At 69.9% G+C, this 109,947-nt stretch carries 109 protein-coding genes and 8 pseudogenes (1 of these 117 only partly in view); 56 read left to right on the plus strand and 61 right to left on the minus strand.

The window, feature by feature from the left end; translation table 11 throughout:
- Window positions 1-150: 150 nt before the first annotated feature.
- On the minus strand, window positions 151-552 hold the full coding sequence (locus AB0M56_RS15375) for a cupin domain-containing protein (protein WP_364175731.1): 402 nt from the start codon (window positions 550-552) through the stop codon (window positions 151-153).
- Window positions 553-684: 132 nt separating this feature from the next.
- Entirely contained in the window at window positions 685-834 is a 150-nt protein-coding gene (locus tag AB0M56_RS15380) for a hypothetical protein (protein ID WP_364175733.1), read from the minus strand.
- 958 nt (window positions 835-1,792) lie between these two features.
- On the opposite strand from AB0M56_RS15380, the gene AB0M56_RS15385 reads away from it, so the two are divergent.
- On the plus strand, window positions 1,793-2,035 hold the full coding sequence (locus AB0M56_RS15385) for a hypothetical protein (protein ID WP_364175735.1): 243 nt from the start codon (window positions 1,793-1,795) through the stop codon (window positions 2,033-2,035).
- Between the two features lie 4 nt (window positions 2,036-2,039).
- Here AB0M56_RS15385 and AB0M56_RS15390 read toward each other — a convergent pair whose 3' ends face one another.
- The 3 genes from AB0M56_RS15390 to AB0M56_RS15400 all read right to left on the minus strand — a co-directional run bounded on the left by AB0M56_RS15390 (window position 2,040) and on the right by AB0M56_RS15400 (window position 3,467).
- A complete protein-coding gene (locus AB0M56_RS15390) occupies window positions 2,040-2,831 on the minus strand; it encodes an SDR family oxidoreductase (RefSeq protein ID WP_364176407.1) in 792 nt (263 codons plus the stop codon).
- 203 nt (window positions 2,832-3,034) lie between these two features.
- The gene (locus AB0M56_RS15395) at window positions 3,035-3,175 is read right to left on the minus strand and encodes a hypothetical protein (RefSeq protein WP_364175738.1); all 141 of its coding nucleotides are present in this window, start codon (window positions 3,173-3,175) and stop codon (window positions 3,035-3,037) included.
- Between the two features lie 91 nt (window positions 3,176-3,266).
- Window positions 3,267-3,467: a DUF3072 domain-containing protein gene (locus AB0M56_RS15400; RefSeq protein WP_364175741.1), complete on the minus strand. Its 201-nt coding sequence runs from the start codon at window positions 3,465-3,467 to the stop codon at window positions 3,267-3,269.
- A 167-nt stretch (window positions 3,468-3,634) separates the two neighbouring features.
- On the opposite strand from AB0M56_RS15400, the gene AB0M56_RS15405 reads away from it, so the two are divergent.
- From AB0M56_RS15405 to AB0M56_RS15420, 4 genes are all read left to right on the plus strand, one after another.
- On the plus strand, window positions 3,635-4,060 hold the full coding sequence (locus AB0M56_RS15405; protein ID WP_364175744.1) for a Fur family transcriptional regulator: 426 nt from the start codon (window positions 3,635-3,637) through the stop codon (window positions 4,058-4,060).
- Between the two features lie 25 nt (window positions 4,061-4,085).
- Complete coding sequence (gene katG / locus AB0M56_RS15410) at window positions 4,086-6,362, plus strand: catalase/peroxidase HPI (RefSeq protein WP_364175746.1); 2,277 nt, start codon at window positions 4,086-4,088, stop codon at window positions 6,360-6,362.
- Window positions 6,363-6,659: 297 nt separating this feature from the next.
- On the plus strand, window positions 6,660-7,076 hold the full coding sequence (locus AB0M56_RS15415; protein ID WP_364175749.1) for a DUF6292 family protein: 417 nt from the start codon (window positions 6,660-6,662) through the stop codon (window positions 7,074-7,076).
- 98 nt (window positions 7,077-7,174) lie between these two features.
- The gene (locus AB0M56_RS15420) at window positions 7,175-7,417 is read left to right on the plus strand and encodes an acyl carrier protein (protein ID WP_364175751.1); all 243 of its coding nucleotides are present in this window, start codon (window positions 7,175-7,177) and stop codon (window positions 7,415-7,417) included.
- Between the two features lie 537 nt (window positions 7,418-7,954).
- On the opposite strand, the gene AB0M56_RS15425 is transcribed toward AB0M56_RS15420, so the two are convergent.
- Window positions 7,955-8,191, minus strand: coding sequence for a hypothetical protein (locus AB0M56_RS15425; protein ID WP_364175754.1), 237 nt, complete (start codon window positions 8,189-8,191; stop codon window positions 7,955-7,957).
- Between the two features lie 192 nt (window positions 8,192-8,383).
- Between AB0M56_RS15425 and AB0M56_RS15430 the strand changes: the two genes are divergently transcribed.
- Together AB0M56_RS15430 and AB0M56_RS15435 are read left to right on the plus strand one after the other, a co-directional pair.
- A complete protein-coding gene (locus AB0M56_RS15430) occupies window positions 8,384-8,758 on the plus strand; it encodes an STAS domain-containing protein (protein WP_364175756.1) in 375 nt (124 codons plus the stop codon).
- Between the two features lie 100 nt (window positions 8,759-8,858).
- Window positions 8,859-9,299 (plus strand): ATP-binding protein, encoded by a 441-nt coding sequence (locus AB0M56_RS15435; protein WP_364175759.1) that lies wholly within the window; start codon window positions 8,859-8,861, stop codon window positions 9,297-9,299.
- Window positions 9,300-9,341: 42 nt separating this feature from the next.
- Here AB0M56_RS15435 and AB0M56_RS15440 read toward each other — a convergent pair.
- Window positions 9,342-9,701: pseudogene (locus AB0M56_RS15440) on the minus strand (DUF6098 family protein); the annotation flags it as partial.
- Between the two features lie 83 nt (window positions 9,702-9,784).
- On the opposite strand from AB0M56_RS15440, the gene AB0M56_RS15445 reads away from it, so the two are divergent.
- The 3 genes from AB0M56_RS15445 to AB0M56_RS15455 all read left to right on the plus strand — a co-directional run bounded on the left by AB0M56_RS15445 (window position 9,785) and on the right by AB0M56_RS15455 (window position 11,784).
- Window positions 9,785-9,964, plus strand: coding sequence for a hypothetical protein (locus AB0M56_RS15445; protein WP_364175762.1), 180 nt, complete (start codon window positions 9,785-9,787; stop codon window positions 9,962-9,964).
- Window positions 9,965-10,810: 846 nt separating this feature from the next.
- On the plus strand, window positions 10,811-11,254 hold the full coding sequence (locus AB0M56_RS15450; protein WP_364175765.1) for a DUF4383 domain-containing protein: 444 nt from the start codon (window positions 10,811-10,813) through the stop codon (window positions 11,252-11,254).
- Window positions 11,255-11,421: 167 nt separating this feature from the next.
- A complete protein-coding gene (locus tag AB0M56_RS15455; RefSeq protein ID WP_364175767.1) occupies window positions 11,422-11,784 on the plus strand; it encodes a hypothetical protein in 363 nt (120 codons plus the stop codon).
- 14 nt (window positions 11,785-11,798) lie between these two features.
- On the opposite strand, the gene AB0M56_RS15460 is transcribed toward AB0M56_RS15455, so the two are convergent.
- From AB0M56_RS15460 to AB0M56_RS15475, 4 genes are read right to left on the minus strand one after another with little or no spacing between them, the layout of a single operon-like run.
- Window positions 11,799-13,685, minus strand: coding sequence for a glycogen debranching N-terminal domain-containing protein (locus tag AB0M56_RS15460; protein ID WP_364175770.1), 1,887 nt, complete (start codon window positions 13,683-13,685; stop codon window positions 11,799-11,801).
- Window positions 13,682-14,983, minus strand: a complete 1,302-nt coding sequence (locus tag AB0M56_RS15465; protein WP_364175772.1) for a hypothetical protein — start codon at window positions 14,981-14,983, stop codon at window positions 13,682-13,684. Before AB0M56_RS15465 ends, AB0M56_RS15460 begins: the two co-directional genes overlap by 4 nt.
- On the minus strand, window positions 14,980-15,777 hold the full coding sequence (locus tag AB0M56_RS15470; protein WP_364175775.1) for a sugar phosphate isomerase/epimerase family protein: 798 nt from the start codon (window positions 15,775-15,777) through the stop codon (window positions 14,980-14,982). The genes AB0M56_RS15465 and AB0M56_RS15470 overlap by 4 nt, the downstream gene beginning before the upstream one ends.
- Window positions 15,777-16,832 carry a zinc-binding alcohol dehydrogenase gene (locus AB0M56_RS15475; protein WP_364175778.1) on the minus strand — a complete coding sequence of 352 codons (1,056 nt, stop codon included), beginning with the start codon at window positions 16,830-16,832 and terminating at the stop codon, window positions 15,777-15,779. The genes AB0M56_RS15470 and AB0M56_RS15475 overlap by 1 nt, the downstream gene beginning before the upstream one ends.
- Window positions 16,833-16,983: 151 nt before the next feature.
- Between AB0M56_RS15475 and AB0M56_RS15480 the strand changes: the two genes are divergently transcribed.
- From AB0M56_RS15480 to AB0M56_RS15500, 5 genes are read left to right on the plus strand one after another with little or no spacing between them, the layout of a single operon-like run.
- Complete coding sequence (locus AB0M56_RS15480) at window positions 16,984-18,396, plus strand: extracellular solute-binding protein (RefSeq protein WP_364175781.1); 1,413 nt, start codon at window positions 16,984-16,986, stop codon at window positions 18,394-18,396.
- Between the two features lie 10 nt (window positions 18,397-18,406).
- Window positions 18,407-19,408, plus strand: coding sequence for a sugar ABC transporter permease (locus tag AB0M56_RS15485; protein WP_364175784.1), 1,002 nt, complete (start codon window positions 18,407-18,409; stop codon window positions 19,406-19,408).
- A gap of 5 nt (window positions 19,409-19,413) precedes the next feature.
- Entirely contained in the window at window positions 19,414-20,271 is an 858-nt protein-coding gene (locus tag AB0M56_RS15490) for a carbohydrate ABC transporter permease (RefSeq protein WP_364175787.1), read from the plus strand.
- 27 nt (window positions 20,272-20,298) lie between these two features.
- Window positions 20,299-21,453, plus strand: coding sequence for an ROK family transcriptional regulator (locus AB0M56_RS15495; protein WP_364176409.1), 1,155 nt, complete (start codon window positions 20,299-20,301; stop codon window positions 21,451-21,453).
- Window positions 21,450-22,337 carry a Gfo/Idh/MocA family oxidoreductase gene (locus AB0M56_RS15500; RefSeq protein ID WP_364175790.1) on the plus strand — a complete coding sequence of 296 codons (888 nt, stop codon included), beginning with the start codon at window positions 21,450-21,452 and terminating at the stop codon, window positions 22,335-22,337. Before AB0M56_RS15495 ends, AB0M56_RS15500 begins: the two co-directional genes overlap by 4 nt.
- A 605-nt stretch (window positions 22,338-22,942) precedes the next feature.
- Here AB0M56_RS15500 and AB0M56_RS15505 read toward each other — a convergent pair.
- The gene (locus AB0M56_RS15505; RefSeq protein ID WP_364175793.1) at window positions 22,943-24,112 is read right to left on the minus strand and encodes a Dyp-type peroxidase; all 1,170 of its coding nucleotides are present in this window, start codon (window positions 24,110-24,112) and stop codon (window positions 22,943-22,945) included.
- The gene (locus AB0M56_RS15510; RefSeq protein ID WP_364175796.1) at window positions 24,105-25,247 is read right to left on the minus strand and encodes an EfeM/EfeO family lipoprotein; all 1,143 of its coding nucleotides are present in this window, start codon (window positions 25,245-25,247) and stop codon (window positions 24,105-24,107) included. The genes AB0M56_RS15505 and AB0M56_RS15510 overlap by 8 nt, the downstream gene beginning before the upstream one ends.
- A 242-nt stretch (window positions 25,248-25,489) precedes the next feature.
- Here AB0M56_RS15510 and AB0M56_RS15515 point away from each other — a divergent pair, with 242 nt between their 5' ends.
- Window positions 25,490-27,652, plus strand: coding sequence for an alkaline phosphatase family protein (locus AB0M56_RS15515; RefSeq protein WP_364175798.1), 2,163 nt, complete (start codon window positions 25,490-25,492; stop codon window positions 27,650-27,652).
- Window positions 27,653-28,280: 628 nt separating this feature from the next.
- On the opposite strand, the gene AB0M56_RS15520 is transcribed toward AB0M56_RS15515, so the two are convergent.
- The 21 genes from AB0M56_RS15520 to AB0M56_RS15620 all read right to left on the minus strand — a co-directional run bounded on the left by AB0M56_RS15520 (window position 28,281) and on the right by AB0M56_RS15620 (window position 51,520).
- Window positions 28,281-29,222 (minus strand): trypsin-like peptidase domain-containing protein, encoded by a 942-nt coding sequence (locus AB0M56_RS15520; RefSeq protein ID WP_364175801.1) that lies wholly within the window; start codon window positions 29,220-29,222, stop codon window positions 28,281-28,283.
- Window positions 29,223-29,344: 122 nt separating this feature from the next.
- Entirely contained in the window at window positions 29,345-30,037 is a 693-nt protein-coding gene (locus AB0M56_RS15525) for a gamma carbonic anhydrase family protein (protein WP_364175803.1), read from the minus strand.
- A 351-nt stretch (window positions 30,038-30,388) separates the two neighbouring features.
- Window positions 30,389-31,813 carry a type I glutamate--ammonia ligase gene (gene glnA / locus AB0M56_RS15530; RefSeq protein ID WP_364175805.1) on the minus strand — a complete coding sequence of 475 codons (1,425 nt, stop codon included), beginning with the start codon at window positions 31,811-31,813 and terminating at the stop codon, window positions 30,389-30,391.
- A gap of 46 nt (window positions 31,814-31,859) precedes the next feature.
- Entirely contained in the window at window positions 31,860-32,120 is a 261-nt protein-coding gene (locus AB0M56_RS15535; protein ID WP_364175807.1) for a hypothetical protein, read from the minus strand.
- A 212-nt stretch (window positions 32,121-32,332) separates the two neighbouring features.
- Window positions 32,333-35,578 carry a TIM-barrel domain-containing protein gene (locus tag AB0M56_RS15540; RefSeq protein ID WP_364175810.1) on the minus strand — a complete coding sequence of 1,082 codons (3,246 nt, stop codon included), beginning with the start codon at window positions 35,576-35,578 and terminating at the stop codon, window positions 32,333-32,335.
- Window positions 35,579-35,948: 370 nt separating this feature from the next.
- Complete coding sequence (locus AB0M56_RS15545; RefSeq protein ID WP_364175813.1) at window positions 35,949-36,845, minus strand: aminoglycoside phosphotransferase family protein; 897 nt, start codon at window positions 36,843-36,845, stop codon at window positions 35,949-35,951.
- 6 nt (window positions 36,846-36,851) lie between these two features.
- Window positions 36,852-37,394: a nucleotidyltransferase family protein gene (locus AB0M56_RS15550; RefSeq protein WP_364175816.1), complete on the minus strand. Its 543-nt coding sequence runs from the start codon at window positions 37,392-37,394 to the stop codon at window positions 36,852-36,854.
- Between the two features lie 495 nt (window positions 37,395-37,889).
- The gene (locus AB0M56_RS15555; protein ID WP_364175819.1) at window positions 37,890-39,077 is read right to left on the minus strand and encodes an alpha-hydroxy acid oxidase; all 1,188 of its coding nucleotides are present in this window, start codon (window positions 39,075-39,077) and stop codon (window positions 37,890-37,892) included.
- Entirely contained in the window at window positions 39,074-39,973 is a 900-nt protein-coding gene (locus tag AB0M56_RS15560) for an NAD(P)-dependent oxidoreductase (protein ID WP_364175821.1), read from the minus strand. Before AB0M56_RS15560 ends, AB0M56_RS15555 begins: the two co-directional genes overlap by 4 nt.
- A complete protein-coding gene (locus tag AB0M56_RS15565) occupies window positions 39,973-41,175 on the minus strand; it encodes an aminopeptidase P family protein (protein ID WP_364175823.1) in 1,203 nt (400 codons plus the stop codon). Before AB0M56_RS15565 ends, AB0M56_RS15560 begins: the two co-directional genes overlap by 1 nt.
- Entirely contained in the window at window positions 41,172-41,954 is a 783-nt protein-coding gene (locus tag AB0M56_RS15570) for an ABC transporter ATP-binding protein (RefSeq protein WP_364175826.1), read from the minus strand. Before AB0M56_RS15570 ends, AB0M56_RS15565 begins: the two co-directional genes overlap by 4 nt.
- Before the next feature lies 1 nt (window position 41,955).
- Window positions 41,956-42,747 (minus strand): ABC transporter permease, encoded by a 792-nt coding sequence (locus AB0M56_RS15575; protein ID WP_364175828.1) that lies wholly within the window; start codon window positions 42,745-42,747, stop codon window positions 41,956-41,958.
- Window positions 42,744-43,604 (minus strand): ABC transporter permease subunit, encoded by an 861-nt coding sequence (locus AB0M56_RS15580; RefSeq protein ID WP_364175831.1) that lies wholly within the window; start codon window positions 43,602-43,604, stop codon window positions 42,744-42,746. The genes AB0M56_RS15575 and AB0M56_RS15580 overlap by 4 nt, the downstream gene beginning before the upstream one ends.
- Window positions 43,601-44,584, minus strand: coding sequence for an ABC transporter substrate-binding protein (locus AB0M56_RS15585; RefSeq protein ID WP_364175834.1), 984 nt, complete (start codon window positions 44,582-44,584; stop codon window positions 43,601-43,603). The genes AB0M56_RS15580 and AB0M56_RS15585 overlap by 4 nt, the downstream gene beginning before the upstream one ends.
- 129 nt (window positions 44,585-44,713) lie before the next feature.
- Complete coding sequence (locus tag AB0M56_RS15590) at window positions 44,714-45,676, minus strand: amidohydrolase family protein (RefSeq protein ID WP_364175837.1); 963 nt, start codon at window positions 45,674-45,676, stop codon at window positions 44,714-44,716.
- Complete coding sequence (locus AB0M56_RS15595) at window positions 45,673-46,839, minus strand: FAD-dependent oxidoreductase (protein ID WP_364175840.1); 1,167 nt, start codon at window positions 46,837-46,839, stop codon at window positions 45,673-45,675. Before AB0M56_RS15595 ends, AB0M56_RS15590 begins: the two co-directional genes overlap by 4 nt.
- An 8-nt stretch (window positions 46,840-46,847) precedes the next feature.
- Window positions 46,848-47,051, minus strand: a complete 204-nt coding sequence (locus tag AB0M56_RS15600; protein ID WP_364063908.1) for a ferredoxin — start codon at window positions 47,049-47,051, stop codon at window positions 46,848-46,850.
- 12 nt (window positions 47,052-47,063) lie between these two features.
- On the minus strand, window positions 47,064-48,245 hold the full coding sequence (locus tag AB0M56_RS15605; RefSeq protein ID WP_364175843.1) for a cytochrome P450: 1,182 nt from the start codon (window positions 48,243-48,245) through the stop codon (window positions 47,064-47,066).
- An 87-nt stretch (window positions 48,246-48,332) separates the two neighbouring features.
- On the minus strand, window positions 48,333-49,247 hold the full coding sequence (locus tag AB0M56_RS15610) for a fumarylacetoacetate hydrolase family protein (protein WP_364175846.1): 915 nt from the start codon (window positions 49,245-49,247) through the stop codon (window positions 48,333-48,335).
- Window positions 49,248-49,272: 25 nt separating this feature from the next.
- Window positions 49,273-50,463: an FAD-dependent monooxygenase gene (locus AB0M56_RS15615; RefSeq protein ID WP_364175849.1), complete on the minus strand. Its 1,191-nt coding sequence runs from the start codon at window positions 50,461-50,463 to the stop codon at window positions 49,273-49,275.
- A gap of 4 nt (window positions 50,464-50,467) precedes the next feature.
- Window positions 50,468-51,520: a cupin domain-containing protein gene (locus AB0M56_RS15620; protein WP_364175851.1), complete on the minus strand. Its 1,053-nt coding sequence runs from the start codon at window positions 51,518-51,520 to the stop codon at window positions 50,468-50,470.
- Window positions 51,521-51,711: 191 nt separating this feature from the next.
- Here AB0M56_RS15620 and AB0M56_RS15625 point away from each other — a divergent pair, with 191 nt between their 5' ends.
- The 6 genes from AB0M56_RS15625 (at window position 51,712) to AB0M56_RS15650 (ending at window position 60,400) form a co-directional block, all read left to right on the plus strand.
- The gene (locus AB0M56_RS15625) at window positions 51,712-52,641 is read left to right on the plus strand and encodes a MarR family transcriptional regulator (RefSeq protein ID WP_364175854.1); all 930 of its coding nucleotides are present in this window, start codon (window positions 51,712-51,714) and stop codon (window positions 52,639-52,641) included.
- Window positions 52,642-53,124: 483 nt separating this feature from the next.
- Entirely contained in the window at window positions 53,125-53,817 is a 693-nt protein-coding gene (locus tag AB0M56_RS15630) for a CHAT domain-containing protein (RefSeq protein WP_364175856.1), read from the plus strand.
- A gap of 20 nt (window positions 53,818-53,837) precedes the next feature.
- Window positions 53,838-53,969 carry a hypothetical protein gene (locus AB0M56_RS15635; RefSeq protein ID WP_364175858.1) on the plus strand — a complete coding sequence of 44 codons (132 nt, stop codon included), beginning with the start codon at window positions 53,838-53,840 and terminating at the stop codon, window positions 53,967-53,969.
- A gap of 144 nt (window positions 53,970-54,113) precedes the next feature.
- Entirely contained in the window at window positions 54,114-56,918 is a 2,805-nt protein-coding gene (locus AB0M56_RS15640) for a glycoside hydrolase family 2 TIM barrel-domain containing protein (RefSeq protein WP_364175861.1), read from the plus strand.
- Between the two features lie 204 nt (window positions 56,919-57,122).
- Complete coding sequence (locus AB0M56_RS15645) at window positions 57,123-59,846, plus strand: BTAD domain-containing putative transcriptional regulator (RefSeq protein ID WP_364175864.1); 2,724 nt, start codon at window positions 57,123-57,125, stop codon at window positions 59,844-59,846.
- A 77-nt stretch (window positions 59,847-59,923) separates the two neighbouring features.
- On the plus strand, window positions 59,924-60,400 hold the full coding sequence (locus AB0M56_RS15650; RefSeq protein ID WP_364175867.1) for a cupin domain-containing protein: 477 nt from the start codon (window positions 59,924-59,926) through the stop codon (window positions 60,398-60,400).
- Between the two features lie 4 nt (window positions 60,401-60,404).
- On the opposite strand, the gene AB0M56_RS15655 is transcribed toward AB0M56_RS15650, so the two are convergent.
- The gene (locus AB0M56_RS15655) at window positions 60,405-61,679 is read right to left on the minus strand and encodes a flavin-dependent oxidoreductase (protein ID WP_364175870.1); all 1,275 of its coding nucleotides are present in this window, start codon (window positions 61,677-61,679) and stop codon (window positions 60,405-60,407) included.
- Between the two features lie 331 nt (window positions 61,680-62,010).
- On the opposite strand from AB0M56_RS15655, the gene ligD reads away from it, so the two are divergent.
- A complete protein-coding gene (gene ligD, locus AB0M56_RS15660) occupies window positions 62,011-63,957 on the plus strand; it encodes a DNA ligase D (protein ID WP_364176412.1) in 1,947 nt (648 codons plus the stop codon).
- A 347-nt stretch (window positions 63,958-64,304) separates the two neighbouring features.
- Complete coding sequence (locus AB0M56_RS15665; protein ID WP_364175873.1) at window positions 64,305-64,940, plus strand: GAF and ANTAR domain-containing protein; 636 nt, start codon at window positions 64,305-64,307, stop codon at window positions 64,938-64,940.
- On the opposite strand, the gene AB0M56_RS15670 is transcribed toward AB0M56_RS15665, so the two are convergent.
- Window positions 64,932-65,294 carry a DUF2188 domain-containing protein gene (locus AB0M56_RS15670; RefSeq protein WP_364175876.1) on the minus strand — a complete coding sequence of 121 codons (363 nt, stop codon included), beginning with the start codon at window positions 65,292-65,294 and terminating at the stop codon, window positions 64,932-64,934. The two genes, AB0M56_RS15665 and AB0M56_RS15670, sit on opposite strands and share 9 nt — an antisense overlap.
- Window positions 65,295-65,304: 10 nt before the next feature.
- Entirely contained in the window at window positions 65,305-65,706 is a 402-nt protein-coding gene (locus AB0M56_RS15675) for a MarR family transcriptional regulator (RefSeq protein ID WP_364175879.1), read from the minus strand.
- A gap of 128 nt (window positions 65,707-65,834) precedes the next feature.
- On the opposite strand from AB0M56_RS15675, the gene AB0M56_RS15680 reads away from it, so the two are divergent.
- From AB0M56_RS15680 to AB0M56_RS15705, 6 genes are read left to right on the plus strand one after another with little or no spacing between them, the layout of a single operon-like run.
- The gene (locus AB0M56_RS15680; RefSeq protein ID WP_364175882.1) at window positions 65,835-67,631 is read left to right on the plus strand and encodes a thiamine pyrophosphate-requiring protein; all 1,797 of its coding nucleotides are present in this window, start codon (window positions 65,835-65,837) and stop codon (window positions 67,629-67,631) included.
- Window positions 67,628-68,728, plus strand: a complete 1,101-nt coding sequence (locus AB0M56_RS15685) for an enolase C-terminal domain-like protein (protein WP_364175884.1) — start codon at window positions 67,628-67,630, stop codon at window positions 68,726-68,728. Before AB0M56_RS15680 ends, AB0M56_RS15685 begins: the two co-directional genes overlap by 4 nt.
- 14 nt (window positions 68,729-68,742) lie before the next feature.
- Window positions 68,743-71,811, plus strand: coding sequence for an FAD-binding and (Fe-S)-binding domain-containing protein (locus AB0M56_RS15690; protein ID WP_364175886.1), 3,069 nt, complete (start codon window positions 68,743-68,745; stop codon window positions 71,809-71,811).
- Window positions 71,808-72,119 carry a hypothetical protein gene (locus AB0M56_RS15695; protein ID WP_364175889.1) on the plus strand — a complete coding sequence of 104 codons (312 nt, stop codon included), beginning with the start codon at window positions 71,808-71,810 and terminating at the stop codon, window positions 72,117-72,119. The genes AB0M56_RS15690 and AB0M56_RS15695 overlap by 4 nt, the downstream gene beginning before the upstream one ends.
- A gap of 17 nt (window positions 72,120-72,136) precedes the next feature.
- Window positions 72,137-73,147, plus strand: coding sequence for an SDR family oxidoreductase (locus AB0M56_RS15700; protein WP_364175892.1), 1,011 nt, complete (start codon window positions 72,137-72,139; stop codon window positions 73,145-73,147).
- Window positions 73,144-74,892: a glycoside hydrolase family 15 protein gene (locus tag AB0M56_RS15705; protein WP_364175895.1), complete on the plus strand. Its 1,749-nt coding sequence runs from the start codon at window positions 73,144-73,146 to the stop codon at window positions 74,890-74,892. The genes AB0M56_RS15700 and AB0M56_RS15705 overlap by 4 nt, the downstream gene beginning before the upstream one ends.
- A gap of 161 nt (window positions 74,893-75,053) precedes the next feature.
- Here the strand turns inward: AB0M56_RS15705 and AB0M56_RS15710 are convergent, their stop codons facing one another.
- The 4 genes from AB0M56_RS15710 to AB0M56_RS15725 all read right to left on the minus strand — a co-directional run bounded on the left by AB0M56_RS15710 (window position 75,054) and on the right by AB0M56_RS15725 (window position 76,837).
- Window positions 75,054-75,206, minus strand: coding sequence for a hypothetical protein (locus tag AB0M56_RS15710; RefSeq protein WP_364175898.1), 153 nt, complete (start codon window positions 75,204-75,206; stop codon window positions 75,054-75,056).
- A 228-nt stretch (window positions 75,207-75,434) separates the two neighbouring features.
- A complete protein-coding gene (locus tag AB0M56_RS15715; RefSeq protein WP_364175900.1) occupies window positions 75,435-75,890 on the minus strand; it encodes a hypothetical protein in 456 nt (151 codons plus the stop codon).
- Entirely contained in the window at window positions 75,887-76,312 is a 426-nt protein-coding gene (locus AB0M56_RS15720; RefSeq protein WP_364175903.1) for a DUF6292 family protein, read from the minus strand. Before AB0M56_RS15720 ends, AB0M56_RS15715 begins: the two co-directional genes overlap by 4 nt.
- A gap of 84 nt (window positions 76,313-76,396) precedes the next feature.
- Window positions 76,397-76,837, minus strand: a complete 441-nt coding sequence (locus AB0M56_RS15725; protein ID WP_364175906.1) for an Hsp20/alpha crystallin family protein — start codon at window positions 76,835-76,837, stop codon at window positions 76,397-76,399.
- 102 nt (window positions 76,838-76,939) lie between these two features.
- Between AB0M56_RS15725 and AB0M56_RS15730 the strand changes: the two genes are divergently transcribed.
- Together AB0M56_RS15730 and AB0M56_RS15735 are read left to right on the plus strand one after the other, a co-directional pair.
- Window positions 76,940-77,545 carry an HSP18 transcriptional regulator gene (locus AB0M56_RS15730; protein WP_364175909.1) on the plus strand — a complete coding sequence of 202 codons (606 nt, stop codon included), beginning with the start codon at window positions 76,940-76,942 and terminating at the stop codon, window positions 77,543-77,545.
- A gap of 291 nt (window positions 77,546-77,836) precedes the next feature.
- The gene (locus tag AB0M56_RS15735; protein WP_364175912.1) at window positions 77,837-78,193 is read left to right on the plus strand and encodes an alpha/beta hydrolase; all 357 of its coding nucleotides are present in this window, start codon (window positions 77,837-77,839) and stop codon (window positions 78,191-78,193) included.
- Between the two features lie 39 nt (window positions 78,194-78,232).
- On the opposite strand, the gene AB0M56_RS15740 is transcribed toward AB0M56_RS15735, so the two are convergent.
- Window positions 78,233-78,757: a DUF6098 family protein gene (locus AB0M56_RS15740; RefSeq protein ID WP_364175915.1), complete on the minus strand. Its 525-nt coding sequence runs from the start codon at window positions 78,755-78,757 to the stop codon at window positions 78,233-78,235.
- 226 nt (window positions 78,758-78,983) lie between these two features.
- A pseudogene (locus AB0M56_RS15745) lies at window positions 78,984-79,256 on the minus strand (YhjD/YihY/BrkB family envelope integrity protein); the annotation flags it as partial.
- A 158-nt stretch (window positions 79,257-79,414) separates the two neighbouring features.
- On the opposite strand from AB0M56_RS15745, the gene AB0M56_RS15750 reads away from it, so the two are divergent.
- On the plus strand, window positions 79,415-79,657 hold the full coding sequence (locus tag AB0M56_RS15750; RefSeq protein ID WP_364175918.1) for an acyl carrier protein: 243 nt from the start codon (window positions 79,415-79,417) through the stop codon (window positions 79,655-79,657).
- A gap of 252 nt (window positions 79,658-79,909) precedes the next feature.
- On the opposite strand, the pseudogene AB0M56_RS15755 reads toward AB0M56_RS15750, so the two are convergent.
- Window positions 79,910-80,075, minus strand: a pseudogene (locus tag AB0M56_RS15755) (NAD(P)-dependent oxidoreductase); the annotation flags it as partial.
- Between the two features lie 82 nt (window positions 80,076-80,157).
- On the opposite strand from AB0M56_RS15755, the pseudogene AB0M56_RS15760 reads away from it, so the two are divergent.
- Window positions 80,158-80,262, plus strand: a pseudogene (locus AB0M56_RS15760) (DUF4383 domain-containing protein); the annotation flags it as partial.
- A gap of 117 nt (window positions 80,263-80,379) precedes the next feature.
- Here AB0M56_RS15760 and AB0M56_RS15765 read toward each other — a convergent pair.
- Complete coding sequence (locus tag AB0M56_RS15765; protein WP_364175920.1) at window positions 80,380-80,697, minus strand: hypothetical protein; 318 nt, start codon at window positions 80,695-80,697, stop codon at window positions 80,380-80,382.
- Window positions 80,698-80,949: 252 nt separating this feature from the next.
- On the opposite strand from AB0M56_RS15765, the gene AB0M56_RS15770 reads away from it, so the two are divergent.
- Both AB0M56_RS15770 and AB0M56_RS15775 read left to right on the plus strand, forming a co-directional pair.
- Window positions 80,950-81,201: a hypothetical protein gene (locus AB0M56_RS15770; protein WP_364175923.1), complete on the plus strand. Its 252-nt coding sequence runs from the start codon at window positions 80,950-80,952 to the stop codon at window positions 81,199-81,201.
- Window positions 81,202-81,339: 138 nt separating this feature from the next.
- Window positions 81,340-81,561 carry a DUF6480 family protein gene (locus tag AB0M56_RS15775; protein WP_364175925.1) on the plus strand — a complete coding sequence of 74 codons (222 nt, stop codon included), beginning with the start codon at window positions 81,340-81,342 and terminating at the stop codon, window positions 81,559-81,561.
- Between the two features lie 116 nt (window positions 81,562-81,677).
- On the opposite strand, the gene AB0M56_RS15780 is transcribed toward AB0M56_RS15775, so the two are convergent.
- The 4 genes from AB0M56_RS15780 to AB0M56_RS15795 all read right to left on the minus strand — a co-directional run bounded on the left by AB0M56_RS15780 (window position 81,678) and on the right by AB0M56_RS15795 (window position 86,334).
- Complete coding sequence (locus AB0M56_RS15780; RefSeq protein WP_364175928.1) at window positions 81,678-82,958, minus strand: ATP-grasp domain-containing protein; 1,281 nt, start codon at window positions 82,956-82,958, stop codon at window positions 81,678-81,680.
- 74 nt (window positions 82,959-83,032) lie between these two features.
- Window positions 83,033-85,063, minus strand: coding sequence for a CocE/NonD family hydrolase (locus tag AB0M56_RS15785; protein ID WP_364175931.1), 2,031 nt, complete (start codon window positions 85,061-85,063; stop codon window positions 83,033-83,035).
- A 39-nt stretch (window positions 85,064-85,102) separates the two neighbouring features.
- Window positions 85,103-85,519, minus strand: a complete 417-nt coding sequence (locus AB0M56_RS15790; protein WP_364175933.1) for an SPW repeat protein — start codon at window positions 85,517-85,519, stop codon at window positions 85,103-85,105.
- Between the two features lie 17 nt (window positions 85,520-85,536).
- Window positions 85,537-86,334, minus strand: a complete 798-nt coding sequence (locus AB0M56_RS15795; protein WP_364175936.1) for an SDR family NAD(P)-dependent oxidoreductase — start codon at window positions 86,332-86,334, stop codon at window positions 85,537-85,539.
- A gap of 111 nt (window positions 86,335-86,445) precedes the next feature.
- Here AB0M56_RS15795 and AB0M56_RS15800 point away from each other — a divergent pair, with 111 nt between their 5' ends.
- Complete coding sequence (locus AB0M56_RS15800; RefSeq protein WP_364175939.1) at window positions 86,446-87,366, plus strand: alpha/beta hydrolase; 921 nt, start codon at window positions 86,446-86,448, stop codon at window positions 87,364-87,366.
- 177 nt (window positions 87,367-87,543) lie between these two features.
- Here AB0M56_RS15800 and AB0M56_RS15805 read toward each other — a convergent pair.
- The 3 genes and pseudogenes from AB0M56_RS15805 to AB0M56_RS15815 form a co-directional block, all read right to left on the minus strand.
- Window positions 87,544-88,097: pseudogene (locus AB0M56_RS15805) on the minus strand (manganese catalase family protein).
- Window positions 88,098-88,257: 160 nt separating this feature from the next.
- Entirely contained in the window at window positions 88,258-88,737 is a 480-nt protein-coding gene (locus AB0M56_RS15810; RefSeq protein ID WP_364175942.1) for a hypothetical protein, read from the minus strand.
- Window positions 88,734-91,136 carry a molybdopterin-dependent oxidoreductase gene (locus tag AB0M56_RS15815; protein ID WP_364175945.1) on the minus strand — a complete coding sequence of 801 codons (2,403 nt, stop codon included), beginning with the start codon at window positions 91,134-91,136 and terminating at the stop codon, window positions 88,734-88,736. The genes AB0M56_RS15810 and AB0M56_RS15815 overlap by 4 nt, the downstream gene beginning before the upstream one ends.
- 294 nt (window positions 91,137-91,430) lie before the next feature.
- Here AB0M56_RS15815 and AB0M56_RS15820 point away from each other — a divergent pair, with 294 nt between their 5' ends.
- The 6 genes from AB0M56_RS15820 (at window position 91,431) to AB0M56_RS15845 (ending at window position 94,701) form a co-directional block, all read left to right on the plus strand.
- The gene (locus AB0M56_RS15820; RefSeq protein WP_364175948.1) at window positions 91,431-92,369 is read left to right on the plus strand and encodes a glycoside hydrolase family 43 protein; all 939 of its coding nucleotides are present in this window, start codon (window positions 91,431-91,433) and stop codon (window positions 92,367-92,369) included.
- 273 nt (window positions 92,370-92,642) lie between these two features.
- A complete protein-coding gene (locus tag AB0M56_RS15825; protein ID WP_364175951.1) occupies window positions 92,643-92,813 on the plus strand; it encodes a hypothetical protein in 171 nt (56 codons plus the stop codon).
- An 82-nt stretch (window positions 92,814-92,895) separates the two neighbouring features.
- On the plus strand, window positions 92,896-93,579 hold the full coding sequence (locus AB0M56_RS15830; RefSeq protein ID WP_364175954.1) for a DUF6766 family protein: 684 nt from the start codon (window positions 92,896-92,898) through the stop codon (window positions 93,577-93,579).
- 70 nt (window positions 93,580-93,649) lie between these two features.
- A complete protein-coding gene (locus tag AB0M56_RS15835; RefSeq protein ID WP_364175957.1) occupies window positions 93,650-94,030 on the plus strand; it encodes an STAS domain-containing protein in 381 nt (126 codons plus the stop codon).
- Window positions 94,031-94,138: 108 nt separating this feature from the next.
- Window positions 94,139-94,303, plus strand: coding sequence for a hypothetical protein (locus AB0M56_RS15840; RefSeq protein ID WP_364175960.1), 165 nt, complete (start codon window positions 94,139-94,141; stop codon window positions 94,301-94,303).
- A 182-nt stretch (window positions 94,304-94,485) separates the two neighbouring features.
- Window positions 94,486-94,701, plus strand: a complete 216-nt coding sequence (locus AB0M56_RS15845) for a hypothetical protein (protein WP_364175963.1) — start codon at window positions 94,486-94,488, stop codon at window positions 94,699-94,701.
- Here AB0M56_RS15845 and AB0M56_RS15850 read toward each other — a convergent pair.
- Entirely contained in the window at window positions 94,685-95,086 is a 402-nt protein-coding gene (locus AB0M56_RS15850; RefSeq protein WP_364175966.1) for an STAS domain-containing protein, read from the minus strand. The two genes, AB0M56_RS15845 and AB0M56_RS15850, sit on opposite strands and share 17 nt — an antisense overlap.
- 239 nt (window positions 95,087-95,325) lie before the next feature.
- Between AB0M56_RS15850 and AB0M56_RS15855 the strand changes: the two are divergent.
- Window positions 95,326-95,451: pseudogene (locus AB0M56_RS15855) on the plus strand (DNA topoisomerase IB); the annotation flags it as partial.
- A gap of 75 nt (window positions 95,452-95,526) precedes the next feature.
- On the opposite strand, the gene AB0M56_RS15860 reads toward AB0M56_RS15855, so the two are convergent.
- The gene (locus AB0M56_RS15860) at window positions 95,527-96,087 is read right to left on the minus strand and encodes a hemerythrin domain-containing protein (RefSeq protein ID WP_364175969.1); all 561 of its coding nucleotides are present in this window, start codon (window positions 96,085-96,087) and stop codon (window positions 95,527-95,529) included.
- A 348-nt stretch (window positions 96,088-96,435) separates the two neighbouring features.
- Between AB0M56_RS15860 and phoU the strand changes: the two genes are divergently transcribed.
- The gene (gene phoU / locus AB0M56_RS15865) at window positions 96,436-97,152 is read left to right on the plus strand and encodes a phosphate signaling complex protein PhoU (protein ID WP_364175972.1); all 717 of its coding nucleotides are present in this window, start codon (window positions 96,436-96,438) and stop codon (window positions 97,150-97,152) included.
- 660 nt (window positions 97,153-97,812) lie between these two features.
- Entirely contained in the window at window positions 97,813-98,187 is a 375-nt protein-coding gene (locus tag AB0M56_RS15870) for an STAS domain-containing protein (RefSeq protein WP_364175975.1), read from the plus strand.
- A gap of 86 nt (window positions 98,188-98,273) precedes the next feature.
- On the opposite strand, the gene AB0M56_RS15875 is transcribed toward AB0M56_RS15870, so the two are convergent.
- On the minus strand, window positions 98,274-98,564 hold the full coding sequence (locus tag AB0M56_RS15875) for an SDR family NAD(P)-dependent oxidoreductase (protein ID WP_364175978.1): 291 nt from the start codon (window positions 98,562-98,564) through the stop codon (window positions 98,274-98,276).
- Between the two features lie 66 nt (window positions 98,565-98,630).
- Between AB0M56_RS15875 and AB0M56_RS15880 the strand changes: the two genes are divergently transcribed.
- Together AB0M56_RS15880 and AB0M56_RS15885 are read left to right on the plus strand one after the other, a co-directional pair.
- Window positions 98,631-99,785, plus strand: a complete 1,155-nt coding sequence (locus tag AB0M56_RS15880; RefSeq protein WP_364175981.1) for a glutamate--cysteine ligase — start codon at window positions 98,631-98,633, stop codon at window positions 99,783-99,785.
- 10 nt (window positions 99,786-99,795) lie between these two features.
- Window positions 99,796-100,791 (plus strand): iron-containing redox enzyme family protein, encoded by a 996-nt coding sequence (locus AB0M56_RS15885; RefSeq protein WP_364175983.1) that lies wholly within the window; start codon window positions 99,796-99,798, stop codon window positions 100,789-100,791.
- Here AB0M56_RS15885 and AB0M56_RS15890 read toward each other — a convergent pair.
- The 3 genes from AB0M56_RS15890 to AB0M56_RS15900 form a co-directional block, all read right to left on the minus strand.
- Entirely contained in the window at window positions 100,776-100,991 is a 216-nt protein-coding gene (locus AB0M56_RS15890) for a CDGSH iron-sulfur domain-containing protein (protein ID WP_364175986.1), read from the minus strand. The genes AB0M56_RS15885 and AB0M56_RS15890 overlap by 16 nt on opposite strands.
- A complete protein-coding gene (locus AB0M56_RS15895) occupies window positions 100,978-101,721 on the minus strand; it encodes a methyltransferase (protein ID WP_364175988.1) in 744 nt (247 codons plus the stop codon). The genes AB0M56_RS15890 and AB0M56_RS15895 overlap by 14 nt, the downstream gene beginning before the upstream one ends.
- Before the next feature lie 405 nt (window positions 101,722-102,126).
- Complete coding sequence (locus AB0M56_RS15900) at window positions 102,127-103,395, minus strand: cytochrome P450 (protein ID WP_364175991.1); 1,269 nt, start codon at window positions 103,393-103,395, stop codon at window positions 102,127-102,129.
- Window positions 103,396-103,537: 142 nt separating this feature from the next.
- Here AB0M56_RS15900 and AB0M56_RS15905 point away from each other — a divergent pair, with 142 nt between their 5' ends.
- The 6 genes from AB0M56_RS15905 to AB0M56_RS15930 all read left to right on the plus strand — a co-directional run bounded on the left by AB0M56_RS15905 (window position 103,538) and on the right by AB0M56_RS15930 (window position 106,796).
- Window positions 103,538-103,666: a hypothetical protein gene (locus AB0M56_RS15905; RefSeq protein WP_364175994.1), complete on the plus strand. Its 129-nt coding sequence runs from the start codon at window positions 103,538-103,540 to the stop codon at window positions 103,664-103,666.
- A gap of 61 nt (window positions 103,667-103,727) precedes the next feature.
- On the plus strand, window positions 103,728-104,294 hold the full coding sequence (locus AB0M56_RS15910; RefSeq protein WP_364175997.1) for a hemerythrin domain-containing protein: 567 nt from the start codon (window positions 103,728-103,730) through the stop codon (window positions 104,292-104,294).
- 622 nt (window positions 104,295-104,916) lie between these two features.
- Complete coding sequence (locus AB0M56_RS15915; RefSeq protein WP_364176000.1) at window positions 104,917-105,009, plus strand: DUF6766 family protein; 93 nt, start codon at window positions 104,917-104,919, stop codon at window positions 105,007-105,009.
- Between the two features lie 115 nt (window positions 105,010-105,124).
- Window positions 105,125-105,640 (plus strand): MarR family transcriptional regulator, encoded by a 516-nt coding sequence (locus AB0M56_RS15920; protein ID WP_364176003.1) that lies wholly within the window; start codon window positions 105,125-105,127, stop codon window positions 105,638-105,640.
- A 3-nt stretch (window positions 105,641-105,643) separates the two neighbouring features.
- Window positions 105,644-106,474 (plus strand): EamA family transporter, encoded by an 831-nt coding sequence (locus AB0M56_RS15925; protein WP_364176006.1) that lies wholly within the window; start codon window positions 105,644-105,646, stop codon window positions 106,472-106,474.
- Between the two features lie 172 nt (window positions 106,475-106,646).
- A complete protein-coding gene (locus tag AB0M56_RS15930) occupies window positions 106,647-106,796 on the plus strand; it encodes a hypothetical protein (RefSeq protein ID WP_364176007.1) in 150 nt (49 codons plus the stop codon).
- 468 nt (window positions 106,797-107,264) lie between these two features.
- Here AB0M56_RS15930 and AB0M56_RS15935 read toward each other — a convergent pair whose 3' ends face one another.
- Window positions 107,265-107,663, minus strand: a complete 399-nt coding sequence (locus AB0M56_RS15935; protein ID WP_364176009.1) for an STAS domain-containing protein — start codon at window positions 107,661-107,663, stop codon at window positions 107,265-107,267.
- A 223-nt stretch (window positions 107,664-107,886) separates the two neighbouring features.
- On the opposite strand from AB0M56_RS15935, the gene AB0M56_RS15940 reads away from it, so the two are divergent.
- Complete coding sequence (locus AB0M56_RS15940) at window positions 107,887-108,219, plus strand: plasmid stabilization protein (protein WP_364176012.1); 333 nt, start codon at window positions 107,887-107,889, stop codon at window positions 108,217-108,219.
- A gap of 666 nt (window positions 108,220-108,885) precedes the next feature.
- Here the strand turns inward: AB0M56_RS15940 and AB0M56_RS15945 are convergent.
- Window positions 108,886-109,271, minus strand: a pseudogene (locus AB0M56_RS15945) (SDR family oxidoreductase); the annotation flags it as partial.
- A gap of 131 nt (window positions 109,272-109,402) precedes the next feature.
- On the opposite strand from AB0M56_RS15945, the pseudogene AB0M56_RS15950 reads away from it, so the two are divergent.
- A pseudogene (locus AB0M56_RS15950) lies at window positions 109,403-109,651 on the plus strand (LCP family protein); the annotation flags it as partial.
- A gap of 41 nt (window positions 109,652-109,692) precedes the next feature.
- On the opposite strand, the gene AB0M56_RS15955 reads toward AB0M56_RS15950, so the two are convergent.
- A protein-coding gene (locus tag AB0M56_RS15955; protein ID WP_364176014.1) for a hypothetical protein crosses the window boundary here: on the minus strand, window positions 109,693-109,947 show its 3' portion. 198 nt of this gene lie beyond the right edge of the window; the window shows 255 of its 453 coding nt (coding positions 199-453); its start codon lies beyond the right edge, outside the window; it ends in the stop codon at window positions 109,693-109,695.

A 109,947-nucleotide genomic window follows, 5' to 3' on the forward strand; every position in this document is an offset into this window, starting at 1 on the left:
TTCTGCATGCTCATGACATTTCCTCCGGATGTTCGACCGAGCGCGTGCACGGGCTCGGTGACGGGACGGGATTCCTCGACCTCGGCTGCCGCCGCCGGTCGACTCCTCGGCTGTAGGCAGCACGCGGCGGCGGCGCCCACTGCGGCGGGGCTAATTGCGGCCTGGCGGTGGTTTGAGCCCATACCGGGCGATGACGTCTGGCAGCCAATCGGGGGTGGCGAACTCCAGTCCGTACTCGGCCGCGAGCCGTGCCATCTCCCCTTCGGCGGGCGGGCTGCCTGCAATCAGGTCCGACAGGGCATGGAAGAACCCTTCGAAGCCGCCCGGGGCAATCACCTCGATCATCCGCGCGGGTATCTTGCCCGCGTTCCACATCGTGTGAAGTTCTCCGCGTGGCTTGGCGATGTATCCACCCGCGCCGAGTACGGCCTCGCGATCGCCTGATCGGAAACCGATCTCCCCTTCGGTCACGATCGAGTACTCGTCCTCACGGGTGTGCAGGTGCGGAGCGACCAGTGCACCGACGGGGAACGGGTGTTCCACGATCGACACAGCACCTCCTGTCTCGTGGCTCCAGAGCTTGAAGGCCACTCCGATATCTCCGAGATCCCCCTCCTTTCCCTCCCCCGGTTGCACGATCGTCAGTGGCGGAGGCGTTATGTCGCCCATGGTGACTCCCCGTCGTCATCGCTGTGACTCGCTGCCGGCGTCGTCCGACTCGGCCCCTGGCGAGGCCGGGTCAGCGGGCGCAGCTTCGCGGTCGCGAGCGATCTGGGCGATGAAGTATTCCGGGTCGTCCGGGTCGAAATTCCGTTCGGTGGTCTCCACCGGCATGGCTGGCTCCAATCACCGTGGGGCTGCGGCTTGTACCGTTGGCCGCCGTCGTCACTTCGATTGGCGTAAACCAAGGGGGGAATCTTACGGGGGTCGGCGAACTTGCCCTGGAATACCCATCGGGCACCCATCCGCGCACCGCAGCTGCTCGCGCCGGGTGCCTCGCCGCCCACGATCCGCTCGGTGTCGCTGGAGCCGGACCACGCGCAAGTTCGATGCGGCCTGCGCCTCTTCCTTGGCTGTGGTTCAGCGGCGAATCGAGTGATGGCACCTTGTTTGGCCGGACAAACATCGCGACACGTGATTTCCGCAGCCGGCCCGGGGGCACCTCCCGCGGCGGCGGCGACGGGTGGCCGAGCAAACGGACCCGGATCGCGCCGCCGCCGATCCGGAATCCTTTGTCTGGCAAAGCGACGAAGGTACGCGAACTGGTGACCTCCGACGCAACGTGGCGAACGCCGCTTCCCCCTGCTCACACAATGGCGACGCCTGGCCACCCAATAAGACTGTAAGGATGATCAGATGGCGTCCGGCGCGCGGGTCTGACCCGCGATACGACCGGCCTTCGGTGCCTTCAATTTGATCTGTCGACTCGGGTTCCGGGCGGTACGTGCTGCCGCCGGACCAGCGGGACGTGTCCCGATAGGGGCCTTGCCACTGGTGCGCGAGCATCACGGGACCGCGGCCGATGCGGCCAATACGTCCGTGACGCGGAGAACGCGGGCCGCCAGGACATCGCCGACTTCTTCCGCCGTGTGATGGAGCAGGACTCGGCCCGGGCGAAGCAGTGCCACGAGTACATGAAGGAGCCCTCGGGCAGCTCCAGCTCCGGCCCGGCGGTTTCCTGACGCGGCCGGGCGGGAAGAGCCGGGCGGCGCCTCCCGCCCCGCGCGGAGTTCATCGACAGCGCGTGCGAAGACCCACGCGAGTTACGAGCCCGACGAGCGGGAGGAGCCCGATGAGGAAGGTGACTGTCGACGATCTGCGCGAGCTGCTGGCGGCTTCGCTCGCCGAACCGGTGCTCGTGCTGACCGAAGGACGTCTGCGGGTCGAACCGCCGACGGCGGGACGCCCGGCGAGTGACGTGGTCACCCGCTCCGAGCTGCGCCGCCGACTCGGCGACGCCGGTGAACCCGGCAATCGCGACCTCGAGCTGATCGCGGCGACGCTCACCACGGCGGTCGGCGAGCGCGGAGCCTGACGGGTCAGAGGATCGGCACGCCGCCTGTCACCGCGACGCGCGCGCCGGACACGTAGCTGCCGTCGTCGGAGGCGAGCAGGACGTAGACCGGGGCGAGTTCGGCTGGCTGGCCGGCGCGGCCCAGTGGCACCTGCTCGCCGAAGCTCTTCACCTGTTCCTCGGGCATCGTGGACGGGATCAGCGGTGTCCAAATCGGACCCGGAGCGACGCTGTTGGCGCGAATCCCCCGAGGCCCCAGCAACTGCGCCAGGGCCGCCGTCATGTTCGCGACGCCCGCCTTCGTCACGTCGTAGGGCAGCAGCTGCGGAGTCGGGTTGTCGGAGTTGACCGACGAGCTGCCGATGATCGCCGCACCGGGCTTCAGGTGCGGCAGGGCCGCCTTGACGAGGTGGAAGTAGGCGCTGAGATTCGTGGCGAGCGTGTGGTCCCACTCCTCGTCCGAGATCTCTTCGAGCGTCTCGTGGGTCATCTGGAACGCCGCGTTGTTCACGAGCACGTCGAGCCGGCCGAACTCCTCGACCGTCCGAGCCACCAGCGCCCGGCAGTGCGCCGGATCCGCGATGTCACCGGGAACGGCCACGGCCTTGCGCCCGGCTTCGGCGACCCAGCGGCGGGTCTCCTCGGCGTCCTCGTGCTCGTCCAGGTAGGAGATCAGCACGTCGGCGCCTTCACGCGCGTATGCGATCGCCACCGCGCGGCCGATGCCGCTGTCCGCGCCGGTGATCAACGCGGCCTTGCCAGTCAGCTTCCCGGAGCCGCGGTAGGTGTGCTCGCCGTGATCGGGCCGCGGGGTCATCTCCCCGGTCGACCCGGGTGGGCTCTGCTGCTGAGCGGGCTGGGACACGGCCGGCTCCTTTCATTGTCAAATGCACCTGCGTTGGCACCGACGACATCGGGCAGCAGGCTCCCGTTCCGAGTGCGGCCGGTGGCGGTGCCGGCGACGATCTGGGTTCGACGGTCTGCGCGGCGTCCTCATCCGCCCGCTCGGCGAGTCGGCGCTCAGTTGCGCTCGCGGCTGACTTCGTGGTCGCCGGCGGCTTCGCGTTCGGCGAGCTCGCGCTGGTCCTCGGGGGTCAGGTCGCCCGAACCCGTGAGTTCACGGTCGAGCGTCGTATCGGCGTCGCGTTCGGGATCGGTCATGTTCCGTCGGCTACCCGCCCCTGAGCCCGGCAAACGCGGGGTCAGCCGAAGGCGGGCGCGGGCCCACCACCGGTGGACCCGCGCCGGTACCTCACGCTCCGCGGCCCGTGGTGCGCTGCAGCTCGTCGATCCGTTCCGAGGCCTGCGCTTTGGTGAGGTCGTCGGACACCTCGACCCCGGCCTCCTGTCCCAGCGTCTGCAGGTACGACTTCTGCGGCCCGGTCATGGGCTCGTCGCCGGTCGTCCAGTCGCTCGGATCCTTCTGCGGGTTCTGGTCAACCTGGTCCGTCATCACTCCTCCATTCGAACAGGTGTTCGCATGCACCGACCGTACCCCGGGTGTGCGGCAACCGCCGTCCGAATGAACCCGGAATGATCAGCGACGCCGCCGGGTACCCGCGAAACCGTGAGCAAACCTGATTTGACCCGTTCCAGTCTCGGTCCTACGGTGCCTGTGTGATGGCTGACTTCGAGGGGCAGCTGCGCTCGGCCTCATTGCGCGTGACACGGCCGCGACTGGCCGTGCTCGCGGCGCTGCGCGATCACCCGCACGTGGACACCGAGACGGTGATCGCACTGGTGCGCGACGAACTTCCGACGGTCTCGCACCAAGCGGTCTACGACGTGCTGCGGGCGCTCACCGACAGCGGCCTGGCGCGTCGCATCCAGCCCGCCGGCGCGAACGCCCGCTACGAGTCCCGGGTGGGCGACAACCACCACCACGTCGTGTGCCGCTCGTGCGGCGCGATAGCCGATGTCGACTGCACCGTCGGCGCCGCCCCCTGCCTCACCGCTTCGGACGACCACGGTTATGCGATCGACGAAGCGGAGGTCGTCTTTTGGGGTACCTGCCCCGACTGTTCGGCAGAACGCCACAACCAGTGATCCGCGAACTCGGAAGGCAAAACACATGACCGACACCCCGGAAAACACCCCGTCGAGCGCGCAGGGGGTGGACAAGAAGGCGGCCGAGGGTTGCCCGGTCGCACACGACTCCGTGACCTCGCACGGCAGCGAGAGCGAGAACCCGGCGATCGACTCGCCGCGCCCGAAGACAGGCGGCCGCCCGCGCACGAACCGGGACTGGTGGCCCAACCAGCTCGACCTGTCGGTGCTGCACGCGCACTCATCCAAGAGCAACCCGCTGGCACCGGACTTCAGCTACGCCAAGGAGTTCGAGAAGCTCGACGTCAACGCCCTCAAGCACGACATCACCGAGGCCCTCACGACCTCGCAGGACTGGTGGCCGGCCGACTTCGGGCACTACGGCGGCCTGATGATCCGCATGAGCTGGCACTCTGCGGGCACTTACCGCATCCACGACGGGCGCGGGGGCGCCGGTGACGGCGCGCAGCGCTTCGCTCCGCTCAACAGCTGGCCCGACAACGCCAACCTCGACAAGGCCCGCCGCCTGCTGTGGCCGGTCAAACAGAAGTACGGCCAGCAGGTCTCGTGGGCCGACCTGCTCGTGCTCGCCGGCAACGTCGCGCTCGAGTCCATGGGCTTCAAGACCTTCGGGTTCGGCTTCGGCCGCGTGGACACCTGGGAGCCCGAGGAGATCTACTGGGGCCCCGAGGACGACTGGCTGGGCGACGAGCGCTACGCCACCGACTCCGCGATGGTGCCCGAACTCGGCGCGACCGAGATGGGCCTCATCTACGTCAACCCCGAAGGCCCCCGCGGCAGCGCGGACTTCATGGCTGCGGCGCACTTCATCCGCGAAACCTTCGCGCGGATGGCGATGAACGACGAGGAGACCGTCGCGCTGATCGCCGGCGGTCACACCTTCGGCAAGACCCACGGCGCAGGCGTGGCCGACGACCACGTCGGCCCCGAGCCCGAGGGCGCGCAACTCGAGGCGCAGGGCCTCGGCTGGCTCAGCACCCACGCCAGCGGCAAGGGCGGCGACACGATCACCAGCGGCCTCGAGGTCACCTGGACCGACAAGCCGACGGAGTGGAGCAACCGCTTCTTCGAGATCCTCTTCGCCTACGAGTGGGAGCTCGAGACGAGCCCCGGCGGTGGCAAGCAGTACGTCGCCAAGGACGCGCCGGAGATCATCCCGGACCCGTTCGACCCGAACAAGAAGCACAAGCCGACCATGCTCACCACCGACCTGGCACTGCGCTTCGACCCGACCTACGGCGAGATCTCGCGCCGCTTCCTCGAGAACCCGGACGAGTTCGCGCTGGCGTTCGCCAAGGCCTGGTACAAGCTGCTGCACCGTGACATGGGCCCGGTCAGCCGTTTTCTGGGCCCGTGGGTCCCGGAGCCGCAGCCGTGGCAGGACCCGGTGCCGGCCGTCGAGGGTGATCTCGTGGCCGACGCCGACATCGCGGACCTCAAGGCGAAGGTGCTCGAGTCCGGGCTCACCACCGCGCAGCTGGTGACCACGGCGTGGGCGTCGGCCGCGAGCTTCCGCTCCACCGACAAGCGCGGTGGCGCCAACGGCGCGCGGATCCGCCTCGAGCCGCAGCGCGGCTGGGAGGTCAACCAGCCCGATCAGCTCGCGGCGGTGCTCGAGAAGCTCGAGGGCATCCAGCGCGAGTTCAACGAGGCCGGCGGCGCGAAGATCTCGCTCGCGGACCTCATCGTGCTGGCCGGTTCGGCCGCCGTCGAGAAGGCCGCGCACGACGCGGGCGTCGAGGTGACCGTGCCGTTCCACCCCGGCCGCACGGACGCCACCCAGGAGCAGACCGACGTCGAGTCCTTCGCGGTCCTGGAGCCGCGCGCCGACGGCTTCCGCAACTACCTGCGCGCCGGCGAGAAGCTCCAGCCCGAGGTGCTGCTCGTCGACCGCGCCTACATGCTCAACCTGACGGCCCCCGAGATGACCGTCCTGATCGGCGGCCTGCGCACCCTGGGCGCCAACGTCGACGGCGCCCAGCACGGTGTCCTCACCGACCGCCCCGGCGTGCTGACCCAGGACTTCTTCACCAACCTCCTGGCCCCCGGCACCCGCTGGAAGGCCTCGGAGTCGGACGAGAACGTGTACGAGATCCGCGACACCGCAACCGACGAGCTGAAGTGGACGGCCACCGCCGTCGACCTCATCTTCGGCTCCAACTCGCAGCTGCGTGCCCTCGCCGAGGTCTACTCCAGCGAAGACGCCCGCGACAAGTTCGTCGCCGACTTCGTCGCAGCGTGGACGAAGGTCATGGAACTGGACCGGTTCGACCTCGCCTGAGGCTGAGCAACGGACAGCCCGGCCGGTCCCGAGTGGATCGGCCGGGCTGTTCGCTGTCCAGAGCCCGAGGTCCTGCTCCCGGTGATCGCGCGCCGAGAGGCCGAAGGACCTCGATGACGATGCGGTTCCCCTGGGCGATCAGGTTTCATTCTCATAGAGGGAAAGCCCAGCACCCGGCCCCGCCCGCCACCGTGTCGGCCGTCAAGGCGTTGGTTTCACGTCTCCGCCTGTGGGAATCCAGCCCGCGCACGGTGCTTCCATCTGCGGGGCAGGCTTACGCGAAGGTGGTGGTGTTCGGTGAAACCGGAGCCCACGTATCGAGAAGAACTGCTGCTGCGTCACTACATAGAGTCGGTCGCTGAGCAGGTGGGAGTGGAGGCGACAGCGGTGCTTTGCGAGTGCGGCACGCCCTCAACCGCGTACGTCGCGCTCGCCGACACGTCGCGCGCTTGGCCCGGGCGGCTCCTGATGCTCGCGTGGAGCAGCGACGAGGGCTGGCGACTCGCACTCGAGCCCGAAAGCGACGAACCACCTGTGATCGTTGCCGTGTGGCCGGAACCGGTCCGCCCGGCCCCGGAGCGAGTCGCGCGCCGCCTCCAGAACGAGCTGCAGAAGCGGGCACAGGCAGCCGCGACGGCATCGATGATGCCTTCGGAAGATGCGGCCCACCCGTCGCGGCAGCCGGAACTTGCCCAAACGCCGATCAGGCGCTGAAGTTTACGTGGCCCGCCGTGTCGGCCGCCACCGCGCGGGTACTCCACCAACACAGCGGTATCAGCCACCGCACGAGCAAGTTCCGGAGAGGAGACATCATGGCCACCGGCGAAACCGGATTCGACGACGTCACCTACGACCTGGTGTCTGTGCAGTACCACGCCCTGAAGGCAGGACACGACTACGGCCAGTACGTCAGGGACGCGGACAACGCGGGCAAGCAGGAAATCGCCGATTTCTTCCGCACAGTCATGAAGGAAGACTCGGCACGCGCCAAGCAGTGTCACGAATTCATCAAAGAGCTGTCCGGCAGCTCGGAATCGGGCCCGGCCGTCACCTGAGGTCACCCGGCCGTTCGTCCTACGAGGCGAGGGCGGAGCAGCTGCGCACGGCCGCCGGCTCAGCCGGTGGCCGCGTGCTCGCTGTGAGCGGCCGGCACCACCGCGGCGCTGTCGCGGCGCGTAGGTCGACGCTGGTGGGTGCGTCGAGTGCGGCCGGGTCGCCGTCCGGATTCGGTTCGAAGCTCGACATGCCCTCGGTCTTGGCGCGGCCGCGGCCGAGGGGCTCCGACGCTGGCGCTCAATCTGAGTGAGGTCCCGCGTCGTTTCCTCGGCCGCGCTCGGGCGCTCGTCTCGAACGCAGCCTCAGCCGCTTGGGCACGACAGGTTCTTCACGCCGTATTCGTCTTGGGACAGGAACTGGCCGCCGAAGCAACCTGACGGAATTTTCGCGCGTATCCGCGGCATGATCAGGTAACAGGTCAGGTTGGATGATCAACGTCGAGGCGCCGGCGCCCACCATCTCGCCCGCGTCACCAGCGGCCGGGCGGGACCGGTTCGTCGCTGTTCAGCGGACACCGTACTGGACTGGGTTGCGAGTCAACTCGCGGCACCGAGCCGTTGGGCGAGCAGTTTCTTGCCCTGCTCCGCACCCTTCCGGCTTTCCTCCTGGGCACGGCGGAAAAAGGCGGCCAGCTCGCGGTCGCCCGTGCGGTCGGCATCAGCGATGTAGGACTCCATTCGCAGTGCGTTGCTCAGACACGCCTCCACGAACCAGATGATGTTGTAGTCCTTGTCCTGTGTACCGGTGACCTGATCGGTTTCGCTGCTGGTCACGATCACTCCTCGGGTTTCGTTTCCGATGGCCTCAGACCTCGGCTACCCCGATTCCGTCACTCGACACCTCGAACCCGCCTGGCCCGATCGCACTCGATGCCCGGCGCGGCCCGCTGCGCCCCCGACACGCGAGTGAACATCTCAACGCCCGAAGGTGGTGCACCGTAACGGTGGCTGCGAGACGATCGGGCAATGCAGGCATCCGATCGCTACCCCACGCCTGGCGCCGGCGAGACGAGCGTCAGCCTCCGCGGTGAGGGTTCGGCTGTGGTGCTCACGGCACGCGGCGAATTCGATGCGCTCACCGCGCCCCTGCTCCAGGCGGCGATCCACGATGCGCTGAAGACCACACCCGAAGTCCTGGTGGTCGACCTGACCGCAGTCAGCTTCATCTCCTCGATCGCGCTCGCGGCCCTGGCCGAGGTACACCAAGCCGCTGGTGAGCGCACCAGCCTCCGCCTGGCGGTCGAGCGCCAACTGGACCGCACCCTGCGGTTGGTCGGACTCCACCAGCGGTTCGCCCTGTATTCGTCAGTGGCCGACGCTCTAGCCGCTGACGACACCTGACTCGCAACGCGCGACACAGGACGGGTGTATCTCGGGCGGGCGCGGGTATGCCGCAGACAAGACCCGGCAGGCCGGGCCGCGACCGCGCGAGGTGGTGCCCATGTCTGTGACCGGCAGCCACGCCGCTGCAGCGAAGGCCGAGTTGTCGGTGCGCCTACCCGCGCGCACCGACGACGTGACGCTCATGCGGTATTCTCTGGCCGGCTGGCTCAGGGCCCACCGCCTGACAGGGGATCTCGCCCACGATATCGAGCTGGCAACCTACGAGGCACTGATCAACACGGCCAGCCACGCCTACCCCGCCGGCATCAGCGGCACCGTCGAGCTGAATGCACGCCACCAGGATGACCTGATCCGGGTCACCGTCACCGACGACGGCCGCTGGCAACCATCCACCAGGGACCCAGACCAGTGTTACGGGCGTGGCCTCACCATCATGCGCGCTCTCTCCGACCACATCATCCTCGCTCCCACCGACGTGGGCACCACCGTGACCATGACTTGGTACCTGACATTGCCCGAGGCCCTCGGCACGAGCTGACCCGAGCAGCCCACTGTCACCGCGCGCAGAAGCCGCCAGCTGGGCGTCGACGACCAGGGGCTCGTTGTCGGGCCCGCGGGCGATCTCGCGGCCCCGCAGCACCCAGGGACGCACGCCCGGGCCGCGCAGGTCACGCAGGTGCCCCTAGTCGTACAGCCGGCGGGCGAGCCACAGCCGTACGGAGCGGTCACGCCACCAGGACTCCGTCCGCAGCGGGTTCGCCGACAGGCCCGGCAGCGAGATGCCGGTGAGGCCGTCGAGACTTGTGGGATCGCGGTCGCCGTCGGCGAGGTCCGTGTCGGGGCCTCGCGACCAGCGCACATACAAGTCGTCGCCACCTTCGGTCTCCAACAGGCAGGCCAAGCCCGCGAGGTCGTAGACCGTCGGCAGGTCCGTGCCGATGCGAGTCCTGCTGCCCCGTTACCCAGGCGACCGCGCGCGAAACACGGTGGTTCGGCAAACCCACGACCGGGTAAGCCCGGGACATGCGCGACGGTACCGATCAGCCCGACATCGCCCGCCCGACGACGCCCGACCCGGGCCGCGAGGACGACTCCCTGTACGACCCGGGAGAAGGTCGCCCGCCGAGGGACGTCGATGACGCCGAGGGCACGGGCCAAAGCGTGATCGGCGAACAGCGCGAGCGCCGTCGCGACCGAACTTGACTCCCCTCTTTGGCGACGGCCGCGCCTTCGTCGGCGTCCATCTCCTTCGTGTCGTGCGGCGGCAGGAACTACTCGCCCCCCGGGCGACGCCGCACCTCGAGCCGGCGCCCGGGGCGAGGCGTCCAGCACCGCGATGTTCGAGATCCAGAGCCAGACCAGGAACACGATCACACCGGCGAGCGAATCGTAGGTCTCGTGGCAGGGAAACGAAATTAGCCACGCACGCCGCGAAGCCCGCCGAGCCGATTCCCAGGAGCGCGACCGAACCCGTTGCGACCACGCCGGGCGCGCGAATGGGGGCGGGATCACGATCCCGAAAGTCGGTGCCAATCGCAGCGGCAGGACTTCGACAGTGGTGCCTCGCCGGAAGCCGGGGCCGCTCGGCGGCGGGCAAGCCGGTGACCCGAGGTCTGGGAACCCCCAGGCTCGCGATCGTGACGCTACGCGAGCGCAGCGTCCGCGACTAGCAGCCAAAGGCTCTTTGGCTGAACGTTGTCAACGGACGTGGGGTCAGGGACGACGGTCAGCGTGACGTGCCTTCCCGACCGACGCGCCGACGTCGGCTTGTGTTTCAGACCAGTTGCCCTGCTCATCCTTTGTGGACACACGCCGCGTGGTGAAGAGTTACCGCCTCAGCGAGGTGGTGGAAGCGGGCGACCACCTGCCCGCGCCCGCGGCACAACTTTCTCGAGCTGCCGCGGACCAAGTCGGAATGGCCGGTGTTGGAGCTGCGCTCCCCGGCCATGGAGCGCATCAACGCGGAGAAACACGTGGCCCGACGGTTACTCGGCACAAGTGTGTAAGCGCCCTGGTGCCGGGTAACCGCAGCACTCGAAAGGAGGCAGCATGGCTGAGTTTTCCCGTTCCTGGCCACGCCTGGTCGTCCTCGTGGTCGCGGTGGTCTACCTCGTGCTCGGCGTGGCGGGGTTCTTCGTGCCGGAGACCGCGCACGTCGGCCACGCCCCGTCCCGCACGGTCTGGATCTTCGGCTCCAGCACGGTCCTCAACATCGTGCACACCGCAGTCGGTCTGCTCGGCCTGCTCGCGGCACGCAAGCCCTCCGGGGCCGTCGGCTACTGCTGGTTCGTGTTCGTCGCGTTCGCCGGACTCACGGCGTTCGGCATCCTGTCGGCCACGTTCGGCACAGTCGACGACGACCCGGTGAACCTCAACGGCGCCGACAACTGGCTGCACGGCCTTACCTCGCTCGTCGCGCTGGCCGTGGCGCTCGCGGGCGACCGCGCTCGCGAACGCGACACGGCGCCTTCGTCGCCCAACCGGAGCGACTAACCGGCCACGAGGCCGACGGTGTACGGCAGCACAAACGCGCACCCACCGACGAAACCGGCGAACGCCAGCGCGCCGGCTACCGGCGACGAAGCCGGTCACCAGCGTGAGCACGCCACCCGGGAAAACCTGGCGCAGCCGCGCAGGGGAACAGCCAACCGGAGGTGACCATGTCCGTCCTGACCCGTGTCCTCGGGGCCGCCACCGCGGCCTACGGCCTGACTACCATCGTCTACCCGCGGGCGCTGGCCAAACCGTGCGGGCTCACGACCGCGTCCGGTGCCGTGCCGGCCGGCACCCGCACGCTGATCGCCGCGATGGGCGCCCGTGACATCGCGATCGGGCTGGCGATGGCGTTCGCAGACGAGGGCAAGCCGATGCGGCTCGCCCTCGCCGCGCGCGTCGCCTCCGACACCGCCGACGCGGCGGCGTTCGGGCTGGGGCTGCCGGATCGGTCAGCCCGGCCGAAAGCCGCGGCGGCCGCGCTGGGGTGGGCCGCATTGTGCGCGGTCTCTACGTTCGTCCGCCGATAACAGTCTACTGTGGACTAGGCCAGCGACGTGGCGATGAGCAACGGCGCCGCGGCCGCCCACGCTTGCGGTGACGCCGAGTGTGGATACCGAACCGGGTACGGCGTTTCCGCGCGAGCGTAACCGGCCATCACCTCGGGCAGGCGGTTGCCTGGTTGGTGCCCGGCCGCGGCGACGAGACCCTCGGCCAGGTGCGTGGCCTCCGTGGTGAGTCCGGCGCGAGCCAGGCCCGCCACCGCGATGGCCGTATCATGGGGCCAGACCCCGCCGTTGTGGTAAGAGACGGGGTGGAAGGGCACCTGCCCTTCCGCGAGCGTGCGCACGCCCCAGCCGCTGAAGAACCTCGGCTCCGTCAGTCGCTTGCCGACCTGCTGCGCGCGGCCGTCGGGGAGGATCCCGGACCACAGCACGTGCCCGGCGTTGGAGGCCAGCGCGTCGACCTGGCGGCGCCGGCCGTCGAGGGCCAAGGCGACGAAGTCCTGGCCCCGCAGCCAGAAGTCCTGCTCGAAGTCGGCACGCAGGCGGGCCGCGCGATCGGTGAGCCGGTCGGCGTACGCCGGGTCCCGCCACACTTCGCGGGCGAGCTCAGCCGTCGAGAGCAGGGCTTCGTAGGCGTAGCCCTGCGCCTCGCAGACCGCGATGGGTCCCTCGGCGAGCTCACCGTCCGCGAAGCAGATCGAGCGCGCGGAATCCTTCCAGCATTGGTGGACGAGGCCGGGCCCGTCCGTGCGGTACACCAGGTAACCGTGCTCGTCCAGGCCGCCGTGGTGGAACATCCAGTCAACGGCGGCGCGCGCGGCACTTTCCAGTTCGATGGCCATGCCGTCGCCCGCGACGCGACGGTGACCACCCAGCAGCACGAGGAAAAGCGGCGTCGCATCGACGGTTCCGTAGTACCGCCCGTACGGCGTCTGCCCGAAGCGGCTCAGCTCTCCCTGCCGCACCTCGTGCGCGATCTTGCCCGGCTCTTCTATCCGAGCCGGATCGACCACGCGGCCCTGCACCGCCGCGAGCGCGCGCAAGGTCGCGCCCGCCAGCTCCGGCCGGTAGGGCAGCGCCGACATCGAAGTGATGAGGCTGTCCCGGCCGAAGAGGGTCAGGAACCAGGGCACGCCGGCCCCCGGGATGCGCAGGTCCGGCTGCCCCGGCGCGGGCACGCGCAGGTCCGCCAAGTCGGCGAGCCCGGCCGTAACGGCCGCCCGCAGCTCGGGCCACCCGTGCGCCGGGACGTCCACTCCCTCGACGAACTCCTCGACGTCCAGCCGAGCTCGACGCGCCACGTCAGCCACTCTCGCGGGCTGTTCGCCGGACACCGGCACGCGCTGTCCTTCGCCGGCCAGCACTTCGAGACGCAGCGGTACTTCGCCGTGCGGTGGAAGGTCGAGCGTCCAGCTGAGCTGTTCGCCGGCGTACGCGGCCGGAACGGAGGATCGCAGCACTGTCCACTTGCGATAGTCGTCCCGCTCGTAGGCCAGCAGCACCTCGCCGCTTTCGCGCACGATCGTCGTGTGCCGGCCCGGACGTTCGAACTGACCGGTGCCACGCAACTCGAACTGGTCGGCGAAATCGGCCGCGAACCGGAACTCCACCGTCACGGCGACCGGCACCGCGAGGTGGTTGCGCACGCGGACTTCTTCGACGAGCGAGCCTGAACCCAGTGCCTGGTCGCGGAACACGCTGTACGCGGCGTCCTGGTTCCGCGGCGTGGCCGGGCTGAGGATCACGCTCGTCGACTGCCGGTCACGCACCGCGCTCAGCACCCGCAGCGCATCCCCGGTCGAGAACTCCCACCGCGACAGGTGCCGGGTGTCCTCGGCGTAGAAGCCTTCAGTACCCGCCACGACGTCGGCCGTGTCACCCGTGATGAGGAACGTCGTGCCCCGCACGGAGGTGTGCGTGCTCATGCCGCCCGCCCGTCCGCCGCCGGTTCCGCGAGGAGGTCGATCGCCACCGCGGCGGTCCAGCTGAAGTCGTCGCTGCCGTGGCCCTCGCCGGTGAGCGGGTCCACGTACTCGCGGAAGCCCGCGCCGCGGATCGAGTCCAGCATGCCCTCGCGCAGCCGATCGGCGACCTCGTGGTAGCCCTGGGCGCGCAGGCCGCGCCAGATGAGCCAGCCGGTGTTGAACCAGGCCGGGCCCCGCCAATAGCGCGCCGGTTCGAAATCGGCGGCGAGGAGGTCGTAACTGGGCACGGGGCTCAGCTCGCCGAGGCGGAAGTGCTCGCCGCGCGCGGATTTCAGCAGTTCCTCGACCACCGGCAGGTCCGGCACGACCAGCGGCACGAGACCACCGACCGTACGGCGCCGCAGCAGCGACTTCGTGTGCGCGTCGCGGGCGAAGAACATCCCCTCGACCGGGTCGTAGAGCCGGCTCACGAGCGAGTTCGTGATCGCGCCCGCGCGCCGCCGGTGAGGCGTCGGGTCGGCGCCGATCTCCTCGGCCATCGCCGCGAGCGCCGCTTCGCCGGCGGCCAGCACGGCGTTCGTCAGCGGGTCTTCCACGGCGAAGGCGCAGCCGTCGAGCGCGTCGGCGAACCCGCCGTCCCGGTAGTCGGCGGCGAGACGCACGTACCGGCCGTAGTCCAAGTCGGTCGGCCGCTCACCCGCACCGGCGTGCCCGAGATCGCGGCGGACGAACGACGAGGTGGGCACCGGCTCGATCCGGCCCAGCGGCTCATCCCAGCTCGGGCTGTTGTCCAACCCCGACTCCCACGGGTGCACCACGCTCACGAGCCCGTCACCGCCCAGGTCGCGGCGGGTGAACAGGTAGTCGTGCCAGCGCCGCAGCCGCGGGTAGAGCCGGCGCAGGAAACCTCGGCGGTCCGAAGTGGACGGGTCGGCGAGGTGCACTTCCCACGCGGCCAGCGCGTGCACCGGCGGCTGCACGAGCCCCGAGGTCACCAGGCCGGTCGACGCGTGGCGCGCGCCCGGTCCCCAGAAATCGGGGCCGGGGAAGTAGGCGTCCGCGGGCACCGCCGGGTTGAACACGATCTGCGGCACACGCCCGTCGGTCCACTGGGCGCCGAAGAGCGACTCGAGTTCGCGTTGCGCGCGCACGGCCGACAGGTGCCGAAGCCCCAGCGCGATGAACGCCGAGTCCCAGCTCCACTGGTGCGGGTAAAGACCTTGGGCGGGCACGGTGAATCCGCGGCGCCAGTTGGCGAGCAGGATCCGGCGGGCCCGCCGGGCGAGCTCGTCGGTCATGCGAGCCGTCGCAGGAACGGTGGCACCCCGGCCACCGCGTCCGCGGGCTCGCCACGCAGCCGGCTCTCCAGAGCAAGGTCGCCCTCGTAGCCGATGGCGGCCAGCGCGCCGAGCACCGCCGGCCAGTCGAGGTGCCCGGCGCCGGGCTGCAGCCGGTTCGAGTCGCTGACCTGCACGTGGCCGATGTAGCGGGCGAAACGCACGAGCGAGTCCGCGGGGTCGTCCTCCTCGATGTTCATGTGGTAGGTGTCCGCGCCGATGCGCACGGAGTCCAGCCCCACCTCGTCGATGAGCGACGCTGCCTGCTCGAGGCGGTTGACCATGTGGTCCTCGTACCGGTTGAGCGGCTCCAACAGCAGGAGCACGCCTTCGGCCTTCGCGTGCTCCCCCAGCTCGGTCAGGCCCGCGACCAGCACCTCGCGGTCCTGTTCCTCGGAGCGCGGCGGCTCGAACGGCGGCAGCCGGCGCGAGAACATCCCGTAGGACGCCGGGGTCATCGCCCCGATCCCGCCCAGCTCGGCGATCACCGACAGCTGGGAGCGCATCTGCTTGATCGCGTCGGCACGAAGCTCGGAGTCGAAAGCGCCGAAGAAGTGCAGCATGTCCACGCATACCGTGCGCATCACGACGCCGTTGCGCGCGGCGCGGTGCAGCTCCGGCAGGCGCTTTTCCAGCGCCAGATCCTTCTTGCCGCGCAGCTCGATGGCGTCGTACCCGGCCGCGGTCGCGAAGTCCCACTTGGTCTCGAGGTCGTCGCCGGGCAAAAGCTGTTCCTGGCAGGCGAGTTTCAGCATCACTTCTCCGTGTAGTCGAGGACGACCTGCAGTGCGTCGGCCGGGTGTTCGTCGAGCAGCTCGTAGGCGCGTTCGACCTCGTCGACGCGCACGCGGTGGGTGACGAGGCGGACGGGGTCGATGGCGCCTTCCGCGGCCAGCCGCAGGAACGTGCGGTTCATCCGGTCCTGGTCCCAGCGCCCGGCCAGGCGCCACGGCACCCCGCCGATCTGCGAGGCGACGATCTCGACGCGGTTGTGGTGGAACTCCTCGCCGAGGCGCAGGCCGGTGCCGTCGCCCTGGTAGAAGCCGGCGGCGACCACGCGCCCGCCGACGCCGACCGTCCGGACGGCTTCGTGCAGTGCGCGGTAGGTGCCGCTGAGCTCGATGGCAACGTCGGCGCCGCGGCCGCCGGTGGCTTCGCGCACGGTTTCCGCCGCACTGGCCGCGGTCACGTCCACGGTCTCCACCGCGCCGAACTCCGAAGCGATCGCCAGCCGCGACGCGATGGCGTCGCACGCCACGACCCTGCCGCCGTTCAGCGTCGCGAGCCTCGTGGCGAGCAGGCCGATCACGCCCTGCCCGAACACCGCGACTGTCTCGCCGACGTGCACGTCGGCGCCGAGGACGCCGTTGAGGGCCACCGCGCCGACGCGGGCGAACGACGCCGCCAGCGGTTCGAGACCGGCCGGCACAACGTGGTCGACCAGCTTCGCCACCGGCACGATCGCCTCGCTGCGGTGGCCCCAGATGCCCCACACGACGTCGCCCACGGCCGGCGCCCCCTGCGTGCCGACCGCGTCGGGCGAGACCTCGAGGACCTCGCCGACCTCGGAGTAGCCCCAGCCGACAACCGGGTACGTCTGGCTCACGTCCCCCTCGACGAACAGCCGGCGCTGCTCATCCCACACCCGCGTGAGGTACGGGTTGGTGCCGCGGTAGGCCGTCAGCTCGGTGCCGGCCGAGATGCCCGAGTACAGCGTGCGCACGCGCACCGCCCCGGCTCCCAACTCCTCCGGCTCCGTCTCGACCGCCTCGACCCGGCGAGGGCCAACGAACTGAACCACCGTGCCCACGAGGGCCTCCTCCGACCACCTTGTCGATCATTTATGACCATCTGCCCGGCAGAAGCTACCCCACTTATGCCAGAAAATCTACATAACTTGTCTTGCTTTCACGCCTAACTGATGCTGTGATCGTCGCCAGGCACGACGCAAAGGAGCACCGATGTCTTCAGCACGAGGACGGTCGAGAGTCCCGGTCCGATCGGCCGCCGCACTGGCGGCCGTGGTGATGGCCGGTGGCGCGCTGACCGCCTGCGGCTCCGGTTCCGACGACAGCGGCGATGGCACGCTGACGGTCTGGAGCATGGAGAACCAGTCAGACCGGGTCGCCGCGGCACAGAAGATCGCCGACCAGTTCACCGCCCAGACCGGCGTGAAAGTGAAGATCGTCGGTCTGGACGAGGACCAGTTCAGCCAGCTGGTCACCTCCGCCGCGGCCGCGGGCAACCTGCCCGACGTCGTCGGCGGGCTCTCGCTCACGGGCGTCAACGAGATGGCCGTGAACGACCTCGTCGACACCGACGCCGCGGCGGCGGTGGTGAAGGACCTGGGAGCCGGCACCTTCTCGGCCCGCGCCCTGCAGATGGACTCCAGCGCAGGCAAGCAGCTGGCGGTGCCGTCGGACGGCTGGCCGCAGATGCTCGCCTACCGCAAGGACCTCTTCGCCAAGGCCGGCCTGGGCGCGCCCGACACGTTCGACAAGATCCGCCAAGCGGCGCAGAAGCTCAACTCGGGCGGCGTCGCGGGCATCTCCATCGCGACCGACCCCGGGGACGCGTTCACGCAGCAGACGTTCGAGGACTTCGCGCTGGGCAACGGCTGCCAGCTCGTCGACCAGAGCGGGAAGGTGACGCTCGACAGCCCGGCGTGCGTCAACACGTTCTCCTTCTACAACGACCTGGTGCACAACTACTCCGTGCCCGGCGCCCAGAACGTCGACTCGACGCGCGCGACCTACTTCGCCGGCAAGGCCGCGATGACGGTGTGGTCCTCCTACCTCCTGCCCCAGCTCGCCGGGCTGCAGAAGGACGCCGCACCCAGCTGCCCGCAGTGCCAGGCCGACCCGCAGTTCCTCGCGAAGAACACCGGGTTCGTCACGGCCATCAAGGGCCCCGACGGCTCGGCCGCGCAGAACTTCGGCGAGCTCGGCTCGTGGGTGGTGACGCAGGGCGACCGCGCGGCGAACGCCCAGAAGTTCGTGAGCTACATGCTCGACCAGGGCTACGCCGGCTGGCTCGGCCTCGCACCGCAGGGCAAGATCCCCGCGCGCACGGGTACCGCGAACGAGCCCGGCAAGTTCACGAAGGCGTGGTCCGGCCTGCAGGTCGGCACCGACACCAAGAAGCCGCTCAACGCGGTGTACCCGGCGGAGGTGATCCAGTCGCTGCAGAACAGCTTGGACACCTTCCAGCAGTGGGGCGTCACGCAGGGACAGGGCGGTCTGGCCGGTGCGACGCTGGCCGAGCTGCCCGTGCCGAAGGCCGTCAGCGCGATGACCGGCGGCAACGTGGACCCGGCCGGCGCGGCCAAGCAGGCGAGCGACGCGGTGCAGAACATCCAGAAATCACTGAAGTAGGGAAACGCGGATGACCTCGGCGCACACCGTACGGAACCGGCCCGCCCCCGCGAAGCCGTCCGGACGGCCCCCACGGCGACGAGCGCTCACGCTGCGGCAGCAGGAGAGCAGGGCCGGACTGGCCCTGCTCTCCCCGACCCTGATCATCGTGCTGGTGGTCGTGGTCCTGCCCGTGGTGTGGACGATCGTGCTGGCTTTCCAGCGGCTACGGCTCGCGACCCTGCAACGCGAAGGCATCTTCGGACGCTTCACAATGCAGAACTTCGCGAAGGTACTCGGCTCCCCGGACATGTGGAGCTCGCTCGTCACCACGCTGGTCTACACCATTGGCGGCACGGTGCTCTCCCTCGCGCTGGGGCTCATCGCGGCGCTCGCTCTGCGCAAGCCGTTCCGCGGACGGGGATTCCTGCGCAGCGCGATGCTGCTGCCCTACGTCTCGCCGGTGGTGGCGGCCACGTTCGTCTGGGAGATCATGCTCAGCCCCCAGTTCGGCGTGGTCAACGCCTGGGGCAAGAGCCTGTTCGGCTGGGACAAGCCCGTGGCGTTCCTCAGCCAGGAGTCCTCGACGATCTCGCTCTTCGGCTGGCACGTGCACTTGCCGCTGGCGCTGCTGGTGGTGATCGCGTTCGAGGGCTGGCGCTACTTCCCCTTCACGTTCCTGTTCCTCGTGGCCCGGCTGCAGGCCGTGCCGTCGGAGCTGGAAGAGGCCGCGCTCGTCGATGGGGCCACGCCGACGCAGCGCTTTCGCCACATCCTGCTGCCGCAGCTCTACCCCGTGCTCGCTCTGCTGTCGGTGCTGCGGTTCATCCTGACGTTCAACAAGTTCGACGACGTCTACCTGCTCACCGGCGGCGGCGCGGGGACCGACGTGCTGAGCGTGCGCGTCTACGACTTCCTCACCGCGCAGTTCGACATCGGCGGCGCGGCCGCGCAGGCACTGGTCCTCGCCGCGGTGCTGGTCGTGTTCCTGGCCATCTACCTGAAGTTCTTCGCCCCGGAGGATCGCGCGTGAACCGCATGACGTTCGAAACCCGGCTGTTCGGGGTGCTGCGCTGGGTCACGATCGTGCTGCTGGCGATCGCGACGCTGTTCCCCTTCTACTACATGGTGCTGCTTTCGGTGCGGTCGCAGGACTCCCTGCTGCAGCACCCGGGCGACATCCTGCCCAAACTGTCGGACTTCACCGTCACGACCTACACCACCGTGCTCAAGTCGGTGGACGCCGGCGGCGACGGGCTGCTGAGCCTGCTCGGCAACTCGGCGCTCGTGGCGGTCGGCACGGTCATCGTCACCCTGGCGTTGTCGCTGCCAGGCGCCTACGCGGCCAGCCGGCTGCGCTTCGCCGGACGCAAGCAGGTGCACTTCCTGTTCTTGGCCGTCTACCTGTTCCCGTCTATCCTTCTGGCGATCCCGCTGTTCGTGATCTTCAGCAAGGCGGGCCTGCGCGACTCTCTGGTGGGGCTGCTCGTGGTGTATGTGGCTCAGGCGTTGCCTGTGTCGATCTACATGCTGCGCAACTACCTCAGCACCATCCCCGAGAGCATCGAAGAAGCCGCCGCGATCGACGGCTGCGGCCGGCTGGGGACCATGTGGCGGGTCACGCTGCCGCTCGCGGCGCCGTCGATCGTCGCCACTGGTCTATACGTCTTCATGATCGCGTGGAACGAGTTCCTGTTCGCTTTGCTGTTCCTCGTCGAGGACCGCTCGAAGTGGACGGTGTCGCTCGGGTTGTCGCAGCTCGCCGGAGGGCTCGAGGTGCCCAAGACGGTGCTGATGGCCGGGTCGGTCGTACTCACGATCCCCATCGTGATCCTGTTCTTCGCGGCGGAACGGCTGCTCGCCGAAGGCCTGACCAGTGGCGCGGAAAAGGGGTAGGAGATCACTACAGTTGCTCCGGTGACGATGTCTTCCGGCTATCTGCTCTGGTTGGTCCGCACGGGGAAGGCCCGCACGCGCGCCGATCTCCAGCAGCACACGGGGTTGTCGCGGTCGACGGTGCAGCAGCGCCTCAAGCCGTTGTTCGACCGCGGATACCTGCGCTCCCACGGCACCGAGGACTCGACCGGCGGCCGGCCGTCGGTCCTGCTCGAGTTCACCGACGAAGGTGTCGTGCTCGTCGCCGACCTGGACACCGCCGACGCTCGGCTGGCCGTCGTCGACCTCGACGGGTGCCGGCTCGCCGAGGAGCGAATCGAGCTCGAGGTCGCGGCGGGCCCGGTACCGGTCCTGGACACGCTCGATGTCCGGTTCCGCGCTCTGCTCGACCGAACGGGCCGGCCCCCGGGCCAGGTGCGCGGCATCGGCGTCGGCGTGCCCGGGCCGGTCGAGTTCTCGACGGGCACCGTACGCCAGCCGCCGATCATGCCGGGCTGGGACGGCTACTCGATCGCCGACGACCTGGCCGGCCGCTGGTCCGTACCGGTGCTCGTGGACAACGACGCGAACATCATGGCGCTGGGCGAGCACACCCAGCACTACCCGGGCTCGTCGCCGCTGGTGCTGGTCAAGGTGTCGGCGGGCATCGGCTCCGGGCTGGTGTTCAACGGCGGCCTGCTGCGCGGCGTCGACGGCGGCGCCGGCGACATCGGGCACATCCGGCTGCCAGGCCACGATGACGCGGTCTGCATGTGCGGTTCCCACGGCTGCCTCGCCGCCGTCGCGAGCGGTGGCGCGCTCGCGCGCCGGCTCACCGAACGCGGGGTGCCGACACGGTCGAGCCGGGAGCTGGCCGAGCACCTCGCGGCAGGCCGGCCCGAGGCCGTCGAGCTCGCGCGGGAAGCCGGCCGGCTCGTCGGCGAGGTCTTGACCACGGTCGTGTGCATGGTCAACCCGGAGGTCCTCGTCATCGCCGGCGACCTCGCCGACACGCACTTCGTCACCGGCGTCCGGGAGGTCATCTACCAGAAGGCGCTGCCCCGTGCGACGAGGCACCTGCAGGTGACCAGCAGCAGCCTCGGCGACCTCGCCGGCCTGCACGGAGCGCAGGCCATGGTGCTGGACGCCGCCTACGCCCCCGCCGCCGTCGACGAGCGACTCGCCCGTGAAGGAGCATCGTGACCGAAACGCCCCTTCGGATCGGGCTGGTCGGAGCAGGTCCGTGGGCCCACACCATGCACGCCCCGACCTTCGCCGCCGGTCCCGAAACCACCCTCACCGCGGTGTACGCGCGCCGCGCCGAGGCGGCCGCGGAACTCGCCGGGAAGTACGGCGCCGTCGCGACGACCGACTTCGACGCGCTGCTCGGCACCTGCGATGCCGTCGCGTTCGCGGTCCGCCCCGACGTCCAGGCCGACCTGGCGCGACGCGCCGCACGGGCCGGAAAAGCGGTGCTGCTGGAGAAACCGGTCGCGCTGACGTTGCCCGCGGCCCGCGAGCTCGCCGACACCATCGAGATCGCGGGTGTCGTGAGCCAGCTGGTCCTGACCAAGCGCTACCTGCCCGCGACCCGCGAGTTCCTCGACCGGGCGCGCTCGTTCGACACCGTCGGCGCCCGCTCGTGCTACCTGCACGGCGCCTTCCTCGGCGGCGACCTGGCCACCGGCTGGCGCCTCGAACACGGCGCGCTGCCCGACCTCGGCCCCCATGTGCTCGACCTGCTCGAATCCGCGCTCGGCCCCATCCACGCCATCCGCGCCACCGGCGACTCGACGAAGTGGATCGAGCTGACCTGCGAACACGAGTCCGGCGCGGTCAGCCAGGCCTCGTTGTCCGGCGTGATCGGCCTCGCCCGGCCGCGCACGACCGTGGAGCTGTACGGTCCCGCCGGCGCGCTGACCTACGACACCGCGGCCCTCGACCACACCGAAGCGTGGCCGATCTTGCGTGCCGAGTTCGCCGCGGCCGTCCGCGCGGGCCGCTCTTCGGCGCTCGACGTGCGGCGCGGGGTCCGGCTGCAGGAGCTGATCGCTCAAGCAGCCGGCTCCCTTCACGCCGCGAGCTGACTCGGGGTCATCCGCTCGGCACCGGCACCGCTGGGGTCGCGCCGTGCCATCGCTGATCGCGACATCCGCGTGGACCACGCGCAGCGGGAAATCGTTCGTCCACAACGGTTACGGGGAAAAGGTCATTCGAGTTTCGTGCACGCCTCGGATCGCCGATGGTCAGCTCAGGTCGCGTTTCCGAGGGCGCCCGCCGCCGGCGCCGCGACCGGGCCGCCCGTGTCCCAGGCTTCGATCTCGGGGCGACGGCTACGGGCCCAGCCCGGCGTGCGCCGGCGGAAGTTGGCGGCGTGCAGCGCCTTACGCAGGGACCGCCACGTCCCACGGACCTCGGCGATCAGCGCTTGTTCTCCGACAAGGTCTGGTCACCGGAAGCGCTCATTGACGAGCTCGAGCGTCTTGAAGCGGCCGCCCGATCCGACCTGATCGCGTGTTGCAGGAGGCATCACGAACGGCGCGCTCCACACGCCCCTCGGACACACACGTGTCAATGAGCTGGGCAACCAGTTCGGCATCGACCGCCGAACCGTTGGGGAGTTCTTCACCCGCAATGGTCTCCGGTCCGACCATCCAGGGTTATTCCCCTCCCCGAGCCGACCGGCGACCGTTCAGTCGAGCATGCCGCGGGCCAGCCAGTCGTCGGCATCCCGGACGCCGGGCAGGGCGAAGAAGTAGCCGCCGCCGAAAGGTGAGACGTAGTCGACCAGTGGTTCGTCGATGAGCAACGTCTGGAGGGCGACGAACTGCCGGTCGAGGTCGGCGTTGAAGCAGATGAAGATCATCCCCATGTCGAGCTGCCCGTTGCGCTCGATGCCGGCGCTGTAGTTGAAGCCGCGGCGCAGCATCCGTCGGTCGTCGGCCGTGCCGTCGTGCGGGTTGGCGAGCCGGATGTGCGCTGTCAGCGGCACGGTGTTGCCGTGCGCGTCCCTGAAGTAGCTGGGGAGCTGGAACTCCTCCTGGCCGGCTACTCGTTCGCCCGGGCGGCCGGACAACGGTGCGCCGGTGTCGCGGTCACGGCCGAAGATGCGCTGCTGCTCGTTGATCGAGATCCGGTCCCAGAATTCGACGAACATCCGGATCAGGCGGACCACGTGGTAGGAACCGTCGGTGACCCAGTCTGGTTCGTCGCCGCCTGCTTTGGTCCACACCAGTTGATCGATGAGATCGGGATGGTCGAGGATCTCCGTGTTGGCTGTGCCGTCCTTGAAGCCGAACAGGTTGCGGGGCGTCCCACTCGGCCGCGGCGGGCTGGTGAAGCCCTCCATCTGCCACAGCACCTGCAGGTCGGCCCGGGTCGTGCGCATCAGGATGCGCAGCGCGTGCAGCACGGTGTCAGGGTGATCGGCGCAGATCTGCAACAGCAGGTCGCCGTCGCAGCGCTCGGGGTCGAGCGCGTCGTTCGGGAACTCGTCCATCGCGCGTAGCCGGGCCGGTTTGACGCCCGCGAGACCGAACCGGTCGTCGAACAGGCTCGCACCGACACTGACCGTGACGGTGAGACCGTCGGGCACCGTGCCCGGGCCGAGCATGCCGTTCTCGTACGGGGTGGACACGAGCCCGTCGTCGCTGCCGCGCCCGGCCGGGGCGTCGCCCCCGTCGACCAGGTAGCGGATCGTCGCCGTCAGCGTCTGGAACATCCGCCGCAATGCCGGCCGGTCTGCCGCGGTCACGAGGAACGCGACGACGATCGCGGTGCGCTGCGGGGGCTCGAGAATGCCGGCCTGGTGGGTGCCTTCGAACGGCCGGCTCGCCGGCACGGCGGTGTCGCGTTCAGTCATGGGTGATCGGGCCTCGGTCGCGGGTGGCGTTGCGCGGGTCGATGACGACCGCGGCGTGGGAGAGCAATTCGACGCTGTGCTGCACTGCCGCGTTGAGCGCGGCCCGCTGCCGAATGGGCAGTGACGCCAATCCGACCCAGCCGTCGGCGTGGAGGTGGCTGCGGATCAACTGCTGGGTGAGCCGCAGCTGCTGGTCGGTCTGGTCCAGGTACGGGTCAAGCTTGCGCAGGATCGGTCGCAGCGGGTCCAGCGCCTGCCAGACCCCGGTGAGGTTCGCGTCCACGGTCGCCAGCTCGGTCTGGCTGCCGGCGTCGCCGATCCCGTTGAGGTCCCACTGCAAGGCATCCTCGAGGATCTCGTGAGCCCGCCGGCCCATGTCGATCGGCGTGATCGCGTTCGGCAGCGCCAGCTCGTCGGTGAGCCGCCCGATCGCCTCGAGCAACGCGTCGACGTGCGGCACGATCGTCGCCGCCGGCCGGTCACCCCACAGCATCGCCTCGATCTTGCGGAAGCCGGTGAAGTCCGCGTCCGCGAGGCGCGCGGGAGCGACTCCGCGCGGCGGGTCCGCGTTGATGTCGTCGCCGGTCTCGTCATACGCCCGGTAGGCGCCGCCCAGTGTCTCGTAGGTGAGGTGGGCGATCAGCCAGTCGCGTTTGGCGGCCGCCGCATCGCCGGCTTCCAGGTCGCCGCGCAGCCGTGTGACCTGTTGGGTGAGCGCGGGCAGCTGTCCGGTGATCCAGCCGACGTAGTCGTTGATCGGGATCCGCAGGTCCAGCGCAGTCACGGGGATGATCCCGTACACGTCGTAGGGCAACGGGTCACCTGTGACGATGACCGGCAGGCTGTACTTGATCGTGTAGTCGGTGATGCAGACCCAGCGGTACGTTCCGGGCGGCACCGATGCCGTGACCGTGCGGCTGACGCCGCGGCCGAAGTGCTCGACCTCGACGTAGATCCGCTCAGTCGCGGGGTCCTCCAGATAGATCTCCGCGCCGGCGCCCTCGTTGTTGACGAACACGAAGTCGTAGCGGCCGGCCGGTCCGCCGAGCCAGTCGTCGATGCCGTAGGGCGATCCGACGACCAGGACAACGGTCTGCGGCCGGGGTGGTGCGGCCGAGGCCGTCGTGATGCTCACCGAGCCCAGCTTGGGTGGCGGTCGTGAACGCGTTCGATGACGCCCATTGCGCACCGGTGAACAGCGGGTGACTCGATTGCGTTTTATCCGGGCAACCCCGACGGAGCGAAATCGCGGACGCCCTGAGACTTCCCGGAACGTTCACAACCTGATTCTCGCGGCGCCGAGACTTGCGGCAGTTGACTTTGCGGGGTTGGCGATTCAGGCCGACTCCCCACCACGAGAACCGAGGTACAAGCCCCATGTCGCAGAACGATTCGGACGGCACGAGACCGACGGCGGACCGCAACCGGATCTCCCGGCGCCGGCTGATCCAGGCCGCGGGAGCCGCGGGTGCCGCGGTCGCCGCCGGCGGGCTGGCGGCCGCCCCGGCCGAGGCCGCAGCCGACTCGGCCGTCCCGGTTGTGGCCGCAGCGGACGGCAAGCCCGGCTCGAAGCCGGTGCACCGCACGGGCACGATCAAGGACTTGAAGCACGTCGTGATCCTGATGCAGGAGAACCGGTCGTTCGATCACTACTTCGGCACCCTCGACCTGGCCGGCGCGCGCGGCTTCGGCGACAAGCAGGTGCTGACCTGGCAGAACGGCCAGACGATCTACTACGACCCCAACAGCCGTGCCGAGGGCTACCTGCTGCCCTACCACGGTGACAGCCTGAAGTACAACGCGCAGAACACCAGCGCGCGGAACCGGTACTTCATGGAAGCCGACGTGCCGTGGCACCACGCGATCGCCAAGGCTTACACCATCGGTGACCACTACTTCTGCTCGCTGGACACCAGCACCAGCCCGAACCGCATCATGATGTGGGCCGGCACCAACGACGCGGCCGGCACCCAGGGTGGTCCGGTCGTCAACAACAACGGCGACTACGGCTACGCCTACAAGTTCAAGACCTACCCGGAAACGCTGCAGGACGCCGGCGTCAGCTGGCAGATCTACGTCAACAACGACACCGACGACAACTTCCTCGGTGACTACACCGACAACACGGTCCGTTCGTTCGCGGCGTTCGACCCGAAGAACGCGAACCCGCAGAACACCATGCCCCGCGAGGGCCTGCTTGCCCGCGGCGGCGTGGTGCACGCCCACACCACGCAGCCCGCCGGCATCAAGAACGACACCTCCAACATCGACTACGTGCTGGGGGACTTCATCGCCGACTGCAAGTCGGGCGACCTCCCCGAGGTGTCCTGGGTCGTCGCGCCCGCAGCGTGGACCGAGCACCCGACGTACGCCCCGAACAACGGCGCGGTCTACACCGACCGGGTGATCCAGGCGGTGCACGACAACCCCGAACTGTGGGAGTCGACGCTGATCATCCTGAACTACGACGAGCCCGACCACGCGAACCGCATCGGTGAAGGCGGCTTCTTCGACCACGTCGTGCCGCCGATCCCCGAGGTGGGCACCGTCGGCGAGCGCGCGCCCGGGATCAAGCCCGGCATGGGCGGTCGCGTGCCGTTCGTGCTGGTCTCGCCGTGGACCCGTGGTGGCTTCGTCAACTCCGAGGTCTTCGACCACACCTCGACGATCCAGCTGATCGAGGAGTGGACCAAGAGCCTCGGCAAGCCGGCCATCTGCAACAACATCAACGACTGGCGGCGCAGCGTCTCCGGCAACCTGCTCTCGGCGATCGACTTCGGCAACTTCGACACGTCCTTCCCGAAGCTGCCGAAGCCGGCCGACCTGCTCAAGTCGGTCGTCGCCGACGCCAGCCTGCCGGCAGTGCCCCAGCCGGCCGTCGGTGCGCAGGTCATGCCGACCCAGCGGATCACCGGCAAGGCGAAGCGGAGCCCGCTGTCGTTCCAGCCCAACGGCGTCCTCGTCGAGAACCACGACACCGGGTCCGCCACCGCGACCTTCACCGTCGAAGGCGGGCCCACGGGCAAGGCGATCAACCTGGTCGGGCTGGCCGACAAGTACGTGCCCGCGCTGGCCGGCGCCGAGCCGCTCGGCATCGGCCAGGACGCGCTGCCCCTCACAGCCGGCAACCACCATCCGAAGTCGTACACCTGGGACACCAAGGCGACGAACGGCAAGTACGCGTTCACCTTCTACGGGCCCGACCACTTCATCCGGTCCTTCGCCGGCACCGTCGTCCCGGCCAACGACCGGACCTCGGCCCAGCCGCGAGTCGACGTTCGGCTGGTCAAGGGGCACGCCCAGGGCAAGTCGTCCGACGCGACTGTCCAGTTCACCCTGTCCGCCGACGGCCGCCGGTCGGTGACCTACACGCTGACCGCGAACGACTTCGCCGGGAGGAAGACGACCATCGAGGTGCCCGCCGGCAAGCACAGCATCGTCACCTGGCCGACCGAGGACGGCTACTACGACGTGATCATCACTGCAAAGGAGTCTGCCGACTTCATGCAGCGGTTCGCCGGTCGCGCTGCGGAGAAGTGAGCCTTTCGCTCGCCGTTTTGAGCTAGTCGCGATGTGCCCGCGTTCCCACCGGATCGCGGGCACATCGCGCTGCTTTGCGCTCTGTCCGCGCGCACCGCCCGATACCGGCCCCGTAGTGCGTAATCGGAGAACAGCCCCTTGAGTTCCCGCGCAGGCCCCCGCTTCTCCGGGCCGACATGTCAGCGGCCGGTGCGGCGACAGCCGGAACACTCCCGCCCGCAGCCACCGCGACTGCGGCCGGCCACCGCACGCACACGCCCCGGCTTGACCTTGAGGTCCACGAAGCCGTGGTCGGTCCGGGTCACGATCACCCGGCCGACCGGTGGATTCCAGACCCGGTTTGCCGGGCTGGGAGTCCGCGACCTTCTCCCCCACCGTCACCGACGCGATCGCCTTAAGCGAACCGTCCACCATCAATACTTTGGTCGCCGACGAAACTGTGCGTACAGTCGCCGTTCGCCGACGGGGCGCGGCCACGGGCACTGCGCAGACCACCCAGCGCGCCGAACGCCGCACCACCCACACCACCCGCCCCGCCGCGGCGGAGACCGCCGCCCAGCGAGCAGCAGCTCGCTCGTGCTCAAGGTGGTCCTCCCGGCCGGCGAATCCGGTTCCGCTGCTCCCGCGGTCAGTCCGTGAGCTCGGCGGGTACTGCGATCACGTCGACGAGGGCGCCGTTGCGGAGCACGGTGACCTCCATCTGCCGGCCGATCGCGTCGGAGAACAGGCGTTTCTGGAGTGATTGGGCGTTGCGGAGCGGGGCTCCGTCGACGGCGAGGACGAGGTCGGCCGGCTTCAGTCCGCTGCGCGCGGCGGGGCTGGCGTCCACCACCTCGACGATGCGCAACGCGGTGCGTTGTCCGAATCGTTCGGCTTGGGCCGGCGTCAGGGGCGCCGGGGTGGTCACCAGGCCGAGATACGCGCGGCGGACTCGGCCGTCGTGCATCAGTGCGTGGATGATCCGGTGGGTGGTGGCGTTGATCGGGACGGCCAGTCCGAGGCCGAAGCCGGCGACCGCGGTGCTGATGCCGATGATCCGGCCGTGGCTGTCGGCCAGCGCGCCGCCGGAGTTGCCGGGGTTGAGCGCGGCGTCGGTTTGGATGACGTTCTCGATCAGCCGCGCGGCGGTGCGGGTGCGGGCCGGAATGCTGCGGCCGAGTGCGCTGACCACTCCGGCGGTGACGGTGCCGGCCAGGCCGAGCGGGTTGCCGACGGCGACGACGAGGGAGCCGACGAGAAGGTTGTCGGCGTCGCCATAGTCCGGTGGGGCAGGGATTTCCCGGTCGGCGCGGATCACGGCGATGTCGGAGAGGGGATCGCGTCCCACGACGTCGAAGTGCGCGACGGTGCCGTCGGCGAACTCCGCGGTGCCATGGTGGCCGCCGGAGAGGACGTGGGAGTTGGTGATCAGGTGGGATTCGCTGGTCAGGACGACGGCCGACCCGGCGGATTCCCCGCTGCGGGACCGGATGGTCAATGCCGCGACGCGTGGTGTGAGCTGCTTGGCGACGGAAGTGACGATTGCCGAGTAGACGTCCAGTGCGTCGGGCTCCGCCTTGTCGTTGTCCATGTCATGCAAACGCGTCTCGTCGTGTGCCCGATTCCGTGGTTCACCGTCAGCGAACTGCGCCTCGGCGTTGGCGGTGTTGCCATCGGCCTGCTGACGGTATCGCTATCGGGAACCCTGCCGGATCACACTCGGTTCCTCCGCTCACCGTCCGGCTCGCCGAACAGTTCCGGGGTGACGTTCTCGTCGTAGCGGTGCAATGCGAGCGCCCGCGCGTAGCGTTGCGCCACCCGGGTCATCGCCGGCTCGCCCGGTGCCTCGGTCACGCCGAAGACGGTTCCCTGGTAGTCGAGCGGTTCCATCACCGAGGCGATGCGTTCCCGTTGCTGCGGTGGGATCAGCTGGACCGGGTTACCACCGGCGAACCAGCCGATCGGCACCGCCGTTCCCGGCGGCACCACGGTGTTGACGTGCACCACGGCCCCGAACTCGACATCGGCGCCGGAGCCGATGCGCGCGCCGTTGTAGATCATCGCTCCGGTCGCCACTCGCGCGTTGCCGTCGATGACGCAGCCACTGAGGTGGGCGTGCGGCCCAACCAGGACGTGGTCCCCCAGACGAACCGGATGGCGCAGGGAGCCTCGTAGCACTGCGTGCTCCATGATCACGCAGTGCGCGCCGATCTCGACCGGCCCTCCCTCCGCGGTGAGCACGGCGCCGAAGAGGACCCGGCTGTGCGGCCCGACGGTCACGTCACCACACAGCACGGCTGTCGGGGCGATGTACACGGACTTGTCGACGCGCGGGTGCCGATGCTGGTGTTCGATGAAGACCGCGCCGCGGCCCACCGGATGCAGATAGTCCTCGGGAAAGGTCATCGCGGCCTCCGATCGGTGGGGAAGATCGGCACCGACGGCAACAGCGCTGCCGCGCCGGGACCGCACCACAGCACGACGCTACGCCCGACCTACAGCCACGGCCAGGCCATGTGCCGGCGAAGGCTCCAGCGTTCCATGCAGATCGAGGACGTGCGTCAGTCACCACACCGCCGGGGCGAGCCCGGCGCAACGAGAGTCCGCCGAAACCCACAGCAGCCGAGCCTGACGTCAGGAACGCAGTTGCAACGCCGCGGGTCGAATCGCGGCGGCGAGAGCGGGGTCCTCGCGGGCCGACGGTTCTTCACCGGCCGCGAGCACATTCGGATCCTGGTTGTTCGACGTCGTCAGCCCTCACACGTCGTAGTACAAGGCGAATTCGAACGGGTGCGGGCGCAACCGCAGCGGGTCGATCTCGTGCTCCCGTTTGAAGTCGATCCAGGTCTCGATCACGTCCATGGTGAACACGTCACCTTTGAGGAGGAACTCGTGGTCGGTTTCCAACCGGTCGATCACAGCCTCCAGTGATCCTGGAACTTGGGCGACATCGCGAGATTCCTCGGGCGGGAGCTCGTAGAGGTCCTTGTCGATCGGCGCCGCCGGCTCGATCTTGTTGCGGATCCCGTCGAGTCCGGCCATCAGCATGGCGGCGAACGCGAGGTAGGGATTGCCGGAGGAGTCGGGGCAACGGAACTCGATGCGCTTGGCCTGGGGACTGCTGCCGGTGATCGGGATTCGGACGCAGGCGGAGCGGTTGCGCTGGGAATACACGAGGTTGATCGGTGCCTCGTAGCCCGGGACGAGGCGGTGGTAGGAATTCACCGTCGGATTCGTGAAAGCGAGCAGGCTCGGCGCGTGGTGCAGAATGCCGCCGACGTAGTGGCGCCCGATATCGGACAGGCCGCCGTAACCGGTCTCGTCGTAGAACAGGGGCCCGTTCTCGTCCCACAGCGATTGGTGGCAATGCATGCCGGAGCCGTTGTCGCCGAAGAGCGGTTTGGGCATGAAAGTGACGGTCTTGCCGGCCGCCCACGCGGTGTTCTTCACGATGAACTTGAACAGCTGCAGGTCGTCCGCGGCGTGCAGGAGAGTGTTGAACTTGTAGTTGACCTCGGCCTGGCCGCCGCTGCCGACCTCGTGGTGGGCCTTCTCCACCTCGATTCCGACGCCGGCCAGGTTGCGCACGATCTCATCGCGCAGGTCGGCGAAGTGATCACGGGGTGGGACCGGGAAGTACCCGCCCTTGTACGGCGTCTTGTATCCCTGGTTTCCGCCGGCTTCGTCGGCGCCGGTGTTCCACCAGCCCTCGATCGAGTCGACTTCGTGGAAGGCGCCGTTCTCCGCGAAATCGAACCGGACGGAGTCGAAGATGTAGAACTCGGCCTCCGGCCCGAAGAACGCGCGGTCCGCGATGCTGGATTCCGTGATGTACTGCTCGGCCTTTCGGGCGATGTTGCGCGGGTCGCGGCTGTACGCCTCGCGAGTGAACGGGTCGTGCACGAAGAAGTTCATCGCGAGGGTCTTGTGGGTGCGGAACGGGTCGACGCGGGCGGTGACCGGGTCGGGAAGCAGCAGCATGTCCGACTCGTGAATGGACTGGAACCCGCGGACCGAGGAGCCGTCGAAGGCGAGCCCTTCGGTGAAAGAGTCCGCGTCGAAGGAGGCGGCCGGGACGGTGAAATGCTGCATGATGCCGGGCAGGTCGCAGAACTGGACGTCGATGAACTGGACGTCCTCATCGGCGACGAAACGGAGGATCTCATCGGCGTTGGTGAACATGTTCTCCGGTCTCCTTCGCGAGTATCGAGGACGGATTGCGGCGAGCTCAAGACACCAGGGCGACACCGATCGCGGCGGCGCCGAACCCGGGCACGGCGTCGGTGAAGGTGGGGATAACGGTGCGCTCTGTGATGCCTTTCCGCAAGACGGTGGTGGTCGCGCCGCCCAACAGGCAACCGGACGTGAGCGCGCTGGGGAACCCGATGCCGGCGGCAGCGAGTGGGCTGTGGCCCCGAATGCCGAGCAAGGCCGCGCCGGTGAGGAGGGCCGTTCCGAGTGGGCCGCCGAGCAGCATCCAGAGTTTCACGGGCCCGCACCCCAACCTGTGATCGCTGGGATCGTGAAACAGGGAGGGACTGTTGGCGGCCGAGACCGCGGTTCGGGTCCGGTGAGCCCCACCGCCGGCGCAAGTGCGCTGGAGGTTGAGATTACTGCATTTCGAGGACGTCTTCGGTGGAGCCGAAACTCCGTCGGTCCGGAGCAACGCCGAACCCAGGCGTCCTCCGGACCGACGACGGGCTACGAGTTCAGCAACCGCACGGTGAGCGGGCGGGCCGCCGGTTGCGCCGGCGTCCGCACGGTCACCGTCCTCGTCGCGGGGTCCCAGGCCCAGGACCCGTCGGCGCTGCGGTGACCGTCGATGAGCACCGCCGACGGCGCCTTGGTGTCGGTGAACTGGACGGTCCACGTGCGCTGCGCCGGCCTGCCCGGGTACGACCCGTGCATGGCGTCGATCGCGAGTGTCGCCGAGTGGGCCCCCTCGGTGTAGGTCATGCCGGTCGTGGCGCCCTTCGCGGAGGGCGACTGCCCGTCGTCCTCGTAGAGGGTGAACGCACCGTCGTGGCCGCCGGCCACGGTGACCGTCGCCGCGGTCAGCGGGTTGTTTTCGTCATGGGTCACGCTCCCGCTGCGGGTCACCATGATGCCGCCCGAGCGCAGGAACACCGGCATCGTGTCCCAGCCCGTGGTGATCTGCGCCGTGGTGCCGCCGTGGTAGATCTTCCCCGTGAAGTAGTCCGTCCAGTCGCTGCCGGGCGGGAACCACACACTCGTGGTGGCGGTGGCACCAGGGCTGGTCACCGGCGCCACCAACACGTCCGGGCCGTACAGGTACTCTCCGCCCGCCTGGGCGTAGGCCTCCTGCTGGCCCGGGTACTGCAGGTACAGCGGCCGCACGAGGGGCAGGCCCGTTGCGGTGGCCTCCTGCGCAAGCGTGTACGTGTACGGCACGAGATCTTCACGCAGGTTCAGGAACTTCGTCGCCGACGCGTCCGCGGCGGCACCGTACTGCCACGGCAACCGGTCGCTGTGGTTCGAATGCAGCCGGTCGATCGGCTGGAAGGTACCGAACTGCACCCAGCGCGCGTACAGGTCGTCCGGCAGCTTCGTGCTGCCCGGCTCGCTGCCCGGTTCCTGCAGGCCCCCGGTGTGGCCGCCGATGTCGTGGCTCACCGAGGCCAGGCCGGTAGCCGCGGACTCGCCGGGCGTGTAGCCGACCTCGAATCCCAGCGTGGCCCAGTCGGAAACGGTGTCGCCGGTGAAGTGCAGGGTGGTGCGCTTGTCCGCCCACGGCCCCGTGGGCACCGGGGTGGGCGAGCTGTAGCCACCGGCCTGCAGCGAGCCGTACGCGCGGGAGAACGCGAACCCGCGGCCGACGGTCTTCGCCGCGTCGTCGGCGTACTGCTGGTTGATCCACGCATCCGGCGTGACGCCGGCGAGGCTCGAGTTCGACCCGTCGCAGCACCAGTCGAGCCACCAGAGGTCGTTGCCTTGCTGCTCCATCGGCCGGTGCAGGTCGAAGTAGGCCTTCAACTGGTCCGGGTCGCCGAAGTCGAACACGTAGCAGTCGGTGCCGCCGCCCCCGCAGCTGCCGGGCTTCAGTTTGCCCTTCGCGGTCGCCTGCGCCGCCGGGAACTGCGGGTCGGAGGCGAGGATGCTCGGGTGGATGTTCAGCGCGGTGTGCAGGCCCTGGTCGTGCGCCCACTGGAAGAACGCCGCCGGGTCGGGGAACCGTGACGGATCGATTTCCCAGCCGTTCCACTTGTTCGGCGCCTTGAAGTCGGTGTCGACGACGAGCATGTCCAGCGGCACGTTCTCCGACTGGAACTTCGGCAGGATGTTCTGCTCGAAGTCCGCGGCCGTGCGGTCGTAGTACTCGGAGTACCAGACGCCGTACGACCAGCGCGGCAGCAGCAGCGAAGGTCCGGTCAGCTGGGACAGCTCACGCAGCGCGCGGGCGTAGTCCTGGCCATAGGCGAACACGTACCCGTCCTGGTAGGCCTTGCCACCATGCCCAGAGCGCTGCGTGACGACCTTGGTACGCGGGTCGTACAGTGCCGAGGCGGTGTCGTCGAGCAGCGACCAGCCGTCCTGGTAAAGGATCCCCGGTGCGGTGACGGCGGTGCCGTCCACGCCGTCGAGCCCGCGCCGGTAGCCGCCCAGCGCCGCGTGCGGGGCGAGCAGCGGCGAGTGGGGCCGGGCGATCGCGACGGTGTCGATGTTGAGGTGGCAGTTCGTCGAGTCGGGGCAGCCGAGCGTCACGGTGTTGGTGCCGGCCGCGAGCTTGACCGGGACGGCCGTGGTCCGCCACGAGTTCCAGCTGCTCGTCGCCGGCAGCGTGAGGCTGGTGGGTGCAGCGTCGCCCACCCGGAGGGACAGGGTGGTGGGTTGGGTCTGGCCGGAGACGGCGGTCGCGTCGGCGTAGCGCAGTTGCAGGTCGTACGAGCCCTTCGCGGGCACCCCGGTCACGGTGAGCGTGTCGGACGCGTCCGCCTTTTCCATGCCCGCGAGGAAGCTCTTGCCGGAGTAGCCGTCGTGGTCGCTCGCCGGGTGCGCGCCGCCGGCCAGGGCGCCCTGCTCGGCTTCGCAGAGGGCGCCCAAGGCGCACGGTGTGGGCGCGGGCGGAACGGGCTGCGGGTACGAGGCGCCCGTCGTGACCACGGCGAGGCTGTCGATGTTGACGTTGCCCGAGTCGGTGGCGCCGCGCTCGACGGTCACCTGGTGCTCCCCCGCGGACAACGTCACCGGCACGGTGGCGAGCGTCCAGGTGTCCCAGTCGGCGGTGGGCGGCAACGACACCGTGTGCGGGTCACCGCCGTCCACGAGGACCGTGAGCGTGCGCGTGGTGTGCTGCCCGTCGCCGCCGGACCCGTTGGCGTACCGCAGATCCAACTGGTAGGCGCCGGCCGCCGGGGCGGTCGTGCGGAACGCGAGGTCGTCGCCGGCGTTGGCGAAGCCCGCGGCGAAGCCGTCGCCGGCGTTGGCGAAGCCCGCGGCGAAGCCGTCGCCGGTGTAGCCGCGGTGGTCGCTCGCCGCGCCCGGCCCGGAAAGCTGCAGGTTCTCGGCCTCGCACAGGGTGCCGAACGCGCAGACGGGGGTCAGTTTGCCCTTCCAGGGGCCAGCCGTGACGTCCTGGTCGCCCGTACGAAGCTCGACGGTCAGATTGTCGTCGGAGAACGCCCCTGAGCCGAGTTTGTACCGCAACCGCACGGCGCTGGTCCGGATCGTCAGCCAGCCGTCACGCTTCGTTGTGGTGTACGGGGTTCTGGCGAAGCTGCCGCGGCCGACCGCGTTGAATGTCCCGGCATCGACGAAGGCGGAGTCGCCCGCGTACTCGGTCCGGATGAGCGTCGGCGAAAGAACCTCGAACCGCGCCTGCCCGGCCGTCACCGTTTGAGCGGCCAGGCCGGAAGCGGGCGCCGCACCGGCGGAAGCGCCGGTGGACACCAGCGTGCCCGCCAGACACAGCACGGCCAGCAGCCGCACCAAAGGTCGTCGTCGGACAGATGTTGCCCGTGTGGCCACCGTTGCCTCCTAGACAGATCTTCGGCGACGGTAGTTCGGCAACGATCAAGAATGAAGACGCGGGTTCAAGGTTGTCCGATGTTCTGTCCTGGCGGGCACTCACCACACAGCGCCGAGCGTGGGGCTCCGGGCGTGAAAGATATCCGTTCAAGGGAACGGTTTCCGGACGAGTTCGAGCACCTGGGCGATGGTTCGTACGGCTGGCCCTAGGCGACGCCACCTCCGGCGGAAATTTACCGCCACCGAACCGGGCATGCTGCCCTTCGGATCGATATCCGGACGAATCTCGGACCATGAAAATCGAGTTCGGAGAAGTTCAACGAAGCGTGCATCAAACGCCCTTCAGAACACGATCAAGTGCTGCGCGACCTGCAGGTCCCCAGTGAGGCTTGCCGCCGGGAAGACCCCGATCTCCGTTCTGCCCCATGAGCATCAGGAAGAGGCTCTTCATCGCGGCCAGCCCGCGGGCGCGGCGGATCGCCGCCTCGTCCGCGTGCGCGTACATCTCGAAGAACCGTGAGGCCGTGCCCGCGGGTAGCAGCACCCATGCGGCGGCGAGGTCCCACGCTGGATCGCCGGCGAACATGTCACCGAAGTCGACGATGCCCGAGAGCGTTCCGTCCGAGACGACGACGTTCGCAGGATGGAGGTCGCCGTGCACCCACACGGGCGGGCAATCCCACGCCTGGGCCGCGACGGCGTCGTCCCAGACGGCCCGGACGTCGGCAGCGATGTCGTCAAGAGCAACGGCCTGGAAGAAGTTGTCGAAGCCGCCCGTGCAGTTCCTGGGATGGGCACCCCGATCCGTGGCGATCGGCGCCTCGGCGGGTGCTTCTACATGGAGCGCCTGGAGGAAAGCCGCGAGCGTATCGGCCGCGTGGGCGCCGCGGCTGATCGTGCCATGGTCCAATGGCTCGCCGGGAACCCACGTCATCACGGTCCAGTGCTTGGGGAAGCGCTCGGACGGTTCGCCGAACCGCACCGGGGTCGGCACCGGGAGCGGCAGGTGCGGGGCCAGCACGGGTAGCCATCGCCGCTCCTTGAGCTGGAGCTCCGGGGTGGAGTCCATCCGCTGCATGCGCACGGCCAACTCGTCCCCGAGACGCCACATTTGGTTGCCCCAGCCGCCCGCCACCTCACGGATGGCCAGCCCCGCAAGGTCTGGATGTTGTTCCTGCAGGAGGTCGCGGACCAGGTCTGCGGTGATCTCGATCTCGGCGTCGGTCATACGAAGTCACAGTACTGAGGCGGCGGGTGTCGGCCAGGGCAGGACTGTGAGCTCGGGCCACTGGTGGCGCCAACGACTGGTCTTGGCCTCGAAGACACTGCGTGGGGCCAGGATTGGGTTGGGCCGGACGATGAGGTTGAACACGTCGGATAACCCGTGCGGGGCGTAGACGCGCCAGCGTCCGCCTGGTTCGACGCGGACCCCCAAACAGCAGGTGGTCGCGGCGAAGGAGTCGATCGCGTCCTCAGTGGAGGTGTGGGCGGGACATGGCGTCCCGAACTTGTCCTCGTACCAGAGATGGACGCGCGCCTCGTTGCGGATCTCCACCTCGGCTGGGATGTCGGCGAAGACGCGCTTCGCCGACTGGATCACCGCGTCCTCCGCTTCCCAGGACAGGTCGGTGGCGTCGAAGTAGAACAGGTCGTAGTCCTTGATGCCGTCGCCGGGCGCCCGGTTGGTGACTGCGTTCCAGACGGTCTGGAACAGACAGCCTGCCGTGAGATACCAGCCGGGCAGCCCCAGCGACACCGACCGGGACAGTACCTCCATCAGCACCTCGTTGCGGGAGAGCACCTTTCGGAAGGCGTCGAGTTGTTCGTCAACAGGTAGTTGGCTGATCACCGCTTATGCCTACCATCTGCGCGGCGAGCATCGGGCACCGCAAACGCGATGAACCGAAATGATCTTGAATTCGGAGGTGGCCGCGTGGCTGATGACTCACGGCGAGGAGGCGCGCGGGCGCCGGCCTGAAGTTCAACTTCCTTCAGGGTCTCGCGGCAGTCGGCGCAGAGAACGAACGCCTGGCTGAGGCTGCCCGAGGTGTTTGGCCATCGTTGCTGCGCCGCGCCCTCCAGTGCTTAGGCGGCGACCCGAGCCCCTATGACGACCATTGGGGCGACTGGGCCACCGCTGCCCTCCTACCGGACCCACTGCCCTGGGTGCAAGGTCTATACAACGAGGTCGTCGGCGCAGCCATCGACTGGGCGCCGTACAGCCGATGACGTCTCGCGGCATCATTCGGATCGCGTTCCTCGCCAAGGCTCGTCACAGCAACCGCCCTCTTTGGCAGCCTCCCCCGGGCGGGTGGGCCACGGTGAGGGCTCCGGCGGTGCTCGTCGCGAGCACGCGGTGGTCGATGTCCTCGATGCGGGCGCAGGCGGTGAGGGCCATCGCGCGGTCGAGCTCCGAGGTCAGTACCCGCAGCACCCGCTCCACGCCAGCTTGCCCGCCGGCCGCGAGCCCGTACAGGTAGGGCCGGCCGACCAGCACCGCGCGGGCGCCGGTGGCCAGGGCGGCGAGCACGTCGGTGCCCCGTCGCACGCCGCCGTCCAGGAACACCTCGGCGTGGCCCGCGGCTTCGGCGACGACGCCTGCGAGGGCTTCGATCGTGGCGGGCGCGCGGTCGAGCTGGCGGCCGCCGTGGTTGGACACCACGATGCCGTCGGCGCCGAGGTCGAGCAGCACGCGGCAGTCGGCCGGGCGAAGCACGCCCTTGACCACGAGCGGGCCGGACCACCACGCGCGCAGGTCGGCGAGATCCCGCGCGGTCACCGGATAGAGGCTGCGCAGCATGTCGCGCTGCATCGCGTGCGGCGCGACCCGGCTGTGGTGCGTGCCGCGCCGGCGCAGGTGGCCGCGCGCGATGTCCACCGCCCAGCTCGGGCGCGTGGCGCAGTGCAGCGCCATCCGAGGCCCGAAGCGCATCGGCACGGTGAACCCGTTGCGGCGATCCCGTTCGCGATTGCCGAACACCGCACTGTCCACAGTGACCACCAGAGCCCGGTACCCGGCCGCCGCGACGCGGTCCAGCAGCGCGCGCACCGCCGCGTGGTCCGGCCAGAGGTAGAGCTGGTACCACCGCGGGCCAGGGGCCGCGGCGGCGACCTGCTCGAGCGAGAAGCTGGCCACCATGCCCTGGACGTAGACGGTGTCGCGGGCGGCGGCCGCCCGGGCGACGGCCATCTCGGCTTCGCCGTGCAGCACTCGTGCCGCGCCGGTCGGTGCGAGCAGGATCGGCGACGCCACCCGGTCGCCGAAGATCCGCACCGCGGTATCGCGCTCGCCGGGCACGGCCAGGGCCGAGGGCAGCAGCCGCGTGGCACGGAACGCTTCGACGTTGCGCCGCGCCGTCACCTCGTCCTCGGCGCCGCCCTCGACCAGGTCGAACACCGGCCGAGGGACCCGGCGGCGTGCGCGCTCGCGCAGTTCGGCGATGTTGCCGGCGCGGTTCACCCCTCGCCTCGCACGTACCGCGCCAGCAGCTCGGCCGCCGCCTCGATCGCCCGCGCCTTCCCCTGCCGCGTGGCGCCGGCGATGTGCGGCGAGAGGAAACACCCTGGGGCGGTCCACAGTGGATGATCCGGCGGCAGTGGCTCGGGGTCGGTGACGTCCAGCACCGCCAGCAGCCGCCCGGCGAGGACCTCGGCGGTCAGCGCCGCCGTGTCGACCACCGTGCCGCGCGCGGCGTTCACCAGCACGGCCCCGTCCGGCATCCGGGCCAGCAATCCCGGACCCGCCAGCCCCGCGGTGTCGGCGGTCGCCGGCACGAGCAGGACCACCGCGTCGGCCTCGGCCACGAGGTCGTCGAGCTCGGTCACCGGGTGCACCCCGGCGCGAGCTGTGCGCGCGACCACGGTGACCGAGGCCCCGAGGCCGGCGAGCTTGTCGCGGGCGCAGCGGCCGATCGACCCGGCACCGACGAGCACCACCCGGGCCCCGGCCAGCTCCGCGCTCACCCTACGGCGCCATCGCCGCTGACACTGCTCGCGCACGGCAGGCAGCAGCCCGCTGGCCAGCCCGAGCAACGCCGCGGCGACCCACTCGGCCACCGCGTTGTCGCGCGCACCGGCGGGCCGGCTCAGCCGCACCCGGTCCGGCAGGTACGGCTCGAGCCACTCGGCACCGGCGATCAGCGTCTGCACGATCCGCAGCGCGGGCAGCTCGCCGAGCACGGGGAGCAGGTCGGTGCGCTGGTGTTCCAGCACGAGGAACTCGACGTCCCGCAACGCCCGCACCGCTGCCGGTCCCCCGGACGACGGGAGCGGGACGACGCAGACCCGCCCCGGCGCGGCGGCGCGCAGCGCGGGCAGTGCCTCGTCCGGCCCGGAAGCCACGACCTGGCTCGTCATCAGCCCAGCTCGGCCAGCCGCTTGTCGAACTTGTGCAGCTCCTCGACGCCGTTGTCCCCGATGATCACGTTGTCGCACACCCAGTGGCAGAAGCCGTCGAGCACGTAGCGCGGGTGGCAGGCGAGGTTCATGCCCGCCGCGAGCACCATCGGCTCTTCGGCCCGGATCAGCGGGCGCTCGACGAGGTCGGTGCCCTGGCCGTGGCAGTGCAACCGCAGCTCCTCCGGCCGCCCGTTGTCGCGCAGGAACTCGTTGTACTCCGCCCAGATGTCTGCGGGCGCGGCGCCGGGACGCAGCAGGCCGTAGCAGAATCGCTGCGCCCGCAGGCAGAAGTCGTACTCCTCGGCGATCCGGTCCGGGACCCGGCCGACGACGCCGGAGCGGCCGATCTCGGTGTACATCCCGCCAGGGCCGTTCACCTCCACCATGAGGTGGAACGCATCGCCCTCCCGGATCACCCGGTGCTGGCTGTGCGGGTGCGCGATCCGGCCGGGCTCGCCGAGCGGGGTCGAGACGCACCAGTAGATGCCCTGCTCACTGCCCAGCGACTGCGCCGTGTGCTGCGCGACGGCAGCCACGTCGCTGTCTCGCATCCCCGGCTGCAGCGCATCGAACGCCGCCGCGATCGCCGCGTCCTGCAGCTTCGCGGTGGCGCGCACCAGGTCCAGCTCCTCTTCGGACTTGAGCGCGCGGACGGTGTCGACGACGTCGGCGGCCTCGGTGAACGTCGCCGCGTGCAGCTCACGCTGCAGGTACTCGCCGAACGCCAGCGGGATCGTGCCGGTGCCGACCCACCCGATCCGGCCGCCGGCGAACGGCCGCAGCGCGTCGAGCGCGAGCTCCGCCCCGTCGTAGCGGGTGTAGGACACCGAGCTCATGTACGGGCTCGCCAGCGCCCGGCCGACGCCGCGCAGCACCGGGTCGTGGACGGGATCGACCACCAGGTCCTCGCCACGCGCGCCGTGTCGGATGATCGTCATCGGCTCCTCGCGGGGGAACACGACAGTGACCGGGTAGCCGTTGGTCGCCGGGATGTCGGTGAGGTAGCGGATGTAGCCGCCGACGTAGTCGTTGTTAGTCTGCGCCACCAGCACGTCGATCCCGCAGGCGGCCATACCCTCGCGGATCGCGCGCCACCGCCTCTGCAGCTCGGCGGTGCTCACCGGGTGGTTCAGCCGTTCGGACAGCTCGGTTCCGGTCATCGCGCAGCTCCCGTCTTCGCGCCGCTGATCAGGGTGAGCACCTCGGTTCGCAGCTCGGTGAACCGCGGCAGGGCCTTGGTCGTCACCTGGCTGCGCGGCCGGGGCAGGTCGACGTCGAGCGTCCGCAGCACCGTGGTCGGGCGTCCGGACATCACGATCACCCGGTCACCGAGGTACACGGCCTCGTCGATGTCGTGGGTGACCAGCACGATCGTCAGCCCGGCGTCGTGGCGCACCCGCAGCACCAGGTCCTCCAGGTCCGCACGCGTCTGGGCGTCCACCGACGCGAACGGCTCATCCATGATGAGGAACTCGGGCCGGTAGGCGATGGCGCGCGCGATCGCGACCCGCTGCTGCATCCCGCCGGAAAGCTGCCACGGGTAGCTGTCGTCGAACCCGTCGAGGCCCACCTCCTCGAGCGCCTTGCGCACCGCGACCCGGCGCGCCGCGCGGTCGCGGATCTTGTTCTTCAACGGGATCGCGACGTTGCGGCCGACCTTCGACCACGGCATCAGCGAACGGCTGTAGTCCTGGAAGACACAGGCGACCTCCGGCGGCGGGCTCTCGATCACCTTGCCCGTCTCGGTGAGCACGACCTTGCCCCCGGACGAGGGCAGCAGCCCGGACAAGCAGCGCAGCAGGGTGGTCTTGCCGGCACCGGACGGGCCGACGATCGTGACGAACTCGCCGGCGTTCACGGTGAACGAGATGTCGCGCAGCACCTCCAGCTCGCTGCCGGCGGAGCGGTAGGACTTCCTCAGGTGTTCCACGGTCAGCATGTCAGCTCTCCCGATCCTTGGTGTACCAGCGCAGCAGCCGGCGTTCGACCAGCACGAAGGCGCCGTTGAACAGCACGCCGAGGATCCCCAGCAGGAGCATGCCAGCCCACATCTCGGACACCTCGAAGCTCTGCTGCGCCTGCAACGTGACGAACCCGATCCCGTTGGTCGCCGCCACGAGCTCGGTCACCACCATCATCACGAAAGCCACGGTCAGGGCGATGCGCATCCCGGCGAGGATGTTCGGCGCGGCGGCGGGCAGCTGCACGTGCAGCACCCGCTGCGCCCGGGTCAGCCGGTACGACCGCGCGGCATCTTCGAGCTCCCGATCGACTGCCCGCACCCCGTCGATGGTGTTGAGCAGCACGGGAAAGACCGTGACGAACGCGGTGAGCACAATCTTCGGCAGGTCACCGATCCCGAGCAAGACGATGCTGACCGTTACCAGCGCCGTGGCAGGCAGGGCCCGGCAGAACTGCAGCGCCGGGTCGAACGCCCGGTGCAGCAGAGGCAACCGTCCGAAGAGGACGCCCAGCGCAACGCCGAGCACCACGGCCACGCAGTAGCCCAGCAGCATCCGGCCGACGCTCGGCAGCACGTCGGAGGCGAACCGGCTGAACAGCCACAACTGCTGGAACGACACGAGGATCGAGCGCAGCGACGGCCAGAACGGCGAGGTGCTGCCCAGCGAGGCGAACCACCAGCTCAGCAGGGCCGTGACCGGGACGACGAGCGAGACGAGCCACGCCGTGAACCGGCGTCCGGCCCGGCGCGGGCGCACCATCGAAGTCATCTGGCCTCCTCACGGTAGGAGATGTGCCAGCGCAGCACACGACGCTCGATCGCGAGCAGTCCGACGTTGGCCAGGACACCGAGCACACCGACAACGAACACCAGCGCGTACATGCTCGGGTAGACCGCGTTCGAGGCGTAGACGGCGATATCGGCACCGATCCCCCGCACCGACGCGATGATCTCGACCGCCACCACCACGACCAGCACGTGCGACGCCGCGAGCCGCACCCCGGTGGCCACGAAGGGTGCCACGGCGGGCAGCACCACGTGCCCCAGGCGCTGGTGGGCCCGCAGCCCGAACACGCGAGCGCTGTCGCGCAGCACATCGTTGATGCCGCTGACCCCGTAGAAGGTCTGGAAGAGCATCGGCCACAGCGCACCGACCATGCCGAGCAAAGTGGACACCCGGGGGGTGGCACCGAGCAACAGCAGCATCAGCGGCAGGAACACCACGGCGGGCACGAAACGCAGGAAGTCGAGCGGGTAGTGCACGAGCCGGTACAGCAGCGGCACGGCGCCGAGCGCGACGCCAAGGACCAGGCCGGCGACCACACCGCCGGCCAGCCCGACCGCGACCTGCTCCAGCGTCGCCATCAGGGCGTGGACGAACCCCACGGTGGGAGCCAGTTCGACGAGCGCCGTCCCGATCGCGCTGATCGACGGCACCTCCGGCGGCAGCCAGCCGGCACGGGCGATCAGCTCCCACAGCACGAGGATGCCGAGGGTGGTCAGCCACGGGAGGCCGCGCAGCAGCCAGGGCCGGGAAGCCCGGCGGGCGGGGGCGGCCGCCGGCGTCGGTGCGTCGAATCCGGCGGGCGCGGGGGCCAGGCCGGTGGGGGTCGGCTGGGTGCTCATGGCACTACGTACGTTCCGTATGCGGGCGCGGGCGAGACCACCCCGTACTTGACCGTGAACGCCGCTTCCTTCTCGATCACCTGGCGGCTGACGTCCGCGGTGTAGAGCGGTAGCGGGGCCTGTGCCACGAGGGCGGGATCGGCCTTCGTCTGCTTCACGATGGCATTGCGGGTCTCGTCGGGATGTGCGTTGGCGTACTCACTGGACTCTCGCACCGCCTTGCGCCACCTTTCCACGATGCCGGGATGCTGGTCGATGAAGGACTTGGCCATGAAGAACACCGTGTTGTCGGCGTCCGGATCGGCGAACGCGACAGCCGGCGAGTCACCGATGTCCCGAAAGCCCTTCTTCCGCAAAGCTGTCGCGTACGGCTGGGCGGTACTGATCGCGTCGACCTTGCCCTGTTCGAGGGCGGTGACCTGGTCGGGGAACGTGAGCTGTACCAAGTGGACGGACGATGAGTCGCCGCCGTCCTTCTCGATCGCCTCGCGGATCCAGAACTCCCAGCAGCACTTCAGGGAGTTGACGGCGACCGTCTTGCCCGCGAGGTCCTTGAAGGACCGGATCGGGCTGCCACCCGCCACCATGGTCTGGTACTGCGCCCCGGCCGCGGCGGGACGGTCGGCGACCGCGCCCGACACGATCTGCACCGGGATGTGCGAGGCCGCCGCGATCACGACCGGCGAGATGCCGCCGAGCGCCACCTGCTGCTGGCCGTTGATGACCTGGGTGATCGCTCCGGCACCGGTGGCCGCGCGGCCGATCGTGAGGTCGATCCCGTTCTGCGCGAAGAACCCGTGCTGCTCTCCCACCAGGATCGCGGTCGACGACTGCGACGCCGCGACCCCCGCCGTGATCGGGATCAGGCCGCCGGTCGACCCGCCACCGAGCGTGTTGGTCGCGCTCAGCGCCCCGCACGCCGACAGCAGGAACATGGCCCCGGTGAGCACCAGGCACGCGAGTTTGCGTCGATACTTCACGGTTGGCTCCGTTTCGCCGGTGAAACGAATCAAAGTCCTTGCGGGGCCGTGGAATTGCCCGTCTGGGAGAAGAAGAGTGCCCGTATCGTACGCCGCGCTCGCGTGCACGGACACATTTTTTCGTTGTTATTACTGGGAAATACGCGCCGTGTCCGCTTCGGACACCCGCGGTAGCAGTGCGAGTGCGTTGTCCCGGTTGACGGCGGCGCGCTGCGTTTCGGACAGCGGATACGCGTCCAGCTGCGCGGTGAAGTACTGGGAGTTGTCGCCGCGGGCGTAGGGCCAGTCACTGCCGTAGAGCACACGGTCCGGCCCGGCGAACGCGAGCAGGCTCGGCAGGGTGTCCGCGTTGGCGGACAACGCCGTGTCGAAGTAGAACGTGCGCAGGTCGCGCAGGAAGTTCTCGCGCGTGACGACGTGCCCCGCCGCGCCTTCGGTGAGACTGGCCATGCGGTGCGCCGCGTACGGTACGAACCCTCCGGCGTGCGAGAGGATCATCCGCATCCGGGTCAACCGGGCCACCACGCCGTGGCGCACCAGGTTGAGCGCCGCGCGGGTGGTGTCGAGCAAGAAGTCGGCGGCGAAGGGCGGCACGCCCGGCACCGCGGGGCCGGGCGGCGCGGTCGGGTGGACGAACACCACCGCCGCCCGCCGGTCCAGTTCGGCCATCAGCGGGTCGAACGCCGGGTCGCCGAGGTACACGCCGTCCACATTGGCCAGCAGGATCACGCCGTCGGCGTGCAGCTCGTCGAAGGCGTAGGCCACCTCGTCGAGCGAACCGTCCACATCGGGCAGTGGTACCGAGGCGAAGAACCCGAAGCGACCGGGGTGGTCGCGGACCAGCCCGGCGGAGTACTCGTTGACCTGCCGTGCCAGTTTCCGCGTGTCGGCGACGCTGCCGCCCAGGTGCACGCCGGGACGCCCGACGGAGACGACGGCCGTCGCGATGCCGAGCTCGTCGAGCAGCTCGAGCGCGGCGGCCGGGCTCCACGCCGGCGTGGCCTGCCCGCCGAAGTAGCCGCTCGTGCGCAGCGCGTCCGCCCACACAGGGGGAACGATGTGGTGGTGGGTGTCGATCCGGCCGGTGGTCATGTCAGCACTTTCCCTTCGGTGCTTTTTCCTCCCCCGGCCGGGGCGCCGAGCCTGCCTCGGGCCCGGGTGAACCCGCGGGGGTTGTTCCAGCCGAGGACGCCGGTCACGCGGCCGCCCGCCGCGTGGGCGGCCACGAACTTGCCATCGGCCACCGAGCCGTCGACGACCGTCAGCTCACCGTCGGCGAAGGTGCCGGCGGCCTGGATCCGGATGTCGCCGGCGTCGGTCCAGAAGAAGTGCGACGGCGCGAACGGCTCGTCGTGCCCGAGCAGGTTCAGCGCGACGCGCCGCCCTTGCTCGGTGGCGTTCATCCGGTGTTCGAACCGGCGGTGGGTACCGGTCGCCGGATCGGGGTTGGCCGCGACGTCGCCGGCCACGTAGACGCCGTCGGCAGCTCGGCAGAACGCGTCGCAGCGCACGCCACCGCGCAGGTCGAGCCCGGAGCCGGCAAGCCACTCCATGGCCGGTTCGGCGCCGACGGCCGCGACCACGACGTCGGCCGCGAGCGTCGTGCCATCGTCGAGCCGCACCAATCCGGCGTCCGCGGTCGTGACCCCGACGCCCATCCGGAACTCCACGCCGCGTTCTTCACCCGCCGCCCGCACGAGCTCGCCCAGTGCCGGCCCGAATTGCCGGATCATGGTACTGGGCAACGGATCGACGAGGGTGACGGTCGAGCCGAGCGACCGCGCGGCCGCCGCGATCTCGACGCCGAGGAACCCCGCGCCGACCACGATGGTGCGTCGAGCCGAACGCAGCCGCTCCCGCAGCAGCACCGCGTCCTCGACCGTGCGCAGGTAGCACACGCCCTCGGCGCCGGGCAGCCGCCGCGGCCGCACGCCGGTGGCGATCACGAGCGCGTCGAACGCCACCACCGTCCCATCGTCGAGCCGGACGCGGCGGCCGGGCAGGTCCAGCCCGGTTGCCTGCCGGCCGAATCGGGTGTCCAGCCCGAGCTCGGCGTAGCTGCCGGGCGGGCGCAGTGCGAGCCGCTCCGGCTCCCAGGAACCGAGCAGGATCTGCTTCGACAACGGCGGCCGGTCGTACGGGTCGTGGTGCTCCGCGCCGATCAGGGTGAGCCGGCCGTCGAAACCGTGCTCCCGCATCGTCTCCACCGCAGTGAGCCCCGCCGCGCCCGCACCGACGACCACCACCGCTCTCATGTTCGCGCTCACCCGCCCGACGCGGCCAGGCGGATCGCCCGCGCGGGACAGATCCGTTCGGCGCTGCGGACGGCGTCCTCTTCGGACGAAGGCACGTCGTTCACGCGGAGCACGACGATCCCGTCGTCCTCACGCTGGTCGAACACCGCGTCGGACAACAGCACGCACTGCCCCGACGCGATGCACTTGTCGGCTTCCACTTCGACCTTCATGCGCTGGCTCCGTTACCACTCGACGGGCATCGCGAAGAGCCCGTAGAACACGTTCTTCGTCTTGAACGGCAGTTCGCTCACCGGCACCGCGAGCCGCAGATCCGGCAGGCGCCGCAGCAGCGTGGGGTACACCACTTGCAGCTCGACGCGCGCCAGCGGCTGCCCGAGGCACTGGTGCACCCCGTAGCCGAAGGTGAGGTGGTGCCGCGCGGACCGGGACAGGTCCAGCTCGTCGGGGTTGCCGCCGAACGCCTCCGGGTCGCGGTTGGCCGAGTCGTTGGCCGCCACTACGCCCTCGCCCTTGCGGACCAGCGTGCCCGCGACCTCGACGTCCTCGAGCGCGACGCGCCGCCGGCCGTAGTGGGTGATCGTCAGGTAGCGCAGCAGCTCCTCGACCGCATTCGCCACTGCCGCCGGCGAAGTGTCGGCCTTCAGCGCGGCGAGCTGGGCGGGGTTCTGAAGCAGCGCCAACGTCCCGAGCGCGATCATGTTGGCGGTCGTCTCGTGCCCGGCGCGCAGCAGCAGGTTGAGCATGTTGATCAGCTCGTCGCGGCTCAGGCCGCCCGCGCGCTCGATTTCGAGCAGGTGGCTGATCACGTCGGGTGCCGGCTCGGCGGCCTTGCGCTCGACCAGGCCGCCGAGGTACTCGCGGATCGTGGCGAACGCCTCCAGCGCCTCGTCCGCACCGGTCTCACCGGAGATGAGCAACCCGCTCTGCCGTTGGAAGAACTCGTGATCCTCGTAGGGAACCCCCAGCAGCTCGGAGATCACCGACGACGTCACCGGCAGCGCGAATCCGGTGACCAGGTCGGCAGGCTGTGGGCCGGCAGTGAACTCGTCAAGCAGCTCGTCGACGTGCCGCTGGATGCGCGGGCGCAGCGCCTCGACCCGCTTGATCATGAAGTCCCGGGTGAGCATCCGGCGGTGCCTGGCGTGCTCGGGGTCGTCCATGTTCAGGAACGTGGGGTGCTTCTGGCGGGTCACGGAAACGCCCGCGCTGTGGCTGGGGAAGCCCGGGTTGGTCATGTCCGCGCTGAACCGCGGGTCGGCCAGCACCTCGCGGACATCGTCGAATCGGGTGACCAGCCAGGCGATCTTGCCGTCCCACAACCGCACGCGGGAGATCGGCTCATCCGCGCGCAGCGCGCGGAACTCGGCGGGCGGGTCGAACGGACAGCCCGGCGGCCGGGACATCGGGTACTCGGGGATCGGCTGCCCGGAAATCTCTGTGGTAGTGATGGTGCACCTCCGACTTGGCTTGAGCGGCCGGGAAAAGCGGGATCAGTTCGCCGTGCGAGCGCGGACGGGGGTGAGCTCGGCCGGCGGCACCGGGCCCGCCCCCGCTCCCAGGGTCGGGCAGGTGACGGCACCGGTCGCGCTGACGCCGACGGTCAGCTCGCCGACCCGCGTCACGGCCGCGGTCACCGAGTCGCCGTCGTGGATGGCCCTGACGCCGGCCGGCGTGCCGGTGCTGATGACGTCACCAGGATGGAGTGTCATCACCGATGAGACGTACTCGATGAGCGCGGGCACGTCCCAGATGAGGTCGCGGACGTCGGCGTCCTGGCGCAGGGTGCCGTTCACCGAGCAGGTCAGCCGGAGCGTCTCGAGTGGACCGACCTCGTCCGGCGTCACGAGCCAGGGCCCCATCGGCGTGAAGGTGTCGAACGACTTGCGGGTGGAGCGGTCCTCCCCGCCGCGCATGGTGATGTCGAGCAGGCACGTGTAGCCGAACACATGCGACAGTGCGTCGGCCGCGGGTACCCCGCGGGCCGTGCGGCCGATCACCACGGCCAGCTCACCCTCCTGGTCGAACCGGCGGTCGGTGTAGGGCAGGCGGACCATGTCGCCGGCACCGATCAGCGACGAGGGCGCCTTGAGGAACACGCCGAGCGAGCCGACGTGCACGCTCTGGCTCATCTCGGCCTGGTGGTCGACGTAGTTCACCGGCGCGGCCACGATCTTGGTCGGATCCGGCACCGGCGGCAGCACGCGGACCTCGTCGAGCGGGACGCCGGGACCGTCGGCGAGCGGAACGTCCCCCGCGGGAGCCCCGGACGCCGCGATGAGGCGCCGCATCGGGCTGAGCCCGGCCGGCCCGGCGGCGCGTTCCGGTGAGACCTCGCGCACCACGCCGTCGGCGACGACGCCGACCCGGTCGAGGCCGTCGCGGCCGCGGTAACTGAGCAACTTCATTGCCGGCTCCTCGGTGTCGTGCCGATCAGGACGAAAGGACGGCGGATTCCGCCGCGTACAACCAGTCCAGCTCGCTGTAGTCGTCCGGCCGCCGGGAGCGCATGTACCGGTCGCGCAGCCCGAGCGTGACCGGGTCGCCGGTGTGCCAGACCTGGCCCCACAGCCGCGCCCGCGTCTGGCACAGCCCCGCACGGGGAACGCGGACGGCGTCGTAGGACTTCACGGCTTTCCCGATGTCGGTGCCGCTCCCGCGAACTGCTTCGCCCAGCGCCAGCGCGTCCTCGAGCGCCTGGCACGCCCCCTGGCCGAGGTACTGCAGCATCGGATGCGCCGCGTCGCCGAGGAGCACCGCCCGGCCGTGCACCCACGTGGGCAGCGGGTCCCGGTCGTAGATCGGCCAGCAGCGGCCGGTCTCGATGCGCGAGACGTGCCGCTGCACCTGTTCGCACGCTTCGCCGAACCGGCCGAACAGCTCCTCGACCGGCCCCACCGGCTCGTCGCCGCGGCCGAAGCTGTCACTGCGGAACACCGCGACCTGGTTGTACAGCTCGCCGCGGCGCACCGGGTACTGGATGAGGTGCAGCCCGGGCCCCACCCACAGCACCACGTCGTCATTGCTGACCTCGGTCCGCACCTCGCTCATGGGCAGCGCGCCGCGGTAGGCGACGAATCCGCTGGGCACCGGCTGGTCGACGGAGACCAGCTTGCGCACCACGGAGTGCAGCCCGTCGGCGCCGACGAGCAGCTCGGCGCGGTACGTGGCGCCGTCCTCGCAGCGCACGCCGGCGCCGTCCTCGTCGGCCCACGCCTCGGCGACGACCCGGTTGTTCTCCAGTCGCACCAACGGTTCCGCCCGGCAGGCTTCGACCAGAATGGACAGCAGATCACTGCGGTGCACCACCACGTAGGGGTAGCCGTAGCGCTCCCGGAAGGCGCCGCCGAGATCGAGTGTGGTGAGCGGGTCTGCGGTGATCGCGTTGCGCATCACGCCGTGGCGCGGCAGCACCGCGACGTCGAGCAGCTCGGTGAGCAGGCCGAGCCGGTCGAGCATCCGGATCGCGTTCGGGCCGAACTGCAGGCCGGCGCCGATCTCGGTGAACTCGGCCGCGCGTTCGAGCAGGTGGACCTCGCGCCCGGCGCGGGCCACGGACAGCGCCGCGGCCAGCCCGCCGATACCGCCACCGACGATCAACGTGGGCAGTGGTGTCGTCGCCATACGCTCAGCACTCCCGTTCGCGGTAGAGGCCCAGCGCTTCCAGTACGGGTGCGTCACTGACGCTGAACACGTCCAGGTGTTCCTCGGCGGCAAGGCCGTAGGGAGCCCACGACGGCACGGCGAAGACGTCACCCGGTTCGAGCTCGAAGCGGTGGTCACCGATCAGCACCTCGCCGGTGCCCGCCAGCACCGCTCCCACCCGGGACCCGGCCTGCCGGGTCGTGCGGCTGCGGCTGCCGGCGCGCACGCGCCGCATCTCGCAGCGCATGGTGGGCATGACGTCGGCGCCGGTCTGCGGATTGGTGTAGCGGATCTGCGCCTCGCTCGCTCCGGTGGCGGCCAGCTGCGCCGCGAGCGCCCGGTCGGTGTCGGCGCGCCGGTACACCAGCAGCGGCGAGTGCGCCGCCTCGTGCCGGGCCTTGCCGAGGCCGCCGGGCACGAGGCCGGGACCAGCGCCCCAGAGCCGTTCGGCGGCGGAGGCCGGCTCGCTGCGCGAGCCACCCTGGGCGGCGGCGCCCTCCTCGAAGAACACCGCGTCGAGCGCGGCGACGACCGGCAAGTCGAGCACGTCCAGCCACATCATCGGCTCGGCGCCGGGGTTGTGGTGTTCGTGGAAGGTCATGCTCGGGGTGAGCACGAGGTCACCGGTCGCCATGCGCAACGGGTCGCCGTCGACAAGCGTCCAGGCACCCTCGCCGGCGAGGACGAACCGCAGTGCCGCCGGGGTGTGCCGGTGCGCGGGCGCGCGCTCCCCCGCACCCAGGTACTGCATCCCGGCCCACATGGTGGAGGTCGCGTACGGCGCACCGCCGAGACCGGGATTCGCGCAGGCCAGCACCCGGCGATCGCCGCCCCGGTCGATGCCGACCAGTTCGCCGCTGCGAGCCGCGAGCCCGCTGAGCGCTTCGGCCCGCCACCGGTACGGGACGGTCCGGGGCACCGGCTCCGCCGTCAGCAGGCCGGAGAGCTTCCACAACGGCTGGAGATCGGCTGCCGCCACGTCGCCGTACAGCTCGTCCAGCCGGCTGTCCTGATCCGTGAAGCGAGATGTCGCCATGGGGGTTTCCCTCCGCATGCCACGAGACAAGCTAAATTAGTACGTGTACGTACTATGAAACGGGACGCTAGACGCTAGTTTGTTGACAGTCAAGAGCTTCACGGCGCAACCACGGCGTCGATCAAGCCGAGATAGTACGGACACGGCCGATCTCGGTCCGCTACAGTGAACCGGTCAAGAAGGGGACTCTCGTGCGAAACACCGCCATCGGCAGCAGCCCACCTCCCCAGGCACCGGGACCGGTCACCCTCGTGCTGCCGCCCGACACGACGGCCGGGCACCTCATCCGCCGCGCACAGCAGGCGCACACGGCGCTGTGGTCAGCCGAGGTCGGCACCGAAGTCACCGGTCCGCAGTACGCGATCCTGAGCGCGCTGAGCCGCCGGTCGGGGGTCGACCAGGTCACCGCGGGCCGCGCGGCGTCACTGGACAAGTCCACGACGGCCGACATCGTCGACCGGCTGCGGCGCAAGGACTGGATCCGGCGTGACCGCGACACCGGCGACGGCCGTCGGTACCTGCTGTCGCTGACTCCCTCGGCCAAGGCGATGCTGCCCGACCTCACCGCCCGGGTGGAGACGGTGCAGGACCGGCTGCAGCACCCGCTGGGACCGAACCTGCGGCGCAGCTTCGGCAGGCTGCTGGGCCGAGTGGCCTACCAGGGGCAGGTGCCCACTGGCGGCAAGGACGAGGACAAGGACATCGAGGTGCTGCGGCTCAGCTCGACGCCCGGCCACCTCATCCGGCGGGCCGAGCAAGTGCACGGCGCACTCTGGAGCCGGCACGTCGGCACCCGGCTCACGCCATCGCAGTACGCGCTGCTGTGCAGCCTCGTCTGGCGCCCGGCGATCGACCAGACCGCGGCCGGCGAGATGGCGTCGCTCGACAAGTCCAGTGCCGCGGACATCGTGGCGCGATTGCGGCGGCGAGGCTGGCTGCTCGACACCCGGGACGAGACCGACCGGCGGCGCAAGCTCCTGGTGCTCACCGATCTCGCGCGCCACACGCTCGCCGAGGTGACGCCTGCGGTGCAGACCGTTCAGCGCGACCTGGTGGCGCCCCTGTCTCCCGCCGAACAGGACAAGCTGATCAGCCTGCTGCGCCGCGTCGCCTACCAATGACCGTCCGGTGAAGACTGTCGCCGCATCAGGCAATCGCATGCGTTAACCGGGTAAGCCAGGGGTTGATCGCCGGATCGGCGAGATAGCCTGGACGGTGTCGCGGTAACTCCCGGCGGGCTCGCGCCCGACACTCCAGTGTGGACAACGCACCCGCCCGGCGGCCGCGAACCGTTGTGATGTTTGGTTTGCCGCCCTTGAAGGTGACAGGTGCTCGGCTGCCCCCGTTCTGATGGTGGACCGGGGCCGGCCTGTAACCAGCCGGTCACCCCTTCACCGCGCCAGAGCAATCGAGCCTTCGGCGCCGCGCCGTTTTGGGGTTGTTGGATCCTTTCCGGAGTCACTGACCGCACCTGCACGTTTTGCAAGGCAACAAAAACCCCGCGCCGCCTAGGCGACCGGGGAAGGCCGCGAGCCGAACTGTTGGCGATGATGGGCGCGGACAGCAGCTCGAGGAGTTGACCAGAGTGCGTACCCGAGCGGCGGATGTGCGGCACCCTCAGTGCAGCTTGGCCCACGCTTCGTCGATCATCGCCGCGCACGCGGCCGGGTCGCTGTATTCCTTCGTGCCGCGAGCCCAAAGACGGCCCGCCCCTGCCGAGCGCACGAGCCGAGGCCGAGGCCGTGGCCGCATTCCTGCCCGGTTCGACGGTGCTCATCGACTCGGCGGCCACCGCGGACGCCATCGAAGCGGGCCTCCACGATCACCCGATCGCGCACTTCGCCTGCCACGGCCGGGCAGTCGCCGCAACCGAGCACCCGGACGTCGGCGGACTGGTGCTCAGCAAGGGAAACAGGTTGTTCGTGCCGACGTTCGTCCGCAACCTGCGCACCACCAACGCGCAGCTTGCCTTCCTCTCCGCGTGCGACACCGCGGGACCCGATCCGACGCTGCTGGACGAACCGCTGAACCTCGCCTCGGCATTCCACCTCGCCGGCTTCCGCGGCGTCATCGGCACCCATTGGCACACCGCCGACAGCACCGAGACCGCCGAAACCGTGTACGCGAAACCCACCGCGCGCGGCACCCGACCCCCGGACACCACACAAGCCGCCTCGGCACTGACCGAGACGCTGCGCCGGACGAGGGACGCCTACCTCGCCGTGCCGACCCGCTGGGCCGCGCACATCCACTTGCCGTTCCTGACAAACCGGAAACGATTTACCCGCCCGATGTGACACCGGAAATGATCATCACAATGCAATTCGAACAGGCGATGCTTTCCGAACGCATCGAATTCCTGGCTTGGAACAGGAATGCCATCGCCGATTACCTGCAAACAGTTCTCAGTGTCAAGCAGGCGAGCGCGCGAGCGCGGGTCAAACCGTGAGCTGACGCCACGAGGCCGCGGCTCGGCCCTGCAGAATTCGACGCCCACAACCCTCCCAAGGTCGCTTGACAGACGACCACCGTCTGTCGACGATGGAATTCGCAACACGACTGACAACGTTGTCAACAACGCATCGGGAGCGACGTGACCCAGGTGAATCGCAGAAGTTTCCTGTCCGGTGGAATCGCCGTCGCCGGTGGGAGTGTGCTCGGGGCGTTCGGGTTGAGCGGCGTCGCCGGTGCGGTCCCCGGCGGGCCCGCGGGCGGCCAACCGCTGCGCGTCGACAGGCGTGAGATCACCGGCGGCTGGAGCTTCGCGGCTGCCGACGGTACGCCGGTGACCGGGGCGCAGCTGGCCAGCGGGCGGCAAGTCGCCGGGTTGACGCCGGCCGTGGTGCCGGGAACACCGCTCACCAGCATGATCGCCAACGGCGAGTACCCCGATCCGCTCTACGGCCACATCGTGACCGACACGGTCCCGGACACGCTCAAGGACACCGGCTACTGGTACCGGGTCGCGTTCCCCGTGCCACGGCTGGTGCCGGGCCAGCGGTTCTGGCTCCAGTTCGACGGCATCAACTACCTCGGCACCATCTGGCTCGACGGCGCAGAGGTCGGCACCGTCGAGGGCGCGTTCAAGCGCGGCGTCTTCGACGTCACGGACATCGTCGCGAAGGCGGACGGCACGGCGCACCTCGCGGTGCTCGTGGGCAAGCTGGACCACTCCGAACAGCCGTCGCTGCCGAGCTACGCCAGTGGTGTGACCCGCGGCGGGCGCAACGGCGGCAAAACCGGGATCACCTTGGAGAACGGGCCGACGTTCTTCTGCACGGCGGGCTGGGACTGGCTGCCCACCATCCCCGACCGGGACCTCGGCATCTGGCAGCCGGTCACCTGGTCCACCACCGGTCCGGTCCGGCTGGCCGACGTGCGCGTGGACCCCACGCTCTCGGCCGACCTGCGCACGGCCGACATCACGATCGACCTCGGCCTCGACAGCGCGTTCGGCACGTCGAAAACCGTGGTGGTGAAGGGATCCCTCGATGGTCGCGACTTCGAGAAGACCGTGACCGCGGCGGCCGGCGCGTCCTCGTTCACGCTGACGTCGAAGGACATCGCGGCGCTGCGGTTGAGCCGCCCGAAGCTGTGGTGGCCCAACGGGTACGGCGACCCCCACCGCTACCGGCTGACGATCGCCGTCGAGGCCGGTGGTCAGGTCCATGACGAGCGGACGGTGGACTTCGGCGTCCGGCGGATCGAGTACACCAAGCCGATCCAGTCACCGTCCGGTTCGCCGGTCGACTGCCTGGCGATCACCGTCAACAACCAGCCGATCATGGTGATGGGCGGCAACTGGGGCCTGGACGAAGCGCTCAAGCGCATCCCGCGCGAACGCCTGCGCGATCAGGTGCGGCTGCACCGCGACGCCAACCTCAACCTGATCCGGAACTGGAACGGCCAGAGCAGCACGGAAGATTTCTTCGACGCGTGCGACGAGTTCGGCATCCTCGTCTGGCAGGACTTCTTCTGCTCGACCGAAGGCCCGCCGCCGGAGAACTTCGCCCGCGACCTGGACAACATCCGCGACTGCATCGTGCGGTTCCGCAACCACCCGTCGATCCTGCTGTGGTGCGGCGGCAACGAAGGCCCGCCGCCTCAGCCGCTCATCGACGGCCTGGACGCGCTGGTCGCCGAGCTGGACCCCAAGCGCGCCTCGCTGACCAGCTCGGCCGGCGACACCGGCAAGGACCCCATCGGCGGGTACAGCTCGGGCGGACCATACCACTGGGTCACCCCGAGCACCCACTTCTCCCTCAACGACGGCACGCGCTGGCCGCCGTTCCACAACGAGGTGGGCTCGTACTCGATCCCGACGCTGGAGTTCATCAAGAAGATGCTCCCGGAAGCGTCGTGGGAGCACCCGGACGATTTCTGGGCCGATCGCGACGTCAACGGCAACGGCGGCAACGGCGGCGGCGCGGGGTACCTCCAGCTCACCGCCCAGCGCTACGGCGAACTGCGCAACCTCCCGGACTTCGCCCGCAAGTCCCAGCTGATGAACTACGAGTGCATCAAGGCGATCTACGAGGCGCACGCCGCGAACATGGCCAGTGCCGCGCCGGGCAAGCCGTACCCGCGCACCGGCGTCATCATGTGGATGACCAACCCGGCGCAGCCCAGCTTCGTCTGGCAGATGTACAGCCACGACCTCGAGGCGCACTCGTCGTTCTACGCGGTGCAGCACGCGTGCCGCCGAGTCAACGTGATCCTCGACAGCCAGACCCTCGACGTCGTCATCGCCAACCACACCCGGACGACGGTGAAGGGCACCGTCGCCGCGACGCTCTACGACTTGACCGGCGCGGAGTTCGCGAGCACGTCCTTGCGCGTCGGCGAGGCGACGGCGTCCGACCACACCGTGATCGGCAGCATCGCCGAGCAGCTGAACGGCGCGCCCTCCGACATCGCCTTCGTCCGGCTCGTGTTCGAAGATTCGCGCGGCGCGGAACTGGTCCGCAACTTCTACTGGCTCGAGAACCCGGCCCGGCCCGCGGGATTCACGAGCCTGGACGACGCTCCCGCCGCCGCCGTCTCCGTCACGGCCGACGCGGACCATGGGCACGACGGCCTCGAGCTGACGGTGGACGTCGAGAACACCGGCGAAGCCGTGGCGCTGATGGTGCACCTCCAGGTATACGACACCCGGACCGGCGAACGCGTGCTTCCGGCCACCTTCAGCGACAACTACCTGAACCTGGCGGGCGGCGAGTCGAGTTCCGTGCGGGTGCGGCTGACCGACGAGCAGACCCGGCACCGGACCGTGGGCGTCCGGATCGACGGCTGGAAGATCGATCAGCGCGCCTCGCGGCTGCGGGGTCGCGGCGTGGCGGTCACCTTCAACCAGGCGGCGTTGTCGACCCACCCGCCGAAGAACACCTTCGGCCGGTAACCGTCCGACGGTCCCGGTGGTGGGCGCGACCCCCAAAACGACGCGCCCGCCACCGGGTCTCCCCCGGCGTTCCCCCTCCTTCGCCGTGTCCCCAGAGTTGCCGACGCCGTCCTCGTTTCGTCCTCGCGTCGACATCCGCGGCTCCGACCTGTGCGTTTCGGATCAGGCGCCGGGCGCTAGCCTTGAGACCGAGGGGGGATGTGCATGAGGTTCCGGATTCTCGGGACGCTGGAAGTGCGGGCGTACGGGGACCGGGTCGTGCTGGCCAGCCCGCGTCAGCAGCGGGCGCTCGCCGCCCTTCTGCTCAGTCCCAATTCGGTCGTGCCGGTGGAGCGCATGATCGACGCGCTGTGGGAGGACGAGCCACCGACGACGGCGGTGAAGCAGGTGCGCAACTGTGTTTCCGCGCTGCGGGGCCGGCTCGGTGAGACCGCCGGGATGATCGTCACCGACGGGCCCGGGTACCGCCTGCAGACCGACGCCGACGACCTCGACTCACTCCGGTTCCGCCGCCACGTCGCGACGGCGCGCGGGCTCGCCGGGCAGGTGAAGCTCGTCGACGCCGTCGAGGAGATCCGCGGCGCGCTCGCCCTCTGGCGTGGCCCGGCGCTCGACGGGCTGCGGACGCCCACGCTGGCCGGCCGGGCCGCGCTGCTCGACGAACAGCGCGCCGACGCCGTCGAGCTCTGCGCGGAATGGCAGCTGCGGCTCGGCGAAACGGGCGAGGTGGTCCGCGAGCTGACCGCGTTCTGCGGTGAGCACCCGTTGCGCGAATCGCCCCACCTGCTCCTGATGCGCGCGCTCGCGGAGGAAGGCCGCTACGCCGAGGCCTCGACGCTGTTCCACGGCCTGCGCCGGCGGCTGGCCGACGAGCTCGGCGTGGACCCGAACCCCGACCTGCGCCGGCTCCACGAGCAGATCCTGGCCGACGCCACGCCCGCCGCCGCGGTTGCCGTCACCCCCGTCCCCGAGCCCGAGCCGGAATCCGCGCCGGATCACCACTTCGGCCGTGCGGTCACGGAGCTGGCCGAAGCCGTCACGTGGCAGTGGCGGGCCGAAGCCGAGCTGCGTTCCCTGCACCGGCCGCAGCCGATCACCCTGCGGTGGTCGGCCCGCGCGCGACCGGGAAAGCCGGCGCTGCGGGGCGATCTCGACAACATCGCGGAGACCTACTCGGAGCTGCCCGTGCGGCAGCTGGTCGTGCTCGGCGACCCCGGCTCCGGAAAGTCGGTGCTCGCCCTGGTGCTGACGCTGGAGCTGCTACGCACCCGGTCCCCGGGCGCCCCGGTACCGGTCCTGGTGTCGCTGGCTTCGTGGGACCCGCGCCGCGATCACCTCGACCGATGGCTGGCGGGGCGGCTCGCCGACAACCACCCGGCCCTGCTCAACGCCCGCGAGTACGGGCCCGACGCGCCCACCCGGCTCGTCCTCGGCGGCCACGTGGTCCCCGTCCTCGACGGGCTCGACGAGATGCCGGCCGACTTGCGCGTCGCGGCGCTCGACGCACTGGACCAGACCATGGCCGTGGGCCGCTCACTGGTCCTGACCTGCCGCTCCGCCGAGTACGAGCAAGTGACGCGCGAGTCGGGCACCGTGATGAGCTCGGCCACCGTGGTGCGGCTCGAACCCGTCAGCCGCCAGGAGGCGGTCACCTACCTGTCCGCGCGGGAAAGCGCCGGGTCCGACCGCTGGCGTCCCGTGGCCGAGCGGCTGCGCCGGGACCCCGACGGGCCGCTGGGGCGCGTGCTGCGGACACCGTTGATGGTCGACCTCGCGCGGATCGCCTACGGCCGCCCCGGCGAGGATCCCGCAGAGCTGCTCGCCGCGGAAGACGCGGCGGCGCTGGAAGCGCAGTTGCTCGACTCGTTCCTCCCCCACGCCTACGCGCAGGTCCCACAGCCGCCGGGGCGGAATCCGAAGACCAGCCCGTCCGGGCGGTACACGGCAGCACAGGCGAATCGCTGGCTGGGTTTCCTGGCCCGGCACCTCGAGCGGGCCTGCAGCCGCGACCTGGCCTGGTGGCAGCTGCACCGGGCGCTTCCCGCCGGGACCCGGGCCGGACTCGTCGGTGTGCTGATCGCGCTGCTCTTCCTCGCCACCGGCTGGTTGTCCGACGGGCCGGCGCTGGCCGCGATCTACGCCCTCTCGTTCGGCGGCGCCGGTTACCTGACCCACCGCTTCGGGCGCCCGCCGGAGCCCCTGCGCACCGAACTGCGTTTCGCCGGCGCCGCGGGCAAGTTCGCCGGCCGGTTCGCGGTCGGCGCCGTGGTGGGCGTCGCGCTCGGCCTGGGCTGGTCGCTGGCCCCCGGGCTGGTCGTCTTCCTGGCGCTCGTGTTCGGCGTGGTGTTCGCGGTGCACGTATGGCTCGCGAAACCCGTCGACGCCAGCCGGGTGTCGAGCCCGACGACGATCCTGCGCAACGAACGGACCGGTGCGATCGCGCTGTCCGTCTCGTTCCTGGTGTCCGGGGGGCTGTTCGACGGGATCGCGTTCGCGTTCACCGCCCAGACACGGTTCCTGCCGGTGCTGGGCGGCCGGTTCGACCTGGCACTCGCGATCGCCGGCGGGCTGGCGGGAGCGTTGTTCGGGTTCTTCATGGCCCGTGGCGTCGCCGCTGTGTGCTACGGCCTCGCGGGCGCGATCGCCGGTGGCCAGGTGTTCCCTCCGGCGACGGACCCGGTGCTGCCGTTCGTGGTCGGTGTGTGTTTCGGCGCGGGCATCGGCCTGGCGGTGCTGGTGACGCGCGCGTGGGGGAACTACTTCGTCCACCACCTCTGGCTCGCCGCGACCGGCCGGCTTCCCTGGCGGCTCATGCACTTCCTCGACGACGCCCACCGCCGCGGTGTCCTGCGGCAGGCCGGTGGTGTCTACCAGTTCCGCCACGCCCGCGTGCAGGAGCGGCTGGCGGCGGCCGAGCACGACCGGTAGGTCCCTCCGGCGGCTGTACATCGGGACGGGGGTGGCGCAGAGTGCGTAGCTGAGGCAACCATCGGCCAGGAGGTGTCATGACCGGCGAGGAAATCGTGCTCGGTCCCCTACCGAAGGGGATCACGCTCGCCCAGGAGGGTATGCGCAACAAGGTGTGGAACGTGCTCGGGCACACCTACTCCATGAAGGCGGCCAGCGAATCGAGCTTCGCGTTCGAGACCCTCGACCCGCCCGGAACCGGCGTCCCGCCGCACGTGCACCCGACGCAGGACGAGCACATCTACATCCTGGAAGGCGTGTTCACCCTCTACCTCGACGGCGCCTGGGAAACCGCGGGCCCCGGCGACACGGTCCGGATGCCCAAGGGCCTGCCCCACGCGTACTACAACCGCAGCGAAGGCATCACCCGCGGACTGTTCTGGGTGAGCCCGGCCGGACGGCTCGCCGAACTGTTCGACAAGCTGCACAACCTCGAGGACCCGGCCGAGGTCGTCCGGCTATCGGCGCTGCACGACGTCGACTTCCTGCCGCCGGGTTCGGTGGAGGGCGCCTGAACCCTCACTTGTTCACCTGCTGCTGCGAGCCCCCCGAAGCCTGCGCGTAGCCGGTGACGATCGTCTCGAGCGTCGCCGCGTCGATCACGTCTTCGAGGCGGGAAAAGCCGTCCGGAGCACGGCGTTCGACCTCGTCGATCACGTTCTCCGGCCCGCCCTGGCGGTTGCGGAGCACGATCTCGCCGGTGGCCGCGAGGCGATCGGCCTCGTACGCCGCGAGTGCCTCGGCGGGATCGGCGTGGCGCGCCAGGTTGTGGCCGAGACTGGTGGCGTCGAGAATCGCTTGGCCGGCGCCGTTGGACCCCATCGGGTACATGGGGTGGGCTGCGTCGCCGAGCAGCGTCACGCGTCCGTGCGACCAGGCGGGCAGCGGGTCGCGGTCGCACATCGGGAACTCGAAGATCTCCTCGGTGGCCTCGACCAGCGCGACGTGGTCGACCACCGGCGACCGGAACTGCCCGAGGTAGCGGGCGAGCTCGGCCCGGTCGCCGGGTTTGGCCCAGTCCTGCCGCTCCGGCGGGGCGGCACCGGGCTGCCCGGTGCGGATGCAGACGGCCCAGTTGGTGAGCCGGGTGCCCGTGCTCCGGCCCGGGGCGATCGGGTAGATCACCAGCTTCGCCGCGGTGCCGCCGGCGACGATCATCGACCGTCCGCCGCCGAACTCCGGCCAGTCGGTGGCGCCGCGCCACATCAGGACGCCGTTCCAGCGGGGCGGGCCCTCCGCCGGGAACAGCAGCGACCGCACAGCCGAGTGGATTCCGTCGGCCGCCACCAGGACGTCGCCGGGAACCGTGACCTCCGTGCCGCTTCGCCGGTCGGCGAAATGCGCGCGGACGCCGTGGGCGTCCTGGTCGAACCCGGTCAGCCGGTGCCCGGTCTGCACCGCGTCGGGGCCGAGCCGGTCCCGGACCGCGCGCAGCAACATGCCCTGCAGCCGGCCCCGGTGCAGGCAGAACTGGGGAAGCGTGAAGCCCGCGTCGAGCCCGCACGGCCGGCGCAGGATCACCTGCCCGAGCCGGTGGGTGTAGAACAGCTCTCGGGTACGGATCCCGACTTCGTCCAGCGTGTCGAGCAGCCCCAGCGCCGCGAGCTCCTTGACCGCGTGGGGCAAGGCGTTGATCCCGACACCCAGCTCGGAGACCCGCTCGCTCTGCTCGTGGACGACGCACTCGATGCCCTCGTGGTGCAGCCGCAACGCCGCGGTCAGCCCCCCGATCCCAGCTCCGACGATGACGACCTTCACGGCCACCTCCCCTGCTCCGACGTCAAGGGCCAGCATCACGGAGACGGGAGATCCGCACCACCCCCCGAGCGGTGGTGGTGCGGTGGCGGGTCGGCGCCGAGTCGCGCGGGCAGCCCGCTGCAAAGCCGTCGGCTGCGGCCGCATCGCGAGCTCGCCGCCCGGCGGCTACGGCGGTGAATTCCGAACAGTTGGCGGCCTCAAACATCGCCGTGACCTGCGCAGACTCTGCGGAGTTACGCCAAGCGGGTTACCGTCGACACAGGCACTCACTCAGTGTGCCCACCCGCGCCCCCAGCGCCGAGGGGAGGCTGTCGTGACGCCGGTAGCCCGCAACGCGAGATCCCGAGTGCCGGCGTGGGTCGACCCCATGCTCGCCAAGCCCGACGGTGGCCGGCTTCCGTCGGGTCCGCAGTGGGTCTACGAGCACAAGCTCGACGGCTACCGCTGCTGTCTGCGGGTGGCGCCCGATGGGACGACGGCGCTCACCAGCCGCAATGACAAGGACATGACGGCAGAGTTCTCCGAGCTGACCTCCGTGTTCGGTACCGCACTGGACGGCGAGGCAGTGGTGCTCGACGGCGAGGTCGTGGTCTACAACGAGGCCGGCCAGGTTGATTTCGAGCTGCTGCAGCAACGCCGGGGCCAGTTCCAGCGCCAGCCCAAAGCGTCACTCGTGCCCCCGCGGTTCCTCGCCTTCGACGTGCTGCAGCTCGGCGGCCAGGCACTGCTGGACCAGCCCTACGAGACACGCCGACGGTTGCTCACCGGGCTGCCGATGCCGGACCCGTTCCGCCTCGCGGTCGTGCCGGCGTTCACCTTCGACGAGCTGACCGCCGACCGGCTCACCCCGCAAGCCCTCCTCGACCGCGTCGCCGCAGACGGCCTGGAAGGACTGATCGCCAAGCTCAAGACCTCCACCTACCAGCCCGGACACCGCACCGACACCTGGCTCAAGCATCCCTTGATCCAAACCGCCGAAGGAATCGTCTGCGGCTGGCGACCTGGCCAGCGCAGCTTCTCCGGCATCCTCGGCGGACTGCTGCTCGGCGCGCATGACCCGCAAACCGGCGACCTCGTCTACATCGGCGACGTCGGCACCGGGTTCTCGACGAAGGAACGCGCCCGGCTCCAGGAACTGCTCAAGCCCCTTGAACAGCGCACCCACCCCTTCGCCGCGACACCGCCCCGCGAAGACACCGTGCGCGCCCGATGGGTAACTCCGCAGCTCGTTGGCGAGGTCGTCTACCGGCAGTTCACCCGCGGTGCCGGCCGGCTGCGGCACACCGCGTGGCGCGGCCTGCGCACCGACAAGCCCCTCTCCGCCGTGCTCGTTCCCGCTCCCACTCGCCCTCTTTCCGCGAGCCCGAAGCCGCTCCAGGAACCCGCGGCAGCGCCCATCGATCTCGGCGAGCGCGTCACCGTGCAGGTGGAGCACCGACGGCTCACACTGTCCAACCTGGACAAAGTCCTGTATCCGGCTGACGGGTTCACCAAAAGCGAGGTAATCCACTTCTACAGCCAAATCGCCCCCCTGCTGCTGCCCCATCTGAAGGACCGGCCGATCACCTTCGTCCGCTGGCCCGACGGCGTCGAAAGCCAGCAATGGTTCGAGAAAAACGTCCCTCGGGGCGCTCCCCCGTGGCTGCGCACCGCGGAGCTGCCCAGCAGCGGTTCACGCGCCCCGGGCAAAACCATCCATTACCCGCTCATCGACGATCTGCCCGGCCTGGTATGGGCGGCAAACCTCGCCGCGCTGGAACTCCACGTTCCACAATGGAAGGTCGACGCCGGCGGCCATGGGCTGCCCGACCGGCTGGTGTTCGACCTCGACCCCGGACCCGGCGCCTCCCTCGTCGAATGCTGCCGCGTCGCCGAACGCCTGCACGACGTCCTCGTCGCCGAGGGCCTGCAGCCCTACCCCAAAACCTCCGGGTCGAAGGGCATGCAGCTCTACGCCGCCATCAGCACCACCGATGCGAAAGCCCCCTCCGCCTACGCGAAACGAGTCGCGCAGCTCTTGGCCCAGCAGACCCCGGACACAGTCACCACCGTCATGGCCAAAGCCGCACGAACCGGACGGGTGTTCATCGACTGGAGCCAGAACAACCCCGCCAAGACCACCATCGCCCCCTACTCCCTACGCGGGCGCGAACACCCGACCGTCTCCACACCGGTCACCTGGGACGAAGTCCACGCCTGCCGTGAACCCGCCCAGCTCACCTTCACTGCCGACAACGTCCTCGACCGCGTGAGCGACCTCGGCGACCTCCTCGCCGACCTCGACGAGCACCACCCGCCGCTCCCCGCCGGTTAGCGACTCGCCGCGGCCAGGCCGGCGACACGGCGTCAACCGCACACCTTTTCCAGCTCGGTAGCCGAAAAGCAGTTCTGGACGCTTGTCGTCGAAGTGAACGACGGTGCCGACGTCGCCGGTCATGGTTTGCCCGTGATCCGGACGGTCTCTCCGACCTTGAAGTCCTCCCTGACGAACGAGGCTGACCGGGGAACCTGATCACGGCATATCAGCGGCACCAGCTGTCCTTGTGCGGGGCTCGCCCAGGTGGGCCAGGACACGGTGTCGATCCTGGTCGGAGCGCGATACGCACAGCGGGTCGGCGGGTAATTACCATGGGAGAACCACTGACGTAGGAGGAGGCGTCCGTGTCCCACCCCGACCATCCCGCACCCGAGAGCCTGAGCAGCGTACTGGGGGCGCTCGCGCGGACCTTGCAGGCCGAACCGGACGTCGGCTCGACCGTCGCCGCGATCGTGAAGGCCGCGGTGGACCACATCGCCGGTGCCGAGCACGCCGGGATTTCCCTGGTCGAAAGCGGGCAGGTCCGGACCGTCGCCCCGACCAGCGAGGTCGTGAACACGGTCGACGAGATCCAGTACCGCACCGGCGAAGGCCCGTGCCTGGACGCGATCGCCCAGCATGAGATCTTTCGCACCAGCAACCTGCTCGACGAAACTCGCTGGCCGGCGTTCACCCCCGAGGCAGCCAAGGCCGGTATCCGATCCATGCTGTCCTACCGGATGTTCGTCAACGACGACACCCTCGGCGCCCTGAACCTCTACTCCACGCGCCTCAACGCGTTCAGCGACACCACCGAGCAGGAAGGCCAGGTGTTCGCCACCCACGCCGCCGTCGCGCTCGTCGGCGCCCAGACCGAAGCACAACTGCACGCCGCGATCGAATCCCGCGACGTGATCGGCATGGCCAAAGGCATCCTCATGCAACGCCACGACATCGACGCCGTGCAGGCGTTCCGCATGCTCGTCGAATCCTCAACATGAAGCTCCACGAGATCGCCACCTGGCTGGTCGACCACCGCCGCGAAATCTGACCGGCCGCGACCGGCGGACGACGACCCCGTACTCGTCACGCACCACATGGACGCCCTTTCGCGCCTTCGCCATGGGACGCCCGGTCTTTTCCGCGTCGCCCGCGGTCCTGGCCGTGTTGGAGGCCCGCACATTGCCCTCCAGGCGGTTCTTCCACAACCCGGTCTCGAAGTAGGTCTCCACCCCGTCCGCCATCGCCCGATCCTCCCGCTCGCCGAGATCGCCAGGTGGATACCCGCCACGCCGGCGACCACACGTTCTACCGCTGGACGACCCTCCGCCTGAACTGCGGCACTGCCACCGCATTGGCGGCCGTTCATTTGCGCACCGCAACTGTCTTGATCCAACCGGTGGCTTCGGCGAAGCGGGCGAGCGCGTAGACCACCACCGAGCGCTCCCCCGCCTCCAGCTGGTCCAGCACCGAATTCAGCACCCGACGGCGTTCCTCGTCGACGCGATCGACGAGTTGGCGGCCTTTCGCAGTCGGAGCGAGGAGCGTCTCGCGCTTGTTCAGTGGGTTCGGTGCTTTCTGGAGCAGCCCCAGAGAAACCAGCCGGTCACACGCCCGGGTGACCGTTGACGGGTTCATCGTCAGCTCCTCGGCAACCCGGCCCATCGTGACCGGCGTGCGTTCGGCTGCCACGCGCAGCGCACGGAACTGCGTAAGAGTCAGCTGCCCAGTCACGTTCTCGACGCTGGAGTCCGCGATCGCCACCATCGCCCGCAGGGCGGCTAGCGCGGCACCGGAATCCGGCGAAGAATTTTGCGTCACGCAAGTATGGTAAGGCCGGAAAGCGGGTACAGCGACCTCAGAGGCGTGAAAAGACGCAATGACGAGGAGCTGTCATGACCCAGACCGTCGGCGACTACCTGCTGCAGCGGCTGCGCGAGTGGGACGTCGAGCAGGTGTTCGCGTATCCAGGCGACGGGATCAACGGCATCGTCGCCTCGTTCGGGAAGGCGGACAACCACCCACGGTTCGTGCAGGCGCGCCACGAGGAGATGGCCGCGTTCGCGGCGGTCGGCTACGCGAAGTTCAGCGGTCGCCCGGGAGTCTGCCTGGCGACGTCCGGTCCGGGGGCGATCCACCTGCTCAACGGGCTTTACGACGCGAAACTCGACCACGTGCCCGTGGTGGCCATCGTCGGACAGACCGCGCGCAGCGCCATGGGCGGCAGCTATCAGCAGGAAGTCGACCTGCAGACGCTGTACAAGGACGTCGCGAGCGAGTACCTCGTCGAGGTCAACGTGGCCGAGCAACTCCCCAACGCGCTGGACCGCGCGTTCCGCACCGCGATCGCGGGCCGCTGCCCCACCGCGCTCATCATCCCGGCCGACCTGCAGGAAGAGCCGTACTCGCCGCCGCAGCACGCGTTCAAACAGGTGCCCTCGAGCCCGCCGAGCACCTCGTGGCCACGGCCGGTGCCGCCAGAAGCCGACCTCGACGCCGCCGCCGAGGTGCTCAACGCGGGTGAAAAGGTCGCCATCTTGGTCGGCCAAGGCGCCCGCGGCGCGGCGGCCGAAGTCCGGCAGATCGCGGAGGTGACCGGGGCCGGGGTGGCGAAAGCGCTGCTGGGCAAGGATGTGCTGCCCGACGACCTGCCGTGGGTCACCGGCGCCATCGGCCTGCTCGGCACCCGTCCGAGCTATGAGCTGATGCGCGACTGCGACACCCTGCTGATCGTCGGCTCGAACTTCCCGTACTCGCAATTCCTCCCGGACTTCGGCCAGGCCCGAGCCGTGCAGATCGACCTCGACGGCCGGTTGATCGGGATGCGCTACCCCACCGAAGTCAACCTCGTCGGTGACGCCGGCGCGACCCTGCGCGCGCTGCTGCCCAAGCTGGCGAGCCGGGAAGACCGCTCGTGGCGCAAGAAGATCGAGAAGAACGTCGCGTCGTGGTGGGACACCGTCGACCGCGAAGCCGCCGTCGACGCCGAGCCCGTCAACCCGATGACGATCGTCTCCGAGCTGTCACGCCGGCTCCCGGACAACGCGATCATCACCGCCGACTCCGGCTCCTCCACCAACTGGTACGCCCGCAACCTCCGCATCCGCGGCAACGTCCGAAGTTCCCTGTCGGGCACCCTCGCCACGATGGGACCGGGTGTGCCCTACGCCATCGGCGCCAAGTTCGCGTACCCCGACCGGCCGGTGATCGCGCTGGTCGGCGACGGCGCCATGCAAATGAACGGCCTCGCCGAGCTCATCACCATCGCCCGCTACCGGCACCTGTGGACCGACCCGCGTTGCGTGATCTGCGTTTTCCACAACAACGATCTCAACCAGGTCACGTGGGAGCTGCGCGCGATGGGCGGGGCTCCGAAGTTCGAGGAATCGCAGAGCCTGCCCGACGTCGACTACGCCGGCTTCGCGCTGTCGCTCGGGCTGACCGCGGTCACCGTGGACAGGCCGGGGCAGCTCGGCGCCGCCTGGGACACCGTGCTCACCGCGGACAAGCCCGCGGTCCTCGACGTTCGCTGCGATCCCGAGGTGCCGCCGATCCCGCCGCACGCCACGTTCGAGCAGATGAAGTCCGCCACCGAGGCCGTGCTCAAGGGTGACCCCGACGCGATGCACCTCGTGGTGCAGGGCGTGAAGACCAAGGTGCAGGAGTTCCTCCCGGGCCGGCGGGACAAGTGACGCGCTGCTCGCCCGCCGTCGAGCAGATCACGGCCCGGGCCTATCGCGTGCCGACCGAGACGCCGGAGGCCGACGGCACGCTCGAGTGGGACAGCACCACGATCGTCGTGGCCCACATCCAGGCCGGCCCCGTGCGCGGCCTCGGCTGGACCTACGCCGACGCCGCGTGCGCGCCACTGATCGAGCGGACGCTCGCGCCCGCCGTCCTCGGGGCGCCGGTGGCCAACGTCCCGGCGTGCTGGGCGGCGATGCAGCGCGCGATCCGCAACCTCGGCCGGGCGGGTCTGGTCTCTTGCGCGCTGTCCGCGGTGGACATCGCGTTGTGGGACGCGTCGGCGCGAGCACTGGACGTGCCGCTGAGCCGGCTGCTCGGGCGCGTCCACGACAACGTCGCCGTTTACGGCAGTGGCGGGTTCACCACCATGACCGACGAGGAGCTCGCCGATCAGCTTGAAGACTGGGCGGTACGGCAGCGGATCCCGCGCGTGAAGATCAAGATCGGGGAGGCGTGGGGCACCCGCGTCGAGAAGGACCTGAAGCGGGTGCAGCTCGCGCGTTACGTCCTCGGCAGCGCTGCCGCCTTGTTCGTGGACGCCAACGGCGCCTACTCCGTGGGCCAGGCGCGCCGGCTGCTGCAACCGCTGCGGGACGCGGACGTCACTTGGTTCGAGGAACCCGTGTCCAGCGACGATCTCGCCGGGCTCGCGAGCTTGCGCACGCCCGGCGGGCCCGACATCGCCGCCGGCGAGTACGGCTACGACCTGCCGTGCTTCGCGCGGCTGATGCCCGCCGTCGACTGCCTGCAGATCGACGTCACGCGGTGTGGCGGCTACACCGAATGGCGCCGCGCCGCCGCCCTCGCGGCCGCCGCGAACCGCGAGGTGTCCGCCCACTGCGCGCCGAACCTGTCCGCGCACGCGGCCGCGGCGACGCCGAACTTCCGGCACATCGAGTGGTTCGCCGACCACGACCGCCTCGAAAACCTGCTCTTCGACGGCTGCCTCGACCCCGCGGGCGGCACCGTCACCCCGTCGCCGGCCGCCGCCGGCCACGGCCTGGCGCTGCGGGCCGACGTCGCGGCCGAGTACCCGGCCTGAAGGAGGACCCCGCGATGACCCGAGTGGACCTGCCCGATCCCGTTGCCCACCACCCCCCTGTGCCGGACGTCGACCTGACCGCGCTCGCGACGGCGTTGCGCGGGCGCGGGCGCGGCGAGGTGCGGTTCGACGACGGAACCCGCGCCGCGTATTCGACCGACGCGTCGAACTTCCGCCAGGTGCCGCTGGGTGTGGTGGTGCCACGGTCGCCGGACGACGCGGTCGAAGCGCTGGCGATCGCCCGTGAATTCGGGGCGCCGGTGCTCTCGCGCGGCGGCGGCACGAGCCTCGCCGGCCAGTGCACCAACACCGCGATCGTGCTCGACTGGTCGAAGTACTGCACGAAGCTGGAGTCGGTGGACGAAGCGGCGCGCACGTGCGTGGTGCAGCCGGGGATCGTTCTCGACGAGCTGAACCGGCAACTCGCCGGCACCGGGCTGCGGTTCGGCCCGGAACCGGCCACGCACATGAACTGCACGCTCGGCGGCATGATCGGCAACAACTCCTGCGGCGCCACGGCTCAGCGCACCGGCAAGGTCGTGGACAACATCGCGGCGCTGGAGGTCCTGCTCGCCGACGGAACCCGGTTCTGGTGCGGCAGGACAACCGACGAGGAGTACGCCGAGATCGAACGCCGCGGCGATCCGCGTGCCGCGGTCTACCGGCAGCTGCGCCGCCTGCGCGACGAGTACGCCGAGCAGATCCGCCGCCGTTTCCCCGACATCCCGCGGCGCGTGTCCGGCTACAACCTCGATTCCCTGTTGCCGGAGCACGGCTTCGACGTCGCAGGCCTGCTCGTCGGGTCGGAGTCGACTTTGGTCACCGTGCTGCGTGCGGAGCTGAAGCTGGTGCCAGTGCTGCCTGAGCGGACGCTCGTCGTGCTCGGCTACCCCGACGTCGCCACCGCCGCCGATGCCGTGCCGAAGATCCTGCCGCACGAGCCGATCGCGCTGGAAGGCGTGGACCACAAGCTGATCTGCGACCAGCAACTCAAGGACATGAACCCGCAAGCGCTCGCCGAGATGCCGGCGGGCCGCGCGTTCCTCATGGTCCAGTTCGGTGGCAAGACCCGCGAGGAAGTCGAACACCGGGCCCACGGAATGCTGGAAGCGTTGCACGACACCGAGCACGAAGCCGACGTCGCCTTCCTCGACGACCCGGCGCGCGAGAACGAGCTGTGGCAGGTGCGTGAAGCGGGCCTCGGAGCGACGGCGCACGTCCCGGGCAAGGCCGACACGTTCGAGGGCTGGGAGGATTCGGCGGTCGCGCCCGAGCGGCTCGGCGAGTACCTGCGAAAGCTGACCGCGCTGTACGAGGAATTCGGTTACGCCAGCGACACCGGCCCCAGCCTGTACGGCCACTTCGGACAGGGCTGTGTCCACACGCGGATCCCGTTCGACCTCTACACCGCCGACGGCGTGGCGACCTACCGCCGGTTCATGCACCGCGCGGCCGACCTGGTCGCCGGGCTGGGCGGCTCGTTGTCCGGTGAGCACGGTGACGGCCAGTCGCGCGGCGAGCTGCTGCCGAAGATGTTCGGCACTGAGCTCGTCACCGCGTTCGGCCGGCTCAAAGGGATCTTCGACCCGGACGACCGGATGAACCCCGGCAAGGTCGTCGCGCCCTACCTCCTCGACGAGAACCTGCGCCTCGGCGGCACCTGGTCTCCGGCAGACCCCCAGGACCTCTACTTCCGTTTCCCCGACGACGGCGGCTCCTTCGCCCAGGCCGCCAACCGCTGCGTCGGGGTCGGCCGCTGCCGCCAGCACGACACGTCCTCCGGCGACGTGATGTGCCCGTCCTACCAGGTCACCGGCGAGGAAGAGCACTCCACGCGAGGCCGGGCCCGCTTGCTCTTCGAGATGCTCCACGGCCACGGCGACAGTCCGATCAACGACGGCTGGCGCTCGACCGAGGTGCGCGACGCCCTCGACCTGTGCCTGGCGTGCAAGGGCTGCAAGACCGACTGTCCGGCCAATGTGGACATGGCGACGTACAAAGCCGAGTTCCTTGCCCACCACTACAAGGGCCGCCCGTGGCGCCGGCCTCGTTCGGACTTCACGATGGGCTGCCTGCCCGCGCTCGCCCAGGTCGTCGGTCGGCTACGAGCCGGGAAGCTCGTCAACGCGTTCACGCACGCTCCCGGCCTCGCGCGGCTGGCGACCCTCGCGGCCGGCGTCGAGCACCGCGAGATCCCGGCGTTCGCCGGGAAAACTCTGCAGCAGTGGTTCGCCCGGCGCCGCCCGTCCGGCGATGGTGCGCGCGGCACGGTCCTGCTGTGGCCGGACTCGTTCACCAACCACTTCCACCCCGACGTCGGGCGAGCCGCGGTTCGCGTGCTGGAGGACGCCGGGTGGCGGGTGACGATGCCGGCGACGCCCGTGTGCTGCGGGCTCACCTGGGTCTCCACCGGCCAGCTCGGCGTCGCGAAGCACATCCTGCAGCGAACCGTCCGGGAGCTGGTGTCGCACTTGCGCGACGGAGGGCTCGTTGTCGGCGTGGAACCCAGCTGCACCGCGGTCTTCCGCTCCGACGCGGTGGATCTTTTCCCGGGCGACCAGGACGTCCGGCGGCTGCGGAACCAGACCGTGACCCTGGCCGAGCTGCTCACCGAACACTCTCCCGGCTACCGCCCGCCGCGCCTCGACGCGAAGGCGCTCGCCCAGGTCCACTGCCACCAGCACGCGGTATTGGGCTGGGACGCCGACCGGCGTCTGCTCGAGGCCGCCGGCGTCGACGCGGAACAGCTCGACTCCGGCTGCTGCGGCCTTGCGGGGAACTTCGGCTTCCAGAAGGGGCATCGTGCGGTCAGCGAAGCCTGCGCGGAACGGGTGTTGCTCCCCCGGGTCCGCGACGCCGAGACCGGCACCGTCGTGCTCGCCGACGGCTTCAGCTGCCGCACCCAGCTCCACGAACTCGACACCGGCGGCCGTGAAGGGACACATCTCGCCCAGCTGCTCGCGTCGGGCCTCGACCAGCCTCCGGAGCCGCCTCGGCGACGCAGGCGCGCAGCGGCACTGGCCGCAGGGCTCGCGCTGGGCGCGGCGGGAGGCGCGGTGGCCCGCCGGGCGAGGACGCGATGAACACCCGGGCCGTGGCGGTGGCGCGGGCCGGATGGGGCACGGCGTTGCTCGCGGTGGCGAGAGTCGTCGAGGAGGACCAAGCGGCCGCGGTACTCGCCGCGTTGGGGGTGCGGCACGTGGTCCAGGCAGCGGTGACGCTGAGGTGGCCGCACAGCGCCGCCACGCGGCGGGCGTGGCTCGTCGACTGCGCCCACAGTCTGAGCATGCTCGGGCTCGCCGGGGTATCGAGGCGGTGGCGAGGGCCGGCGGCCGCCGGCGCGGTGACAGCGGCGGCATGGGCGGCCGCGTCCCGGACCGCGAGCAAGTGACTGAACGGAGGATCCCCATGTCTGACAACCCTGTAGTGGTCGTGACCGGTGCCAGTGGTGGCATCGGGCGGGCGGTCGCCCGCGCATTCGGTGCGCGGCACTGCAAAGTCGCACTGATGGCCCGCGGTCGCAAGGGACTGAGCGCGGCCGCCGAGGACGTCCGGCGCGAGGGCGGCACCTCGTTGCCCCTCGAAGTGGACGTCGCCGACTACGACCAGGTGGCCGCGGCGGCCAAGCGGGTGGAGCAGGAGCTCGGGCCGATCGACACGTGGGTGAACGTCGCGTTCACGTCGGTCTTCGCGCGGTTCTCCGACATCCGGCCCGAGGAGTTCCGCCGGGTCACCGAGGTCAGCTACCTCGGATACGTGCACGGCACCATGGCCGCGCTCAACCACATGAAACCCCGCGACCACGGCACCATCGTGCAGGTCGGCTCCACGCTCGCCTACCGCGGAATCCCGCTGCAGAGCGCCTACTGCGGCGCGAAACACGCCATCCAGGGCTTCAACGAAGCACTGCGCTGCGAACTGCTCGCCGAGCACAGCGGCGTGCGCGTGACGATGGTGCAGATGCCCGCCGTCAACACCCCCCAGTTCACCTGGGTGCTCTCCCGCCTGCCACGCCACGCCCAACCGGTGCCACCCATCTACCAGCCCGAGGTCGCCGCCGACGCGGTCCTTTACGCAGCCGACCACCCGCGCCGACGCGAATACTGGGTCGGCGCCAGCACCGTCGGCACCCTCCTCGCGAACGCCCTCGCCCCAGGAGTCCTCGACTGGTACCTCGCGAAGACCGGGCTCAAGTCGCAGCAGACGAAGCAACCCGCACCCGCCGACCAGCCCGCCAACTTGTGGCAGCCGGCCGACGGACCGCACGGCCACGACTTCGGCGCCCACGGCGAGTTCGACGACCGGGCCGCGCCTCGCACCGTCCAGCTCTGGGCCAGCCGGCACCACGGGCTGCTCGCCGCGGCGGGCGGCGCGCTCGCGGCGACGGCGGCCGGGGTGTGGCGGCGGACCCGGGCATGAGCGACTGGCTCGACTTTCCGCCGCACGTCCTGCGCGAGTACGCGCTGTTGGCCGACGGCGAACGCGGCGCGTTGTGCGGCCCCCGGGGCGACATCGCCTGGTTGTGCGCGCCCGGATGGGCCGACAGCGCCGTGCTGTCCACGCTCGTCGGCGGCCGCGGAAGCTACTCCGTCAGCCCGGCCGGCCCGTGCGTGTGGGGCGGCTACTACGAACCGGGCACGCTGATCTGGCACAACCGGTGGGTCACCACGAACACGGTCGTCGAATGCCGTGAAGCGCTCGCCTATCCCGCCGACCCGCGCCGGGTCGTGCTGCTGCGGCGGATCGAAGCCGTGGAACGCGACGTCAGCGTACGGGTACAGCTCGACCTGCGCGACGGCTTCGGCGGCCGCTCGATGCGTGAACTCTCCCTGGGCGACGACGGCGTGTGGACCGCCCGCACCGGCGACCTGCGCCTCCGATGGCGAGGGGCGCACGCCGCGCGACCCGACGACGAGGGCCGGCTGCTCCTGGACGTCGACCTGCCGGGCGGAACCACTCACGACCTCGTCCTCGAAATCAGCCCCGATCACCTGCCCGACCCCACCGACCCGAATGCACTGTGGGCGGCGACCGAGCACACCTGGCACCAGGCCGTGCCGCGGCTCGAGGACACCGTCGCACCGCGCGATGCCCGGCACACGTACGCGGTGCTGCGCGGCCTGACCACGGCCGCCGGCGGCATGGTCGCCGCCGCCACCCTCGGCCTGCCCGAACGCGCCGAAGCCGGGCGCAACTACGACTACCGCTACGTCTGGCTGCGCGACCAGTGCTACGCCGGGCTCGCCGCCTCCGTCACCGAAGGCCACCCGCTGCTCGACGACGCCGTCGCGTTCACCTCCGCGCGCTTGCTCGAACACGGCGACAGGCTCCTGCCCGCCTATCGCACCGACGGCCGGCCACCACCGGAGGAAACCCCGCTGCGCCTGCCGGGCTACCCGGGTGGGAACCCGATCGCCGGCAATCACGTGCGCGGCCAGTTCCAGCTCGACACCCTCGGTGAACTGCTGCAGCTCTACGCCGCCGCGGCCCGCCACGACCGGCTCACCCCCGATGCCGAACGCGCGGCCGACCTCTGCGTCGATCTCATCACCCGCCGCTGGGACCAATGCGAAGCCGGCGTGTGGGAATTGCACAACGACTGGTGGACCCACTCCCGCCTCACCTGCGTCGCCGGGCTTCGCGCCCTCGCCGCGCAGCGGTCCGCGGCATCCGCGGCAGAGCTGTCCGGCCTTGCCGACCGGCTGCTCGCCGAGACGGCTCGCCGCTGCACCGACCATCGGGGTGCCTGGCAGCGCGCGCCCGGACTGGCCGGCACCGACGCCGCACTGTTGCTACCGCCGGTGCGCGGCGCCTTGCCCGCCACCGATCCGCGCACGATCGCCACCCTTGACGCCGTCCACGCCGACCTGTGCGAAGACGGCTACGTCTACCGCTTCGCCCCTGACGATTGCCCACTCGGCGAGGCCGAAGGGGCGTTCCTGTTGTGCGGGTTCGTGATGGCCCTCGCCCGCTGGCACCAAGGGGACGGCGTCGGCGCGTTCCGGTGGTTCGAACGCACCCGCGCCGCCTGCGGCCCGCCGGGCCTGCTGGCCGAGGAGTACGACGTGCGCCAACGTCAGCTGCGCGGAAACCTGCCGCAGGCGTTCGTCCACGCCCTCCTGCTCGAAACCTCCCACCGCCTGGCGCACGAACCGCTGTCGTGAGGACGTTCGCCGCCCGTCCGCGTGATCGGGCCGCCACGAGAACGGCTGCACGATCAGACGCAGCCCCGTTTCGCAACCGACACGGCTTGGTCGCCGAAGCGTTCACAGAAGCGCGCGAGCAATGCGACTGCCGATCAGCTCGGCGAGCCGATCCGCCATGCTCACGGCGACAGCTCCATCTGCCTCGCACGCGGATTCGAGTTCGGCCGGAACAGCGTGCTGCTCGCCCGGCGCATCGCCTCGACGGTGAGGGCGAACCTGCCCAGTAGCTCTTCACCGAGGTGGCTCAGTTTTCCGTGGAAGGCCTCCCTCAAGCACTCATCGTATTTTTCGCAAGCGGAGCGCCGGCCCTGGAGCAGCGTTCGCGATCCGTCGTGCCGCCCTGCAGGCAGGCCGGGGGGAGAGTCCTGCCGGCGGGGCCCGGCCGCGGCCGTCGAACAGCGCCGCGATTCGCGACCCAGCACCGGCCCACGGCTCCTCGAACACTCGGCCTGGATGACCGCAGTCTGCAACCGCTCAGCTTTGGAGTCCACTTCGGACACTCAAGCGGCGACGGCGTGTGGCTTCTCACCCGGTTCTTGACCCAGCACGGACTCCGCCTGCGCGAGCACGGTGTCGATGTCCCGCAGCTGCGCCTCGGTCCGCCGGACGGCCGCGTCGGCTTCGGCGCGCAGCGCGGCCGCACGTTGCCGGGCGGCGAGGACGACGTCGTCGGCTTCCGCATGTGCGAGGGCGAGCAGTCGGCTCACCTTGCCGCCGAGCACGGCGGGGTCGCCGGGCGTGCGGCACAGCCGGTCGATCTGCCTGCGCAGCACGGAGATCTCGGCGCGCGCCTGCGCCAGCCGGTCGGCGAGCACCTCGGCCTGCGACTGCGCGGCGTCGCGGTCGACTGTGATCAGGCGCAGTTCCTCGTGCAGCTCGGCGAGCCGGTCGTCGACCTGCGCGCGGTCATAGCCGCGCAGCGTCAGAGCGAAGCTTTCGGGCAGGGAGAACGTCACCGTGCCCTCCCACTCAGCAGGGTGGCGAGTTCATCGGCGCGACCCGCGCTCCGCAGCCGCACCGGATCGGGCGTGCCGAGCGTGTGGTCGTCGGCGAGCACGGCGGCGACGAACCGGGCCACCTCGGCCGGCCACGGCGCCACGGTGGTTCCGAGGTGGCGCACGACGATGAGATCTTCGCCGGAGTGGGTCTCGATCGCGGCGGCCCAGCCGCGTTCCTCATCCCACAGCAGAGCGAAATCTCGGTCCGGATAGGACGGGTGGCGCTGGTCGAGCGCGAGGTAAGCCGACAGCGGTGTGGCGTGGTCGAGCGTGCAGGACTCGAGGCCGACGCCAAGTTCGGCGGTCACGGCACGCAGATAGGCGGTCAGCGCGGGGGCGGCGGGGTGGTGGCCGGTCGAAACGTCGAGCGATGCGGTCACGGGAGCCGGGTCCTTTCTCCGAGACGGGAGGGCCGGGCCGCGCGGCCCGGCCCTCCCGGTATCAGCGGTTCATCCGGTGATCGGTCAGGTGGTGATCTCCTTGCGGTCGGTACCGGCGCTCACGGAGATGCGGCGTGGCTGCGCGGTCGCGGCGACGGGAATCCGCACCGTCAGCACGCCGGCCTCGTACCCCGCGGAGATCTTCGTGGTGTCGAGGCCGTCGCCGAGCAGCAGCTGGCGGGAGAACACGCCGTAGGGCCGCTCGGAGACCTGCATCCGCGCGTCGTCGCCGGTGGGCAGCGGGCGCCGCTCCGCCTTGACGGTCAGCACGTTGCGCTCCACCTCCAGCTCGATCGCGTCGGCGTCGACGCCGGGGAGGTCGAAACAGGCCACGAACTCGTCGCCGTCGCGGAAGGCGTCCATCGGCATCGCGGCGGGCCGGGACCACGTGCCCGGCGAAGCGCTGCCCAGCAACTGCTGCGTGAGCCGGTCGAACTCGCGGAACGGATCGGTGCGCATCAACATCGGGCTCCACCTCCTGAGGTCGTCGGGTTTGTCAACGCGCAGAACTGTTCTAACATGTCATCGGATAGTTGACAAGTGCTGAGTCATCGGAAGGTTGACGCGATGGACGAGGTGGACCTGCTGGCGCTGATCGCCGGGGCTGTCACCGATGCGCGCTCCGGCAGCGCCGACGGCGAAGGACTGCTCGCGTCCCTCAGCGCGCTGCACGCGCTGCGGGCGACGTTGGACAAGTGGGAGCCGGAGCTGATCACCGCGGCGCGCGCCGCTGGCGTGAGCTGGACCGCGCTGGCGCCGGCGCTGGGCGTCACCAGCCGGCAGGCCGCCGAACGGCGCTACCTGCGCCTGCAGCCTTCGACCACCGGGGAAGCCACCGGCGAGGAGCGCATCGACGCGCAACGGGACCGGCGCGCCGGAGAGCGCGCGGTCTCCGAGTGGGCCCGCGGCAACGCGGCTTCCCTGCGCCAGCTCGCCGCACATGTCACCGCTGCGGAAGGCATGTCGGCCGCGGGCCGGCGGGCCGCGGCGGGCGTCGCCAGGGCGCTGGCGGAGGACGATGCGTCGGCCTTGCTGGCGCCGCTCGGGGAGACGCGGCGGCACCTGGCGGCCGACCACGCGGAGCTGGCGGCGCGCGTCGGTGAGCTCGGCGAGGAGACCGTGCGCGTGCGCGACGAGGCGATCTCCGACCGGCGCCGCCGCACCCACGGCTGACGTGGTCGTCAACCGACGAGGACGGCGGGATGACCGTGCGGATCCGGAACAACGTGGTCGTCACAGGACGTGAGAGCGGGCCGGCCGTGCTGCTCGCCCACGGGTTCGGCTGCGACCAGAATCTGCGGCGACTGGTGGCCCCGGCGCCGGCGCTGCGGCACCGCGCGGGTGCTGTTCGACGCCCGCACGCCACAGCGGTCTCGAGGGCTGCGCCCAGGACGTGCTCGACGTCTGCCACGAGCTGGACCTGCGCGACGTCGTCCTCGTCGGGCACTCAGTCAGCGCCATGCCGTGCTCGCCGCCGTGCTCGCCGCCAACACCGAACCGGACCGGTTCGCCGCGATGGCGCCGGTGATCATGAGCACGCCGGCACGCCCCGAGCTCGGCGAGGAGCTGAAGAACTCCTTCTGCCGCACGGATCCCGGGACCGCCCGCGTGTTCGCGCGCGCCACATTCCTGTCCGACAACCGTACGGGCCTGCCGAAGATCACCGTGCCGACGCTGATGGGCAATGCAGCCAGGACGCCATCGCTCCCCCGGCCCGTCGGGCAGATTACCCACCAACAGCTCGCCGGGAGCGTGCTGGTGACGCTCGACGCGACGGGCCACTCCCCCCACCTCAGCGCCCCCGTTACACCACGGCGGTGATCACCGCGTTCGTGGACGGCTGATCCGCGTTCAGCCGAGTCACGCCGAGCCGGGTAGCTCCGCCGTGGGCGCGATTCGCGTCTTCGAGTCAGCCCGGGCGCGGCGGTCCATCGGTCCCCACTCCCGGGAACCTTGCCCGTGCACCAGACGGCGCGCTTCGCGCAGCACGCTGTCGGCCACCCAGGCCAGGGGCTGGGCGTCGACGACCAGGGGCTCGTTGTCGGGCCCGCGAGCGATTTCGCGACCGCGCAGCACCCAGGGGCGCACGCCCGGGCCGCGCAGGTCACGCAGGTGCCCGTAGTCGTACAGCCGGCGGGCGAGCCACAACCGCACCGGGCGGTCACGCCACCAGGACTCCGTCCGCAGCGGGTTGGCCGACAGGCCCGGCAGCGAGATGCCGGTGAGGCCGTCGAGGCTTGTGGGATCGCGGTCGTCGTCGGCGAGGTCCGTGTCGGGGCCTCGCGACCAGCGCACATACAAGTCGTCGCCGCCTTCGGTCTCGAACAGGCGGGCCAGGCCCGCGAGGTCCGAGACCGTGGGCAAGTGCGTGCCGATGCGAGTCATGCTGCCCCGTTACCCCCCCGCGACCGTGCGCGAAACACAGTGGTTCGTCACATTCCCGATCCGAGAACCCGTGACAATGTGCGATGGAACCGACTACCCGACATCGCGCGCCCGACGGCGCCCTGTACGGCTCGGGCGAGGGCCGCCGCCCGCGAACGTCGGCGATGCCAGGGACGCCGGCCGGCGCGTGGTCGGCGAGCAGCGCGAGCGTGGCCGCGGCTGACGATCACTCCGCCTCCTCGGCGACGGCCGCGGCTTCCTGCTCGCCCATCGCCTTCGTGTCGCGCGGCGACAGGATCGGCTCGCTTTCGTCGCCGCCGCGCGCCTGGAGCCGGCGACCGCGGGCGAGCTCCGCGTCCAGCTCGGCGCTCAGCAGCACGGCGAGGTTCGAGATCCACAGCCACGCCAGGAACACGATCACCCCGGCGAGCGAGCCGTAGGTCTTGTTGTACAAACCGAAATTCGCCACGTACATCGCGAAGCCCACCGACGCCAGTACCTACCAATCCCGGCCACCTCCGTCTCCGCCGCCGCGGGACATACCCCCGGTCCCGCCGCGGAAACCACCACACCCCAATGTTTGTCCGGCGGACGCGCGGGAATCACCGGACTGCGGCCGCTGCGGTGCCGTGTCCCGAAGGTGAAAAGGAGAAATCCATGGCCACCGGAGAAACCGGTTTCGACGACGTCAGCTTCGACCTCATTTCCGTGCAGTACCACGCGCTCAAGGCCGGCCACGACTACGGCCAGTATGTCCGCGACGCCGACAACGCGGACCGCCAGGACATCGCCGACTTCTTCCGCCGAGTGATGGAAGAGGACTCGGCGCGGGCCAAGCAGTGTCACGAGTACATGAAGGAACTCTCGGGCAGCTCCGCTTCCGGCCCGGCGGTTTCCTGACGCGGCCGGGCGGGAGGCGCCCGGGATGGTGCCTCCCGCCCGTTCTGGTTGACCTGCGGGTCGGCCCGGCCGAGGGCAGGACGTCCGGGCGGGTGACTGATCACCCGGCCCGAGCCGCCGCCTCGACGACGAAGGCGAACCCACCGATTACGATCTCGAGCTGCGCCCCCGACACTTACCACCGCGATCGTCGAGCTACGAGCATGAGGGTCAGAGGATGGGCACACCACCCGCGACCGCGACGCGCGCGCCGAACGCGATCGCCACCGCGCGGCCGGATGCCGCTGCCCGCTCCGGTGATCAGCGCGGCTTTGCCGGTCGGCTTCCCGGAGCCGCGATGGGTGTGCTCGCCGTGGTCGGGCGGGGTCACGGCCTCGGGCGACCCGGGTGGGCTCTGCTGCTGAGCGGGCTGGGACACGGCCGGGTCCTCTCTTCTCGGATGCACCTGGTGGTACTCGCCCGCGCCCACCGCCACCGGCCGCACGGCAGGCCAGCTCCCGCGCGGTGCGTTCCTGTTCCTCGTGGTCGGCGGCGCCGTCTGCCTCGTGCTGTGGCTCTACGGCCTCCTCATCGACCACGGCAGCGACGCGAACTTCGTGCCCGTCAACAGCGCGGTCCACTGTGGACAGCGCCGGGGCCCGGTCAGCTCCGGGTACCGGCGCTCCACGTCGAACGTCGAGTCGTGCGCTCGACCCACATGCCCTCTGTTTCTCGCCGAGCCCTCAGCCTGTCGTCAAGTTCTCCTCCACGCGATCGGCCAGCGCGTCGAGCAGGCGGGTCGCCGAGTCCTCACCGCCGCTCCAGGTGAGGCGCAGCACCACCCGGCTGGCGCCCGCGCCCGAGCCGGTGATCGTGAACAGCGCTCGGCCACCGGGCCAGTCCACGGCCACGTCCGGAAGGTCCGTTTCGCAGCGCACCTCGTCCGCACCGGCGCCGACGACGTCGGTGAGCCAGCCCCGGACCTGAGCGGGATCGGTGACAGTGTTGGCGACGATCTCGGGCAGTGCGGCAACTCCGCGAACAGCTTCGACGGTCTGCACAGCATCCTCCTTCACACTCGGCGCGGCGGTCGCCGGACGGGTACCCACCACGAGGAGACGCACACTCGCCGACCGGGCCGAGGTCTGCCGCGCGGCGGCCGATCTCGCGGAGCCGGCCGCGTTTCCCGAGATGATCACCGGGTAATCACCGCTGGGTGACCGAGTTCACCGGCGGCGACGGCTCCGGCTCACTCGGCGGTATTTGTTCAAGCCAGCCTGTCCGCTGACCGCGGCCACGACCAGGGAGGCGCCATGCCGGACGACCGGCGCGTGTTGCGGGACCTCGAAGCCGACCTGCGGCCGAACTCGTTCACCACACGGGCGTTCGCCGTCCGCGCCGCCGCGGAGCGGGTCAGCTGGCGTGCCGTGCTCGTGTTCGCCGAAGTCACCGCTGCGCTGGCTTTCGTCACGGGAGTGTTCGGTGCCGACGGCGGGCTGGCGTTCGGGAGTTTCCTCGCCGGTTGCGCTCTGGGGTTTCTGCACACTGCGCGGCTGGCGCGTTGACCGCTTTCGCCGCCCTGCCAACGCCATTCTCGGCGCACGGGCAAAAGTAGCCGGCTCCGGGACCGTCGCCGCGTTTAGTACTGGCCGCACGCGGTAGCCGGAGGAACCGGGCCCCGAAGACGGAAGGTGATGATCCCCATGACCGCACCCGGACCTGAGCCGGACGAAGTTCCCGGCCTGGAACCCGGGGGTTCCGTGACCCCGGGCGACACCCCGCCCGACGCCGGGCAGACCTCGGGACTGTCCCACCCACAACCCATGCCGTCACGCAAACTGCCGATCGCATGGCTCGTCGCTGTGGCAGTCCTCGTGCTCGCGGTCGCCGCGTTCTTCGTATTTCGCGCCTTCGGCGCCGGCTGAGCGCGAACCTCCGCCGGGCAGCACCCGCCGACACGGCGGCAGTTCGGCAACCCGCAAGACACGCACGGCCGACGCGTCATCGGCGCCCCGCGGCAAAGTCCGCAGGGCGCCGGTGTTCAGGCCGCGTCGTCGAACTCGAAGTGCAGGCTGTCGGCGCAGCGCTCGTACTTCTGCTCCATCTCTTGCAAGCTCTTCGCAGCGATGAGGAACTGCGCGAGCTCGTAGGAATAGCTGTCCTGCTCGGGCAGATCCGAAAGCCGCTGGCCCTCCTGCGGCGACACGCTGACCCGGACGCCGTCGATCTCGTTCTGCAGTGCGCTGATCTCCTCGGCCGTCGGCACGCGGGTCACCACAGCGTCGCCGGAGAATCGGCGCAGGTACCAGCGGCCGGCGATGCCGTAGGGGCCTGCGCCGGAGCGGTGGCGTGGGCCCTGGCCGAGACCGAGGCGGACCATGAGGTCGTGGTTGGCGAGGCCGTCGACGAGCTCGAAGAGCTCCGCGTGCGACTGCGAGTGCCGCGGGTTGATCTCGAGCAGAGCCACCTGTCCCGACCGCGGATCACAGAAGAACTCGATGCTGAAGGTGCCGTTGTCGAAGCCGATGCGCCGCATCACGCGCCGCGCGACGTCCGCCATGCGCCGCTGCACCTCGGCCGGCAGCTGGGAGGGGTACTGGTGGCGCAGGAACGACGAGCTGTCGGGGTAGTCGATCGAGTCGAGCGCCGCGTACACGGTCACCTCCCCCTGGTACACGTACCCTTCGACCGCGGCCTGCACGCCGTGCAACTCCTCCTCGGCCAGGCACGCCGCCCCGCCGACCGCGGCGATCTCCGGTGGCAGCTTGACCTTCCCGAGTACCTCGTCGAACGGGTCACCGACCCGGCCCACGCCAGCACGGATCTTGTCGACCGCGGCGGCGAACTCGGCTTCATCGGTCACGTGGAAGGCGAGCTCGGAGGAGAACGCCTTCACGGGCTTGAGCCACAACGGGTACGCGACGCCCTCGGGCACCTTCGGGTCGGCAACGTCGAGGTTGACGATCCCGAAGTGCGGCAGCTCGTCGATCACCTCACGTTGTTCCAGCCGGCTCCAGTACTTGTGCTCGCACTTGGGGATCGCCTCGAGCGGCACGTGCGGCAGGCCGTGGCGCTCGCACAGCAACGGCACGAGCGAGGCCGCCGGGAAGTCCCAGAAGCTCACGATGGCGTCGATCGGGCCGTCGAAGGTGTCGAGTGCCGCCGTGGCCTTGTCCAGCAGAGCGCCGACGTCGATGTCGCCGTGCTGGAGTTCGTCAGGGGTCAGCAGCCCGTGGAAGCGGTACTGGCCGGCCTCGGGCAGGCGTCGCAGCACCCGCGCGTTGTCCTCGTCGAGGCCGACCACGAAGATGTTCGCCGTCATCGGTTCGTAGCTCCTGTTCGTTCCGGTGGGGCTCGTCCCGTTCCGGGTTCCCTTTCACCGCAAGGACAAACGCCTCAGAGCAGGTCGCGGGGCACCGTGCAGTGCCAGTTGCGGGAGACAATCCGGCGGTCGCCGTCGTAGGCGTCGAGGCGTGCGTCGACGACGAACTCCTCCGGCGTGCACGAAACGCGCGTGCTCGTCTCGCTGCGGGCCGACCAGTCGCCGCGCTCGAAGGTCGCGATCCACTCCGTTTCCGCGACCGGTGAGCAGAAGTCGTCGGCGACCCAGGTGTAGCGCTCGTGCACGTCACGGGTCACGGTGAGGTCGATGTCGTCGTAGCGCACCGCGCCGGAGTTCTTCACGATGTCCAGCGCGGAGTGGTACGCCACCAGGTCCCGCGACACTTCCCAGCGCTGCTCGGGTGGCGTCAGCTGTGTCGTCGCCAGCGGCGGCGTGCCTTCCGGTTCACCGAACGGGTTCGCGGACACCTCGTCGGGCTCCGCGACCGGGCGCACCGGCAACACGAGTGCACTGCGTCCTGTGTGAACGGACAACATGACCGGCTCCGGCGGCGGCCAGGCGAGCGGCCAGTACGAAGTGGACAGTGAGAGCCTGATCCGGTGGCCGGCGGGGAACGCCTGCGCCACTCCGTTGAGCTCGAACTCGACCTCGCACACCTCGCCGGGCTCCAAGGGTCGAGGTTCGTCGTGGCCGGCGCGGTGGGTCAGATTCAGCAATCCGTAGGTCACGCGGGTGGCGCGGCCGTCGGGAGCCACATCGGACAGTCGCGCCGCGACCATCGCCACCGGACGGTCGGCCGAGACCTCGAGCCGCACCCGAGGCGCGCCGAGGATCTCGCAGCGCTCGGTGAGTACGTCGGTGTCGAACACGAGCGAACCGCCGTCTTCCTCACGCTGGTCGTACGGCAGGTCCGGCGGGGCGCTGTAGGAGGCCCACTTCCCCGCGAACTGCCCGACCGACAGCGGCGAGGACACCTCGAGCACTGTTTCCGGCACGGCTTCCCCGGGCCGCGCGATCCGGTGCGGCGCCAGCGCGTGCTCGGACGGCTTGACGTGCGGCGAGGGCCAGTGTGTCTCCCCGACCCACCGGCCGGGCCGGTCCTCGTACGACGTCGAAGGCGGCACGCTTTCCTGCAGCCAGGTCCGCACCATCGGCCCGTCCAGCGCACCGTTGTCGGCGTCCTTGAGCCAGTGGTCCCACCACCGCACGACTTCCTGCAGGTACCCGATCGCCGGTCCCGGCTCGCCCAGGTGCGGGTATTTGTGCGACCACGGCCCGATCAACCCGCGCCGCGGCACGTCGAGGTGGGCCATCAGGCGCGTCACGGCGTTGGAGTACCCGTCGGCCCAGCCGCTGGACGCCAGCACTGGCACCTGCACATCACTGTAGTTCTCCGACACCGAGGCGTGGCGCCAGTAGTCGTCGCGGCGCTGGTGGCGCAGCCACTGCTCAGCCCACGAACCGCAGCCCTCGAGCCGCTCGCGCCACAGGTCCAGCCACCGGTCCCCCACCACGGCCGGGTCCGGCGGCAGCGTCGCGTCGGAGAACATCGTGCCCGATTCGGCGACGTTGTCCGAGAGCAGGCAGCCGCCCATGTAGTGCATGTCGTCGGCGAAGCGGTCGTCGGTGAACGAGGAGATCGCGATGGCCCGCAGGCTCGGCGGCTTGCGCGCGGCGACCTGCAGCGCGGCGAACCCGCCCCACGAAATGCCCATCATCCCCGTGACGCCACTGCACCACGGCTGATCCGCGAGCCACGCCAGCACGTCTTCGGCGTCGCGCTGTTCGGACTCGAGGTATTCGTCGGCCAGCACCCCTTCGGACTCGCCGGTGCCGCGGATGTCCACCCGGACGCACGCATAGCCGTGGCCGGCGAGGTAGGGGTGGTGGATCGAGTCGCGCACCGAGGTGAGATCCCGTTGGCGGTACGGGATGTACTCCAGGATCCCCGGCACCGGCACGGATTCGGACCCGGCGGGCCGCCAGACCCGGGCCGACAGATGGATGCCGTCGGACACGGGGATCCGGACGTTTTCGTCCTCGATGATCTCGTACGGCAGCGATGCGAGAGCGCGAGTACTCATGAGCTCCGCGTACCCGGGGGTGAAGGCCGGAAAACGCGATCACCGGCCGGGCGCGAAGCTCCCCCGCCGGCGCCGCACCGCCACGGTCACGGAGATGGCACTGAAGATCGCCAGCAGCACACCCGCCACGAGGGCGTTGGTCCGCAGCGCATCGCGGTGGCCTTCGCCCGGGTAGCCGAACGCGAACGGCGAGACGATCAGCCAGCACGCGATCACGAAGTTCACCACGCCGAGCAGGCCCAGCCGGCCCGGCATCGCGAAGCGCGCAAACGCCACGACCGCGACGACCACGCCGCACAGGAGCGTGTTCCAGAACCCCGCGTCGGCGGCGAGCGTGTCGGCCCACGTGAACACACAGGCGGCGATCACGAGCCAGACGCCAGTCAGCAATTCGGCCGCGAGTGTCAGCCGGCTTTCGCGTAATTTCCGATCACCGGGGTCGAGCGTCCTGTTCATCAACCTCACTCCTGCCCTCACTCCTGCGCGGAGCCTGGTTTCATCATTTTCCCCTGCTGCGCGGCCTTCGCCTCGTCCGGCAGCATCCGCGACGCGGCGGCGGTCATCTTGTTCTTGGCACCGACAACGACCTTGTCGTCACCGGCCATGAGCGCGGCGAACCCGGCTTCCGCGACCTCAGCCGCACTGTCCTTCGGACCCGCGCCGATCTTCGTGTCCTCCATGTCCGCGCGTTCGAAGAACTCGGTGTCGGTCGGTCCCGGCAGCAGCGCCGTCACCATCACGCCTTTGTCCTTCACCTCCGCGCGCAGGCCTTCGGAAAACGACGTGAGGAACGCCTTCGACGCGGCGTACACCACCTGATACGGCGCCGGCGCAGCCCCCGCGATCGACGACGTGAACAGCACCCGCCCATGACCCCGGTCCACCATGGCCGGCACCAGGCGTTTGGCCAGATGCACCGCCGAGCGCACGTTCAGGTCCACGACGGTCAGCTGGTCATCGAGCCGGGTGTCGCAGGCGAACTCGCCGTTGACGCCGACCCCCGCGTTGACGGCGAGCGCCTCGACCGGACGACCCGTCGCGGCAACACGCTCGACGAGTTCCTCCACACCTTCGGGCCGGGCGAGATCCGTCCGCACCAAGTCGACCGCCGCACCGCAAGACCGCACCTGCTCGGCCGCCCCGGCCAGCTCAGCGTCCTCGGCGGCCAACACGACATCGAAGTCGTGGTGGGCGAACTGCTTGGCCAGTTCAAGCCCGATCCCGCTCGACGCGCCGGTGACGACGGCCAACGGCTTCTCCGCGGTGGTCATGCGTGCTCCTCTCGAAGGGTACTGTCCCCACCGCGTACCCGCCGTCGGCCGGGACAACCACGATTTCCGCGCCGGTGTTGAGCGGACGGCGGCTTCGGGTAACCGGCGGTCATGGTCAGCACGAAGGCACAGCTCTACGTGGCGTACCTGCGCGCCACCGGTCAGAAGCGGTTCTACGACGACGCGAGGACGTTGCACCGCCGGCTGCACCGGCACCAGAAGCCGTCGATGGCGAAGCCGCCGCGCGGGATTCGGCGCCGCTGCGACGTCGAACGACGCGAAGTCGAGGGCTTCGCGTGCTGGACCCTGCGCCCACGCGACGGACGCGTCGACGGGCCGCACGTGCTGCACCTGCACGGCGGCGGGTACGTCGAAGAAATCGAATCGCACCACTGGCGGTTCGCCGCGGAACTCGTCACCCGGCTCGGCTGCGCCGTGACGCTGCCGATCTATCCGCTGGTCCCCCGCCACGACCACACCGACACGCTCCCGATGGTCCAGGCCGCCTACGACCTCGTGGCCGACGATCGCGAGCGCCACGTGCTCTCCGGCGACTCCGCCGGTGCCGCGCTCGCCCTGGCCATCGCGCAACGGTTGCGGGACGAGGGGCGGGCGCAACCCGACCGGCTCGTGCTGATCTCACCGTGGCTGGACGTCGGGCTGGAGGACCCGATCTCCCTGGTCCTCGACGAGCACGATCCGATGCTCGGCATCACCGGCCTGCGCGAGGCCGGCCGGATGTACGCCGATGGCGCCGACCCTCACGACCCGCGCATCAGCCCGCTCTACGCCGACCTCACCGGGCTGGGTCCGTTCAGCCTGTTCATCGGCACCCGGGACCTCCTGCTGCCCGACGCCCGCCGATTCGCCGCCCAGGCGCGGGACGCGGGGGCCGACGTGGATTTCCACGAGTACCGGGGCATGTTCCACAACTGGGTGATGCAGAACATCCCCGAAGGCCGCGAGACCCTCAACCACCTCGAACGGATCCTCCGGCGCGAGATCCCGGTTCACCGTCTTGGAAACGGCTAGCGACATGGACGGGCGGGGTGCCGATGCGTCGAGGAAAAGTTCCTTTTCGGCGGCCCGAGCACCGCCCGGCTCAGGGTCCATGCGCGCCCGTGGTGAAACCTCTCTGCGCCGGCAGGGACGTCGTGCCGGGAAACGCGGCTCCCCCGGCGTGATGACGGGGAGAACCGCGAAGCCGGGTCACTTGGCCTTGTTCTTCACGCTCTTCGCCTTCCCCTTCGCCGTGCCCTTGGCGTTCTGCAACGGCGCGTAGGTGCCGAAGAGCGCCGGGTCGGGCTTAGGCGCGGTACCGGGACCGCCGAGCGGCTTGGGGTCCATCAGGTATTCGAGGTCCTCACCATCGAAGGACCAGCCGCCCTTGGCGCCGTCGGGACCGTCCGAGAGGCGCCAGATCGTGTTGTTGTGGTGCTGGTCCTCCTCGTCGAACAGGGCGTTGGGAGCGATGTCGCTCTCCAGGCCGTCGGCCTTGAGCTCCTCGATCGCGGCGAGCCACTGCTTCTGGTGCACGGTGTCGCGCGCGAGGTTGAACTGCAGCATGGCCTTCACTCCGGGATCGTCGGTCATGCGGTAAAGCCGCGCCGTCTGCAGACGGCCCTGTGCCTCGGCGGCGGCGTTCGCGCGGAAGTCCGCGAGCAGGACGCACCGCCGATGAGCTCCTGCAACTTGTGCGCGTACACCGGATCCGGCTTCTCGGGCTTGGCCTCGAACTGCAGGAGTTTGGTGTGTCGGAACATGGGAGCGGCCCTTTCGTCCGGGAGGCGTTGTCGCGGCCCGGCTACCCCGCGAATGTCCGGTCAATCACCCGATCACCACGGTCCCCCACGACTGACGAAATCAAGCGCTATCGCGCAGCCGCACCTTGTCCGGTGTCGTTCACACACCGCCCGGGCCGAGTCAGCTGGTCAGGATCTGCGGCGACATGATCTTCAGCATCGCGTTGGTCCACTTCATCTGCCGCAACGTCCGCGGGTGGCAGCGGCTCGCGAGCTCGAGCAGCTCCTGGTTCTTGGCCGCCTGCGCGCCCTGGGCGAGCAGTTCCCAGTCGAGCGAGACACCGGCGGCTTTGCGGTGCAGTCGGCGCAGGTCGGCGAGCAGGATCAGCCCCGGTTCGGGCCGCCCCGCGCCCAGCTCGGCGAGAGCGGACCGCAACGGCGCCAGCGGCCCGGACCCCGGGACGTCCTCGTCGAGGTGCAAGCCGTAGTCCCGGCCGTGGCGGGCGAGCTCCCGCACGTGGTCCGCCGACCATTCGGCGAGGTCCCGGGCGACGTAGTGCACTTCGTGCTCCGCCTGGTGCCGATCGGCGGTCTTGCGCAGGTCGCGCGCGAGTGACTTCTCCGCTCGGTGCAGTTCACGCACCGCCAAGGCCAGCTTCATCGTGAGCTCTCCGGAACGAGTTCTTCGTGGACGGTGGCATGAGCTGCCGCCCGCAACGGCACGGGAGGCTCGTCGCCGATCTTGCGCAGCGCCGCCGCGGCGACCTTGAACAGCGGTTGCTTGGACACCGGGTCCCAGTCGGTGTACGTCAGCTCGTTCGCGGCGCGGTCGCCGTCTTTGCCCGCGGCGTGGTCCACATCCCAGTAGCCGAAGTGGAACGGCAAGAACAGCACACCGGGTCGGATCCCGCCGAGGCGGACGTGGGCACGCACCGCACCACGTGGCGTCGACACCTCCGCCAGGTCGCCCTCGGTGAGACCGGCCGCCGCGGCGTCCTTTTCGGACACTTCCAGCCACACCTCAGGGGCCGCCGCGTCGAGCTGCGGCGTGCGCCCGGTTTTCGTGCGGGTGTGGAAGTGATGGATCGTGCGGCCGTTGATCAGAAAGAACGGGTGGTCCGCGTCCGGAGTCTCGTGGGGGGCGAAGTAGCCAGCGGCCTTGAACATCGCCTTGCCGTCGGGGTTCATCGCCCGGTACTCCCCCGGCTCCGCCGGCGCTCCGGTCACGAGGTCGCGGCCGTAGCTTTCGCAGTAGTCCGGATCCGCGAAGAACTTTCCGTCCGAGTAGAGCCGCTCGGTACCGTCGGGGTGCTCGGGAGTGCACGGCCACTGGACGCCGCTGACCTCCCGCAGCTTCCGGTAGCTCAGCCCGCTGTAGTCGCACGGCCGTCCGGCCGAGGCGCGTTTCCACGCCTCGAACGCGGACTCGGCGTCGGTCCAGGGTGGGAACGGCGCGCCGTCGGCGTCGCGCAGGTCCATCCGGCGGGCGTAATCCAGGAAGATGTCCAGGTCGGCCCGCGCCTGCCCCGGCGGCTCGACCGCCTTTTCGGACAGGTGCACGGTACGGTCGGCGTTGGTGAACGTGCCGGTCTTCTCACCCCAGATCGCCGCGGGCAGCACGACGTCCGCGAGCTCGGCGGTCTCGGTGCGGAACGCGTCCTGCACCACCAGGAACAGCCGGTCCTGCGACAGAATCGAGCGGATCCGGTGCAAATCCGGCAACGAGACGGCCGGGTTGGTCGCCGACACCCAGAGGAACCGCAGACTGCCGTTCTCGGCGTAGCGCAGCATCTGCATGAGGTGGGTCGGCGGCCCGTAATGCGGTATCCGGCTCACGTCGACATTCCACAACTTCGCCAGCTCGGCGACGTGCTCGTCATTGGCCCAGTTGCGAAACCCCGTCAGGTCGCCGTCCGCGCCGCACTCGCGGGTGTTCTCGGCGGTGGGCTGGCCGTTCATCTGCAGCACGCCAGCGCCGGGCCGGCCGAGCATCCCGCGCAGCAGGACCAGGTTGTTCACCTGGACAGCGGCCGCCGCGGCCTGGTGCGACTGGTAGAAGCCCTGAAGGACCGTGCACAACAGCCGTTCGGCCGTGCCGAGAAGCTGCGCGGCTTCGCGGACCTGCGCGGCGTCGAGCCCGCAGATGTCCGCCACGCGCTCGGGCGGGTAGTCCGCGACCGTCGCCGCCAGCTCGTCGAAACCCACGGTGTGGCGGTCGACGTAGTCACGGTCCACCCAGCCGTGCTCGATGATCTCGTGGAGCAAGCCGTTCATCAGCGCGACGTTGGTGCCGGGCAGCGGCGCGAGGTGAACCGTCGCCGCGCGCGCGACCGGTGTCTCGCGCGGGTCGACGCACAACAGCTTCGGTGGTTGGCGGCCGGCAAGGCGGTCGAGCATCCTCGACCACAACACCGTCTGGGTCTCGGCCACGTTGTGCCCGAACAACGCGATCACGTCGGCGTGGTCGACGTCGGTGTAGGACGCCGGCTGCCCGTCGCACCCGAAGGTCTCCTTCAACGCCGCAGCTGCGGTCGCCGTACACAGCCGGGTGTTGCCGTCGAGGTGGTTCGTGCCGATGCCCCCGCGCGCGACGGCGGCGAGCGTGTAGTACTCCTCGGCGAAGAGCTGGCCGCTGGTGTAGAAGCCGAGCGCGCCGGGCCCCTGTTCCTCGAGCAGTTCCCTGCTCCGCCGTACTACGAGGTCCATCGCCTCGGCCCAGCTCGCCTCCACGAGCTCGCCGTGGCGGCGCACCAGCGGGGTCGTCAGCCGATCGCGCGCGGAGTTCGCCTGCCATCCGAAGAGGTCCTTGGGATCCAGCCGGCCGTGATTGACGCGGTCGTCCGCACACCCCCGCACCCCGACGATCCGGCCGCCGGCCACGGCGAGGTCGAGCCCGTCGCCGTTGGAGTGCAGCACCGCGGCGCTGCGCACCCACCGCTCGACGTCCTCAGGACCCACCCCCTCCGCGAGATGGCTGTCCACGCGCACCGGCCACGGGTCGCCGGGCCCGTACGGCGTCCTGGCTCCCCACGGGTCCCTGATCCCATCACGCTGCGCCAACGCCCTGCCTCCCTCTCTGCACTTCAGTGCCCGTCGAGTACCTCGCGCGGAGCAGCGCCAAACGCGGTCGCTTGCGTGACGCAACAGTCCCGATCGACATCACTGACCGAACCCGGGACCCTGCTTCAACGGGAACCCGCGGCGATCCCGAATCAGCGATCGGTTTCCCGCGCCGACGATTCGGAAACCGCGGCTGCACGAGTTCACCGCATCGAGACGAGCCGGCCGTACCCGACCTGATGGCGTCGGTGAACAGCCTTGCACTGAACCGAAGCGATCGGCAAAGAATTGATCATGATCTTTCGCCGGTCGGCGGCCGTGATCGCCGCCATCGCTCTCGTGTGGTTCCCCTGCACCCCCGCCTACGCCGCCGGGGCGCCCCGATTGCTGATCAACCAAGACTTTCCTGACCCGGACGTGGTGAAAACCGGCACAGACTACTTCGCGTTCGCCACGAGCACCGGACCCGTCAAGATCCCCGTGGCGACGGCGTCGGCACCTGAGGGCCCCTGGCGGGTCACCGGCGACGCGCTCGCGAACCCGCCGTCTTGGGCGAAAGCGGACGGCGGGTTCTGGGCTCCGGACGTCACCACACTCCCGGACGGCACCTTTGTGCTGTACTTCGCCGCCGCCGTGGCCGCGTCCGGCCAGATGTGCCTCGGGTCGGCCACCGCGAGCAAACCCGACGGGCCCTACCGGCCCGGTGGCGACCCACCCCTCGTCTGCGAATCCGGCGACGGCGGCGACATCGACCCGCAGACCTTCCTCGACTCCGACGGAAGCCGGTACCTGCTCTACAAGAGCAACGGCAAACCCACCGGAGCGCCCGCCGCGATCTGGTCGCAGAAACTCGGCCCGGACGGCCGCACCCTCGTGGGAAACCGCACCGAACTCCTCCGGGCCGACCTGACGGTGGAAAAAGGTGTGGTGGAAGCGCCTTCAGTGGTCAAGACGTCGTCGCGCTATCTGCTCTTCTACTCCGCCGACACCTTCCAGAACACCGGTTACCACACCTGCTACGCTTCCGCCCCGGCGTTGTCCGGTCCGTTCGTGAAAGCCGACGCCCAGTTCCTCTCCACCGACCTCCTCGGCGGCCGCGTGGACGCCCCCGGCGGCGCCGATGTCGTCGACGGCCACATCTACTTCCACGGCTGGCTCGCTGGCGGGCGCACCGCTCGCGGGCTCTACGAACTCCCGATCAGCTTTCCCGGCGACGCACCCGAACTCGGCTGACCGCCCGGCCGCGCGCAGCCCAGCAGTGAGGTGTGAAGCCACGAAAAAGCGGGTAACCGCCATCGTGCAAAAGGTCTTCGGCAGGGTGATCACGGTGGCGATCCTGGTTCCGGTCGCCGCGGGTGGCGCCGCCGACTCGCCGGACGTGCGCGCTGCCGCTCAGGAGTTCGTGACCGCTGCGGCCAGCGGTTCGCCCGTGATGCTTGCACCTTGCTCGCTCCGCGCGTGGGGGACGCCGTCGGACCGGCAGGCTGCGAGCCGATCCTGGCGACTGTGCCGCACGCACCTATCAGCTCGGCCTCGGTGTGGGGCGAGGAAGCCCAAGCACGTTCGGCCGCCGACACCCTGTTCCTGCACGAATTCCCGGACGGCTGGCGCATCACCGGCGCCGGTTGCCACCAGTGCAACGAGCAGGTCTACGACTGCACGGTCGGTGGGCGATGAAGGCCCGATTCGTGTTCACCGCCTACCTCGTCCTCATCGTCGCCGGACTGGCGTACTTCATCACGCTCGGAGCCCTCGGACGATGAGCACCCTCCGCACACACCTACGCAACAACGGCCTCTCCCTCGCCTTCGGCGCACTGTTCCTGCTCAGCCTCGCCGGCCAAGCCTGGTCCGGCCTCACCGACGTCAACAACCAGCAACTCGCCCACGGCACCCCGCCCGTGGGACTACTGGACTACCTGACCTCCTCGTCGTTCGCCGTCGACGTCGCCGAAAACTGGCAATCCGAATACCTGCAGTTCTTCCTCTACGTCTTCGCCACCGTCTGGCTGGTGCAGCGCGGGTCCCCCGAATCCAAGCCCACGCACAAGATCGGCCTGGAAAGCGACCAGGACCAACTGCTCGGCCGCCACGCCCGCAACGCCTCTCCCCGCTGGGCGAAAACGGGCGGCTGGCGAACCGCCGTGTTCGCCCGATCCCTCGGCCTGGTCATGGCCACGATCTTCCTGCTCTCCTGGCTCGCCCAGTCCATCGCCGGCGTCAGCGCCTACAACGCCGAACAACTCAGCGACTTCGGCGACCCCCTCACCTGGGGCGAATACCTGCTCTCCGCCGACTTCTGGAACCGGACCCTCCAAAACTGGCAATCCGAATTCCTCGCCATCGGCTGCATGGCCATCTTCAGCGTCTACCTCCGCCAACGCGGCTCCCCCGAATCCAAACCCGTCGGCGCCGAACACCACCTCACCGACGAAACCGGCTGACCACAGCACGTGGTTGTCAGCTGATGCATTTGCACTGCAAGGTGGCTCGACAACGAGGATGATGGCGTGGATGCACCCATCCGCGCACAACCACGTCGTCAGCACGACCCCGCCCGCGGCTGACGTCGAACTTCGACGTTCCGCCGAGGGCGTCGTGGTCGACGCCCGCGGCGAGTTCGACGCGCTCACCAGCCCGAAGCTGCGGGCGGCACTCGACGAAGCCCTCGGTGAAACGCCCGCTGTGCTGGTGGTGAATCTGACGGAAACCGCGTTCTTCTCCTCCGCCGCGATCGGGGTCCTGATCGACGCCGACCTCAAGGGCGGCTCGACCACCTCGGTACGAGTCGTCGCTCCTCGCGCGATCCGTCGCACGCTGCAGATCCTCGGCCTCGACAAGCACTTCGGTTACTACGACAGCACTCAGGCAGCCCTGGCCGACGGGCCAGGGTGAAACATCATCGCCGAAGCTGTGGCGCGCGGATCCTGAATCGCAGGCGGGGGCCACAACGGAAATCACCGCACGACCGCTGATCGGCGGAGGACAAGGAGTCGCGGCATCATGTGCCCGACGAGCGAGCCGGCCGGTGAACCTCCCCCGGCGTTGCACCTGCACCAACCGGCCCGTGCGCAAGACGCCAGCGCGCTGAGGTACGAGGTCGTCCATCGGGCCCGCGAACGGGGCCTGCAGGAAGCCCTTGTCTTCGATCTCGAGCTCGCCGTCTGAGGAAGCGCTGATCAACGCCTCCGAGCACGCCGACCGACAGCGGCGGCGGGCACTCTCGGCCTGCACGCCCACCTCGAGAATCAAACGGTCCGTGTCACGGTCACCGACACCGAAGTCGCGGCCGCGCGGGCGGGGCGCCACCTGGATCACGCGTACCGCGGCTGACACGCATCGGTCGGCCCGTGCACCTGACCGCCGCCCGCTACCGCGGGATCCTCGCCTGCGACGCACCGAACGCCTGCGGTGCCAATCTCGCCGTCCGAGCCGACGCGTTCAACCGCTGTTTCGGCTGGGCGCCGGGTCCCACCGCTGCCACGAACACGGCGGCGGTGGTTGTTCACGAGCCCGCGCCGGGCGGCCTCGCGGAGTTGCTGCGGGAAATCAGCGCAGGCCGTTGACGAGACCGAGCCACTCCTGTGCCTCCGGCAGAGTTCGGTGGATCGGCAGCGTCCGGTCGAGGCCTAGCAGCCGGGCCGGCCGAAGCACGGCGTGCTGGGTGGTGACGATCGCGAACGGCACCTCGGCCCTCCGCGCCGCCTCGCATGCCCGGGCGAGCGCGCTCAGACCGCAAGACGAGCAGAAGGTGGCCTCGCGCAGGTCGATGATCAGCGCGGCAGGCCGGAGTTCGAGCTCCTCCGTCAACCGCTTCGAGAGCGGGCCCGTGATGGTGAGGTCAACATCACCGCGGACGATCACCATACTTGCTTCGGCCGTGGTGACAACCAGCATGCTGGGCGACCGCGCGACCTGGACGAACGTGGAAGCACTGGCGAGTCGGGTCATAACAGGCCTCCTTCGCCGAAACGGAGGCATGGTCCGCAGGCACCTACTTCGCCGCGAGGCCTCTGGATGCATCCGGGAAGGACGACGGGCGGCGACCTTCTGGTCGAACCGCAGTAGAAAAGCAGTCTACGCCGCAGCGCTCGTGATCGTCCGGTCGTGGTCGCCGGGCTTCGAGCACGGGTACCAGCAGCCGGTGACGGACTTCCGTCGCGGCGACCCGTCGACATCCGGCATCCGCCATCCGACGCCACTACCGCGGATTCTCTTACGCCGCTGCGGTCGGCGAACGGCATACCGATGCTGCGACCCTCGCGCGCATCGAAGACCTCGTGAACCCGCCAGCCTGGCGCGACGTCTGCATCGCTCCCGACCCGACGGCTTGGCCGGGTTCTCCCGTCATCCCGTCGGCCCAGTGCAAGCACCGCGCGCGTGTCCCGTGGTCAGGTGGGCCGGCTGGACAGCGCGTCGCGGATCTTGTCGATGAACGCCACGCCCGGGTCAAGCAGCCGGTTGGCCGGCGGTTTGTACGGCGCCGAAGGATGGGGCCGAGTGGGAGCAGTCTTCTTCGCGTCCAGGACTTTACGACCCAACCGGCCCAGCTCTTCGACAGAACACGCGGCCCGGAGCCCGGGCAGCAGGACATTCTCCTCGTCCTCGATGTGGTGGCGAACGTCCCGGATCAGCCTGCCCAGCAGATCGTCGAACTGCGAATCATCCGGCTGAAGCCCCTCAAGCTGCTTCATCACCTCCTCAGCTTCAGCGTGCTCCCGGATCTCCTTGTCGGCCAGCTCATCGCCATTCTCCAAATACTCACGCGCCGCCGGGTACACAAACTGCTCCTCGGCGACCGAGTGGCGCACGAGCTCCGCGATAACGTGGTCGGTCAGATCCTTGCGATGCGCCCAGTCGGTACCGCTTTCCAACTCGGCGAACACCTCTTCCACCGCACGATGATCACTGGTGATCACCGTGATCAGATCAGTATTCTCTTCGGAGGCCATGGTACTCACTCCCGTCCTGCAATATCGATATCACCGGGATACCCACCTCACCAACATCAAACGTCCGACACCCTGACGACGTCGTATGCCTCTTCGACGAGGCGACAGCGCTGCTCATCAGCCTGGCGCAGGACACTCGCCACTCATCTCGAACCGGACAGCTGAACGTCGCTGTGCAACGCGGCGAGCCGACTGTCCGGCCAACGCCACAAAAGATCTTGTAATACCAAGGTGCCGGTCCGCTTGACTTGGGCGAGCATTGTAGCTACGCGGCGCGGCGGCATGGCGCGTGGCGGACCCCGCCGGCGCGAGTTCTCCCCTACCGTGCCGGTGGGGTGCATTGCGCGAGTGCGCTACGACGCCGCCAAGACCAGCGTTCGGCTGGCCGACGAGCAACGCGGTGTGAGTATGCGCGAGAGCTTTCACGAAGAGCTGAACCGCCTCAGGACGGAGCTGCGGCGGATGTGCGCGCTCACGGCCGAGGCCATCCGCCGGGCGAGCCGATCACTGCTGACCGCAGATCTGGATCTCGCCGAGCAGGTGATCGCCGCCGACGCCGAGATCGACTGGGCCCGCGCGGACTGCGAGTCGCAAGCCCAGGCGCTTCTGGCCCTACAGGCGCCAAAAGCGCACGATTTGCGGGCCATCCTGGCCGCAATCTACTGCGCGGAGCGGTTCGAACGGATGGGCGACTTGGCCGCGCACATCGCCGGCATCACCCGTTTCGCCCACCCCTCCTGCGCCGTTCCGGTCGAGCTCGAACCCGCGTTCGCGGAGATGGGCGGCGCCGCCGCGGGCATGGCGGACCGCCTCGCAGAGCTGATCGCCCGCGAGTGCGCGTGCGGATTCGCCGACCTCGCCGAAACCGACCAGACCATCGACACGGTGCGCGCCCGCGTGCTGGCACTGATCACGAGCGACCAATGGCCCCACGGCGTCCAGGCAGCTATCAACCTCGCCCTGCTCGCCAGGTTCTACGAACGATTCGGAGACCAAGCCGTCGCCGTCGCAAACCGACTGGGCTTCGTTGAAACCGGCGAACTTCCCTTCCACACCCACACCTAACCCAGCCCCGCGTCATCACCGCAGGGATGCCCAAGTGGGCGGGCCCGTTCCCGCGCGGTCCGCACCACAACACGCGCTTCATCGCCGAATCGCGCGCTACGCATTCCCTCGCAGCCCCTCCAGGTGACGATTCGAGAATCATGCTCGCCCGGCAGCACCGGGCGACCAGGCATTCGGCGAGGTTCTCACCGTCGACCAGCTGCATCACCAGGAACCGCCGGCCGTCGTCGGTACCGTTGTCCCAGCAACGCCACCACGCGCCGGTGATCGATGCCGGCCCGGACGGTCTTCTCGCGCACCCGCCGCATCTGCTCGACCGCGACGACGTTTCGCTCGGGCACCTAAACGCGCGCAGTCCCGCAACGGCAGATCAACCGTCCCACGTCGTACCGTTCGCCGATCGAGACCGGTGCATTGTCGCGAGGTCCCTGGGGAAACATGGCGGCGCTTCCGAGTGAAACCGCGGAGAGGTAGCGTCGACGCCGCCCACTCGCTCGTCCGGTCCTCCGCCTTGTGGCTGATCCGCCTGCCAGCTCGAACCATCCTCGACAGCGGTCTTGTGACGACGTCGTGCGCGCGCATCGATAGTTGGGCTACTACGCTGATGGCGTTCATGAAGCGGCCCAGCCCCTGTCGCCAAAAAATTAGGCTGGAGACATCGTGCCGTTCTCTGCGACGGTCCACCGCATCGACAACGGAACGCTGCGAGTCGACGTGCGGGGCCAGGTTCTTGCCGCAGCGGCCGCCGAGCTGGGCATCTTTATCATGAGGGTGATCGCGACCGAACAACCCGACGAACTCCTGATCGATCTCCGGGACGCGACCGCGCTCGACGCCTGCGGAGCCGACCTGCTTTTCGCGGGCTACGTCACGGCCATCGACTGCGGTACGACCTACCACGTCCTGCACGCCCGCGGCCAGGCCCGTCGCATGCTGCAAGCCAAAGGGACCCTGGACGTCCTTGCCGACAGCAACGACCTTGGCGCGCTACTACTGGCCGTGAGCACTCTCCCGAGGCCGGAGCCACCAACTTGATCGCTCCTCGGCCGAACCCGGTTTCATCACCTTTCCCCGCTGCGCCGCCTTCGCCTCGTCCGGCAGCATCCGCGACGCGGCGGCGGTCATCTTGTTCTTGGCACCAACCACCACTTTGTCGTCACCGGCCATGAGCGCGGCGAACCCGGCTTCCGCGACGTCAGGAACGCCTTCGACGCGGCGTACACCACCTGATACGGCGCCGGCGCAGCCCCCGCGATCGACGACGTGAACAACACCCGCCCATGACCCCGGTCCACGATGGCCGGCACCACGCACTTGACGAGATGCACCGGGTGCCGCGCTCCCCGCCCACGTCGCGCAACGGCCGCGCGAGGAGGAGCGCCGGCAACCCGACCGGCTCGTGCCGATCTCACCGTGGCTCGACGTCACGTTGCGCGAGGCCGGCCTCCGGCGCGCGATCCCGGTTCACCGCCGCGCAAATGGGTAGCCGAGTCCTCATGGACGGGGCGGGGACAACGATCGGGGTCGAGGAGGAGTTCCTCCTCGTCAACCCGCGCACGGGACGGACGGTACCGTGTGCGGACCGCGTGCTGGCGCGCTTTGGGCACAACGGCGGGTTGCCCAAAGGAGCGATCGTGCAGCGGGAGTTGCGCCCGACGCAGCTGGAGCTGGCCACGGGCGTCTGCACGAGTGCCGACGAGCTGCGGGCCCAGCTGACCACCGGGCGCCGGTTGCTCGCCGCGGCCGCGGCCGCAGAGGACTGCGCGCTCGTCGCGTCCGGCACCCCCGTGTCACTGCCGGGCCGTGGGGCCCAGCCGGAGCCACAGGGCCGGTACGCGGAGATTCACGAGGCCTACGGCCCCCTCGCCGCCGACTACGAAGCCTGCGGCTGCCACGTGCACGTCGGCGTCGACGCCCCGGACACGGCCGTCGCGGTGGTGAACCACCTCGGCCCCTGGCTGCCGGTGCTGCTGGCACTGTCGGCCAACTCGCCGTTCGCCGACGGCCGCGACACCGGGTACCACAGCTGGCGCATGGTGCTGCAGACCCGCTTCCCCGGCTCCGGCGTCGCTCCGCACTTCCGCAGCCACGCCGAGTACCAAAGCACGGTGGATGCGCTCGTGGAGTGCGGGGCGCTCGTCGACCGCGACCAGAGCTTCTGGCTGGCCCGGCCGTCACCATGGCTGCCGACGGTGGAACTGCGCGTGGCCGACACCGCCGCGACCGTCGATGGCGCGGTGCTGCAGGCGGTGCTGTCGCGCGGCCTCGTGCGGACCGCGCTGGCCGACCTGGAGCGCGGGATCGAAGGACCGCGCCTGTCGCCGCAGGTGTGCGCCGCCGCCGTCTGGGCCGCCGCGCGCCACGGCCTCACCGGGCTCCTGGTGGATCCCCGGCTCGAACGACAGCGCCCGGCCGCCGACCTCGTCGAAGACCTGCTCACGCACACCGCCGGCGCGCTCGAGGAAGCCGGCGACCTCGCCCTCGCCGGATCACTGGCCAGCCGGCTGCTCGTCGACGGCACGGGGTCGGTCGCGCAGCGCTCCGCGGCGGCCGGCGGGCTGCGCGCGGTGGTGCGGCTGCTCGAGGAGCGCACCGTGCCCGTCTCGGGGCATGAAGCGGCCGCCGCGGGGTAACCCTCCGGCCATGACGACTCTGCAGTCCGCCGAGCTCCCCACCGCCCGTGGGCCGTTGTCGGCCGCTCTCGCCGAGACCCTGTCCGCTTCTCCGCCCGGGTGCGCCCTTCCGCTCGACGCGATCGCGGAGACCGACCCGTTCGGCGACGACCTGCAGCTGGCGCTGCACCTGTGTTACGAGCTGCACTACCAAGGTCTGCCAGGCGTCGACGACGGCTGGGAATGGGACCCCGAGCTGCTGCGGCTGCGGGCTGCGCTGGAAGCGCGCTTCCTGAGCGCGTTGCGCGCCGCTTTGCCCGGTGGCGACGATGTCGACGGCGAGTTCGCCGCGCTGCTGGTGGAGCCGATCGACGCGGCCGGCGTTTCCCACTACCTGCGTGACGAGGGCGAGTGGTGGCAGGTGCGGGAGTTATTCGCCCACCGCTCGATTTACCATCTCAAGGAAGCCGATCCGCACGCGTGGGTCATCCCGCGGCTGCGGGGCCGGGCCAAGGCGGCGCTCGTGGCCGTGGAGTTCGACGAGTTCGGCGGCGGCCGCCCGGAGTACGTCCACTCGCGGCTGTTCGCCGACCTGCTGCGCGGAGCCGGGCTCCCCGACGGCTACCTGGCCCTCCTGGACCACGTGCCCGCGCCGATGCTGGCGATCGTCAACGCGATGTCGCTGTTCGGGCTCCACCGCGCGCTGCGGGGCGCGCTCGTCGGCCACTTCGCCGCCGCGGAGGTCACCACCGCGCCCTCGGCTCAGCGCATGGTGCAGGCGCTCACCCGGCTCGACGCGGCCGCGGAGTGCAAATTCTTCTACACCGAGCACATCGAAGCCGACGCGGTGCACGAACAGGTGATGCGCCACGACGTGGTCGGGGACCTGCTCGAGCAGGAACCGACGCTCGCGGCGGACGTGGTGTTCGGTGTGCAGGCCACGAACCACCTCGAGGACCACCTCGGCGAGCACCTGCTGGGGTGCTGGCGCACCGGGCGGTCCTCGTTGCGTCAGCCGTTGCCTTGAGTCCGGACCCGCTTGCGGTGGCTGGTGTCGCACAGCGGGAAGCACTTGCTTCGCCGGCAGGTGCACACCGCCACAAGGAATCGGTCGCAGCGCACCACGTTACCTTCGGGCGTCTGCAGCTCCACTGGTCCTTCGATCAGCAGCGGCCCACCCTGGACCATCCGCACCCGCCGGTGGTCACGGCCTTCACCGGTCGGCACGGAGCACCACCAGTTCCTCTTTCCGTACTTGCGGGGCCACGAATCCGGACTGCTCGAGGAAGTCCTTCCGTCCGGAAAGGACCGGCCCGAACGGGACCATCGCCCGGGCGACGACTCGTGCCCTCAGCCCCGCGGCGGTGAGCAGGCGGACCGAACGGTCCACGCCGGACATCACGGACTGCACCAGCAACAGGAACCCGCCTGGCGCAACGAGTGCCGGGGCGACCTCACACAACGGATCCAGCACCGCGCGTCCGTCGGTCCCGGCGTCGCATCGGCGGTCCGGCCGGGCCTGTTCCGCCGGCATCGGCACGTACGGCGGATTGGTCACGACGACGTCATAGGGGCCCTCGTCCGCGGCTGCGAGCAGGCCGCCGCGGCGCACGCGCACCGGCAGCCCGCGCAGCGCCGCGTTCACCCGCGCCGACAGCAGTGCCCGCCGCGAAAGGTCCACGGCCAGCACGGCTTCCGCTCCCGCGCGGGCGAGTGCGATGGCAAGCACGCCCGTCCCGGTGCACAGGTCGAGCGCGCGGGCGCCGGCGGGCACCCTGGCCCGGCGCACGGCGGACGCCAGCAGGCACGTGTCGGCTTGCGGACGGTAGACGCCGGGCAGGCGGAGCAGGCCGCGTGCGGGGAGTGCGGGCCCCGGAGGGAATGCGGGCAGCACCTTCCGCAGGGTCGTGGCGCCGTCGGCGGTCTCGTCCGCTTCTTCCGCGGGTACCGTGGTCATCGGGTCCTCCTCGGCGTCAGGGTCACCGCCGATTACCCGGCTACCGACCGGACAAACTTCGCGCGGTCGCGGCGAAACCAGGTTTCGACCTCCGCGCCGGCGCAACCACCGGTACCTGGCGGCTCTGCGCTTCCCGCTCTCGCTGTGGGTGAACACCGCACCGGCCGGCGATCGCACGGCCACCGGGCTTGTGATGCACGTTTCCAGCCGTCGCAACGGAAACCTGCACTGTCGCCAGCGCTACCGCCGCCGCGTGCGCCGGCGCTCCACCTTCCCGCCCAGACCAGCATCGTCCGAGAGGACCCCAACCGCGCCTTCCACCTCGAAACGGGGAGCAGCTGGGATAGCTCCATCGGGGAGTTCGCGCCGCTCGCCGGTTACGTCGTGACGAAGAGGCGGCCGGGGTCACCGCGCGACGATGTCGAAGCTCAGCCCGAAGTTGTCCAGCGTCAGGGGGAGCTCCCCCGGGGTCAGCGTGGCGCCGTGCAGGTGGAAGTCGTGGGCCTGCAGCAGGTTCGCGAGCAGCATCGACGTCGTGAACAGCACCAGGTCGCGGCCCGGGCACGCCCCGGGGCCGCCGCTGAACGGGATGAGCGCGGGGTTGTTCGCTGCGCGTCCGTCGAGCCAGATGGCGGGCTCGAAGCGGTTCGCGTAGGGCAACTGGTCGGGGTCGCGGTGGAAGTACGGCGTGTAGACGAAGAACGTCGTGCGGTCGCGCCCCCATTCGGTGTCGGTGCGGCTTTCGCGCAGCAACGCCGGGGTGGTCGGCCACAGCCGCACGGATTCGAGCACACTTGCGCGTAGCGCTGGGAGTCGCTGCGGCTGGGCGAGGTCCAGACCAGCCAGCTCGTCACGGACTTCGGCGAGGCGGTCGGGGTGTGTCGCCAGCAGAGCGAGGCTCCGGAAGGTGACCATTCCGGCCGCGTCGAACGCGAACAACCAGTGCGGCAACTGGCCGGGTGGGTCGGTCTCACCGTCGTCCAGCGCCGCGGCCAGCGCGGCCGCGAGACTGTCCGGCCGATCGAGGCCGACCTGCCGGCGCACGAGGTCGAGGAATCGCCGGCGCGTCGCGTGGCGGCGCGGATGCAGGTACGCCCAGTTGGCGTCGAGGCGCAGACGTTCCAGCAGGTCTGTCAGCTCGCGGTCCTCGGCGGTGTCGCCGCCGAGGGCGATCCGGCGGACCGCCGTCCACCAATGCGCGTTGAAGGTGTCCCAGTCGAGGCTGCGGTCCAGCATCGGACCGGCCTGCTCGTGCACGACCCGCGCCCACGGGCCGGCGAGCTCGTGGATCGCACGCCCGGGCTGCAACACGGCTTCGTTGACCTTCCGCCGCACCGCTCGCTCGTGACCATCGGAGATCAGCACGCCGTGAGGCTGGAAGTGTCCGAGTGCGGCCGATTTCTCCGTTGTGTCGGGGCTGAACGGCGACGGCGTGCCGGCCAGCAGCGTCCCGACCTCGTCCGGCGACAGCACGACCTCGACCGACCGGCCGGGCACCCGCAACCACAGCGGACGCGCTCCGTAACGACGTCGCAGGCGGCGCAGCTCGTCCACGGCCGGTCGGTCGGCATTCAGCTTCTGCGCGAGATCGATGGCCCGCGGCCGCCGCTTGATGACGCCACCCGCGAGCGTCGGCAGCAGCACCCGGGCCGCAAACCGAAGGGTGTCCGCCACGCTCGCGCGCGCCGACGGCTCCGGCGGCCCGGCAGCATTCGTAAGGGCCTGTTCTGAGGGAATGGCTCGCGGTCCTTGTCGAGTCGCCATGCGGGAGGTCTACCCACTTCATCGGCCGGGTGAACACAGATCGCGACCGAATGTGCAGCAGGACGTCACCACGGGTGGCCCGGAGGTGCTGAGCGTCGGCTGGCCGGGGTCGTGGCTGCTCCGCGCTGAAGTAGCCAACGTAATGCCGACGATCATGCCGCCGCAGATCTTCACCCGCTGAGCCGGTTGACCGGCTCGGTGGCGGGTACTCGGAGCGCTCCGGACTGGCCCGAAGGAGGCTCATGACCACCACCAAGCACGAAACCGACCTGATCACGGTGATCGTCGACGACCACCACGCGGTAGAACGCGTGTTCACCGAGCTGGAATCGGGTGCGGACGACCCCGAACACCGCAAAGACCTCGTCGACCACGTCATCGCCGAGCTCGTACGGCACTCGGTCGCCGAGGAGCAGCACATGTACCCGGCCGCGCGCGAGCACCTCGACGGCGGCGACGAGCTCGCCGACCACGAGATCGAAGAGCACGCGGAGGCGGAGAAGGTGATGAAGGACCTCGCCCGCCTCGACCCCGGCGACGAGCAGTTCGAGACCCTCCTGGCCAAGCTGATGGAGGACATCCGCCACCACGTCAAGGACGAGGAAGAGGACCTCCTGCCGAAGTTGCGCGCCGCCTGCACGCCCGAGCAACTGCAGGACCTGGGGAAGAAGGTGCTGGCCGCCAAGGAACACGCACCGACCCGCCCGCACCCCGCCGCACCCGACCGCCCGCCTGCCAACCTGGTGCTCGACCGCGGCGCCGCGTTCGTGGACAAGATCCGCGACGCGCTGACGGGTCGCCACACCTGATCCCGGTCGACGCCCCTGCGCCGCAGCCGCTCGTGAAGCGGCTGCGGCGCAGGCGTGTCGCGGTCCGGGTGATGAGTGCTCTCAGAAAGGCGGGCATGGCTCGCTCAGCGGCGATGTCGGTGGTGCTCCCGCGGCGACGACGCCGGAGGACATGCTGAAGTCGAGCTCCGAGATGATGACCGACTCGCTCCGCAACATCCGGATGCTTCGGGAACCGCCATCGGACGCGGTGCCCATCCCCGCACCGGATCGCACCGGTGGCGCCGTGTCGGTTCGCGGAGGTGGTGGTCGTGGAACGCTGTCGCGCTCATCGCTTCCCACGTTCGCAGCCTGGGCGTGTCGGGACGGTCCCCGCCCATGCGGGACTCCTGCGCCGCCGCAGCGCGACGCCCGGGTTCCGGGCTCCGGCTACGGGCGCCGATCCATCGGCCCCCACTCACGAGATCCTTGTGCATCAATGATGCGCACGGCCTTCACGCAGCACGGTGCCCGCGTCCCACGCCAGTGGCTCATCGCTCAGCGACTTCGGTGACCCGGTCAGCTGGGGTGAATACTTGCTGTCGGCCGACTTCCGAACCGCGCCCTGCAGAACTGGCAATCGGAATTCCTCGCCATCGGCTGCATGGCCATCTTCAGCGTCTACCTCCGCCAGCGCGGCCCGCCCGAATCGAAGCCCGTCGGCACCGAACACCACGTCACCGACGGGTCAGGCTGACTTCGGCGATCCGCCCGGCTGCACCTTCCGCGTGCGGTGCCTTGAATCGCCCATCCCCTTGCCTTCGAACGAGGATCGACTTGCGAGCCGGCCGCGGATGAGTTATGCATGAGTCATGCAAGCGAGGACGGCGAATCTCCTGGGCGCGACCGCACTGGCGGTGACCGACAGGGTTCTGACGGGCGCGCACCGCGAGGTGGGAGTCAGCGCCAGCGGCGCGGCTGCCCTGGTGGTCGCCTCAGCCGGCCCCGGGTTGAGCGTGACCGAGCTGGGCCGCCGGGTGGGGCTGAGCCAGTCTGCGGCGGCCCGCATGGTCGACTCGCTGGAGCAGAGCCGGTTGCTGGAACGACGCCCTCGCCAAGGCCGGGAGGTGATCACCGAGCTCACCCCCGAGGGCCGGCGCGCGGCGCACACCCTGCTGGAGGCGCGCGGAGCTGGGCTGACCGGCTTGATCGAGGTGCTCAGCGAGCACGAGCAGGAACAGTTCGCCGACCTGCTGGCCAAGCTGCTGACCCGCCTTTACGAGGACGTCGGCAGCGCCGAGCTGTTGTGCCGGCTGTGTGATCGGGCCAGCTGCACCCGCGGCGCGGTGTGCCCGGTCGGGCAAGCCGAGCGGGACCGAGGGAGCTGACCCGTGGGTACGCTGCTCGCCTTGGCCTCAGCGGTCTCCTACGGCCTGTCCGACTTCGTCGGCGGTCTCGTCTCGCGCCGCGCGCCGTTCGCCGCGGTGGCACTGCTCGGGCAGGCCGGCGGGCTGCTGCTCGCGCTGCTCGTCACGCCGATCCTGCCGGCCGGCGCCGTCACCCTCGCCGACCTGGGCTGGGGAACGCTCTCGGGCGTGGGCACCGGGGTGGGCATGGTGTTCCTGTTCCGGGGTCTGGCGCGCGGCGCGATGAGCGTGGTCGTGCCCACCAGCGCCGTGGCCGGCGTCGCGTTGCCAGTGCTGGCGAGCGTGGCCTTCCTCGGGGAACGCCTACCACTGCTGACGTGGCTCGGCATCCTGATCGCCGTGCCCGCGCTGTGGATGGTGTCCCGCACCCGCACCGCCGCCGAATCGGCAGCCGGGCCGGCCGTGGACGCGCTCATCGCGAGCATCGGCATCGCTGTGCAGTACCTGGCTCTGGCGCAAGCCGAGCCGGCGGCGGGAGCGTGGCCCGTCGTCGCCGGACGCGTCGCGGCCATCCTCACGGTCCTGCCATGGACCACCTTCCCCCGCCTGCGTCTTCCCGCGGCGCGCCTCACCTTGCCCGCCGCCCTGTCCGGAGCTGCCGCCGCGATGGCGCTCCTGTGCTACCTGCTGGCCACCCGGCACCAGCTCGTGGTGATCGCCGTGGTCCTGTCGTCGCTGTACCCCGTGCTGCCGGTCCTGCTCGGCATCATCGTGCTCCGGGAACGGCTGCGCACAACACAGGCCTGCGGCCTACTCGCCGCAGCTGCAGCCATCGTTCTGCTCACCACGACTTGACGCGCTGCATCAACGGCAAAGAAACCGACGGCGTAACAGCTCCGGCGTCCGCAGAAGTCCAGGATCGTTGCGCATCCGCCTTCCGTTCGTTCTCGAAGCCCATCGTCATACATTTGATGGCGCTACATCGGGAAGTTGCCCCTCGCCGAGACCTCGCGAAGGAGTGATCACCATGCAGCACCCCGAATCGACCGGCGTCGCCGACCTTCTGCTGCACTCCCCACCGCGTCACAGCCGGCGCGGCGGAGCAGGCAATGGGCGGCGCGGCGAGAGCGATCTGGCGAAGCGCTACGGTGCCGCGCAAACCGAGCTGGAGCAGTAGCGGCAGGCATTGTCGTCGCGGCGCCGATCGAGCAGGCCAAGGGCATCCTGATGTCACGGTGTCGCTGCACGGCCGGTGAGACATTCGAGATCCTCGCGCGCTGTCCCAAAACACCAACGTCAAACTTCGCGACGTGCCTCGCAGTTTGATCTCGGAAGTCGTGTCCACTCTGCGCCGCGGCAGCCCAGCCGACAGCAACAGCAGCCAGCCGGCAGACTCCCGTCGGCCGCTTCTTGACCGACGGGAGCCAGGCCCCGCGACCCTTCGCCGAGGTGCCCGACCTCTGGCTATCCGCTCACTGTTCGCGCAAACGCGGTCGGCCCGCCAGCGGGTCGTTCGCCCATGTGGCCGGCCGCTGGCCAGGCCGCATGCTCCGACTCAGCTTCCCGCCAGCGGCGTCTCCGACCTCTCCCTGGCCATGCACAGCATGCCCGTCGAGCCGTGCCCGCGCCTGCACCTCGACCTCGGCTACCGAGGGACGGCGACGTCGGCGACACCATGCGAGACCGTCAGCCATTCCCGGGCGGCGGCGAGGTTGCCGTGCAGAAGGAGGACGTGGTCCAGCTTGAGCACGGCGATGGGGCGTCGAACCGCCTGCTGATCGCTTACGGTCACACACGGGATCCCGACGGCGTGGGCTTCGGCCGAAGCCTCCAGCAGCGCGCGCAAAGCCCGCGCGGAGCAGAAGCCCACGCGCGTCAAGTCGACGATCAACGCGCGCGGGCGCAGGGCGACCTCGTCGAGCAGCCGGCCGAGCAAGTGGTCGGCGACGGTGCAATCAAGGTCGCCGGTCGCGGCGACCACGGTCGATTCGAGGGCGCTGGTGACGGTGAACGTCGCCGCGCGGTGAGGAAATGGTCCTTTCATGAACGCTCTCACCTCCGTTGAGCCGGCGGCCTGAGGGTCACGCCGCGTCGCGGTTCTGGCAGCACCGCCGGATGACACCGGGTGCTGGCACTGGCGGCTGCTCGGCTGAACCGCGGACATTACGAACGTACCCAGGTGGGATGAACCTCATGCACCCCGCCTGGCCTGGCGGTTTTGCCGCTGCCATGAGCGGGTATCCGTAGGTCACGACGGAGGAGGAGCCGTGCCTGAGCAGAGCTGGAGCACCAAGCGCGAACGTCAGTACGAGCACATCAAGTCGTCGCAGAAGAAGAAGGGAGCCAGCACCGGACGGGCCGAGGAGATCGCCGCGCGCACGGTCAACAAGAACCGGGCCCAGTCCGGGGAATCCCGGACCGCCAGCAAGAGTTCCACCCGCGACACGTCGCCACAGAAACGCGGCGGAAAGCGGTCCGGCAACCGGCAAGGCCCCGGCGGGCCGACGAAGGACCAGCTCTACAACGAGGCCAAGAAGCGCAACATCAAGGGCCGCTCCAGCATGACCAAGAAGGAGCTGCAGAACGCCCTGGGCCGCTGATCGCCGGGGTGCGTGGCCACCCGCTGATCCACCCGAACCCTCGCCACAGATCAACTCGATCGACGGCCGCGGCCGCGAGGACATCGCCATGCTCCCCGGCAGCGACCCGGTCATCAGAGCGGGAGACGAGCGGATCCTGCGGATCGCGGAAACCGGCAGCAGGTTCGTCGAGCAGCTCCTGGACCCGGGGTGCCGAGACGGCGTCCGGATCGCCGGCCACCCCGGGCCGGGTTTAGGGGGTGACCGGCGAGCGGTCCAGCGGCGGGCCGTGCCCGCGGTCTCCTTCCACTCCAGGCACGAGCTGAGGCGCGGCCCCAACCCCCGCTTCAGCGTTGCATCCCGGATGCGCCGACGAACGCAGGCCACCTTGACCACTGCCTCATCAGATCATCCGGACCCGTGTCGTCGCGATCCATCGGCGTGGACCACTCCGCCTCTCCGCCGAACGTCACCATGGCCCGGGACGGGCAACAAGGGCGTGCTGCAGCACCAACCACGTCCACAAAGGATCCCAACGGGCGACGCGATCGTGCTCACCGCCAAGATGAGTTTCCCGGCGCACGCGTATCTGTGGACATGCGTCGTCGGTCGCGGTGTCGTACGCATTGGTTCCCTTTACCGGCAAAGCAGAGAACACCGAACAGCAGAGCACGGCTCCCATGGAATTCACCCGCGCTCGCCGCGCGCCGGACAGATCTTCCGAAGCGGACTTCGTCGTTCTCGGGCGATGACTTCGCCGCAGTAGTACGACGAAAGCCGGTTCGACGCCAGGAATACGTAGGACGGAGCCAGGTCGTCGGGGTGCGCGGCGCGTTCGAACGGCATCTGCAGCCCGAACTTCTCCACCTTCCCGGGAGGGAACGTAGACGGGATGAGCGGCGTCCACACCGGTCCGGCGCCACACCGTTGATCCGGATGCCGCTGCCGGCCAGGGCCTGAGCCATCGCCATCGTCCACGCGTGGATCGCACCCTTGGACGCGCAGTGGTCGATGAGGGATTTGTCGCCGCGCAATCCGTTGACCGAGCCGGTGTTGATGATCACCGATCCTTTTGAATCGTGAGTGTTCACAGATCTCGCGGATTTCCCGTGTCGTTCGGTCACGGAAGAAAGTCGGCGCACCGATCGGCGGCATGAAACGGACCAAGGCGATCGGCTCCGGCGCCGCCGCACTCACCGACGAGCAGAACATCCTTATGGTGAGCCCCGACACCCGGACCGACGCGCATGGAAACCCGCTGCAACCCGAAGTGCTCACGCAGGTGCACGCCGGAGGTTCCGGCGCTGGCGGCGACACGACCGACACGATGATCGTCGTGCACATCCCCACAGGCGGAGGCCAAGCCACAGCCTTCTCAATCCCCCGCGACGCCTCCATGCAGACCGCCGGAAGTTGCGGCAACCGCAAGATCAACTCTGCGTGCACCTACGGCCTCACCGCCAGAGCGGAAGACCCTCCGCGGTTGGACGGCGTTCAGCGGCGAGCTGGGCTGACACCAAGGCGCCCGGACATATGCCCCGACTGCAACTCGAGCCGCGCCGCCCTGGAGCCGTGAAGGGGTGCGAGCACGTCGCCGCGGTCCAAGACATCAACGGAGGTGAGCACGAACTGGCGGGCGCGACAGCAGGCGCGGAGTTCGTCCCAGGCGATCGGAGTAGACACCGCCGACTGCTCGCGACCGCGAAAGGATTCCGGCGCCACGGTGGTCGTAGCAGGTTTCTCTGCCTC

Origin of the sequence: Amycolatopsis sp. NPDC051372 (assembly GCF_040682095.1) — a bacterium.
In the GTDB taxonomy this organism is placed as follows: domain Bacteria; phylum Actinomycetota; class Actinomycetes; order Mycobacteriales; family Pseudonocardiaceae; genus Amycolatopsis.

Excerpts from the sequence above, each read along its gene's own strand:
- AB0M56_RS15380 (WP_364175733.1), bottom strand. The coding sequence starts at position 834 with ATGCCGGTGGAGACCACCGAACGGAATTTCGACCCGGACGACCCGGAA.
- AB0M56_RS15385 (WP_364175735.1), top strand. The coding sequence starts at position 1,793 with ATGAGGAAGGTGACTGTCGACGATCTGCGCGAGCTGCTGGCGGCTTCG.
- AB0M56_RS15390 (WP_364176407.1), bottom strand. The coding sequence starts at position 2,831 with ATGACCCCGCGGCCCGATCACGGCGAGCACACCTACCGCGGCTCCGGG.
- AB0M56_RS15395 (WP_364175738.1), bottom strand. The coding sequence starts at position 3,175 with ATGACCGATCCCGAACGCGACGCCGATACGACGCTCGACCGTGAACTC.
- AB0M56_RS15400 (WP_364175741.1), bottom strand. The coding sequence starts at position 3,467 with ATGACGGACCAGGTTGACCAGAACCCGCAGAAGGATCCGAGCGACTGG.
- AB0M56_RS15405 (WP_364175744.1), top strand. The coding sequence starts at position 3,635 with ATGGCTGACTTCGAGGGGCAGCTGCGCTCGGCCTCATTGCGCGTGACA.
- katG (WP_364175746.1), top strand. The coding sequence starts at position 4,086 with ATGACCGACACCCCGGAAAACACCCCGTCGAGCGCGCAGGGGGTGGAC.
- AB0M56_RS15420 (WP_364175751.1), top strand. The coding sequence starts at position 7,175 with ATGGCCACCGGCGAAACCGGATTCGACGACGTCACCTACGACCTGGTG.
- AB0M56_RS15430 (WP_364175756.1), top strand. The coding sequence starts at position 8,384 with ATGCAGGCATCCGATCGCTACCCCACGCCTGGCGCCGGCGAGACGAGC.
- AB0M56_RS15435 (WP_364175759.1), top strand. The coding sequence starts at position 8,859 with ATGTCTGTGACCGGCAGCCACGCCGCTGCAGCGAAGGCCGAGTTGTCG.
- AB0M56_RS15445 (WP_364175762.1), top strand. The coding sequence starts at position 9,785 with ATGCGCGACGGTACCGATCAGCCCGACATCGCCCGCCCGACGACGCCC.
- AB0M56_RS15450 (WP_364175765.1), top strand. The coding sequence starts at position 10,811 with ATGGCTGAGTTTTCCCGTTCCTGGCCACGCCTGGTCGTCCTCGTGGTC.
- AB0M56_RS15455 (WP_364175767.1), top strand. The coding sequence starts at position 11,422 with ATGTCCGTCCTGACCCGTGTCCTCGGGGCCGCCACCGCGGCCTACGGC.
- AB0M56_RS15460 (WP_364175770.1), bottom strand. The coding sequence starts at position 13,685 with ATGAGCACGCACACCTCCGTGCGGGGCACGACGTTCCTCATCACGGGT.
- AB0M56_RS15465 (WP_364175772.1), bottom strand. The coding sequence starts at position 14,983 with ATGACCGACGAGCTCGCCCGGCGGGCCCGCCGGATCCTGCTCGCCAAC.
- AB0M56_RS15470 (WP_364175775.1), bottom strand. The coding sequence starts at position 15,777 with ATGCTGAAACTCGCCTGCCAGGAACAGCTTTTGCCCGGCGACGACCTC.
- AB0M56_RS15480 (WP_364175781.1), top strand. The coding sequence starts at position 16,984 with ATGTCTTCAGCACGAGGACGGTCGAGAGTCCCGGTCCGATCGGCCGCC.
- AB0M56_RS15485 (WP_364175784.1), top strand. The coding sequence starts at position 18,407 with ATGACCTCGGCGCACACCGTACGGAACCGGCCCGCCCCCGCGAAGCCG.
- AB0M56_RS15490 (WP_364175787.1), top strand. The coding sequence starts at position 19,414 with ATGACGTTCGAAACCCGGCTGTTCGGGGTGCTGCGCTGGGTCACGATC.
- AB0M56_RS15495 (WP_364176409.1), top strand. The coding sequence starts at position 20,299 with ATGTCTTCCGGCTATCTGCTCTGGTTGGTCCGCACGGGGAAGGCCCGC.
- AB0M56_RS15505 (WP_364175793.1), bottom strand. The coding sequence starts at position 24,112 with ATGACTGAACGCGACACCGCCGTGCCGGCGAGCCGGCCGTTCGAAGGC.
- AB0M56_RS15515 (WP_364175798.1), top strand. The coding sequence starts at position 25,490 with ATGTCGCAGAACGATTCGGACGGCACGAGACCGACGGCGGACCGCAAC.
- AB0M56_RS15520 (WP_364175801.1), bottom strand. The coding sequence starts at position 29,222 with ATGGACAACGACAAGGCGGAGCCCGACGCACTGGACGTCTACTCGGCA.
- AB0M56_RS15525 (WP_364175803.1), bottom strand. The coding sequence starts at position 30,037 with ATGACCTTTCCCGAGGACTATCTGCATCCGGTGGGCCGCGGCGCGGTC.
- glnA (WP_364175805.1), bottom strand. The coding sequence starts at position 31,813 with ATGTTCACCAACGCCGATGAGATCCTCCGTTTCGTCGCCGATGAGGAC.
- AB0M56_RS15545 (WP_364175813.1), bottom strand. The coding sequence starts at position 36,845 with ATGACCGACGCCGAGATCGAGATCACCGCAGACCTGGTCCGCGACCTC.
- AB0M56_RS15550 (WP_364175816.1), bottom strand. The coding sequence starts at position 37,394 with ATGGAGGTACTGTCCCGGTCGGTGTCGCTGGGGCTGCCCGGCTGGTAT.
- AB0M56_RS15560 (WP_364175821.1), bottom strand. The coding sequence starts at position 39,973 with ATGACGAGCCAGGTCGTGGCTTCCGGGCCGGACGAGGCACTGCCCGCG.
- AB0M56_RS15565 (WP_364175823.1), bottom strand. The coding sequence starts at position 41,175 with ATGACCGGAACCGAGCTGTCCGAACGGCTGAACCACCCGGTGAGCACC.
- AB0M56_RS15570 (WP_364175826.1), bottom strand. The coding sequence starts at position 41,954 with ATGCTGACCGTGGAACACCTGAGGAAGTCCTACCGCTCCGCCGGCAGC.
- AB0M56_RS15575 (WP_364175828.1), bottom strand. The coding sequence starts at position 42,747 with ATGACTTCGATGGTGCGCCCGCGCCGGGCCGGACGCCGGTTCACGGCG.
- AB0M56_RS15580 (WP_364175831.1), bottom strand. The coding sequence starts at position 43,604 with ATGAGCACCCAGCCGACCCCCACCGGCCTGGCCCCCGCGCCCGCCGGA.
- AB0M56_RS15590 (WP_364175837.1), bottom strand. The coding sequence starts at position 45,676 with ATGACCACCGGCCGGATCGACACCCACCACCACATCGTTCCCCCTGTG.
- AB0M56_RS15595 (WP_364175840.1), bottom strand. The coding sequence starts at position 46,839 with ATGAGAGCGGTGGTGGTCGTCGGTGCGGGCGCGGCGGGGCTCACTGCG.
- AB0M56_RS15600 (WP_364063908.1), bottom strand. The coding sequence starts at position 47,051 with ATGAAGGTCGAAGTGGAAGCCGACAAGTGCATCGCGTCGGGGCAGTGC.
- AB0M56_RS15605 (WP_364175843.1), bottom strand. The coding sequence starts at position 48,245 with ATGTCCCGGCCGCCGGGCTGTCCGTTCGACCCGCCCGCCGAGTTCCGC.
- AB0M56_RS15610 (WP_364175846.1), bottom strand. The coding sequence starts at position 49,247 with ATGAAGTTGCTCAGTTACCGCGGCCGCGACGGCCTCGACCGGGTCGGC.
- AB0M56_RS15615 (WP_364175849.1), bottom strand. The coding sequence starts at position 50,463 with ATGGCGACGACACCACTGCCCACGTTGATCGTCGGTGGCGGTATCGGC.
- AB0M56_RS15620 (WP_364175851.1), bottom strand. The coding sequence starts at position 51,520 with ATGGCGACATCTCGCTTCACGGATCAGGACAGCCGGCTGGACGAGCTG.
- AB0M56_RS15630 (WP_364175856.1), top strand. The coding sequence starts at position 53,125 with ATGTGCGGCACCCTCAGTGCAGCTTGGCCCACGCTTCGTCGATCATCG.
- AB0M56_RS15635 (WP_364175858.1), top strand. The coding sequence starts at position 53,838 with ATGCAATTCGAACAGGCGATGCTTTCCGAACGCATCGAATTCCTGGCT.
- AB0M56_RS15645 (WP_364175864.1), top strand. The coding sequence starts at position 57,123 with ATGAGGTTCCGGATTCTCGGGACGCTGGAAGTGCGGGCGTACGGGGAC.
- AB0M56_RS15650 (WP_364175867.1), top strand. The coding sequence starts at position 59,924 with ATGACCGGCGAGGAAATCGTGCTCGGTCCCCTACCGAAGGGGATCACG.
- AB0M56_RS15655 (WP_364175870.1), bottom strand. The coding sequence starts at position 61,679 with ATGCTGGCCCTTGACGTCGGAGCAGGGGAGGTGGCCGTGAAGGTCGTC.
- ligD (WP_364176412.1), top strand. The coding sequence starts at position 62,011 with ATGCTCGCCAAGCCCGACGGTGGCCGGCTTCCGTCGGGTCCGCAGTGG.
- AB0M56_RS15670 (WP_364175876.1), bottom strand. The coding sequence starts at position 65,294 with ATGCGGTGGCAGTGCCGCAGTTCAGGCGGAGGGTCGTCCAGCGGTAGA.
- AB0M56_RS15675 (WP_364175879.1), bottom strand. The coding sequence starts at position 65,706 with ATGGTGGCGATCGCGGACTCCAGCGTCGAGAACGTGACTGGGCAGCTG.
- AB0M56_RS15680 (WP_364175882.1), top strand. The coding sequence starts at position 65,835 with ATGACCCAGACCGTCGGCGACTACCTGCTGCAGCGGCTGCGCGAGTGG.
- AB0M56_RS15690 (WP_364175886.1), top strand. The coding sequence starts at position 68,743 with ATGACCCGAGTGGACCTGCCCGATCCCGTTGCCCACCACCCCCCTGTG.
- AB0M56_RS15695 (WP_364175889.1), top strand. The coding sequence starts at position 71,808 with ATGAACACCCGGGCCGTGGCGGTGGCGCGGGCCGGATGGGGCACGGCG.
- AB0M56_RS15700 (WP_364175892.1), top strand. The coding sequence starts at position 72,137 with ATGTCTGACAACCCTGTAGTGGTCGTGACCGGTGCCAGTGGTGGCATC.
- AB0M56_RS15705 (WP_364175895.1), top strand. The coding sequence starts at position 73,144 with ATGAGCGACTGGCTCGACTTTCCGCCGCACGTCCTGCGCGAGTACGCG.
- AB0M56_RS15725 (WP_364175906.1), bottom strand. The coding sequence starts at position 76,837 with ATGTTGATGCGCACCGATCCGTTCCGCGAGTTCGACCGGCTCACGCAG.
- AB0M56_RS15730 (WP_364175909.1), top strand. The coding sequence starts at position 76,940 with ATGGACGAGGTGGACCTGCTGGCGCTGATCGCCGGGGCTGTCACCGAT.
- AB0M56_RS15740 (WP_364175915.1), bottom strand. The coding sequence starts at position 78,757 with ATGACTCGCATCGGCACGCACTTGCCCACGGTCTCGGACCTCGCGGGC.
- AB0M56_RS15750 (WP_364175918.1), top strand. The coding sequence starts at position 79,415 with ATGGCCACCGGAGAAACCGGTTTCGACGACGTCAGCTTCGACCTCATT.
- AB0M56_RS15770 (WP_364175923.1), top strand. The coding sequence starts at position 80,950 with ATGCCGGACGACCGGCGCGTGTTGCGGGACCTCGAAGCCGACCTGCGG.
- AB0M56_RS15775 (WP_364175925.1), top strand. The coding sequence starts at position 81,340 with ATGACCGCACCCGGACCTGAGCCGGACGAAGTTCCCGGCCTGGAACCC.
- AB0M56_RS15780 (WP_364175928.1), bottom strand. The coding sequence starts at position 82,958 with ATGACGGCGAACATCTTCGTGGTCGGCCTCGACGAGGACAACGCGCGG.
- AB0M56_RS15785 (WP_364175931.1), bottom strand. The coding sequence starts at position 85,063 with ATGAGTACTCGCGCTCTCGCATCGCTGCCGTACGAGATCATCGAGGAC.
- AB0M56_RS15790 (WP_364175933.1), bottom strand. The coding sequence starts at position 85,519 with ATGAACAGGACGCTCGACCCCGGTGATCGGAAATTACGCGAAAGCCGG.
- AB0M56_RS15795 (WP_364175936.1), bottom strand. The coding sequence starts at position 86,334 with ATGACCACCGCGGAGAAGCCGTTGGCCGTCGTCACCGGCGCGTCGAGC.
- AB0M56_RS15800 (WP_364175939.1), top strand. The coding sequence starts at position 86,446 with ATGGTCAGCACGAAGGCACAGCTCTACGTGGCGTACCTGCGCGCCACC.
- AB0M56_RS15810 (WP_364175942.1), bottom strand. The coding sequence starts at position 88,737 with ATGAAGCTGGCCTTGGCGGTGCGTGAACTGCACCGAGCGGAGAAGTCA.
- AB0M56_RS15820 (WP_364175948.1), top strand. The coding sequence starts at position 91,431 with ATGATCTTTCGCCGGTCGGCGGCCGTGATCGCCGCCATCGCTCTCGTG.
- AB0M56_RS15830 (WP_364175954.1), top strand. The coding sequence starts at position 92,896 with ATGAGCACCCTCCGCACACACCTACGCAACAACGGCCTCTCCCTCGCC.
- AB0M56_RS15835 (WP_364175957.1), top strand. The coding sequence starts at position 93,650 with ATGCACCCATCCGCGCACAACCACGTCGTCAGCACGACCCCGCCCGCG.
- AB0M56_RS15840 (WP_364175960.1), top strand. The coding sequence starts at position 94,139 with ATGTGCCCGACGAGCGAGCCGGCCGGTGAACCTCCCCCGGCGTTGCAC.
- AB0M56_RS15850 (WP_364175966.1), bottom strand. The coding sequence starts at position 95,086 with ATGACCCGACTCGCCAGTGCTTCCACGTTCGTCCAGGTCGCGCGGTCG.
- AB0M56_RS15860 (WP_364175969.1), bottom strand. The coding sequence starts at position 96,087 with ATGGCCTCCGAAGAGAATACTGATCTGATCACGGTGATCACCAGTGAT.
- AB0M56_RS15880 (WP_364175981.1), top strand. The coding sequence starts at position 98,631 with ATGGGTAGCCGAGTCCTCATGGACGGGGCGGGGACAACGATCGGGGTC.
- AB0M56_RS15885 (WP_364175983.1), top strand. The coding sequence starts at position 99,796 with ATGACGACTCTGCAGTCCGCCGAGCTCCCCACCGCCCGTGGGCCGTTG.
- AB0M56_RS15895 (WP_364175988.1), bottom strand. The coding sequence starts at position 101,721 with ATGACCACGGTACCCGCGGAAGAAGCGGACGAGACCGCCGACGGCGCC.
- AB0M56_RS15910 (WP_364175997.1), top strand. The coding sequence starts at position 103,728 with ATGACCACCACCAAGCACGAAACCGACCTGATCACGGTGATCGTCGAC.
- AB0M56_RS15915 (WP_364176000.1), top strand. The coding sequence starts at position 104,917 with ATGGCCATCTTCAGCGTCTACCTCCGCCAGCGCGGCCCGCCCGAATCG.
- AB0M56_RS15920 (WP_364176003.1), top strand. The coding sequence starts at position 105,125 with ATGCAAGCGAGGACGGCGAATCTCCTGGGCGCGACCGCACTGGCGGTG.
- AB0M56_RS15930 (WP_364176007.1), top strand. The coding sequence starts at position 106,647 with ATGCAGCACCCCGAATCGACCGGCGTCGCCGACCTTCTGCTGCACTCC.
- AB0M56_RS15935 (WP_364176009.1), bottom strand. The coding sequence starts at position 107,663 with ATGAAAGGACCATTTCCTCACCGCGCGGCGACGTTCACCGTCACCAGC.